We start from the raw sequence: 89,682 nt of genomic DNA on the forward strand, positions 1-89,682 counted from the left end.
CGTTTACGTGTGGTTTATTACGTTCAAACTTGGCTTTAGCCATGATGATCTTCCTCGTTTACGTCGAACCAACTACAAATGGCACTGAGCTAACTCAGCTTATCGACATATCGCCTAAAAAACAGACACCCAATACTTGAAAAGCAGACTATATAGCCTGCTTTTTGAAAACTTTGTGGAAATCCACTCAAACTTTAATATCTGGAGCTCTTATCGAGATTTGAACTCGAGACCTCTCCCTTACCAAGGGAGTGCTCTACCACTGAGCTATAAGAGCGACTATCCTTCGATGGAGCGGGAGACGAGGATCGAACTCGCGACATGCAGCTTGGAAGGCTGCCGCTCTACCAACTGAGCTACTCCCGCAACGTTGGTAATAACCACTTCATTCGAAGTTTAGGATGGTGGTGAGAGAAGGATTCGAACCTTCGAAGCTTTCGCAACAGAGTTACAGTCTGCCCCCTTTGGCCGCTCGGGAATCTCACCAATATCGCACTTATCTACAGTGCTGTTCTTTACTCATTCAACTTAACACTTTAAAATGGTGCCGGCACACGGATTCGAACTGTGGACCTACTGATTACAAGTCAGTTGCTCTACCAACTGAGCTATGCCGGCGTTTCTTAGTGTTTCGTACGTTTCGTATCGGAACGGTGTGCAGTTTAGCAAAACTTCCAAACGATGCAAGCGGTTTTTTTAAAAAAACCGCTAAAAACTCATAAAATCAATCCGTTTGATGATAATTCAACCGCTTTGATCACTGCGCGAGCTTTTATTTGGGTTTCATTCCACTCAGATTCTGGATTTGAGTCAGCAACGAGCCCTGCTCCAGCTTGCACATACACTTTATTATCACGGATAACGCAAGTACGGATTGCAATCGACATATCCATTTCACCATGCCAACCTAAATATCCCACTGCTCCACCAAAGACACCTCGTTTCACAGGCTCTACTTCATCAATAATTTCCATTGCACGAATTTTTGGGGCTCCCGATAACGTTCCTGCTGGGAATGTCGCTTTAAACACGTCAAGCGCGTCGATATCATCACGCACTTCGCCTTGTACATTTGAAACAATATGCATGACATGTGAATAGCGCTCAATCACCATTTGATCCGTTACTTGGACCTTACCTATTTTTGATACGCGTCCCACATCATTTCGACCAAGATCAATCAACATTAAATGTTCAGCAATCTCTTTTTCGTCAGAAAGCAAATCTTTTTCCAGAGCAATATCTTCTTCTTTAGTTTTACCGCGTGGTCTGGTTCCCGCTAAAGGCCGAACTGTAGCAATGCCATTTTCTAAACGAGATAAAATTTCTGGTGAAGAACCAACAATATGAAATGGTTTCTTATCAGTAATCGTTTGCCCTTGAACTAAAAATAGATAAGGCGAAGGATTTAAATGACGTAATGCACGGTAAACCTGTAAAGCTTCACCATCAAAATCAGAAACCATGCGCTGCCCTGGAACAACTTGCATCACATCACCAGCACGGATGTATTCTTTAACTTTTTCTACTGTCTCTAAGAATTTTGCTTTACCAGTAATAGATTCAAAATGAGGAGGTGTATGTGGCTTCGCTTGTAAACTGACTTGTGTAGCCAACAGTTGTTCTAATTGATCTAATTTTTGCTGTGCATCAGCATAGGCATTACTCTGCTCTGCATCCGCATGAACAATTAAAAATAACGTATCTTTAAGATTGTCAAAAACGATAACTGTTTTTGAAAGCATCAACCACAAATCTGGAAGCGTAATTGGATCGGCTGTAGGAACATTCTTTAAACGTGGCTCGATATAGCGGACTGCATCATAACCCAAATAACCTACTAATCCGCCAGTAAAGGTTGGCAAATCCGGTAAGAGCTCGGCTGGAGGTACTTTAAATTGTTTTTGGAATTCACGAATGTATTGGAACGGATCTAGACAATCTTGTTGTGTAATTGACCCATCAGCATGCTGTATAGATAAAACACCAGCATTGCAGGAAAAAACTGTCGATTCACCCAATCCGATCATAGAGTAGCGCGCCCAATTCTCTCCACCCTCAACCGACTCAAATAAGTAAGCTTGTGTTTGGTCTTTAAAGCGGGCAAAAACTGATAATGGGGTTTCTGTATCTGCCAAGCGTTGGCGATAAACTGGAATAGTGTTGTAGCCAGCAGCCTTAAGTTGCTCAAATTGCGCTAATGTTGTCATGAATCATCTCTAATATGGTTTCGATTTAAAAGTGTGTTTTTCTAGATTCGATTTAGACACGCCATCGAAAAACCATACGCTTATTCATTCTTATCTCCATTTTCTTCATTAGACAATTAACTCAGCAAGACTATCAACAACTTGCTGAGGTTGGCAATCATAGATATTTTCTCCATGATTATAGCCATAGCTAACCACAATACAATCAATTCCGGCACGGCGTGCAGCTTCAATATCATTACTTGAGTCACCAATCATTAACGATTGTGAAGCAGATGTTTTTAGGCTTTCCATGCAATGTAATAATGGCAGTGGGTGTGGTTTTCTTTCAGGTAAGCTATCTCCTCCAAGTACAACTTGGAAATAAGGAGAAAGCTCTAATGCATCTAGTAACCCTTGAGCAAGTTTGACAGGCTTGTTGGTCACACATACCATTTTAATATTCAAAGTTTGGCAATGTTTTAAAAATTCAGGTACACCAGGGTAAATTTGAGTATTCACACAAAGCTCTGCACCATATATGTCTAGAAACTTTTGCAGTAAAATTTTATGTTGTTCAGCATCTAGTTTCCCAAACAAATGAAGCAAGACACTTTCACAAAGTTTTGAAGCACCCTTACCTACCCATTCACGTATTTGTGCTTCTGTTACTAATGGCCAACCGAGTGTTTGCAGACTTAAATTCATAGACCGATATAAATCGGCAGCGGAATCCACCAAGGTTCCATCCAGATCAAATAAAATTAAATCGCGCTTACTTAGTTGTGCAACAGACATTTTCTTCTACTCAAAATTAAAAAGGCATGCGTTTAGCATGCCTTGATTGTAAAAGCACCAACGAATTATTTAAAGAATAACCATGCTAATACAGCCAAAATCACTAAAATAATAATAGTGATTAAACCAATCGAAGCATTCTTCTGTTGTTCTTTTTCTTCAGCAACACGAGAAACAGGCTCATCAAAAGTAACAGGTGATGGTTGTTTTACGTTGACATCCACACCCTCTGGAATAGGTGCAGGCTTTGGTATAGAAACATTCTGCGGCATACCATCGCGACGAACTTCTGTTTCTGCAGCACGCTCTGCAAGGCTTGGCATTCCTTGATCACTTAAGTCTTGTGTTGGTGCAGCAGTTTGCACTGGTTCTGCTTCGATTTCAGGTAAATCGATATTTTCTTGAGCAGGTGCTAAAACTGAGAATTTAAAACTCGCAAACTGAACAATATCTCCATCATGAAGCTGCTTTTCTTGCTCAATACGAATATCGTTTACAAACGTACCATTTGATGAATTAAGGTCTTGCACCCATAACAATTGGTCTTTTAAAAGCAATGCTGCATGGCGACGTGAAATTTCAGCGGCCTGTAATAGCAAATCGGCATCTTGGTGACGTCCCACCAACATATCACGATCAACACTAATTTCTTGACCAGTAAATTCACCAGTAATTGCTTGTAGTTTCCAAGTCATGCCTATGTCCTATTCATTTTTTATCAATCATAACATGCTACTACGGCGCTGTGCTTGGACGCAGTGTCGTAGTTGTTACTGTATTTTTAGTTCGATTCACTTCTGGATCAGGCAATTGCAATGTCTGCTTTTGAACTGTTGGCTCTACTGCTACAGGTGTTATTACTGTCGTCGTTTTTCCGCCTGAAGGAACTTGTTGATAATTTTTTGGCTGAGAAATAATACCTGGAGGTGTCATTTTTTGATTGTAAACATCATCAACCTGCTCAGGTAGTTTTGCAAAATTACCGTTCTTATCCATAGCTAATTGCAGGCTATACAGCTGGTTATAGCGCTGCTGAGTCAAACGACGTACATCATTTGCGTCACCAACAATCGTCGGGTGAATAAAGACGAGAAGATTACGTTTTACATTACTTCTGTTATCTGATCGGAACAATCGTCCAACATAAGGGATACTGCTTAATCCAGGTATGCCTTGTCTTGAAAGTGATGTGTCATCTGATACCAAACCACCAAGCACTACAGTTTGTCCATGTTCAGCTAAAACAGCCGTTTTAATAGCACGCTTACTCGTCACCAAGTCAGCTGCTTGTCCACGACTATCTTGAACAGCAGAGACTTCTTGCTCTACCTCCAGACGAACCGTACCGCCTTCACCGATATGTGGAACAACTTTTAATGTCACACCAACATCTTTGCGTTCAACAGTTGTATAGGGATTGATACCTGTACTATTGGTAGTGACCGACCCAGTGACAAATGGAACGTTCTGACCTACAACAATATAAGCCTCTTCATTATCCATCGTCACGATAGATGGTGTAGAAAGTAAGTTTGATTTTGTATTGGCTTTGAGAGCCTGAATTAATGCACCATAGGCCTTACGAGAGTTATCAAAATTACCCAATCCTAAAGTTGCACCATTACCTTTATTAGCTCCATTAGCGATAGCAGATGCAGCTCCAGCCGAACCACCCGATAAATAACCAGCAGCGATAGAAGATAAACTCGCCCCTACATTACTAAAGCTAAGTAAACCAATCCCACTAGATAAATCACCGAGTGCCCATTGAATTCCAAGTTGATCTGCATCATCTCCAGAGACTTCAATAATTGCGGCCTCAATAAGCACTTGTTGACGGCGAACATCTAGTTGTTGAATCGCTGATTCAATTTCACGCATTAATTGTGGATCAGCCTTAACAACCAATGAGTTTTGGGCACTATCTGCAATAATGCTTACACCATTTTGGCTAAAGCTAGAGATATTGTTCTGATTATTATTGTTTGAATTACCATTTAGGTTAATTGATGGAGTAGATATTGAACTGCCATTTGAACCCGATGTATTTGAACTAGAGTTCTGGTTATTCCCAATCAAATTATTCATCGAATTCGATGAGTTAGATGAATTCTTATTGTTACTCGATGAAGATATTGCCTGACCAGTGACTAAACCCTGTAAAATTTCTGACAAGCTTTTAGCACTTGCGTATTTCAAACGGAAAACTTTTAAGCCACCTAAACGATCAGCAGAAGGCACATCCAGCATTTCAATCATGTGGCGAATACGCTTACGTGTTCCTGGATCGCCTTTGACTAAAATACGGTTGGTTCGATTATCAGCAATAATACGAATACGAGCACCACTGAAATCTTTCGATGCTCCTGTTGCACTCATCGCTTCAAGTTGAGTGATAATTTCTTCTGCTTGGCTCGACTGAAGGTTGATAGCTTCAATATCGTTCTGCCCAGTTCCGTCTAAGTTACGGATAATATTTTCAAGCTGATAGATATTTGCCGCGCGGTCCGAAACAATTAGTGCGTTAGTTCCTGCAATCGCAGCCATATGCGCAAATTGAGGCATTAAAGGGCGCAGTGCTGGAATTAAGTCATTTGGATTGGTATTTTCAAGCCAAATCACTCGTGTAACGATTTGGTCACCGCGAACCTTATTTCGAGAATCGTAAGGAATTCCTGAGTTTTTAACATTGCTATCTGGCACAAGCTTAATCGTATTACCAGAAGGAATCGCAACGACCCCATTTACATTTAAAACCCCAAGAAATAGGTCATAAACCTCATCTTTATTTAATGGTTTATTCGAAATGACTGTGACATTACCACGCACTCTTGGATCTACAGCGAAGTTCTTTCCTGTAATGTCTGCAACTTCATTAATAAAGGCAGTTAAGTCAGCATCACGTAAATTGATCTTCCATGTTTGGGCATAGGCACTGCTACTCACTGTCGCAATCAATGGGGCTGCTGCAAGTAATGCCCAAAGTGGACGTTGATGATTCAATAAAGCCATAACTCGCGATATTTCCTAACTCTTATGGTGACGTGTTATCACTAAAAATTTTGTTGTATGGTCATCACTTGATCACCACGTTTTATTTCTATTTTTACTTGTCCTGCTCTACGAGCTTGTTCAAGTAATTGCACATCCGTTTGCCCTTGCCCAACCGTTTGACCATTTAAAGAGACAATTCGATCGCCAGGCCTTAAACCTAACTTATTTCTAAGCGCAGACGGTGTACGTTCTGTAACTTCATAACCTTCACTTGAGTTGCCACTGACCCCCATATCTTTGAGGTACTGCTCTCGGTTACCTTGCATCTGCTGAATCGCTTGCCCTAGAGCCTGTTGAGTCGTATTTACAGGTGCCGTAGGTTGAGACGGTGTAGCAGCAGGTTGTTGTTGTGAAGCATCTGGCGTCATAGGTTGATATAAACCATTTGGCAAACCTTTAAACTCAAGTTCGCGAGTACTGCCATTTCCTTGACGCAATACCACATGATCCCAATAAACTTCTGCCAGTTGGTAAGAAGTAGAACCAATAGTTTCACCAACTCGATAACGCTCAGCAGTATTATCAATTTTAATAACAGCTGAAGAAAAGCGGTTTGGATAACCCACCATCACGCCTTGTAATTCTAGATTCACATTTTCCTGAGCCGCATTGGCAGAAGGTTCATTAAAAAGTGAAAAAGTACTAATGTTTGGTATTTGTGGCTGCTGGGAACCGAGTTCTACCCGATCAAACTGCATCATTTGTGGAGGGGCAATCACCAACCAAAAAAATGAAGCCAATTTCCAACACAACCATAAAATTAAAATGGCTAAGACGACTACACTGAGTCGATCTAATTTTTGCCATTGTAATTGCTGTAATTTATCAAGCCATACTTTCATTAGTTACCACCTTGTAATAATGGTTGGCGAGAACTAATGACAAAAGTATCTAAACCAGCTTTTCCGTCATAAGATGGAACATTAAGCAATAAACGCTGTGTGAGTTGAACATCAAGCATCATATTGGCATCAAGTAAAAGATTCGCCATTTTTTGATTTCGCTGATCACGGATGTCAACTTGTAGCTGTCCATTGTGGTCAGCCAACTGCCCACTTAAAGAAGGCATGTTCATACGATCTTGACGATCACCAATCGTATAAACTAGTGCTCCGCCACCCCAATGCAATTGCCCATCAACCGCTGCAAAGCCCTGCTCTTTTTTATAATTAAGTTGGATATCTTTAAGTTGAATACTGTTTACAGGCCATTGCCAGTTCACAATCTGCTTCAGTGTTTCTGGAGCAACTTGACCATTCATATTTCGTACAATTACTTTTTTGCCAAAACCATATGCCATGATTCCTGCTAATTGCGTATTACCACTATGAATATCAACATCTGCAGCAAAGCGTAATAAAAGTAAATCTAGCGGTCTGGTTTTCCAATGGATGGTTCCTCGTAAAGCACCACGATGCCAGTCAGCTTGCCCCTGCCAGATATTGCCACTTACATTATGGACAGTTTGATTATTCTTTGAAAATTTAGAGATAAGCCAAGTCGCCGGAATCTGTAAAATAATAAAAATTAAAAATGCAATGAGGGCAAAAAACCACCACTTCCATTGCTTAGACTTTTTCTTCATTCAGCCTTACCAACATGCAAATTATCGTCCTTATATGAGAGTTCCTCTCTAGTCTGACATTATGCATACTTTTTCAACATCGCCAATTCACTTCATATAAAAAAACCAAGCAATCAGGCTTGGCGTCTTCTTAAAGACTATAAGTTGTACGTATGACAAAATCATGAAAATTGACGATTAATCTTACTAAATGCAAATTTAGTCTCAACAATGTATTTATTTAGGAATTTAAACACCTTATTGAATACTTTATTTTTAAAATAAAAGTTTTAATTCTTTTTAAAATAAAAAAGCCAAGCTAAATCGCTTGGCTTTTTAAGAGGCAATACGATTAGATTAAGAAATCTTCAAGTTTTGCACCTTTTTCAATTTCAGCAACTAACCAACGTGGTTGTTTACCGCGACCAGTCCAAGTCTCTTCAGAGTTGTTTTTGTTACGGTAGCGTGGCTCTACAGATTTACGTGTTGTTTTCTTACGTTTTTGAGCACCAAACTCAAGAAGTTGTTCAACACTAAAACCTACATTTTCTGCAATCTCGATAATTTGATTATAAGCATCTTCAATTGCTTGATCTTTTTTGCTTGCAATTAAAGCTTCTGCTTCTTCTTGTAAGCGTTTTAACTCTTCAACAGATAATTCACTAATATCCGGTTTCATTAATAAATACTCCAGTCTTACAGACAATTCAAATAATACAGACAAAATTTAAAAACATTAAATCATAACCAATAGTATTTATAATCTATTCAATAAGCAATAGTTTGAAAGACAAGTTCGTCAGAATAATGCTATAAATTTACTTTTTAATTACATTAATAATTATAATTGAAATATATTTTCTTAATATTTATTTAAGCTAAATGTATTAAGTCATGTCCTACTGATTTTTCTAATTCAATAATTTTACTTTTTACTTCATTTGGTATTTCACATTTTAATCCTGTCATTTTATCTATACAGACCATTACAGCTTCACCTGTAGCAACGATTTGCTGCTGTGCCTCACTCCATAATATATAAGCCATACGGAATGCACTATTGCGCATCTCCTCTACGCGAACCCCTACTTTTAATACATCTGGATAAAACACGGGTTTTAAATATTTGCACTGACTTGAAGCAACAACAGTATATATATTTGGGGTCAATATATTTACATTTTCCATATATAAAATACGTGAGCTTTCAATATATCTATAATACTGTACATTATTGACATGACCAAAAGCATCCATATCTCCCCATGCTACTTTCTGGTCGTATATTACAGGGTAGACAGACAGTTCTTTCATTTTTACCTCAAATTTTAAATTTTAAAAAATTCGCATCATTTTCAAAGATTAGGTTTAACTGTTTGATTAACTCATCATCTTCTTTTAAGGTTGATTTAATACGTAAATAGCTCATTAAAATATTATCTGGGTATAAACTTAATAATATTTCTGCTTCAGCTTGACGCTCAGTTGCCATGTAAACATGCCATTTTGCAAATGTTAAAACCGGCAAACTCATATATTGAGATTCAAATTGATTAATCTTTTCCTCAACATCCGCATAGTCAGGAACCTGCTTAAGCAATTGCTGCTGAAACCACAAATAAAACACTTCTGGATCAAATTGCTCTTTGAGAAGATGCAAAGTTAATGTTTCATGCTGAATACTCATTTCCGGCATACGCGCCAAGAGTTTTAGCCATAGTAATTTACTGCTATAAGGTCGAGTTTGAATTTCAGACTCTAAATCTAGATAGCGCTGTTGCAGCGCATGTAAGTCATCAACTGAAGCTTGATCGAACTGTTGAAGAAGTTGCTGTAACCATAAATCACGATGCTCAGCGTCTAATAATCCATATTTCATCGAACGCAAATATAACCATGGTTGCTGTAAAGCAAGCTGTCCCCATAATGCGGTTAATCGCTGTTGATATGCGGTCTCGATCTCTTCAAGCCACGGCGATAATTGATGCTGATATAAAAACTCAAGATGAGTTAATGCGCGCTCAGCTTCATTTTGAGCTAAAAATATTTCAATACGCTGTAATTCTGCCAATTCAAAAGCCATAGGCGGAGACTGATCCAAAGCATCTAATGCTTTTTGATAATCTCCACTTAAAACCAAGAACTTGGCATCAATAATATTTTTTAAAAGCCCTGATTGGGTAAAAACCCGTTCGATAAAGACGCGTTGGTCTTCGGCAGCTTCTAATAGCCAGACGATACCTAATTGCTCATAAGGATGAAGATTTTTAAACTGAAAAATATTTTCTCTTTTTCTTTGTTCACGAGAAGAATAACGTTTAATCCACAGCCATATTAACTGAGCAATAAAACTCATCACGACAAAAGTAAGGACTAATCCCCACACATTTGTTTGCAATTGCAATTGGCGCCAGTAGATATAGACATAACCCATACCGTAGCCATAGCTCAATAAAGCTAAGGCCGCAAAAAGTACCAAGCTAATGACAAGATAAACCCACAGGAGATGTTTCATATGTCCTCCTTATGAGCCAAGTAGGCCAAGAGTCGATAGTTTAGGCACAGGCACGATAGATAAGTGAGACACTTTAGCAATACGATTTTTCAACTGCTGACTGGTCGCATCTGGCATTTCATTTAATTTCTGCATTACTGATTGCAGCTCATTTTGATACTCTGCCATTTTTCCTTGATTTAATGCCTGCTCAGCAATTAATAATCTTAATTGCACTTCTTTAAGCACCACACTTCGATTCATTAAATTAATAGACGGCGTTTCTACTTTTTCAATGCGGAACCACTTCTTCCACCAAGATACCGACTCGGATTGGTCCATCTCAAGTTTAGGCCGAGCCAATGCTTGCTGAATATTTTTATCAATAGTTTGTAGTAAATCATCAATCAATTGATGACGCTGGTTTTGAGCAATTACGTATTGTTGTATGGCCTGTTTATCCTGTTCAATTGCCTGATTTAAGCTGTGTTGCAATGCTGGGGCAATTTCATATTGAGGCAAGGATTGTTGTAGTTGAGTTAAATGATCCACCGCATAAATAAACTGCTGTTGATCAATCGCAAACTGAATTAAATCTAATTTTTGCTTAATGACTACCGTTGGCGTAATACCAGAATGAATAATCTCATTATTTGTTGAAGGTGCTGTTTGAACATCACTACTCGGCTGGGACTGTATTTGTCTTTTTAAAGCCACCAATTGATCATTCAAATTGGCATATTGTTGTTCCGATTGCAGTAAACTTTGCTGAAGCTCTGGAACAGTACGAGAAATTTGCCACATATCGTAACTGAGCTTAGCCAACCAAGCGATGCTCAGCAAAATGATGATAGAAACAAGTTTTCTCATACAAATCCTTATAATGCCTGAATGTGATGAATCATCCCCGAAGGCGATAAATTTTCAAGTTGAATAATGTGAAAATGAGCCTGTTGCTGATCGCGATATTTTTTAACAAGTTGAAAAAGACGTGGTCCTAAAACCAAATATACACAATCAGGTTGTACATTATTTTTTAAACAAAGCTCTAACCAATATTTCCAGCTTGCCTCACTGGTAATTAAGACAAGCCATTTTTCTAAATTATAATTTGAATTCTGTGTCAGATGTTTGAATGTTGAATATGAAACTTCTGGGCACTGCCGATGATATAAAACAAAATTTAAAATCTGAATTCCTTGCTGTTGCAAAGTATCCATCATAAATTGACGGCCGCCTTCTCCCCTCCAAAAAGCCACGCTACCCGTTTGCGGCATATTATAGAGAATAGGTAGACTAAGCATACCCTCGGAAGTTTCCACATCCGGAACATGCGCATCAATTCCATATTCATAGAGACGATTCGCCGTAGCTTGTCCGACCGCAATCCACTGAATATGTTTTAAGTCATCTAGCTTTAAACCACTTTGCGTTAAGTACTGCATACCCACATCAACCGCAGTAGGACTCACAACAACTATCGCTTGTGCCTCTGTCAACTGCTGATAGAGTTGAAAGAGTGAATCTGAAAAAGGTTGAGCAACCAGTTCTAAAAGAGGTAAAGACTCGACCTGATACCCCTTATTTTGCAAAGCTTCCGTTAATTCAGCTGCACGTGAGTCAGGTCGGGTATTAATAAACAACATGGCTTTAGTAAAGAGCCTTTAATAAATCGCCCGCACCTTGTTCAAGTAAGTTTCGAGCAAGGTTCTCACCTAATTGCTGAGCATTATGAGCTTCATCTGTCATTTCAGCACGTAATAATGTTTGCCCATCAGGACTACCTACACGGCCTTCAATATGAATTTTGCCATCTTGTAAGGTTGCATAACCTGCAATTGGTACCTGACAACCACCTTCAAGATAGGCATTAAATGCACGCTCAGCACGTACACACACATCAGTCTCTGGATGTAAAAGAGGCTGTATTAAAGCTAGTACTTCTTGGTCATCTGCACGGCATTCCAAACCAAGAGCCCCCTGTCCAACAGCAGGTAAGCTTACATTTGGCTCGATACAATGACGAATACGTTGTTCTAACCCTAAACGCTTCAAACCAGCGCTCGCCAAAATAATCGCATCGTATTGACCATCATCTAGCTTAGATAGGCGAGTTCCAACATTGCCGCGCAAATCAATAATTTGTAGATCTGGACGTTGTTTTAAAATTTGTGATTTACGACGTAAGCTTGATGTGCCAACTCTCGCCCCTTGCGGTAAGTCAGCAAATTTTTCAAAAGTATTTGAAACAAAAGCATCTAATGGGTCTTCACGTTCGCAAATAACTGCCAGAGTTAAACCTTCTGGTAGTGCCATTGGCACATCTTTCATTGAATGTACAGCGAGATCCGCACGACCATCTAAAAGAGCGGCTTCCAACTCTTTAACGAACAAGCCCTTACCACCAATTTTTGCTAAAGGTGTATCTAAAATTTTATCGCCCTGCGTGACAAACTTGACCAACTCTACCGTTAAATCTGGGTGAAGCTCCTGCAAACGGGCACGAATATGTTCTGCCTGCCAAAGAGCAAGTGGGCTTTGTCGTGTAGCAATTTTCAAGGTTTTCATAAATTCAAGCATGGGCTGGTCAAACAATACACCCTAAACTTAACTTGATCCCTTAAAATTGCAAGTAAAATCTCACCAGCAGAAATAAGACAGCTGCAAGTTAAAGCTGATGTATCCGCTCTCTAAGCGTAGATAAATGGCGACGGCTAACGGAAAGTCTTTCATCAAGACCTCGCAATCGAACCTGATATTGGCCTGAGCTGACAAGCTCTAAACCATCCAAATAAGCAATTGAGACCAAAGCGTTTCGATGAATACGGATAAATTGATCTGCAAATTCAGTTTCAAGTTCTTTCAGTGTTTCATCAATTAATACACTGCCATTTTTATGACGTATCGTGACATATTTCTGATCTGCCAAAAAGTAATAGATATTTTCAACAGGAATCAGCTCAACCCCACGGTAGGTTTTAGCAGCAATTTGATGCCTTTGTGTTTTTAAATCCTGTAAAAGTTCAGGGTTTGGCAAGGCATTGAGCTGTGCTTGAGTAAGTTGGGGTAACTGCTTAAAAACTTGCTCAAGTTCTACTGGATCAATTGGTTTAAGAAGATAAGCTTGTGCTTGTGACTTAAATGCCTCCAAAGCATGCTGATCATAGGCTGTGCAAAATACAATAGCAGGTCGAGGTTTAAGCTGACTTAGCTGCTCCGCACAGACGAGACCATTCATACCCGGCATTTGGATATCAAGTAAAATCACATCCGGTTGATGAAGCCGTGCCTGTTCCAAGGCATCTTGGCCATGATGAGCTGTTGCGACAACCTCATGTCCCATCTTTGAAACTAAACGTGACAATCGTTCCACTGCAAGTGGCTCGTCATCACAAATTAGCACCTTCATTCATCCTCCTTGTCACCGTTAACTTGGTCCATTTTTTTATGGTTAACTCTGACTGACTTATTATTTTGATTGGTATTGATAGCTCATAATAGTGGTATATAAAGTTTCACCCTTATACACCTGGAACCTAACTGAATTCCCATAATACGCTTTCAAGCGCTGCTTAACATTTTCAAGAGCGATTCCATGCCCTTTCCGTGATTTTATTGTATCGTCTGTATAAGGGTTGGTAATGACTATACTGACCTGATTTTGCAATATTTCAACCAATACCCCAATGGTCGCTTTACCCATCATTGGTTCCACCCCATGAAAAATACTATTCTCTAACAAAGGTTGTAATGTCAATAAAGGAATCGTGACCTGCTTTAATTGCAAAGGATCAAGCTCCACTTTCCACTCGACTTGTAAACGCTCACCTAAACGTATTTGTTCAATCATTAAATATTGTTTACTGAGCTCAATTTCTTCATGCAAGCTTACCAATTTTAATTCTTGAAAACTCGCTCTAAATAAACGCGACAGACTAATCAGCATACTTTCTGCTTTATCTGGATCTATCGTAATTAAACTCACCACATTATTTAAACTATTAAATAAAAAGTGAGGATGAATACGGGCCTGCATAGCCTGAATACGGGCATTTAACTCTGCATATTGTTGATGTAACCATTGTTCCCGAACATATAAATAGCGCAGACAAAATGCACCGAGTAATATTCCATAACTTAAATATAACGGGACATTGGTAAAATAAATGCTCCAGTCCTGCGCTATAACTGTTGTTCTTTTCAAAATTCCAAATTGAAAAAAATTGCTTATTAGGGTTGTCACTACCACAATCGCTTGCAGCATAACAAAGCCAATTGCCAAAGCATATTTTTGCTGAAGCTGACTAAAAAAATTTTGAAAATATTCAACTAAGGCAAAAAAAGACAAAATCACCCAGTTAATAAAAATCATATATTGTAAAAGGCGTGACCCGCTTAAAGCATGCCAAGATTGCGCTTCAGCCAATGCTAAAACCAGTGCCAAAACATTACTTGCGATAATTAATTCTAATAAATGTTGCCAACGATCAATTTTCGTAAAAAAATAGGAGGAATTTTGATTTCGATATGCTGTAGAAAACAACTTTGTTTGTTGAGCTTCGGCAAGTGATATACTCTTTTTTATTTTACTGAGCCACCATGACCACATCTTCAAATCCCCCTAATTCAGCAGCCCCAAACCAAACCTCTGGTATGTGGGGTGGTCGTTTTTCTGAAGCGACAGACGCTTTTGTAGCAGAATTTACTGCCTCTGTTCAGTTTGACCAACGTTTTTATAAGCAAGACATCGCTGGTTCGATTGCGCATGCTACCATGCTTGCGAAAGTTGGCGTACTGACAGAAGCAGAACGAGACGACATTATTGAAGGTTTAAGCACCATTCGCGCAGAAATTGAAGCTGGAAACTTTGAATGGCGTATCGATCTTGAAGATGTTCACATGAACATTGAATCACGTTTGACTCAACGTATTGGCATTACAGGTAAAAAACTTCACACTGGTCGTAGTCGTAATGACCAAGTTGCAACTGATATCCGTCTTTATCTACGCGACGAAATTGACGACATTTTGGGCTTATTAGAGCGTTTACAAAAAGGCTTGTTAGGCTTGGCTGCCAAAAATGTAAATACCATTATGCCAGGCTTTACACACCTACAAACTGCTCAGCCTGTAACTTTTGGCCATCACTTATTGGCATGGTTTGAAATGTTGGTTCGCGATACTGAACGTCTTCAAGACTGCCGTAAGCGTGTTAACCGTATGCCTCTTGGTTCCGCGGCTCTTGCAGGTACTACCTACCCGATTGACCGTGCTTACACAGCAGAATTACTTGGTTTCGAAGCGGTATCTGAAAACTCTCTCGATGCTGTATCTGACCGTGATTTTGCCATTGAATTTAATGCAGCCGCATCTTTAATCATGATGCATTTATCACGCATGTCTGAAGAACTGATTCTTTGGACTTCTGCACAGTTTAAATTTGTGAACATTCCTGACCGTTTCTGTACTGGCTCGTCAATCATGCCACAGAAGAAAAACCCAGATGTTCCAGAACTCATCCGTGGTAAATCTGGCCGTGTATTTGGTGACTTAATTAGCTTGCTTACGCTCATGAAAGGTCAACCATTGGCATACAACAAAGACAACCAAGAAGACAAAGAACCTTTATTTGATGCAATCGATACAGTTCGTGGTTCACTCATGGCATTTGCAGACATGATTCCTGCATTGGTTCCGAATATTGAAATCATGCGTGAAGCTGCACTTCGTGGATTCTCGACTGCAACTGACCTTGCTGACTACTTAGTGAAAAAAGGCGTTGCGTTCCGTGATGCGCATGAAATTGTTGGTAAAGCTGTTGCATTAGGTGTTGCTGAAGAAAAAGATTTATCAGAATTAACACTTGAGCAATTACAACAATTCTCTGACTTAATCACAGCAGACGTATTTGATAAAGCATTGACACTAGAAGCTTCGGTAAATGCACGTGATCATATTGGCGGAACTTCACCAAAACAGGTTGAAGCTGCAATTGCTCGTGCCCATACACGTCTAGAACAGTTATACGCTTAAGGATACAAAATGAGTCGACAAGTATTTTGCCGTAAATATCAAAAGGAAATGGAAGGATTAGACTTTGCTCCGTTTCCTGGTGCCAAAGGCCAAGAATTTTTTGAAAATGTTTCTAAGCAAGCATGGCAAGAGTGGCTACAACACCAAACTACGCTGATTAATGAAAAGCGTTTAAACGTGTTTGATCCAGAAGCGAAAAAATTCCTTGAAGAACAACGTGAGAAGTTCTTCAATAATGATGAAAGCGTTGAAAAAGCAGAAGGTTGGAAGCCGGAATAATTCGTTTTTTCTAAGCCCCTCATCATTAAAAAGGCAGGTTTATATACATAGACCTGCCTTTTTTTTACGTGAAACTTACACAAACATATAAAGCCTTACATAGAGCGCACAGGACTCTACATGACATGAATTGGTTGCAACCTTATTATCAATTCATAGCAAGTGAGACACGATCCCTGTCGTGTTTTCTCTTAATGCACTTGATTTTCTGTCCTGAACTTCCCCCCAAAGTTCGGGACATTTTTTTATGTATTATTTTTAGTTATAAAAAAGCCTTGTTTGGAACAAGGCTTTTATTTTCTCAATTAAAGCATTATTTTTCGTGGACTTTTGCTTCAATTTCTTCAATTTTGGTATGACGAGCATCAAAGCCTTTCGCCATATAAATAACTTGTTCAGCAATGTTACGCGCATGGTCACCAATACGCTCTAAAGAACGCAAAACCCACATCACGTTAATTACGCGAGCAATATGACGCGGGTCTTCAATCATATAAGTCATTAAAGTACGCGTTGCTGATTGATATTCGCGGTCAATGTCAGCGTCTGCTAAAAGTACACGTAATGCCTGATCTGCATCTAAACGTGCAAAAGCATCTAGGGCATCGTGAATCATGACACGCACTTGGTTACCAATATGACGGGTTTCCATGTAACCACGAGGTGATCCACCCTCTTCACATAGGTTCTGTGCAATACGAGCAATTTTTGCAGCTTCGTCACCAATACGCTCAAGGTCAGTATTGGCTTTGCTCATCGCAATCACCATACGCAAATCGATTGCTGCTGGATGACGACGCGCCAAGATGAGTGTCAGACCCTCATCAATATCACGCTCATATTGATTGACTGCATTATCTTTAAATTGAACATCAATTGCTAAATTCGCATCTGTATCAAGTAAAGAATGAATTGCATTGGCAACCTGTTGTTCGACCAAGCCACCCATGGTCATAAACTTTGTGTTCACATCTTGCAAATCTTCATTAAATTGAGAAGAAATATGATGGCTTAACACCGGATTACTTGGACTCAAGGAAGCCTCCAACATGATGGCGCAGGGATAAAATGATTGAGCATTAAAACACATCAATCATTAAATTTTTATGACAAAATTAAAATTCAGATAAAAGCATTTTTTATTACTGATACGTTAACCAGCTGTTTAATTCGACTAGATCTTTTTCACCTAATTGGCCTACAGCAGCTTTTAAACGCAGTACATTTAATAAATAGTCATATTGAGCATTAAGATAATCCTGTTTTGAAGAAAAAGTATTACGCTGCGCCAATAAAACATCAACCATACTTTTTAAGCCTTCGTTATAACTGGCTTTTGAAGCTTGCGACACAAGTGCCGAAGAATCCATTGCTGCTTTTCTTGCTTCAAGTTTTGCACGGTCGGTATCTACCTGCATAAAAGCACTTTTTACATCAACATTGGCACGGCGAATGGCCGCATCGAGTTGGGATTGCGCTTTATTTAACTCTATAGTGGCTTTTTTAATAGAAGTTCGGGTCTGCCCCCCATTAAATAGATTCCAGTTCATCTCCACACCAATTTGGTCAAACTTCCCGTCAGTTGAAATGAGTGTTTCTGGTGTTTGTTTGGTATAGCCATAGCTGGCAACTGCGTCTATCTGTGGATAAAGTGCAGCTTTTTCCACACGGCGTTGATCTTCAGCATATTGTCGTTGTAAACGCGCTTGCTGAATTTTTAAATTTTGTTGCTGGGCTAAATTCAACCAATCATCAAGCTGGGCTGGATAAGTTTTTTGAAAGGTAAAATCACTTCGTAAGACCGCAAGCTTATCTTGATAGGGGCCAATATATTCCGATAGTTGCTCTTGAGCTAATAGAATCTGTACATTGGTCGCAATACGGTTGGCTCTGGCATTTTGATACTGGGCATTTGCCTCACTTACATCGCTACGTGCCACCAAACCTTCTTTAAGCTTGGCATTCATCATATTGAGTTGTTCAAGTAAAGCCTTTTCCTCTTGTAAATATGCAGCGGTAAGTGCCTGCTGACGCAGTACATTAAAATAGGCTTCTGCCACATTTAAAACATGATCTTGTTTTTGCAGGCGTAAAGTAATTTCACTAAGAGCAACCGAGGTTTTAACCTGTTTATAACCTTCCCATGCATCCATACGAAAAAGAGGCTGACGAGCAGATAAAGTTGCTTGTTTGGTTGTTGATGTATTACTGACCAAAGCATCGGACAGTCCTTCTTGATCAACACCGGGAAAATTTGAACGCTTTACGGTTTGGCTATTACGATTAATCTTTCCAGATAATGTGACTGTAGGTAATAAAGCACCAGTTGCTAACCCTAAATTGAGCTGATCTGCTTCAAATTGTTGTTGATTCGCTTGCCATGTCGGATCATTTTGCTTTGCGCGCTCATAAGTTTCAACTAAATCTAAAGCAAAACTCGGCGATGCAAAACTCCATAAACTCGCCACAAGCATTAATTTTATTTTCATTGTCTAAATCAACGATAAAACTTGGCTTTAAGACTAAGAAAAATTTGATTTAAACTCAAGCCAGTAAAAGTTTTCATTTTTATGTATTTTCAGGCTTTGATAACATCAAAATACAAATGAAAATCAAAAACATGCCTAGCCAGCCCACCCATGATACATGTTCACCCACCAACACAATCGCAAAAATCGCAGCAACTAAAGGCTCAGATAAAGTTAACGTAGTCGCTTTGCTCGCATTTACAGTCTTTAGCCCAAAGCCGAAAAGTAAATAACCGAGGAACATAGGAATTAGCATCATATAGCCAGCCACAAGTAAATTTGTTGAGCTCTCTAATAAACCGCCCCCTGTAAGCAACAAAGTAGGAAGTAAAATAACTGCTCCGCCACCCATAATCATGCCCATTGCAGCTTTAGCAGCAATACCTCGGTCTATTAATCTTTTTGCAGCCCATGAATAAAGCGAATAAGTTGTAGCTGCGACAAGTCCAAGAAGAATACCGAAGTATTTATTCCATTGATTTGTACTATCTAGAACCGCATGACTTTCACCCATCGATAGCATCGTTACGCCAAGTACACCGCAAATAAAACTTAGAAACCAGATGCTGGACAACGCTTTGCTATCAAACAGTCGCTCTAAAATTGCTGCAATCAGTGGAGCAGAACCAATTGAAACCACAGTACCAATCGTAATACCGGCATAATGCATTGAGGAATAAAAAGCTAACGGGTAAATACCCACCGCCGCTACACCCAAAAGTAGTATTAAAAGATTCTCCCTTATAATTTGTCGGTTTTCACGTATCGCTCGGGATGCAACTAAAGCTTGTAAAAGACCTCCACCGCCCATCGCTGCGGCACCAATAGCAAGTGGGCCAAGTGTCGGTGCAAATGCGGCCGCAGTACCTGTTGTTCCCCACAAAATAGAGGCAACTAAAATCGCAATTGTGCCTCCATAGCTACTATTTTTAATGAGGCTAATCATGTGGACATTCTCTATTTAAAATATCTTCTGCCATTTGTTTTGCTAATAGAAGTTGACGACTGTTACCTTCCAACCCTGCTCGTGCCATAGAGCCTTCTAAAAGAAATGAAAGCTGTGTAGCCACATAGTTAACACGCTGTGAGTCTGGTATTAATTTTTTTAAATGCTCGGCAACAATAGCCTCAACTTCTTCTTTATGTTGTCTTACCGAACTTCGTCCTGAACTATTTGCGGGAAACTCTGCGGCAGCATTTAAAAGCCCACATCCTCGAAAGCCTTTTTCATAGGCAAATTCCGCATGGTCTTGATAGGCATCAAATACGGCCAAAATAGCGTCTGTAGCTGTTTTTGTTGTTGCTAAACGGTTTTGATACAGGTCTAACCACTCTTGATGCCGCGCAGCAATATAGGCATCGACCAACTCACCTTTTGAAGAAAAATTATTATAAAGCGACATCTTGGCTACATCTGCTTTAGTCGTAACTGAGTTGATACCAGTTGCAGTAATGCCGTCGTTATAAAACAAAGTTGAAGCGGCATCGAGAATTTTCTGTCTTGCTGTTTTATCATTCATAGCTTTAATTTAAGTAGACCGACCTACCTAATAATAAAGATTTCTAACAATGATGCAATCTTTTTCCGAGTTATAATTTGAGCAATATTTACTTTGATAAAAATACAATCATGAAAAAAGTTTTAATGATGAGTATGTGCAGTGCACTACTTTTAGCCGGTTGCAATAAAACCTCACAGCAAGATCAAGTTGTATCTAAAGAACAAAAACCTACTGAACAAGAAGCTACCCAAAAACAAGAAAGTAGTTGCACACAAATTATGACTGCAATGCAAAAAATTAATCAAAACAGTAAAATAGAAGACTTAAATCAAATTAATGAAAAGCTCAAAACATGTGTTCCATCATTAAAAAATGAGGAACAACTTAAGCTAATGAATGCTTCAACCGCCATGTATCAACGTTTTCTTAAACAAGACGATAATGAAAAAACAGCGAAAGCTTTTGAGGCATTTGGGTATGCCATTTTAGAAAAAGAACCATTAGATGCTAAAAAAACAATGAAAACCAAGAAAAAGTTATTCGATCAGCTTAGTACTCGTGATCAATATTTACTTCAACATGAAGGTCAAGCCTATATTGAACTACTCTATCAAGGCGAAGGCATGTTTACGTATCGACGTCAGCCAAACTATTTAGTTGATGTTTTTGCTAAAGCCCTACCCGCTGACCAAAAAGAGTTCTTAACGCGTATGGCAAAAGACAATAAAGAGATTTTCTATGACGACGGTGCTTTGGCTATCTCATGGAAAGAGCTTACTGAGCGTGCATTATTTTGGGAGAAATTTATTCAAAAATATCCAAAGAGTTATTTTATTAGTGATGCAAAATTATTATTTAATGAGTACCGATACTTTATTTTCTTTGGGCTAGATAATACGCCTGTGTCCGATGAGTTTGCTCCAAACACATGGATTGATAAAGATGCTTTACAACAAATTCAATTTTTATCTACACAAAAACAGTCGAGTTTAGCGAAACCTGCCCAAGAGTTTCTTAAATTTATTGCCACTCCAGTTGAAGAGCGAAATAAGCAATTTAACCTAGATTTAATGGATGAAAATGGACAGGAAAAATCAAACTATCAGCTTGTCCATGAACAGCTTGAGCAGTTATTAAAACTAGAGTCACCATGGAATACTCAAAGCTACCGTGACTGCCACATGGATGCGGTTTGTATAGATACAAATTGACAATGCCAGCCAACCTAAAACATGTTAGTCTTTAAATCGCTTGACGGAGCGCGAGTAATAGCTCGCTGAGATTGTGTAAATTTCGTGTTATCGCAACACAAGTTTGATCACAAGTACCGTTGAACCTGATCAGGTTAAGACCTGCGTAGGAATCAAGCCATCTAAAAACTTACAGCCTTAAATTTATCTACTAAAGATAAATCCGCCATCGTTTTTGGTCGTGCTTGATTCGTTGATGTTATTCATAAGGATCATGTGATGAACCAGTTAACGAATCTTTCTTCTGCTGAAATTTCAGCACAACATGAACAAGATGCAAAAGATTTAACCCGCATCTTGCCCGCTTCAAAAAAAGTTTATATTGAAGGCTCTCGCCCTGATATTCAGGTTCCAATGCGGGAAATTTCTTTAACAGATACCCCTACTGGACTTGGCGGTGAACATAATCCACCTGTTATGGTCTATGACACGTCAGGTGTTTATACAGATCCGAATGTTCAAATTGATTTAGACAAAGGTTTACCTTCAATTCGCCAAAACTGGATTGAAGAACGTAATGATACCGATGTACTTGATGGCTTAACTTCAAAGTTTGGTCAGGAACGTTTAAAAGACATTCGTACCGCTGACATTCGTTTTGCTCACATTCAAAACCCACGCCGCGCTAAAGCAGGTAAAAATGTCACTCAAATGCACTATGCCAAGCAAGGTATTATCACACCTGAAATGGAATATATTGCAATTCGTGAAAATCAACGCCAGCGTGAAGGTGTTGATATGCGCCAACATGCTGGACAGAATTTTGGTGCAAAAAACTTAAAAGAAATTACACCTGAGTTTGTTCGCCAAGAAGTTGCTGAAGGTCGCGCAATTATTCCTGCCAACATTAACCATCCAGAACTTGAACCAATGATTATTGGTCGTAACTTCTTGGTTAAAATTAATGCCAATATTGGTAACTCAGCTCTTGGCTCTTCAATTGATGAAGAAGTTGCAAAAATGACTTGGGCAACTCGTTGGGGTGCTGACACGATTATGGATCTGTCGACAGGTAAGAATATCCATGAAACACGTGAATGGATTATTCGTAACTCACCTGTTCCAATCGGTACCGTGCCAATCTATCAAGCCCTTGAAAAAGTTGATGGTGTTGCAGAAGACCTAACTTGGGAAATCTTCAAAGACACGCTGATTGAACAAGCCGAACAAGGCGTTGACTACTTCACGATTCACGCAGGTGTATTGCTTCGCTATGTGCCACTTACAGCAAACCGCTTAACAGGTATTGTGTCTCGTGGTGGTTCAATCATGGCACAGTGGTGTTTAGCGCATCATGAAGAAAACTTCTTATACACTCACTTCGACGAAATTTGTGAAATCATGAAAGCCTATGACGTGTCATTTAGCTTAGGCGATGGCTTACGTCCGGGTTGTATTCAAGATGCAAATGACGAAGCGCAGTTCAGCGAACTTAAAACACTGGGTGAGCTGACTCACCGCGCATGGGAACATGATGTTCAGGTCATGATCGAAGGTCCGGGCCACGTACCAATGCACATGATTAAAGAGAACATGGACTTGCAGTTAGAAGTATGTAAAGAAGCGCCATTCTATACGCTTGGGCCTTTAACTACAGACATCGCTCCAGGTTACGACCACATTACATCTGCAATTGGCGCAGCTATGATTGGTTGGTATGGCACAGCAATGCTTTGCTATGTGACACCTAAAGAACATTTAGGTTTACCAAACAAGAAAGATGTGAAAGACGGAATTATTACCTACAAGATCGCAGCACATGCAGCCGATCTTGCTAAAGGCCATCCGGGTGCACAGGTGCGTGATAACGCCTTGTCTAAAGCCCGTTTTGAATTCCGTTGGGACGACCAATTCAACCTAAGTTTAGACCCAGATACAGCGCGCAGCATGCATGACGAGACTTTACCAAAAGAAGCGCATAAATCTGCACACTTTTGCTCAATGTGTGGTCCGAAATTCTGTTCAATGAAAATCACTCAGAATGTCCGCGACTATGCCAACAATCTCACCAATAGCGATTCAGAGGTTGAAGAAGGCCTCAAAGCGATGAAAGAGGTTTATCAAGAGCAAGGACAAAAACTGTATCATAAAGTGTAAATATTCAAAAAAAACACTTGCCTAGCCATGATTCTCGGTTAGGATGAAATAAATAGATTTCGTCCTGATCGAATCATGAGTATTGTCGAGCGTCCAAGTTATACATCTAAAGATGTCGAAGTAACATCACGTGAATCTCTGTTCCGTGGTTTTATTCAAGTTGAAAAAGTCAGCCTTCGACATCGTCTATTTAATCAATCTGAATATACTCCTGTATTGCAGCGCGAACTTGTACATCGGCCTGAAGCGGCTGGAGTACTACTCTACAATGATCAAAAACAAAAATTTGCCCTGATTGAACAGTTTCGTGTTGGTGCTTTAGACGACTCTCAATCGCCGTGGCAACTCGAAATTATCGCGGGTGTGTTAGATGGCAATGAGTCACCAGAAAGTTGCATTCGACGCGAAAGCCTTGAAGAATCAGGTTGTGAAGTTCAGGACTTAGAACATCTATTTAGTTTTTATCCATCAGCAGGCGCATGTTCAGAGCTATTTCATCTGTATGTTGCCGAAACCAATTTACCCGCTGAAGGCGGTGTTTTTGGCGTAGATGATGAGGGTGAAAATATTCAGCTGCATTTGTTTAGTTATAGTGAAATTCAAACACTACTCGACAGCGGACGTTTAAGAAATGCCCCTGTTATTATGGCATTACAATGGCTGGCTCAACACAGCAAAACGATAATAAATCCGAAGAGGTAGGACGGTGACTTTTCAAGTCTCAACACTTTCACAAAAAAATCATGTCATCATACAAATTACCGATACACATTTATTGGAGTATCCACAGCTAGAATTTGTGGGGATGAATCCTGAAGAAAGTTTCCATGCCATTATTCAACAGATATTAAAACAACATCCCGAAGCTGATGCGATTATTCATACTGGAGACCTCGCACAAGCACCAACACCTGTTACCTACAAGCGTTACATCAACTTTATGCAAACCTTGGGCCTGCCATTTTTCCAGACTCTCGGCAATCATGACAATGTTGACCACTTTCCATTGCATAACGAAAACCATCAACAACCTGTGGTTGTCGGTTTAGGCAACTGGCGTGTGATTATGCTCAATAGCGCGGTAAAGGGAAAAGTGGATGGTCATTTGTCTTCGGAGCAATTAGAAAATTTAGCAAATCTACTTGAGGAATTTGCAGATCATCCAGTTTTACTGGCTTGTCATCACCATCCATTTGCCATGAAATCAAAATGGATTGATCACCATAAGCTTCAAAACTCGAATGTTCTTCTTGATACGTTAAGCCCATTTAAAAATGTAAAAGCTTTAGTTTGCGGACACGTCCATCAAGACTCTCTTAATATTTGGCAAGGCATCGAATTTTTCTCAACACCTTCCACAAGTGTACAGTTTAAGCCGTTTAGTAATGATTTTGCACTCGATCAAAATGCACCGGGTTATCGTTACATTCGTCTGAATAACGATGGTAGTTTTGAAACAAAAGTGTTTCGACTTGAAAATTTTAAAACCCGTATAAATACTGATATTTCAGGCTATTAGCCCTATTTTTTATATGCTTATATAGAATTATGACTAGTGCAAACACGTTTTGAAAATATTTACGGGTCGGAATGACTATCATCTTGCAGGAAAAATCTATATGATGACGACCCGATGGAAAAATCCATCGATGGTTTTCTATAAAAACACTTGCATATCACCATATTTTTTGCGTATAGATAATACGTGTATGATGAGGAATGCCCTATTATGGCGAATGACAACCACAACCAAGTTTTGGATGAACATACAGAAGTTGTAGTAGAAGGTGATAAAGCTTCTGCAAAACGTGCACGTAAAGTGAAACCTAAAACTTCTGACGTAGGCACAACTGCAAGTTTATTTGGTATTGCACCTTATCAACCTAAGAAAAATGAAGAGTACATGTCTGAAGGACAGCTCGAGCATTTCCGACAAATTCTGCAAGCATGGAAAGCTGAATTAATGTCTGAAGTTGATCGTACTTTAAATACGATGCAAGACGAATCAACTGCATTGCCAGACGTAAATGACCGTGCTACCCAAGAAGAAGAATTTGCAATTGAATTACGTACACGTGACCGTGAGCGTAAATTAATTCGTAAAATCGAACAATCTATGGAAGCGATTAAAAACGAAGACTACGGTTTCTGTGAAACTTGTGGTATCGAAATCGGTTTACGTCGTTTAGAAGCACGTCCAACTGCAACGTTATGTATCGACTGCAAAACTTTGGCAGAAATTAAAGAGAAGCAAAATAACGGTTAATATGACCGCTGTAGCTACTCAAGAAAAGCCCAGCTTTTCGTATTCAGGCCGGTTTGCGCCCTCGCCAACCGGCCCTTTACATTTCGGATCACTCATTACGGCTGTTGCCAGCTATTGCGATGCCAGAGCTCATCAAGGGCGATGGGTAGTTCGTGTTGAAGACACCGACATTCCCCGCATCTACCCCGGTAGTGAAGACCATATACTCGCATCACTCGAAGCTTTTCAGTTCGATCCAGATGCCGAGATTATCTTTCAGAAAGACCGCCTAGACATTTATGAAAGTGTATTAGACCAACTTAAAAAAGAGGGTCTGGTTTACGCTTGTCAGTGCACCCGTAAAATGCTCGGTTCAAATGCAATCTATGCAGGTACCTGCCGTGATCTAAATCTTGATTTTCACGGTCAAGCGATTCGGGTAAAAGTTCAAGATCAGCAAATTTGTTTCGATGACCGCCTACAAGGACGTCATTGCTCCAATCTGCAATACGACCTTGGGGACTTTGTTCTTAAACGCCGCGACGGCATTATTAACTACCAACTTGCTGTAGTTGTAGATGATTATCTACAAGGTATTACTCACGTTGTTCGTGGTGCAGACCTCTTAGATAACACCGAACGTCAAATCTGGCTGGGTCAGCTCCTCGGTTATCCTAAACTCAGCTATATGCACCTCCCACTCGCCATGAATGATCAAGGGCAAAAGCTTTCTAAACAAAATCTTGCTCAAGCACTCGATTTAACTAAAGCTCCTCAATTACTACAACAAGCCATACAAGCACTAGGCCAACCAAACGTTGATTTAGACCGCCCCGAAGTGATGCTCAAGCAAGCTGTAGCGCAGTGGAATGTAGATTTAATTCCTCACGGACAAGAGCTTGGCGGAATATATCTATAAATAAAAAGCCCGATTTGATATCGGGCTTTTTATAACAACTGAAATACTTTAGAAGTTTGATTCTTCTCTTTCAGGGTTCACTTCTTGAGTTGATGCATCAATCTTTAAGATCAAGCTAATCATGGCTGCACACATCATTAAAGATGTACCACCATAACTAATAAATGGCAGAGTTAAACCTTTGGTTGGCATTAAGCCCATGTTCATACCCGCATTTACCAAAATCTGGAGTAAGAAAATAATACTAATACCGTAAGCCAAATAGCCTGCGCGAAGATAATGATGTTTCAAAGCACGGTGACCAATTTTGATACAACAAGCCAACATCAAGAAAGACAAACCAATGACAATCGAAATACCAAAGAAGCCAAACTCTTCACCTAACACGGCCAACATAAAGTCAGTATGCGCTTCAGGTAAATAAGATAGCTTTTGAACACTATGCCCCAAACCTGTTCCAAACCATTCACCACGACCAAATGCCATGAGTGCATTTGATAACTGATAACCCACACCTAATGGGTCTGCCCAAGGGTCAGTAAATGAAATCAAACGCTGGAAACGGTAAGGCTCAAACAAGATCAAAAACACAATACCAGTGACAATCGCACCAAGCATAATCAAGAACTGTGTTGGCGGCGCACCTGCTAAAAAGAACACCCCAACCATCATCATGACGATAACGATCGTAGCACCCAAGTCAGGCTCGGCAATAATCAAACCGACCGTAATTGCCATCACACCACTTAAACGCAGTAAACCTTTCCAGTGCGTACGAACCTCTTTAGCACGGCGTACCACGTAGTCTGCTGTAAAGATTGCCATCATGACCTTGGCAACTTCTGTAGGCTGTAAGGTAAAACCACCGATTTTAATCCAACGAGTAGAACCATTGACTTCCGAACCTACCGCCAAAGCAGCAAGTAACAGAACCATGGTTAATAACCACAGCGGAAAAGTATTTTTAAACCATGTATTGAGTGAGATTCGGTAGGTCAAATACGCCACTACCCCAGCAACCGCAATAGAAATTGCATGGCGGATGACATAGTGAAACGGGTTCTCATGCATATATTCTGCATAAGGCATCGAAGCAGATGCTACCATCACCGAACCGATACATAACAATGCAACGACACAGAAAATCAAGACATTACGTGGCGTCACTTCCGCTGGCCATTTCGGCAATATCCGTTCATACCAATGATTGATTTTCTGGATTGTGGTCTGAGCTAAGCCTGCCATACTACATTCCTAATCATATTTTCTTTAAACCAACGAATTGACGCAGGCAACAAACTGCTGACCACGGTCATTATAACTTTTAAACATATCAAAACTTGCACACGCTGGTGATAGCAACACCACATCTTCAGCTTGTGTTTCACGTTGACACAGCTCTACAGCTTCTTTAAGCGTTGCTGCATGTAAAATTTTAGTTGCACCTTGAATGGCTTGTTCGATGACCGGAGCATCTTCACCAATCAATACCACAACTTTGGCATATTTTTCGATAGAAGAACGTAAAGGAGCAAAGTCTTGGCCCTTACCCTGCCCACCTAAAATGAGTGCAACCTTACCTTTCTTCACTTCAATCGCAGCACCTAAACCATCAATTGCTGCAAGGGTCGCACCCACATTGGTTCCTTTAGAGTCATTGTAATAACGTACATCATGTACGGTCTTTACATACTCACAGCGATGCTCTAAACCTTTAAAGTGTTTTAAAGTTTCAAGCATAGAGTCCATAGGTAAACCAATTGCTTCACCTAATGCTAAACACGCTAAAGCATTGGCTACGTTATGCATACCTTGAATATATAAGTCTGAGCTTTTAATTAAACGCTGCAAGCCACGAGCAAGCCAAAGTGTACCGTCAGCATCTCTTAAAACGCCGTACTGATTTAAGTCAGGTGCATTTAGACCAAAGCTTTGCATTGGAGTTGTATCAGGTACTAGAGGACGGCTCAAAGCATCATCACGGTTAAATACAACTTTCTTCGCACCTTGGAAAATACGGTGTTTTGCTTGGTGATAACCTAACATGTTGCCGTGACGATCCAAGTGATCTTCACTCATGTTCAATACCACAGCCACCTCAGCATTTAAGTGAGAGGTGGTTTCTAACTGGAAACTTGATAACTCAAGTACCAATAACTCTGGTTGATCTTTTAATAAATCTAGAGCTGGGCGACCAAGATTGCCACCAACGGCAACTTTCTTACCTGCATATTTAGCCATTAAGCCTATTAGAGTAGTAACAGTACTCTTCGCATTAGAGCCTGTAATAGCAACAATCGGCACATCAGTTGCACGGCGAAGTAGCTGAATATCCCCTACTACAGAAATACCTTGAGCAATAGCAGCCTGAATTTCTGGTAATTGTGGTGCAAGGCCCGGGCTTAAAATAATTTCTTCTGCTTGTAGTAATAATTCTTGGTCGAGTTGACCAAAACTGGTCTTCACTTCTGCAGGAATTTGATCATGACCGGGAGGTGTGGGGCGAGAATCCGTTACTGCAACTTGGTAGCCTTGTTCATGCAGGAAATTTACAGCAGAAACACCTGATATACCCAAGCCTGCTACAACTTTTAACCCACCACGTTGTATTAACATTTTTGCCCCACAATTTATCAATCGACAGAATGGCAAAAATGTTAGCACTTTGCTGTTTTGAATACTTTTTCAGTTTGACTTTTATTCTACTTTTTTTGTGTCAGTGCGTAAAAAAGCCATCATTCGATGGCTTTTTATACAGAAAAATTAACGCCACTTCACCGTTTGTACCGGAGCGGACTTTTGTGCAGGAGTATCATCAGTCGAACAGCCACAATTGCCGCCACAACCAGCAGCCTGTTTAGGCTTCAGCCACGTCGCCAAACGCTGCCAGCCCAACCTTTGACACTGAGTTGATAGGGCAAGAAATACTGAAGCGGATGTTTGAGGAAATACCTTTTTAAAGACAACAATGGCACTCCACAACACCAATACAGCAACAATAAGGTAATCAAACATAAGCGCCTCCTATTAACCCCAAATGCGTGATGCAATTTGATAGGTTAAAAATGACATGAGATAAGCCAAACCAAATAGATAAGCTGTCATGACTGCCACATGTTTCCATGAACCTGTTTCACGGCGTACCGTAGCCAAGGTTGCTAAACAATGTGGTGCATAAACAAACCAGACCAATAAAGACAAGCCTGTAGCCAGTGACCAACCTGTGCCGTTTGCACTAATCAAATGGGCTAGCCCCTGTGCAACAGCATTATCATCAGCACCAGACAACGCATATACCGTACCTAATGCTGCGACCACAACTTCACGAGCAGCCATCGCAGGAATTAAAGCCACCACGATTTGCCAGTTAAAGCCAAGCGGTGCAAATAAAGGCTGAATAAAGTGTCCCGCCATACCCGCAAAGCTATAATCAATTGCCGGTAGCGTTGCACCTTCTGGTGCTTGAGGGAAAGTACACAAGAACCAAAGAATAATGGTTAATGCAACAATAATCCCACCAACACGACGTAAGAAAATCTTTGCGCGTTCCATCAACCCAATAGCAATACTTTTTGGGTCAGGAAAACGATAACTTGGTAACTCCATTAACAAGGCATGTTGTGATTTGTCTTTACGCAAGAACTTCATCACAAAGGCAACACAAAGCGCACTTAAGATACCCGCCATGTATAAACCAAACAGCACCAAACCTTGTAAGTTGAAAATCCCTAGAACAGTTTGACTTGGAATAAATGCACCGATTAACAAGGCATAGACAGGCAAACGTGCCGAACATGTCATGAGAGGTGCAACCATGATCGTGGTAAAACGGTCACGTGAATCACTAATACTTCGGGTTGCCATAATGCCGGGAATCGCACAGGCAAAACTCGACAATAATGGAATAAAAGAACGGCCACTCAAGCCAGCTTTAAACATTAATTTATCGAGCAAGAACGCTGCACGCGGTAAATAACCTGATTCTTCGAGTACCAAAATAAAGAAGAAGAGAATCAAAATTTGTGGCAAGAATGCCAATACTGTGCCCGCTCCCGCGAGAACACCATCTACCACTAAACTGCGTAGCACAGGCTGATGAATAGCTCCATTTAACCATTCACCTAACCATGGGATTACGCCATCTTCAATTGCAGCTTTAAAAGGTTCAGCCCAAGCAAATACCGCCTGAAAGACAATAAACATCATCACTGCCAAGCTGAGTAAACCCAACACAGGATGTAAGAAAATTCGATCTAGAAAATCAGTACGCTTATCATCATGATCAACAAAATTGACCACATCTTTAAAAATCATTTCGATTTTCTGATGATGCCCACCACTTAAACCACTCAGTTCAGTATGCGGTACGGTATATTTCTCTTGGTCAAGCGCATGCAATAAGTTTTCAATGCCTGAGTTACGTACGGCAACTGTTTCAACAACAGGAACACCTAAACGCTCAGAGAGTTTCTGTGTATTGATCTGGATACCACGACGACGCGCTTCATCCATCATGTTCAACACAACCAGAATTGGACGACCTAATTCAATAATTTCAAGCACCAAACCCAAGTGCAGTTTTAAGTTGGTCGCATCGACAATACATAAAAAAGCATCTTGCTGTCCCTCTTCGGCAATTTTGCCTTGGCAGACATCACGGGTAATTTCTTCATCTGGACTGGTTGCCTGCAAACTATAGGTACCTGGTAAATCCAGTACACGAACTGCACGACCTGAAGGTAACTGAAAGTTACCGACTTTACGCTCTACAGTTACGCCCGCATAGTTAGCAACTTTTTGTCTTGTTCCAGTTAGATGGTTAAACAGAGAAGTTTTACCGCAGTTCGGGTTTCCCACAAGGGCAATACGTAGCGCATCACTCATGCGGGTACTCCTTCTAACTGAATCTCGATTTTTTCCGCTTCCGCCTTACGTAAAGCGAAACGAGTAAAGCCAATTTGGATTAAGATCGGATCACCACCAAAAATGCCCTTGGTAATCACTTCCACTCGAGTACCTGGTACAAAGCCCAAGCTTTCCAAACGAATTGCGACCAAATCTTGCTGCTCGGACGTTTGTGTCATCCGATCTACTTTGGTGATGGTAGCCGCTTGCTTCACTTTCAACGCTGATAAACGCACCGCATCCGATCCTAAACCTTTTCTTCTAGTATACATATAAATGAGAATAATTACCAAATAAGGTTAGATTTCAATTCTCACCTACTTTAATCGACAAATCTTAAAGTTTCTTTTAAAGTACAGTGGTTTAGAGGATATTGTTTATGATAAATAAAAAACCGCGTATTCCAAGCCCTGTTCAAATTCCTGAACATTTGAGCTTTTTACAAGGTTTTCGTGACTATTTAGTTGCACAAACAGTGAGTCCGCATACGCGAAATGCCTATTTATCTGACCTTATTCAATGCAGTGAACTTCATAGAAAAAATAGTTTGCCGAAATGGTCGAGTGATGACATTTCTGATGTGCTGATTGAACTCACCAAAATAGGAAAAAGTCCACGCTCAATTGCACGTTGTTTATCTGCCTTACGTCAGTTTTATAAGTTTCTACGTGAACAAAAATTACGAAGCGATAATCCTGTAGCGATTCATCACTCACCAAAAATTGGACGGGCCTTACCCAAAGATCTATCAGAAGAAGATGTTGAAGCACTGATTCAAGCACCCGATATCAATACGGCACTTGGCTTACGTGATCGAGCAATGTTTGAAGTACTTTACGCCTGCGGTTTACGTGTTTCAGAATTACTTAACTTGCGGTTAGAGCTCATTAATTTAAAGCAAGGCTATTTACGTGTTACAGGTAAAGGCAATAAAGAACGTTTAGTTCCGTTAGGACAATTCGCCTGTGAATGGGTAGAACGCTATTTGCATAATGCTCGGCCTCAACTCTATAAAAGCTCTACTGATTATCTCTTTTTAACCCAACATGGCGGAATTATGAGTCGTCAGAACTTTTGGTATGCGATTAAACGTTACGCCTTACAAGCCAATATTCAGGCAGAGCTATCACCCCATACTCTACGGCACGCCTTTGCAACACACCTACTTAATCATGGTGCCGATTTACGCGTAGTACAAATGTTACTGGGTCATAGTGATTTATCTACTACCCAAATCTATACCCATGTAGCACAAGTCAGAATGCAACAATTACATGAAAAACATCACCCTAGAGGTTAAAATTTTTTAAACGAATTATTTTAAATTCAGCGAACAATCGTTTGATTTCGTTCACAAAGGTTAAGAAAGTTTTAACAATACATACTAGATTTTTTGTTATGCTTAGCAGCTTCTGACTATAAATACTGATGAAATAAGGGTTATCTATGTCCTTTACCCGATCTCAAATTTTTCTTGCCTGTGCTTTGGCTTCTAGCTTGTTGTTCAGTGCTTGTTCTAAAGAAAACAAACCACAAAAAGAAGATGCGCTCACAGCGACCGCACCTGCTACTGGGGAAGCTTCAACTATTATTGAACGTAATGCTAAACAGCGTTTAATTGAAACTTTGCAAAAACAATTTAAGAATGCAAATATCAACGCCAAAATTTTAGACATTAAGCCTACTGAAGTTCCTAATTTATATTGGGTAAATCTCGAAGGCATGACGTCGATTTATACAACTAGTGATGGTAAATACCTTATTCAAGGTGATGTCATCCGTTTAGGCGGTAAAGAGCTACATAATATTGGCGATAACCTGCAAGCTTCAGAAAATAAAAAGCACCTTGCTGCTTTAAAAAATGAAGATTTGATTGTTTACCCAGCCAAGGGTGGTAAGGCTAAACATGTGATTTATGTGTTTACCGATGCAAGCTGTCCTTATTGCCATAAACTACATGAGCACATACCTGAAATTAATGAAAAGGGTATTGAGGTTCGTTACATTGCTTGGCCACGTGGCGAACAATTCATGCCAACCATGGAAGCCGTTTGGTGTAGTGCAGACCGTAAAGCTGCATTTAACCAAGCTGTACAAGGCGTTAGTATTCCACCTGCGCAATGTAAAAACCCTGTTCGCGAACAATATCAACTTGGTTTAAACATGGGTGTGAATGGTACTCCTGCGATCTACAATGTTGATGGCGAGTACTTGGGTGGCTACTTAACACCAGATGAATTGGTTAAAAAACTGGATAAATAACATCCATTAAGCTGATGAATGATTAATCAGCTATCTCTTCAACAAAGCGCTGCTCTTATTGCAGCGCTTTGTTTTTCCAATAATTAATACTTTTTCTATCAATGTTTAAAGACTGATCTACTCTGCTTTTCCGAACATCGCACTCTAATTGATTGAACAGGCACGAAAAGCGCTAGAGTCTGGCGTTTTTTTTAGCTATGATCTAGCTTCAACTAAATGATTAAATGATGATATGGAGTGTGACGTGAAACCAGTTCGCCTGGCAATACTCGGTTTAGGAACCGTAGGTGGAGGAGCCCTTAAACTACTACAAGAAAATGCCGCTGAAATTAAACGTCGCACCGGTCGAGAAATTCAAATTACCCACGTTGGAACACGCCGCCCTCGTCCAGATCTTGAATTAGAAGGGATTAAACAAAGCGCAGACTTACTTGATATCGTTCGTCAACCCGATGTAGATGTGGTTGTAGAAGTGATGGGTGGTATTCACCCTGCTTACGAAGTCATCATGGAAGCGATCAAACACGGTAAGCAAGTTGTTACTGCAAACAAAGCGTTACTCGCTGAACATGGCAATGAACTATTTAAAGCAGCTGAAGACAATGCTGTGCAAATTGCTTATGAAGCAGCAGTAGCTGGCGGTATTCCAATTATTAAAGTGATTCGTGAAGGCCTTGCTGCAAACCATATCGAGTGGCTTGCAGGCATTATTAATGGTACAGGTAACTTTATTCTCACTGAAATGCGTGAGAAAGGCCGTGCATTTGATGATGTATTAAAAGAAGCTCAAGAACTCGGTTATGCAGAAGCAGACCCAACTTTTGACGTTGAGGGTATTGATGCTGCACACAAGCTTACAATTTTAGCGTCTTGTGCTTTTGGTATCCCTCTTCAATTCGATAAGGTTTATACCGAAGGTATCAGCAAAATTACTGCACAAGATGTGAAGTATGCTGAAGAGCTTGGTTTCCGCATTAAACATTTAGGTATTGCCCGTCGTGCTGAACATGGCATTGAATTACGTGTTCATCCAACACTTATTCCAGATGAACAGCTTATTGCGAACGTAAACGGCGTTAAAAATGCTGTTTTAGTTCAGGCAAATGCAGTTGGTCCAACGCTGTACTATGGTGCTGGTGCTGGTGCAGGCCCAACAGCTTCGGCTGTGGTTGCCGATGTGATTGATATTGTTCGTGACATCTCTTATACAGAAGATGGCGCAGGTACAATTCCTCAACTTGCTTTTGAAGCATTAACAAATATGCCAATTTTAAGCCGTGAAGAAATGACCACAGGTTATTACATCCGCTTAAATGCTGAAGATCAGACTGGTGTACTTGCAGATGTAACGACCATCTTAAGCCGTGCCGGAATCAGTATTGATGCCATCATGCAACAATCACGCTTAAAAGACCTCATTCCAATCGTAATTTTGACCGATCCAATCGTTGAATCAAAAATGGATGACGCTCTTGCGCAAATTCAAGCATTACCTGCAATTCGTGGCGAAATCGTAAGAATTCGTTTAGAATCGCTCGATAGTTAATCAGGTTGAGGGAAAGATTCCCTCTCCCGCTTCACCTCATAATTGGAACACCATCATGTCTAATGCCAATCGTTATACTGGTCTTGTAGATCGTTATCGTGACCGTTTGCCAGTTTCGGCAACTACTCGTGCTATCTCTTTGGGTGAAGGCAACACCCCTCTCATTAAACTTGAGAATATTCCACGTATTATTGGCAAAGATGTTGAAATTTATGTGAAATATGAGGGTTTAAACCCGACTGGTTCATTTAAAGACCGTGGTATGACCATGGCAGTAACCAAAGCGGTTGAAGAAGGCTCTAAAGCGATTATCTGTGCATCTACGGGTAACACATCTGCTGCTGCAGCTGCATACGCTGCTCGCGCTGGTATCAAAGCATTTGTTTTGATTCCAGAAGGCAAAATTGCGATGGGTAAAATGGCTCAAGCCATGATGTATGGTGCGATCACTATGCAAATCCGTGGTAACTTCGATGATGGTATGCGTCTAGTAAAAGAAGTGGCTGATCAAGCTCCTGTAACGATTGTAAACTCAATCAACCCTTACCGTTTGCAAGGTCAAAAAACCATTGCTTATGAAATCGTTGAAGCTTTGGGCCGCGCACCTGACTATCACTGCTTGCCAGTAGGTAACGCAGGTAACATCACCGCTCACTGGATGGGTTATACAGAAGCTGTAGCAAACCAACCTGCTGATCAGTTCGAACAAGTTGTTTATGATGCTGCGACTGATCAATTCACTGGTCCTAAACCAGAAGGCTTACCAACAATGGTAGGTTACCAAGCTTCTGGCGCAGCTCCATTCTTACGTGGTGCTCCAGTTGAAAGCCCTGAAACAGTTGCAACTGCAATCCGCATTGGTAACCCGCAAAGCTGGAACCATGCAAAAGCTGTAGTACGTGACTCTAAAGGCTGGTTTGATGAACTTCAAGACAGCGAGATTTTAGAAGCTCAACGCTTACTTTCTATGTATGAAGGTGTATTTGTTGAGCCAGCATCTGCTGCTTCTATCGGCGGTGCAATCCGTGACATTAAAGCAGGTAAAATTGCTGAAGGTTCTGTCATTGTATGTACAGTAACTGGTAATGGCTTGAAAGATCCTGATACTGCAATTAAACAATGTGCTGATGCAGTAATGTTGTCAATTGATGCAACAATGGACCAAGTTAAAGATTCGATTTTATCTAATATGTAAGATCTGAGTTTTTATAAAAAACGGCTGTTTCATACAGCCGTTTTTTTATACTTTTTTAAATGCCATAAAAAAACGCTTCTTAGTAGAAGCGTTTTTAAATATTGAACTTAAATACGTTTTGGCAAATTACTCAACCAACCTAATAAGTTAGTTGCATCGTTATTACGCGCCTGTGTACTTGGCTCACCAAGCAATACAATCACTGCCGGACGCGAATTTACAGTCGTGTGCATCACAACACAGCGGCCTGCTTCATTAATATAACCAGTCTTAGATAAGTTAATATTCCAACCACCATTACGGACTAAGGCATTGGTGTTGTTTGACTTGAGTACACGGTAACCTAAATTAAAATCATAGGTTGGTGTTGTCGAGAATTGACGGATCAAACCATACTGAGATGCTGTACTCGCCAAAATCCCCAAGTCACGCGCAGAAGAGACATTGCGTGGGTCTAAACCAGTTGATTCATAATAATGAGTTGCACTCATACCCAAAGAACGTGCTTTCGCATTCATCGCTGCTACGAATGCAGGACGACCACCCGGATAAGTACGCGCTAAAGCTGCTGCTGCTGGGTTTTCAGACTTCATTAAAGCAAACAGAAGAACTTCTGCACGGTTCATCTTGTCGCCAACACGTAAGGTTGAGCTTGAGTTTTTACCATTTGCACCAGCAAAATCGATTTGCTCAAGTGTAATTTCTTCTGACATGTTTAAACGTGCATCTGCCGTTACAACTGCTGTCATTAATTTGGTAATAGACGCAATCGGTACCGATGCATTGGTATTTTTACTATAAAGGACCTCACCTGTTTGTGCATCCATCACAAGTGCAGCACGTGCGCTGACACTCGGCTGGGCGTTATAACCCCCAGTATCACGGATTGGAGCAACTCTAGGTGTAGAGCTAATAACTTTTGGCGCATTACCGCCACGCAAAGTTGTAGTTACGGAAGTTGAACCTTGCGGCGTCGGCTCATCATCTTCATCATTTAAAAGTTGACTAGCATCCGCTGCTGACCAATTTAAACTTGCAGTACCAGTACTCCCTGAGGACGGGTTATTGACGAGTTCTGCAAAGCTTGTTGAACTCAAACTAAGCAAAATAGACATGCTTAGCACATGCATTAAAGACTTTTTAGAATTTTTCACGGCACAATACTCGACTCAGGGTGACACACATTTGCGCTTACTATCATTATGCCTTACATTTGGGATATAAGGTATAAAGGTTTACCGACACAATTGTGCACAACTATTCGCTCACTATAGAAGAATAGGATTGCTAATTTTGTCATTCCATTGCAAGCTTATTTTGCTTTATGTAACAAAAAACTTGTTTTTTGAAAGAAAGGAGGTCTTCTTGATTACAGTTTTAGTTGTCGATGACCATGAACTGGTACGTACGGGTATTTGCCGTATGTTAGAAGATCATGCAGATGTTGAGGTAATTGGACAAGCCGAATCTGGGGAAGAAGCAATTGCTATCGTTCGCCAGCAACATCCGCAAGTCGTACTACTTGATGTCAACATGCCGGGCATCGGTGGTGTAGAAACAACTCGTCGTTTATTACAAACAGCTCCAGAGACCAAAGTCATTGCTGTAAGTGGCCTTGCTGAAGAACCCTACCCATCTTTATTGTTAAAAGCTGGAGCAAAAGGCTATATCACCAAGGGTGCGCCAATTGCCGAGATGGTACGAGCAATTAATAAAGTCATGCAGGGCGGTAAATATTTTAGTGCCGATATTGCCGAGCAGCTAGCAAGCTCTTATTTATCCGATACTCAACAATCCCCTTTTGATTCTTTATCGGAGCGGGAAATGCAAGTTGCAATGATGGTCGTCAACTGTATTAGCGCACAAGAAATTGCCGATAAACTTTTTGTGAGTGTGAAAACTGTAAATACTTACCGTTATCGTATTTTTGAAAAGTTAGGAATTGATAGTGATGTAAAACTCACACATCTTGCGATTCGTTACGGTCTGATCAAACCCTAATCAGACTTACATGCACTCTCCTTTAAATTCATCCCTGTCCCATACGATTTTTCGTTTGGGCACTTGGTATGGTTTATACCGTCTTATTATTGCGGTTAGCCTGACTATTATTTTGGTTTCAACCAATGCGCAAACCGACAATAGCTTGCAGCACCCTGCTTTATATTCTTACGCACTATTCGGCTATTCGCTCTTAAGCCTTGTCCAGTTGTTATGCTTTAAATTGGTTGCGACTCAGGCAACACGCCAGCTTGCTTTATTTTTTATTGTCGATGTTATTTGTTTGAGTTTGCTGACTTTTTCTGTTGGTGACCCAAATTTACAGCTTAGTCTACTTTATGTAATTGCAATTTTTACCTCAGCAATTTTGCTCAGCGCAAGAATGTCTTTAATCATTACCTTACTTGCGATCATTGCTGTTATTTACCAGCGCTTCGTGGGTAGTTTGTTCGACTACAGCAATCTAAACACGATCGGTAATAGTGCACTACTAGCCTTCTTATTTTTTGTAGTACACGGAATCGGACAAATTGCGGTCCAGCGCTTTAAATTACTTGAAGCACTCACCTTTCACCAATCAATAGAACTCTATCAACTACAAAATATTAACCGTTATATCTTAGAACAAATCGAAGAAGGCTATTTAGTTTTAGATGAAAACTACGACATCGTTGTCAGTAATCCGGCCGCTTGCTCACTGCTTGGCATTCCTCCCCAGTTTGCCAATGAAAAATATCCTTTGGCTAAATGGCATGCTGATTTATTTGAAATATTGAAGTTTGGTGACTTACAAGAAGGTGATCGATTTATTTTTGAGTCTCGGCTATCAGCCTATTCTATTAATATTAAAGTGCAGCATCTTTTAGTTCCGCAACAAGCGCTAACACTGCTTATTTTACAAGATGCCCAGCAAATTAATCAGCAAGCACAGCAGCTCAAACTTGCCGCTTTAGGGCAACTCTCAGCAAGTATTGCACATGAAATTCGCAATCCCCTTGCTGCAATTGTTCAAGCAAATGAGCTACTTAAAGACAGCGACCCAGAACAACAAAATACTTTACGCCAGATGATTGGCAAACAGACCAAACGCATTGATAGTATTGTTCAAGACACCTTAGGACTTGCTCGTAGTGAAAGAACACACCCCATTCAGATTGACTTAAACTACTTTATAAATACATTACTCGATGAAGATTTATCTGACGTTAAGCATTCTATTCAGCTCAAAATTTCTGATCGTTCTTTAAAATTTTTATTTGATGAAAAACAATTAAGACAAGTCATGATCAATCTGGTGCGAAATGCTCTACGGCATAATGCACCCGACTCATCGAATGTCATGATCGATATTCATTCACAAACAAATAAAATTTATATTGATGTGATCGATTACGGTGAAGGTGTTTCAAAACGTGATATATCTCAATTATTTAAACCATTTTTTAGTACCGAAATCAATGGAACTGGTTTAGGATTATACTTGTCTCATAGTTTTTGTGAGGCAAACCATGCAAAGCTCACCTATGTAGAGCAAAAACAAGGGGCATGCTTCAGAATAGAATGCCCAATAATATATTGATTTTTTTATTAGGTTTTTGGGGAAATGGCAGAACAGCAACCACTCGTTTTGCTTGTAGACGATGAAGAAGATTTGTGCCTTTTAATGCAAATGACACTTGCACGAATGGGGATTAAAACACATCTTGCTTATCGGGTTGAACAGGCCAAACAACTCTTCACACAGTTTCATTACGATGCATGTTTAACCGATTTAAACCTACCCGATGGAAGTGGGTTAGATTTAGTCAAACATGTCTCTCAAAATTACACCAACACACCCATTGCGGTTTTAACTGCCTACGGCAATATGGATATTGCAATTGCAGCATTAAAAGCAGGTGCTTTTGATTTTGTAAGCAAACCCATCAACCAAGTACATCTAGATCAGTTATTACAGAAAGCCTTGAATCGGCAAAAAACAGAGCTTGATTTTGCCGAGAGTGCTTTAGAAAACAAATTATTAATCGGTCGTTCTCTACCTATTCAACAATTACGCATCGCAATTAAAAAAATTGCTCGCTCTCAAGCACCGGTATTTGTTACGGGTGAGTCTGGAACAGGTAAAGAAGTAGTTGCTAACCTAGTTCATCGGCTGAGTAACCGTAGTGAAGGTCCTTTTATTGCGATTAACTGCGGTGCTATTCCAACCGAACTCATGGAAAGTGAGCTGTTTGGGCATAAAAAAGGTAGCTTTACTGGAGCCACGCAAGACAAACAAGGCCTAATTTTATCGGCTCATGGCGGTAGTTTATTTTTAGATGAAATTGCCGAATTACCATTAAGTATGCAGGTTAAACTACTCCGTGCGGTACAAGAGAAAAAGATCCGTCCTGTCGGTTCCGATCAGGAAATTGATGTTGATTTTCGGGTAATTAGTGCGAGTCATCAAGACTTAGATTTATTGGTTAGACAAGGCAAATTCCGTCAGGATTTATTCTTCCGTATCCACGTTATGGACCTGATGTTACCGCCTCTACGTGAACGTGGTGAAGATGTCTTGCTACTTGCAAATCACTTTATTCAGAAAATTTGTATGGAGTGGGAAACCCCACCTAAACAATTAACCGAAGCAGCCGAAACTTACTTGTTACAACAGCACTTTCCGGGCAATGTTCGTGAATTAAGAAATATGATTGAGCGAGCAATTACCTTAAGTGACGATGCCAACATTGATATACCACATTTGCACCCTGCACCTTTAAGAGCAAATATCCCTCATCCAATAACATCAGCATCTCAAAGCTTACCGAGTCCGGCGACTGCTGCTCCACAGACTGTAAAGAAATTGCCTACTGAGGGCTTGGAGCGTTATTTAGAAAGTATTGAAAAAGATATCTTGCTCAATGCGCTCAATATGACCCATTGGAATCGAACCTTAGCAGCTAAAAAACTAGGAATGACCTTCCGTTCTTTACGCTATCGTTTGAAGAAATTTGGATTAGATACTGAAACTGAATAGGAAGTATAAAGCTTACTTCCTTTTTAGAAGTAGATCGGCAACACGATCTAAATACACTTCTTCTTTCATTTCTGGAGGTAAAGGATAAGTCTGGTTAGGCTGAATACCTTGCCCTTCAATCATATTGCCGTTTGGTGTGTAGTAATGTGAGACCGTCATTTGTAAGGCTGCCCCACTTGGTAAAGGGAAAAGCTTTTGTACAACGCCCTTTCCATAACTTTTCTCACCAATGACCCAAGCACGTTGATGCTCTTTCATTGCAGCAGTAAAAACTTCTGCAGCTGATGCAGATCGGTGATTAATTAAAATACCAACTTTTATATTTTGAAAATCATTCCCCGGTAAAGCCTGAAATTGCTGGTTACCTTCCGAACGACTTTTTGTAGAAACAATAATGCCATGATTTAAAAATAAATCAGCTGACTCAACAGCAGCAGATAACAGCCCACCTGGGTTATTTCGTAAATCAATTAATACGGCTTTTAAACGCGAAGAACTATTTTCTTCAATTAAACGTTTGATCTCATTGGCGGTATCTTGCTGGAATACTCTAATTTTTAAGACCAATACCTGATTATGTAACATGACAGGTTCGATATCAGTTTCAATCTTTTTATTACGAACCAAACTGATTGGGGTATTTGACTCTTCTGTCTGTACTTGAAGTGTTGACCCTATCGATCCATAAAGCAAACCAAATACTTGATCTTGCGTCAGATTCTTAAGTTCTTGGTTGTCGATCTTTAAAATAGTTTGGCCATTTCTTAAGCCTAATTTATATGAGTCTGAACCCGTCTTCAGGTCACGAATCATCCATTTATGAATATGTGCTTCTGGACTTAATGCGAAATCAACCGAAGCAAGATCACCTTCGGTATATTGAATGAGTTGACGGTATTCTTCAGCTGACAAATAGCGGGAGTAACGGTCTAGACCACTAACAAGGCCTTTAATTGCTTGTAAAAATAAAGCGTCATCCGACTTTTCATCGACATAGTTATCGCGAACAATTCCGTAAATTTGTACAAACTGTTGAATCGATTCAATAGGGACCTCTGCATAACTTTCTTCAGATTCTTGTGAATCAGCATGCTGAGGCGATAATTTTTCTTTTACAACAGGAGCAGCAAGAGCAAGGTGGCTGCAACACAACAATACACTACCAAAAAAAGCTTTATATATATTGTGTTGCAGCATTTAGTCACCTATCGCTTATGCAGATAATGTAATCAGATTACGACCTTGCATTTCCGCAGGTACAGGAATCTGCATTAGATTAAGGATGGTCGGTGCAACATCTGCAAGTACACCACCTTCTGCAATAGTCGCTTGTGTTGGACCAACATAAATAAACGGTACAAGCTCTGTTGTATGTTGAGTATGAACCTGACCACTTTCGTAGTCCTGCATTTGCTCAACGTTACCATGGTCAGCAGTAATAAGCATGTGGCCTTTTTTCGCCATCACAGCTTCGTATACACGACCTAAACATGTATCAACTGCTTCAACGGCTTTAACCGCAGCATCAAATACGCCTGTATGACCTACCATATCACCATTGGCAAAGTTCACAACAAGTAAATCGTACTCACCTGAGTTAATTGCCTTAACGAGTTCATCAGTTACTTCATAAGCACTCATTTCAGGCTTCAAGTCATATGTTGCAACGTTTGGTGATGGAATTAGAATACGCTTCTCACCTGGGTATTCATCTTCACGACCACCACTAAAGAAGAATGTCACATGAGCATATTTTTCTGTTTCAGCAATACGTAATTGTGTTTTGCCAAGAGAAGATAAATATTCACCAAGTGAGTTTTTCAACTCTTCAGGCATATATGCCACAGGTGCATCAATACTTGCCTGATAACGTGTCAGCATGACAAATTTAGAAAGGTTCGGTACAACTTTACGCTCAAAACCGGCGAAGTCTTTTTCAACAAATGCACGAGTAATTTCACGAGCACGGTCAGCACGGAAGTTCATGAAAACAACGCTATCGCCGTCTTGAACTTTGGCCACATCACCAATACGAGTTGCTTTTACAAACTCATCATTTTCATTAGCTGCATATGCAAGCTCTAAACCTTCAACTGCAGTATTTGCAGTACGAACAGCTTCACCTTCAGTCAATAAACGGTAAGCCTGTTCAACGCGATCCCAACGATTATCGCGGTCCATTGCAAAGTAGCGACCAATCATGGTTGCTATACGACCTTTGCCTTCATATTGAGCAAATAAAGCATCTAATTTTTCTAATGAAGGTTGAGCACTACGTGGAGGAGTATCACGACCATCAAGGAATGCATGAAGGTAAACTTTTGCACCACGTTTTAATGCAAGCTCACACATTGCCACAATATGGTCTTCGTGTGAATGAACACCACCTTCAGAAAGTAGGCCCATAATATGAACTGCACCACCTGCCGCTTTTGCTTTTTCAACAGCGTCAATCAACACTTCATGTTTGAAAAAGTCGCCAGTACGAATGTCTTTAGTAATACGGGTAAAATCTTGGTACAACACACGGCCAGCGCCAAGGTTCATATGGCCAACTTCGGAGTTACCCATTTGTCCATCAGGTAGACCTACATCTTCGCCAGAACCAGAAATCAGACTATTTGGATGCTTTGCTTTCATTGCAGTTAAATTCGGGGTTTTTGCTGCAAGAAAAGCATTATCTTCAATCGCTTCACGGTGTCCAACACCATCCATAATGACCAGAACGTGAGGGATCTTGCCAGCAGTTGCATCCGTCATAATCAATTTCTCTTTTGTCTACAATTTCATCGCAATATCTTACCGAATTTTCGGTGAAGACTCTATTTTTTCCTATGGCTTTCACCAATGCAGATCATTGAGAAAGCCATTCATATTCTTTCGAATTAGCGGGCACGGTAAAGTAAGTAACTTCCGGCACCAAACATTAAAATAATAGGTACAAGTACAAACCAAGCTGGGGAAGGTGCATATACCAAACTTGCGTAACCCAAGAAATCTTGCAAGTAATAGAAGCCTAAACCAATAAAGAGTGCGATCACCAAACGGAAACCCATTGACTGTTGACGTAGTGGACCAAAAATAAAAGAACACGCCACTAATACAAGAGTAATCAATGAAAATGGAGAGGCAACTTTTTGCCAGAAAGCCAATTGGTAAGTTTTAGGAACTTGGCTATATTCCTCCATATAGCGCATAAAACTAATGAGCTGACTTGGAGATAAGTCTTCAGGGTCTAAAGTCACCATGTGTACATATTTAGGTTGTAAAGCCAACCCTAAAGACTGCTGATCATGGTTATTTTGTATTGAATTACCATCTGTAAGAATGTCGGTCTGGCTGGCTTTTTGCAAAGACCATTGACCATCTTTGATAAACTTTCCTTGCTCTGCATTAATTACTGACTGCAAGTGATATTCTTTATCAAAGTCGACAACCTGAATATCTCTTAAATTTCCTTGCGAGTTTGCATAATCAATATAAATAAAGCGCTGCCCTTCTCGTGACCAATAGCCTTTCACTTCGCCTAAAGCTGCTACTGAACGATGGCTTTTGATACTTTGTGCTTTCTCATTGGTATAGGGAACAACCCACTCGCTTAGCGCAAAAGATAAAACAATGAGTAGCAAAGCTGAACGCATCACCCAGCCTACAATACGCCATAAACTAATCCCGACTGAGCGCATCACGATGAGTTCACTGTTGGATGCTAAAGCGCCCAATCCAATCACAGCACCAATTAAGGCCGAGATAGGCAAAATTTCGTATAGATAACGAGGAGCGCCCCATAATACATAGATAAAAGCTTGCCATGCATTATAGTCAGGCTTTAACTCACCCAACTCACCCAAATAGGTAAACAAGACTTGCAAAACAGATAAGACAATGGTGGTACCAAACATTGCAAGCGCAGTGGTTTTCGTCACATATTTGGCGACTATTCGACGTGCTAACATTATAATTTCACTCGCTTGATCTGTTTCTTGATTTTCGGCCCTAATTTCTGTTTACGTGAAAATAAGGCAGCTGCAATTGCATAAACCAATAAAGCCGCTGGATAAGCCCAAATATCCAATTCACCTTTACTAATACGAGTCTTAATCGCAATCATAAGCACAATCAGGCTCGCGAAAATAAAAATAGATGGAATAAGACGATAATAACGACCTTGTCGAGGACTCACCTCAGACAATGCAACCGACATCATTAGGGCAACAATAATGGTAAACGGACCAAATAAACGCCATCCCAATTCACTTCTAATGACTGGATCATTAGTTTTAGCCAATAGCTTAGAAGTTGGAAGTGCTTCTACTTCGCTACTTTCAAACTTGACGTCTTTATCATTTTCTAAACGCAGACGATAAGACTGGAACTCTGCTTGCGTATATTTAGGTTGTCCCGGATATATTTCATAACGGCGACCTTGAACCAGATCGACAACATTGGCTGTATCATTAGCCATCTCAACACGTGTTGCCTCTTTTGCCAAAATCATGACATCTGGTTTACCTTCTTTGGTCGCGCGTTGATAAAAGAAAATATCCTTGAGGTTTTTACGGTCTTCCGACAATGAGCCTGCATAAATCGTATAGGGCCCTGAAGAAATAAACTCTCTTGGTCGAACCAAGTCAAAGCCTGTCCGTACAGCTTGGGTCGTCGTTAGTTTTTCAAATTCACGTAGTCCCCACGGCGTCATCCATAGCATAAGTACAGACTGACAAACCATATAAACCAATGTCATTGGAATGAGTAACCGCGCTAACTGATGACGGCTTACCCCACTACCATTCAAGACAGCCATTTCATGGTCAACATATAATCGACCAAACACCAACATTAAACCAATAAAAAATCCCAGTGGTAAAATGAGTGTTAAAAATTCAGGTAAACGGTATCCAATGATACTAAATAAAATACTTGCATCTAAACGCCCCTGTGCCGCCACACCAAAGTATTTGATCAGACGACCACCCATCATGATTAGGGTCAATAATGCAATGACCACCAATGAGGTAGAGACAACTTGCTTGACGAGATAACGCCGAATAATCAAATTAATACTTCCAAAAGGCTAAACGGGACGAACGCTAGTTTACCCGAATGTTAAAAATATAAAACCGCACATTGCAACGCTATGCTTGAAAGTGTTTCAATGTTTTAATCCAACATAACTTTCTATAGGCAATCACGGCAGCCATGAAATTTACAACTTATACAACTTTTCCTGAACAAACATCTAATGAATCTTTGTGGGTTTTAGTTGATTCAGAACAGCTACAAAGCAACCTCAATATATATCAAATCAATAACCTAGAAAGTATTCTTACGGCGACTCAATATAAAGCTAACTTCAATGAGACACTGCCATTATTTGGTCAGCTTAGCACTCAACCTCACAGCCAACTACTTGGTTTAGGAAAAGCAGCTGAACTTCAAGCAGTTAAGTTAGCAAAATTGGCACAAACCATTATCAAATCGACACAAAATAAATTTAGGCATATCGCAATTGATATTGCTGCATTACCTGTCGAATACCATTATTTATTTGCATTAAGCTTAACTCAAGCAGCTTATGGTTATGATGAGTTTAAATCGAAAAAAAATGAATTTGTGTTACAACAAGTTGATTTAATTAGTCCACATACTAGCCTTGATGAAAATCAACTTGCTTTAGTACATGCCGTACAATCTGGTCAATCTTTTGCGCGTGACTTAGGTAACCGTCCAGGTAATATCTGTTTCCCTGAATATCTGGCTGAACAGGCTTTAGCTTTAGCAGCAGAATTCCCTGATTTACTCAAAGTGACTGTCTTAAATGAGCAGCAAATGGCTGACTTAGGCATGTATGCTTTCCTTGCTGTGAGTAAAGGATCTGAGCGTCCGGGTCGTATTGTCACTCTTGAATACCAAGCACAGCTTGAACAAGCCCCTGTCGTACTTGTCGGCAAAGGCGTTACTTTTGATACAGGCGGTATTTCTTTAAAACCAGGCCTTGGCATGGATGAAATGAAATTCGATATGTGTGGAGCAGCCTCTGTACTCGGCACGATTCGCGCACTATGTGAAGCACGCCTTCCAATCCATGTGGTGGGCGCGATTGCAGCAGCAGAAAATATGCCTTCGGGTAAAGCGACCCGTCCAGGCGATATCGTAACGACCATGAGTGGTCAAACGGTTGAAATTTTAAATACTGACGCTGAAGGCCGTTTGGTTCTTTGCGATACGTTAACGTATATCAAACGTTTCAATCCGGCAGTCGTTGTTGATATCGCAACATTAACTGGTGCTTGTGTAGTTGCATTAGGTAAAGTGCTAAGCGGTTTATTCTCTCCTGACGATGCCTTAGCAGCTGAGCTTCAACAAGCAGGTGAGCAGTCATTTGACCGTGTGTGGCGCATGCCAGTGATTGATGATTATCAAGAACTATTGGACTCACCTTTTGCAGACATCGCTAACATTGGTGGACCACATGGTGGTGCAATTACAGCGGCCTGCTTCCTTGAGCGTTTTACTCGTGACTATCGTTGGGCTCACCTAGATGTAGCAGGAACAGCTTGGTTATCAGGTACAGCAAAAGGTGCGACTGGCCGTCCAGTACCACTACTTATGCAATTCTTGGCTAACCGTGTAAATACGAATGGCTAAAGTTAGCTTTTATCTGTTTGAAACCAGTGAAGAACGGCAAGTCGATAGTGCTTGCCGTTTATGTCGAAAGATTTTGCTGAAGCATTCAAACATCTGGTGGTATTGCCCAGATGTACAGTTACAACAAACACTTGATGAAAAATTGTGGAGCTTTGATCCGACCAGTTTCATTGCACATGGGATTGATCAGGCAGACGCCGCCGTATGTATTTCGGCTAAACAACCTTCTGAACAAGGCTGGTTGGTATTTAATTTTAACAATCATGCACTTGAACAAGTGAATCATTTTAGCCACATTATAGAAATTGTTGAAAATAATGAAGCAGCCAAGCAAATTGGCCGAGAAAAATTTAAAATGTATCGTCGTTTAGGTATAGAACCTCGAACCTTTAAATTATAACGCGCTAAAATGTAGATACTGTTGAACAAAGGAGAACTGTGGTGGCATTAAATGTCGGGCAAGATTTTAAAAAAAGATGGTTAAATGCGCCTGAAGCTGTCCGTCATGCCTATCAACAGGATTTGGCACGTATTTGTGATTTATTAGAGCCTCAGACGCCTATTCAACTTTGGGTACTCAATGACGAGAAGGCCCAACTAGAGTCACAGCAAAACATTGAACAAGCTTATGCTGACTTAAAAGCAGAGTTAATCGAACAGGCACGTATTCGTCGTCAGCTTGCTTTAGAAAAGTCTCTTGCAGATAAGCGCGCAATGGAAGCAGCTTATGCTGCTGAATTACAAGCAGACGAAGTTCGTAAATTTAGTGAACAAACAGAAGCTCTACAAGCTTTCCGCAGTCACCTAGAACAAGAAGTTGCAGAACAAACTGCGCGTTATCAGAAAAATCCTGAAACACCAGCAGTTAACTACTCTTCTGGCGTAAAACTTAGTATTACCGATGATCAAATCTTATCTGAGCTTGAAAGTTTACGCATTCGTTTAGAACTTGAAGCTGAGAGCTTAATTGAACAATCTGTAACGGCTTTCCGAGCTAAGCTAAATTCGGCAGCTCAAGAAGAAATTGAGTACATTTTAAAGAATTCTAAGTTTTCTGATGAAAAAATAGAAAAGTAAAGTTTGTAAAACCCTCTTTGTCATCAAAATGACATTTAATTGTCACAAAATGGTCATGCATAATATTCTTTTAGTTCAAATAATTATTAGAATAACGCATGGTTATTTATGAAAATTAATGAGGGTAAAAATGGACATTCCACATCAGATTTCAACGCAACTTGAGCAGCTTAATCAGGGTGAGCAATGGACATTTTCAGCACAAGAACTTTATATGAGTCACAACGACTTTAATTCACTTTCAATCTTGCTTACACGAGCGTCAGAAGAAAAAGGTGAGTTTTCAATTACACGCACCCAGCACAATAAACCATGGGTCGGTACACATTCGGTTACTCTCACCAAGCATTAATTTTTAAAATAAAAAAACCGGAACAAGCGTCCGGTTTTTTTATTTTGGCGATTTAAAATTTTATTTTAAAAAACCATTTTCAGCCAAGAAAGCCATACTAATATTTGACTCGGTCTTCTGTTCAGCAGCTTTATCACCCAGTAATAAACGCTCGATATAACGTGCTAATACATCGACTTCAAGGTTAACTTTGCTACCTACTTGCCATGTTCCAATATTGGTACGTTCTGCTGTGTGTGGAATTAAGTTCAAACTTAAAATATTACCGCGCAAATGGTTAATGGTTAAACTAATACCATCTACAGTTACAGAACCTTTCTCTGCCAAATATTTAGCAAGTTCTACAGGCGCTGTCACTTCATAATAAATTGAGCGAGCATCTTCACGTACTACGGTAATTTCACCTACGCCATCAACGTGACCACTAACAATGTGTCCACCAAAACGGGTTGTCGGCAGCATCGCTTTTTCAACATTGACACGTTGACCCACTTTCCAGTTACCCAAAGTAGTACGGTTTAAACTTTCGCGAGAAACATCTGCTGCGTACCAATTGTCACCCCACTCAATCACGGTGAGACAGATTCCATTGGTTGCAATTGAGTCACCCAAATGTACATCAGACATATCCAAATCGGTTTGAATACGTAAACGCACATCGCCACCTACACTTTGCAGGCTTTCTACTTTACCTAAACTTTCAATAATGCCTGTAAACATGGCTCAATCTCCAAATCTTTTACACTGCTTAAATTGCAGCGCTTACCAAAGTGCGAGCTGCGTACTGTTACCTGAAGTATCTACACCACCTAGCTCGGCAAAGTGGTAAAGCTGGCCTAACAATTGACGTAATGGCGGTCCTGGTTTGGCATGAGTATCGGTAATCACAATAAACTCAAGCACACGTGCGCGCTCTGACTGTCGTTGTTTACTTACGCGATAACGTGGAACATCTTGAGTTAGTAAAGTGACTTTTCCACGCTCCAGATTGGCCATCAGTAGATCTTTTGGCTCAATATTACCATCGGTCGAATAACTGGTCAGAATATAACGTGCATTGATGGTTGAAAGTAATTTTTCATACGCATCTTTTGCATGTTTAGACGAGTTGTACGGACTTGGACGCTCTTTACGCCATGCACGGTCAATACCACTCTTATAGCCTTTGGTATCTGGCGGTGGTAAATCGACTTGATCCCATAACGTCAATGCATTTAAAACGTGGTAGTTACTACTATAAGCATGCTGGTTATAAGGTGGATCAAGATAGGCTACATCTACTTCAAAACCACTCATCTGATTTGCTAAATGCTGAGCATCTACACACCACATTTCAGCAGCTGGACGCTTACGGTCACCAATCTCACAAAAACGGCTAGGTGTGAGCCACAGCAATGATTCAATGCGCTCTAACGCCGTTTGTGTACGTCCGCCCCACCCTTGATGGAAGCTTTTAAATACACCACTGGTATTACTTACAAAACTTGCCGAATAGAGTAATGGTGCGAGCAAAGCACTCATTTCTACATCATTAATTGCGCCTTGTGCCTGCCATGTTGCAATTTGCTGGCGAATCGCATCGATGCGCATACCATTACGACGCTTAAAGAACAAACGGTCACGCGACGGATCGTATACATCATCGTTACGTGGGCAAAGGTTATGCGTTACCCAACCTTTAACCTCAGGCAGCCTATTTAAATAATCGATGGCTTTCTGATATCCACCAAGCTCTTTAAACGCAGGTGCATCGACACAAGCTAAAATCGCATGATTTAACGCATGGCTATAAGGTTCCCAGTCATTCGCAATAACTCGGTAACCGTTTTGACGTGCCAAACGAGACACCACACCACTACCCGCAAAGAAGTCGGCAAAAATCGGAGGATTCTTTTTCTTGCTATTCAGCGTCCCTGTAATTTCCAGAGCTTCTAAAATCAAGTGGAGCAATCGGCGCTTGTTACCTAAGTATGGTACAAGCTGATGAAAAAGATATTCGTCTGTCGTGCGGGCTGCATGACGACGTTTGTGGTAAACCGAAGGCTCTGAATTCATACTTTCTCTTGCGTAGGGATTAACCTTAAGCGTATATCTTGATCAAGTTGTATTACATCAAGAAGTTTAAAACGAAGTTGCTGTGCCATATATTCAAAATCTGCATTGAACATGGCTCTTGCACTTTGCCCCAATAAAGTCGGGGCAACATAACTGATCATTTCATCCACCAAACCTTCTTGTAAAAAGGCGGTAGATAAAGTTGCGCCAGCTTCAACCAACACATCATAAATTTGGTATTGCTTAGATAAGGTCTGTAATAGTGTTTTTAAAGGCTGAATTTCTAATTGTATCACGCCTAAGTCAGCAAGTTCCTGACGATATGGTCCCATCACCATGACAGTTTCAGGATTTTCTAAAATTTTAGCGGTGAGCGGTAAACGCCCTCTCCGATCTAGAATTACTCGTTTTGGCTGAGCAACCGTCTCGATATCAATATTATGGAGTGAACGTACATTAAGCTGGCAATCATCAGCAATTACAGTATCAATGCCTGTAATCACGACGCCTGAAATCGCACGCCAATGTTGAACATCTTGACGGGCAGCAGAACCCGTAATCCACTTCGACTCACCAGATGCCATTGCAGTACGCCCATCTAAACTAGAAGCAACTTTTAAACGCACATATGGCATGCCCGTAGACATCGCTTTTAAAAAGCCTTGATTAAGTTTGGCCGCTAAATCTTCACAAATACCGATTTCTACTTCAATACCAGCATTTCTTAAAATTTGAACACCTTTACCTGCAACAAGCGGGTTTGGGTCGGGACATGCCACAACCACTTTTTTGACCTGTGCCTTTACAAGTGCCTCAGCACACGGAGGTGTTCGTCCATAATGAGCACACGGTTCAAGCGTTACATAAGCGGTTGCACCTTGCGCTTGCTCACCAGCTTCACGTAAGGCAAAAACTTCAGCATGAGGTTGACCAGCTTTCGGGTGAAAACCTTCACCAATGATTTGATTATCTTTGACAATGACACAACCGACATTTGGATTTGGTTTTGTCGAATAGAGTCCTCGTTTGGCAAGTTCAATGGCTTGCTGCATCCAGTACTGATCTTGTTTCAACTCAGACATATAAATCTCAAATATTTAGTGCTCACGTTGTTGCATTTGCTCAATTTGACGGCGAAACGCTTCAACATCCTGAAAGTCTTGATAAACCGAAGCAAAACGAACATAGGCAACGTGGTCAAGTGCAAATAAAGATTGCATGACAATTTCACCAATAGTTCTAGACTTAACATCACGCTCACCTAAACGGCGAATCTGCAATTGAATATCGCTTAGAACCGTTTCGATCTGCTCTTGTGTCACTGGGCGCTTTTGTAAGGCATGCATAAGCGAACGACGTAGCTTCGCCTCATCGAACGGTTCATTTTTTCCATTCGATTTGATCACACGGGGCATCACCACTTCATAGCTTTCAAAAGTGGTAAAACGTTCACCGCAACTTACACACTCACGACGTCGACGAATCTGACAACCTTCTGCGGCTAGACGCGAATCGATGACTTTACTATCTGCGGCGTTGCAAAATGGACAATGCATAGCGGACTTAATAGGGTCAATTACTTTGACCTAGTGTAGCAAAATTTCTACACTTACAGAACCAGCATTCTATGAGACAAAAAAACAGTCCTGAGCAAGATCAAAGCATCGCTTTGATCACAGCGCAAGACTGTTCTTTATAAGACAGTTATATTACGAATTATTCAATACGTTCGCCATGTTGGCTTAAATCCAGACCCATACGTTCATCATCGGCATTAACACGCAGACCAATCACAATATCAATCACTTTAAGAATAATGAAGGTTGCAATACCGCTGTAAACCATAGTTGCCAATACGCCCTCAACTTGTACCCACAATTGACCTGCAAATGTTGGAGCTAAAGTTACACTAGCTGCTTTGATGATTTCATCACTATAGAACACGCCAGTTAAAATTGCGCCGACAATACCACCTACTGCATGTAAGCCAAAGGCATCCAATGCATCATCCGCTTTAAGTAAACGTTTAAGTGCTGTAATACCCCAGAAGCAGACCACACCACCAATTAAGCCCATCACTAAAGCTCCGCCGACACCGACGAAACCAGCTGCTGGTGTAATCACAACCAAACCAGCCACAGCACCAGATGCACCACCTAATACAGAAGCTTTACCACGAATCATACGTTCTACAACCAACCAAGAGAACGCAGCAGCAGCGGCAGCAACTTGAGTAACAAGAATTGCCATACTTGCACGAGCACCAGCGCCTAACGCACTACCACCATTGAAGCCGAACCAACCTACCCAAAGTAAGCTTGCACCGATTACAGTTAAAGTTAAGTTATGCGGTGCCATAGATTCACGGCCAAGGCCAATACGTTTACCAAGCATGTAAGCTGCGACTAAACCAGCAACACCAGAGTTGATATGTACAACTGTACCACCAGCAAAATCTAATGCGCCTGCTTTAAATAACCAACCATCTGTTGCCCACACCCAGTGAGTAATTGGCGCATAAACCACAAGTACCCAAATTGTAATAAAGGCCATGAAAGCTGAATATTTCATACGATCAGCAATCGAACCACTCAAAATTGCGACGGTAATGATGGCAAAAGTCATTTGGAAAATAACAAACAAGCTTTCAGGAATTGTTCCACTTAGTGCATTAAAGCCTACACCATTGAGCATAGCTTTAGACAAGTCACCAAAGTATGCACCTGTGCCAGAGAACGCGATTGAATAACCCGCAATCACCCAAAGCAAACTTACCAAAATTGCAGCAGAAAGGCTGAACATCATGGTACTTAAGACGTTTTTCTTACGGACCATACCGCCGTAGAATAATGCCAAGCCAGGAATCGTCATCAACAGTACTAAAGCTGTTGACACTAAAATCCAAGATGTATCGCCGGTATCGAGTTTTGGTGTCGGTGCTGGAGCTGCCGGAGTTACTGCGGCGGCTGGTGCTGCTGCAGTTGTTGCAGGAGCTGCAGACGTTGATGTTGCTGTAACCTCAGATGTCGGTGTTGTTACAGTCTCTTCTGCCCAAGCGGCAGTACCACCCAAAAGTGCGCCTGTTAGACTCAGCGCCATAAGCATTTTTTTCATTCGTGTCCCCCAACCTCATTTGCGAGCTATTTATTGCTCAGCAAGCTTTGTGCCAATTTAGACAGCATCTGGTCCTGTTTCACCCGTACGGATACGGATGACTTGTTCCAGGTTAGTCACAAAAATCTTACCGTCGCCGATTTTCCCAGTGCTTGCCACACGAGTAATTGACTCAATTACTGCGTCGACCATTTCATCGCTAATCGCAATTTCGATTTTTACTTTAGGTAAGAAATCAACCACATACTCCGCGCCGCGGTAAAGTTCTGTATGCCCTTTTTGACGACCAAAACCTTTAACTTCAGTTACGGTAATCCCTTGTACACCAATGTCAGAGAGTGCTTCACGCACATCATCCAATTTAAACGGTTTTACAATTGCAGTTACAAGCTTCATGTTTGTTTCCTTCGGCTTCTTTTCACCAGTAAGGTTTTATGTTCAATTTTCATGCCAATATTTCAAAGGTTGGAGGAGATGAATCTTTTGCATGAGCTTTCTTTATAACCTATTTAGTTATCAAGATGTAGATGAGCTACTAAAAATAAAATGAATTTGCAGTCCTGTTTTTATTTCGTTTTATCGTTATCCCATATGGAAAAGCCGAGAAGCCTATATCCGAGGTTCAAGCAGTGTTAAACTGGCAAGCATAAGGTAATACAACAGTTTGGATATCTCATGCTAGAAACTCTATTACAGGCTATTTTGGAACAAATTGACGAGCCTAAAAAAGATTTAGAAAAAAACTTACGTGCATTATTAAATGAAACTGTCGAGAAATTAGACCTCGTATCTAAACAAGAAATCGAAAGACAAAAAACTGCACTTCATTTAGCCAACCAACGTTTAGAAGAGCTACAAAAACAAGTGAGTCTATTAGAAGAAACTTTAAAGAATAAAAAATAAGCACCAATGTAGCGCACTTATACTTTACAACGATTAAAAATTAAGCACCATAATGGAACAATAAGATGTCTTTTTCTAAAATTTATACTCGGGGACTTTTAGGTTTGCATGCCCCTCTCATTGAAGTAGAGGTGCATGTGAGTCAAGGCTTACCCTCTCTGACGATTGTCGGGCTAGCTGAAGCGGCAGTGAGGGAAAGTAAAGACAGAGTTCGCTCAGCCATTATTAATAGTGGATTTCAGTTTCCGACTAAACGGCTGACCATTAATCTTGCTCCCGCAGATTTGCCCAAAGATGGTTCACGTTTAGATTTACCGATTGCATTAGGGATATTAATTGCCTCAGGTCAACTCCCAGAGAACTGCACAGAAGACTTTGAATTTATTGGAGAGTTAGCACTAGATGGTCATGTAAGACCAGTTTCAGGCGCTTTAACTTTGGCCATGGCATGCCAGCAAGCTCAGCATAAAATTGTTTTACCCCAAGATAATAGTCAGGATATTAGTCATTTACCAAATCTTGAGTGTTATCCGGTGAGTCATTTAAAAGAAGTTTGTGAACACTTTTTAGGAAATACTAAGCTATCTCAGGTGCAATCATCTTCCCGCTCAAATGACATGCCGTATAAATTTGACCTTGCAGATGTAAAAGGTCAGCTACGCCCACGTCGTGCACTGGAAATTGCAGCCGCTGGAGGGCACTCCTTGCTCTTTAAAGGACCACCGGGCACAGGGAAGACTTTACTCGCCTCACGTCTTCCTTCAATTTTGCCACCACTTTCTACTCAAGAAACTCTTGAAGTTGCTAGTATTTATTCAATTTCAAATACGCCCCATACTTTTGGGCAGCGTCCTTTTCGTGCACCCCATCATACAGCATCAGCAATTGCACTAGTTGGGGGCGGTTCTCATCCCAAACCGGGTGAAATTACATTATCCCACTTAGGTGTTCTATTCTTAGATGAGTTGCCCGAGTTTGATCGCAAAGTATTAGAAGTCTTACGCCAGCCGCTCGAGTCAAAAGAAATTATTATTTCTCGTGCAGCCCAGCAAATTACTTATCCTGCAAACTTTCAGCTCATTGCAGCCATGAACCCCTGCCCATGTGGTTATGCATTTAATCAAGACAGTCGTTGTCAGTGTTCACCAGAGAGTATTAAACGTTATCAAAATCGTATATCAGGACCTTTACTTGACCGTATCGATTTACATATTGATGTACCACCTTTAAAAGCTCAGGAACTACAAGATCCAACGCCTGTTGAAGGTTCTACGGCTGTAAGACAGCGTGTAATTTCAGCTTATGAACAACAAATGCAAAGACAAAATTGTTTAAATCAAGCGCTTTCGCCTAAACAATTAGAGCAGTTCGCTATTCTGGATGACACGTCACAGCGAATGATTGAAATGGCTCAGCAGCGTTTAAATTTATCTGCACGTGCTTATCATCGGGTTTTACGAGTAGCACGGACCATTGCCGATTTGGCTCAAAGTGAGATGATTCAAAGTCCTCATCTCACAGAAGCACTCTCTTATCGAGGCAATCATTCTTAAAATAAAAAAGCGGATCGTGTATCCGCTTTTTTAATATATATGAGTTGTTCATTAAAGAATTTATTAAAGCCTATATAAAAAGGCAAAAAGAGGATGCTATGAAAATTTTGGCTATCTCGGGTAGTGCAAGAAAAGTATCTACCAATACAGCGCTATTAAAAGCAATGAAGGATATAGCACCGTCCAGTATTGAGTTTTCAGTTTTCGATCAAATTAATAGTCTTCCTATCTTTTCTCCAGATAATGAAGGAGAAAAAACGCCTACTGTAGTGGAAGATTTCATCAAATCGGTTTCTGACGCAGATGGTATTATTATCTCAAGTCCTGAATATATTCGTTGTATTCCAGGTGGTCTTAAAAATGCAATTGACTGGATGGTTTCCCGTACCGAAATCATAGACAAGCCCATTGTTCTAGTTCATGCATCTAGTCGCGGTGACGACATGTTAGTTTCTTTAAGAAGAGTACTTTCGACAGTGAGCAGCAACTTTTTTGAAGATTTATTTTTACGCTTCTCTCTTCTTAGCAAATCGCCTGAACAAATTTTTGAAATGCTACATACTGAAGAATATAAGTCACAAGTTACACCGTTCCTGCTTAGCTTTGTCTCAGAAATTCAAAAGTATCACGATCAATTAGAGTGAACTTTCTTAAAATGAAATAGCGGATTATGAGTTCATTGTTCTTTTATTAAGAATCTCATTTAGCTTCTCGATTAAAGCAGTAATTTCTTTCTCTGATAAAGCAGCAAAACCCAAGCGAATACAACAATTAGAAGACCCAATTTGTTTAAACTTATGCTCTGTATCAATATTGAGTTCTTTTAATTTTATAAGCTGATCTTGAGTAAATGGTTTCTGGAACTTCACCCATAAAGCCATTCCACCCGCAGGTGGGTGTATCTGAATAGACTCAGCAAAAACTCGCTGAAACTCAGCTAAGGCATGGTCACGGCGTAGTTGATATATTTTTTTCATTTTACGGATGTGTCGTTTGATCTCCCCTCGCTGCATTAAATCTGCTAACGCAAGTTCCGTAATGTTATTACCTTGCCGATCAATCAATAAAATATCTTCAGTAATGGATTGAATGATTGGTGAAGATGCCACGATGTAACCCAAGCGAATACCGGGTGCAAAAACTTTAGACAATGAACCCACATGAATGACTAATTCAGAATGAGGCAAACTTGCTAAGGGCGGCATAGGCCGACTGTCATAGTGAAATTCATGGTCATAGTCATCTTCAATAATATAAAAACCCCATTTTTTTGAAAGCTCTAAGAGTTGGAGACGACGGCTCATTGGCATAGTAACGGTTGTAGGGTACTGATGATGTGGCGTTGTATAAATTGCTGCAACCGAGTGTTCGTTTAAAATCCGTTCTAAATCATCAAGGACAATACCTTGTTCATCTAATTTGACAGAAACGACCTGAAAACCATTTGATTGGAACGCTTTAACAGCAGATGGGTAATACAGCTCTTCAACGACAATAACACCCTGCCGATTAGGTAATGCACGAGATGCAAGAAAAATTCCCATCTGGCTACCACGTACAACACAGATCTCATCTTCGGCAACATTCATAAAACGTTCCATCGATAGCATTTGTTGTAAGGCTTGTCTTAACTCAATCATACCTCGTGGGTCACCATATCCCATGTATTGATTTTGCGTAATTTTAATCAGTGCATGTCGATAGGCTCGTGAAAATAATTCGTAGGGAATAAGCCGTGGATCTGGCACACCATCGTTATGTGGGTATAAGGCAGCTTCTTGAATAATCGGCTTATCATTAAATTTTCGCTCAGATACTAGCTCTATTTGAAACTGTTTTTCTGGCAAAACATCTGCCACAAATGTGCCTTTTCTGGGACGAGTCACCAGCCATCCTTGTGCTTCTAATTCTTCATAGACTGCTTGTACTGTTTTTCTATTAATCCCTAGTTCTTTTGACAAGCTACGAGACCCTGGCAACATAGTCCCTTGCATCAAACGGCCACTTAAAATTTCCTGACTAATCAAGTTAGTAAGCTTTAAAAAAACTGTTTTTTCTTCTCTTTCATCGATACGAAAATGTACTTGCCAAGGTCTTAGCATATTCGCCCCATCTGGACCATATAACTTATAAAAACTGGATGTATTGATTCATCCAGTTATTTTCTATTCTGCCTTCACCTACTTAATTTGGTCAACTGGACTGGAGAAGAGATGAAGACTGCTTCTGTAAACAAACAAGACCTGATGCAACACGCACAGCAAGACATGCAAAAGTGGATTAGCGACTCAGATTTAACTGAACGTCAAAAGCTTGCACTCACTTGTCGTATTTTATTTGATCATGGGCATGATGCTGGTTTAGCAGGCCAAATTACATGTCGTAGTGAAAATAAAGAGGCCTTTATTACCCAACGTTTCGGTTTAGGTTTTGATGAAATTACTGCCTCAAATTTACTTGAGGTGAATCAAGATTTAGAACCCATCAATCAAGAAGGAATGGCAAACCCAGCCAACCGTTTTCACACATGGATTTATAAAGAACATCCCGAAGTGAACTGCATTATCCATACTCATCCTACCCATGTAGCGGCCCTATCGATGCTACAGATTCCGCTCATGATTTCCCAAATGGATGTTTGCGCACTCTACGAAGACTGCTCATTTGTAGGTCATTGGCCAGGTGTCCCTGTAGGTAATGAAGAAGGTATTTTGATTTCTTCTGCACTTGGTAAAAACCGTGCTGTTTTGCTGTCTCATCATGGTCAACTGGTTACAGGAAAAACCATTGAAGAAGCCTGCAACTTGGCGCTTTTAATTGAACGCGCAGCTCAACTGCAACTTTTAGCCATGTCTGCTGGGCAAATTCAGCCGATCCCATACGATTTAGCCACAGAAGCTCATGACTGGGTATCTACCGATAAACGCAACAAAGTGAACTTTGCTTACTACGCACGTAAAACTTTGAAAAAACATTCTGACTGTATTTAAAAAGAGACTTCAACCATGAAACTAAACGGCATTATTGGCTACCCTGTTACCCCATTTTCTGATGACAACACCATTAATCTTCCTGTTTTAAAACAGATGCTGGATTTGCTTATTGAAAATGGCTGCGACGCAATTGCGCCTTTAGGCAGTACAGGCGAAAGCGCTTATCTTGAATGGGATGAATGGTGCTTAGTCGCAAAAACTTCAATTGAAAGTATTAATAAACGCTTACCCGTCATTATTGGAATTTCAGAACTCACCACTGATCAAGCCATCAAAAAGGCGCAAATCGCGCAAAGCTATGGTGCAGACGCAGTTATGGTGATTCCTGTATCGTACTGGAAGCTAACAGACCAAGAGATTTTTGAATATTACCAAGCGATTGCTCAGGCAACGACTTTACCGATTATGGTGTATAACAACCCTGCAACGAGTGGTGTTGATATGTCTCCAGAGTTAATTGTTCGTATGTTTAACAACATTGCAAACATCACGATGGTGAAAGAAAGTAGCGGTGATATTCAGCGCATGCATAAAATTCAGGAACTCTCAAAAGGAGAACTCCCATTTTATAACGGCTGCAACCCTCTAGCTTTAGAAGCCTTATGTGCAGGAGCAAGCGGTTGGTGTACAGCAGCACCAAACCTGTTAGGTCAGCAACCTCAACAGCTTATTCAACACGTCAAAAATGGTGATTTAAGTCAGGCCCAGAAGTCATTTTACCAACAACTTCCTTTACTGCGCTTTATCGTAAATGGTGGATTACCAAAAACAATTAAAGCAGGTTTACAGCTACAAGGTATTTCTGCAGGCTTACCACGTAAACCTTTATCTAAAGCCACGGATGTTGAGCTTAACCAGTTAAAACGATTACTTTCTGAAATAGAAAATTAAATAAAAAAAGCGGGTTATTTACCCGCTTTTCTACAGCATAAACTTAGAAAGTTTTAGTTAAACTAAACACTAAGCCAGCGTCATAAGGTTTTTTCTGAGCATCGGTCATACCAGAAGTACTCACATCGGTACCCACTACGTCTAGCTCAGCCAAAATACCTAAGATGTTACGGTTTACACCAACTTTATAATCGATATAGCTGTCGTCCGTACCAGGACCACCCGCAACTACAGCTAAAGCTTCTTTATTTTTAAATTTGTTATAACCAACTGATGCAAGTCCGGTAAATCCAGTGTTTGCAATTGGCGCTGAATAGCCAACGTTAAAATACCAGAACTGTTTAGAGTTAGCCCAATAATCATTTGAATAGTTAACGCCTACACTAAGTGCATCGCCTTTAAATAAAGAGTCGGCAAACGTTAACTTACCGTACACTTCATTAAAATCTAATCCGTTTTTGCCATCGTAACCGATACCATTACGGTCAAAACTATGGCCCGAACCAATGTAACCATAATGGATTACACCTACATCATAAGTTGGTGCAAGTTTATCGGATAACTTTAAAGTATTGGTATAACCCAAAGCGACATCTGTTTCAGTTGAGTTGCCTGTTACGCCAAAATCAACACTCGAGCCCCAAAGTGATAAATAAGCACCTGATTTATGAGTAAAAGTAAAACCGCCTTGAATGGCAGGGTTATTTGAGGATTGGGTAACACCACGGAAACGATAGTCTGTGGTCGCTGCTACACTACCCGTTGTCGTGATTCCGTAAAAAGATGATGGAGCATTTTCAGCCATAACCATGGTTGAACCTGCCGTGAGTACGCCGAATGCTACTGCTTTAAGTGCAAATTTCATCATTTTGATCTCCCCCACAATGAACGCACGATTTAATTGAATTAAACAAATTTTGTTACTTAAGCTTTAGCAATTGCTGTGCCAAGTCCATATTTCGTATCGCCCTGTTGCATGAGTTTTGAAATCAAATTCTTTTTAAAGTAAAAATATCGCCTAACGCTTATAAAAATATATTTATAAAAAACAATGCAATAAAATAAAGTTATTACAAAGCTAAAAATGCTCAACATAGAAAAACCCCTTATCGGAAATTATTACCGAGCTTAGAAGTATTCATTTGATGTGCGTAAATTTTCTATTTAGATCTAAAGCCGAGATATAAAAAGTATGTAAATTATTGAGGACCGCACTTGTAATGATCTGTGAGTGAGCATTTTTACTTACTTCATTTCTTTATTTATTTCTGAGTTAAAACTGGTGAACTATTTTGGGTCTTTTTTAAGCGAGAATATAAACAAAAAGAGTACTGCACAGAATTTACGCAAAATATCGCACTAATTTTGATCAGCTCAATTAAATTGTATTGGCTTTTTATAACAATCCATTCTTATACATTACACTTTAAAAAAAATGTTATATTGTAACAATTTAAAGGATGTTTAAAATAAATCGTTGAAAAAATCAACTCAAAACAAGGTTAAAAAGTAAACATATCCAGCAAAAATGGATAAAAAACGAACACAAGAATCAACTATTTTTTGAAGTTTGAATATAAAATAAATGGTAAAAATCAACTAAAAAATAAATTACTTTTTTTATTTTAAACAATAGATTAAGTATAAAAGGCTAATAGTAAATTTACTAAATAACCAGTAGCACATTAATCAATTTCTGCATAGCATATATAAAATAAAATCAACAAAAATATATCTTTTTTATAGATTACTTATACAATTGATGGAAATCCTAGGCCCTGAACTATAACAAGGCACAGGATTTATCGTTTTTATGAGGTTCTTTAAATATGCTAAATGCACAAAAACTTACATTAGCAGTTCTCATTTCTGCGGCAATAATTTCCTCAGCTCAGGCAAGCGAGCAAAGTGAGGCAAAAGGATTTGTTGAAGATGCGAACGGTTCTATTCTCTTCCGTACAGGTTATCTAACTCGCGACAAAAAACAGGGCGCGAAAGATACTAGCTCAGTTGCTCAATCGGCAATTGTAAATCTTGAATCTGGCTTTACCCCTGGTATTGTTGGTTTCGGTGTAGGCGTTGTTGGTGACGGTTCATTTAAAATCGGTGAAAATAATCATGCCGGCAACCAAATGATTCCTAAGCACAATGATGGTTCAGCTTATGACCATTGGGGTCGTGGTGGCGGTAGCGTTAAAGCTCGTTTCTCAAATACGACTGTACGCTACGGTACTCAAGTACTCGATTTACCAGTTTTAGCAAGTAATACTGGCCGTATGGTTCCTGAATACTTTACAGGTACTTTATTAACAAGCCATGAAATCAAGAATCTTGAATTAGTTGCTGGTAAATTCACTAAAGACCAAATGTCTGATCAAATTAATACCGATGCTGATGCTTCTGGCAGAGGTCTTGATCGTGCAATTGTTTGGGGCGGTAAATATAAGTTCAATGACAACTTAAATGCCTCTTACTATGGCTTAGACAGCAAAAATGCGCTTGAACGCCATTATGCTAATGTGAACTTTAAACAGCCTCTAACTAAAGACAGTTCATTAACTTATGATTTTAGTGGCTACCACACTAAGTTTGATGCAAATGCACACACTTATTCAGCAACTGGAGCAGTAGCACCGAATTATGGTGACACTGGTGTAGCTGGCGAAGAAAAGACTAATAATATTTGGGCAGTTTCAGGAACTTATGCAACTGGCCCACACAGTGTGATGCTTGCTTACCAACAAAACACTGGTAATGTTGGTTATGACTACGGTCAAAATGCTGATGGTTTCCAAAGTATTTATTTACCAAACTCTTATATGTCTGATTTCATCGGTAACCACGAGAAATCTGCACAAATTCAATACAACGTTGATTTCGGTAAATTAGGTGTATTACCTGGTTTGAACTGGACAACTGCATTTGTATACGGTTGGGACATCAAAGTTCGTAATGTAACTGACGATGCTCAAGAGCGCGAATTCTTCAACCAAGTAAAATACACAGTACAAAGTGGTTTTGCTAAAGATGCAAGCCTTCGTATTCGTAACTCTTACTACCGTGCAAGTGATGCTTACCAATCTAATGCGTACATCGGTGATACAAACGAATGGCGTATCTTCCTTGATATTCCTGTGAAATTATTCTAATTCATAGATCTATCAAGCATAAAAAAACCTACCTCTGGCAACACAGGTAGGTTTTTTATTGAGCCTAGAATATCAATTGTGACACTCTAGGCTCATAAAATCAGAGCTTATTTAGCAGCTTCGATTGCTTTCAATACTTCAGCTTTAGCAACGTCAGCACCTTCCCAACCGCTGATTTTTACCCATTTTCCTGGTTCTAAATCTTTGTAGTGGCTGAAGAAATGCTCAACTTGGCTAATTAACAATGGAGGAAGATCTGTATATTCCTTCACGTCTTTGTAAAGTGGAGATAATTTCTCGTGTGGAACCGCGATTAATTTCGCGTCGATACCACCGTCATCTTCCATGTTTAATTTACCAACTGGACGGCAACGAATTACAGAACCAGCAGCAACAGGATGTGGAGTTACAACAAGTACGTCTAATGGGTCGCCATCTTCAGACAAAGTATTTGGTACATAACCATAGTTTGCTGGATAGAACATTGCTGTGCCCATGAAACGGTCTACAAACAATGCATCAGAATCTTTGTCAATTTCATATTTAATTGGCGCTGCATTTGCAGGAATTTCAATGATGACATAGATGTCATTTGGTGCATCTTTACCTGCTGGGATATTGCTGTAACTCATATCAATACTCTTTCGTTATGAAGTCAGATGTAAAATCCACTCGATTATAACGTGGATATCATCAAAATGATGCCGATTATACAATGCGCACACGCGAAAGTTGATATGAATGGTGACAGAATGACACTCAAGTCAGCTTAATTGTCACGATCAATAAAAATATTGGGCATAACAATGATAAAAACCAGACAATCGAACGCAAAGTTGCCCAATTACTTAAGTAACAAATGCCATAAATCACGCGCAAAATAATATATGCCCAGCCCAATCTCAGAATAAAGTACTCAGGCACCACCATATATTCAGCCATCAAAATAGCTGTTAAAAATAAAGGTAAACTTTCAAAACTGTTTTGTTGTACTGCATTTGCCCGAGCAGCGATACCCTTTGTATTAGCGAGAAAATCTCTTGGGTTATGATTATCCGAGGGCTGAAAACCACCCTTAAATTTTGCAATTACGGTAAATGCGTATGGCAGCAAACATGCCACTAAAATAATATAGATAATGCTGCTGATGCCGTGCATAGTGCCATCCATCACTGAAAATACTGTTGATCATGCTATCATAACTCATCGTTTTTACCTGAAATTTTATGCAATCGCATGTCATCACTGATTTATAGGGCTATGTATGCAACAACCTGATCAAAAAGAATTGCTCGAGGTCTTAGAAAAGCAAAAGAAGAACCAGCTTCAGGTAGATCTTATCTTCAAAATTGTATTACCCATTGTCGCTTTTTTATTGAGTGTAATTTGTGCGAATTTTAATTGGCAATCGACACTGGGTACCTTTGTCATTTTGACAATTACTTTTATTGCGGTGGGTGTCAAAAGACTTCCTTTATGGCATTGGCTCATTGTAGTTACCGTATATTGTCTTATAGATAATTATCTCAGTTATGGCCAACTTGACTTATCTCACTTACGCTTACAACTTGGCACAATGATTGTTTTTGTGGGTATGGTGGGAATCGGCCGTCCTTATGTAGACCGCTGGTTTATGAAAAGCCACTAAATAAAAAAGCGCCCTACGGCGCTTTTTTTAATCACTAACGATTAAGCAGGTTTACGTAAGTCTTTACGTAAAATTTTACCTACATTTGATTTTGGTAATTCATCCATAAACTCAACATAACGAGGGCGTTTGTAGCCTGTTAAGTTTTCTTTAGCAAAGTTCAAAATTTCTTCTGTAGTTAAGCTTGGATCTTTTTTCACAATAAAGAGTTTTGGCACTTCACCTGATTTTTCATCTGGAACACCAATTGCAGCAACTTCCAAAACTTTTGGATGTTTAGCAATAACTTCTTCAATTTCACTTGGGTAAACGTTAAAGCCTGAAACCAAAATCATATCTTTTTTACGGTCTACAATTTTTGTATATCCACGGCTGTCCATTACACCAATGTCACCAGTACGGAAGAAACCATCGGCTGTCATCACTTTAGCGGTCTCATCTGGACGGTTCCAATAGCCCTTCATCACTTGCGGACCACGGATTGAGATTTCGCCTTGTTCACCTAAAGGTACTTCTTTACCATCATCATCTAAAATAGCAACTTCTGTTAAAGGTAATGGAATACCAATCGTGCCACTAAATTCAGTAGAAGCTGGAGGGTTTGCAGTCGCTACCGGAGAAGTTTCCGATAAACCGTAACCTTCAATAATGGTTGTGCCCGTAATTTTCTTCCAAGCTTCTGCTGTAGAAGGCAGAACTGCCATACCACCACCCATCGCCATTTTTAAATTGCTATGGTCAAGCTGCTTAAACTCTTCATTATTCACTAAGGCATTAAATAACGTATTTACTGCTGGGAAGAAAGAAGGTTGATATTTACGTAATTCCTTAATCACAGCTGGTAAATCACGTGGGTTTGGAATCAAGATATTTGCCTGCCCTTTGTACATACCGTACATCGCACAAACCATGAACGCAAAAATATGGTAAAGCGGTAATGCACAAACAATGCGATCGCCTTTAGCGCCCTCATTTACACCAAATTTACTTTGGAAAATACCGTCACACTGTAAAAGGTTAGCAACTAAATTACGGTGAGTCAGCTCAGCACCTTTTGAAACGCCCGTTGTACCACCCGTATATTGAAGCACGGCAGTATCACTTAAAGTTAAAGTCGGGCGCTTATAATTGCTTGGATTTTCTTTATTCAATGCGCTGTTAAACTTAACATGGCCAGGAATGTTCCAAGCTGGAATTTGTTTACGCACTTTGCGTAAAACAAAGTTCACTAAAGTACCTTTTAGTGTTCCTAACATGTCTCCAACAGAAGCAACCACGACGTGTTTGACCGGAGTTTTTCCTAAAATACTTTGGTAAACACTCGCAAAGTTCTCAATAATGACAAGAACTTCAGCACCTGAATCATTTAACTGATGCTCAAGCTCACGCGCAGTATACAGCGGGTTAACATTCACTAAAATCAAGCCAGCACGGAAAACCGCCAATGCCACGACAGGATACTGCAATACGTTTGGCATCATTACTGCAACGCGCGTACCTTTTGCTAACCCCAAATTTTGCAAATAGGTCGCGAACTTACGGCTTGCAAGTTCCAACTCGTTAAATGACATGGCTTTATCCATAAAGATAAAGGCATCACGAGAACCAAATTTTTGGAAATTACGCTCAAAAATATCAACAAGTGAGGTATTTTCTGCAGGCAATGCTACTGTTTCTGGAATCCCTGTCTTTTGGTATTCTGCAAACCAAATCTTTTCCATAATGCCATTATCTCCGATTCGTAATCCTTAGTAATAACTGTTATTCAATGCCCCAGCTATTCTTTAGCTTCTTGGTGCCAGAACATATTTAAAACTTATTGGCACATTCATGACACTTTCGAACAAGATTATGAGACAGAAGTTTTGACAATTTGACCCTGCCAAATTTTTTGCATGGAGTACAAATTATGTACTCCAAATTGCTGCCCTTTTAATCATTATTCCATACCAACAAGTTCAGTTCATTGCTTGAACTTGTTGCCATATATAGCGTATTTATGTTGCCAGACGCTAGCTTTATCTCTGAATCAACAGTTTATTTGCTTTTTGATATCCACGTGGTAAGAGCTGACCTTTCGAAGCACGTTTACCCATGTATTTTTGTAGATCATCACCTTTTAATTTTAGATGTTGTTGACCTGCAACCACCTGAATTATTTCATCTAAGTTCAGGGTTGTCATGGATAAAATCTGCTCTTTGGCTTCAAGTTGTATCAACTTATTACCTTTACCTTTATTTAAATTTGGTAGTTCTGCCAAATCTAAAATTAACAAACGTCCTGCCGAGCTCAGCACAGCCAAATGCGTCATGTTTTGGGCAGAGATGAGCGGTAAAGCTTTTGCCTTATCAGGTACCGTTAAGAATGTCTTACCAGCTTTAGCATTGGTATCTAATTGTTTAACTTGAGTTTTAAAACCATAACCCGATGAACTTGCAGCAATCAGTTCAGATTCTTCATCATCTAAATAAGCCTGAATAAACGCTACACCACTTGCTGGAGACAGTTTCGAACTTAATGGATCGCCTAAGCCTCTGGCTGAAGGTAAGCTGCTAATTGGTAAGGCATAACTACGCCCTGTTTCATCAAGGAAGTAAACCCGTTGATTGGTTTTACCTACAGCATGGCTTAAATATTGGTCCCCTGCACGGTAATTCAGGTTTTCAGCATCAACATCTGCGCCTTTTGCCGCACGAACCCAACCTGCTTCAGACAACACAACGGTTACCGTTTCAGCTGGCATTAGATCTTGTTCTTTAATTTGAACCGCTTCAGCACGTGCAACAATTGGAGAACGGCGTTCGTCACCAAACTTTTTCGCGTCTTCTTTTAATTCACCAATAATCAGATTTTTTAGAGATTCAGGATTTTCCAACTGTTCACGAATAATGGCAGCTTTCGCAGAAAGCTCATCTTGTTCATGACGGATTTCCATCTCTTCAAGCTTTGCCAAGTGACGTAATTTAAGTTCTAAAATCGCTTCAGCCTGTATCTCATCAATATTGAAATGTTCCATCAATACTGGCTTAGGCTGATCTTCTTCACGAATAATGCGAATAACAGTATCAATATCGAGATAAGCAATTAAAAGACCTGCCAAAATATGTAGGCGCTTTTCAATACGGTTTAAATGATACTGCAAACGACGAGTGACCGTATTTTTACGAATCTCAATCCATTCAAGCAAAATACGACGAATTGATTTCACCTGAGGGCGACCATCTTCGCCAATCATGTTCAAATTGACACGATAGCTTGACTCTAAATCGGTGGTCGCAAATAAGTGACTCATCACCGCTTCAGCATCGATACGGTTAGAGCGCAATACAATCACGAGTCGTGTTGGGTTTTCATGATCTGACTCATCACGTATATCCACCACCAAAGGCAGCTTTTTCGCCTGCATCTGGTCAGCAATTTGGGTAATCACTTTAGAACCAGAGACTTGATATGGTAGCTCAGTGATTACGATTTCATGCTTTTCAACGGTATAAACCGCTCGCATGCGGTAACTACCACGACCAGTCGTCTGGATTTTAAGTAGCTCTTCTGGCGGAGTAATAATTTCAGCTTTGGTTGGTAAATCTGGCGCCGGAATATATTCAGCTAATTTTTCGTCTGAAGTTTGCGGGTTACGGATTAAAGCAATTGTCCCCTTCACAACTTCACGTAAATTATGCGGAGGAATATCGGTCGCCATACCCACAGCGATACCCGTTGTACCATTCAAAAGAATATTCGGTACACGTGCAGGTAAGGTAATCGGTTCTTTTAAAGAACCATCAAAGTTATCTTGCCATTCACTGGTACCCTGACCTAATTCACTCAGCAACAACTCGCTATAAGCCGAAAGTTTAGCTTCGGTATAACGCATCGCAGCAAATGACTTAGGGTCATCGGGTGAACCCCAGTTACCTTGACCTTCAATTAAAGGATAGCGATAACTAAATGGCTGAGCCATGAGTACCATGGCTTCGTAACATGCCGAGTCGCCATGTGGATGGTATTTACCAAGTACATCACCCACTGTACGCGCTGATTTTTTTGGCTTGCCACTATTTTTTAAGCCTAGCTCGCTCATGGCATAGACAATACGGCGCTGTACAGGCTTTAAGCCATCACTGATATGCGGCAATGCACGGTCCATAATGACGTACATGGCATAATTCAAGTAAGCCTGTTCAGTAAATTCGGCTACAGAGCGGTTTTCTGTCGCATGATGCGCAAGGCTGGTCATAGTCAGCTTATCTTCCAAATCAGTCGTTATTTTAAGTGTGTATTATGCTAAGTGGGCTATGTTACAGACACAAGAGGGACTCTGTCACCTGAGCGTCAAATTATGTCTTATCTCTCTATATTTTTAGTTACTTGCTATAAAGTTAGGCAGAAACTATAGCCCAATCGACTCTAGTCTTTTACCTTGAGTCTCTTCACCTAATATCAAAATCACTAAAGCTACGGCAAGTAAAACCACAGTAAACATCATAAAAACGTGATTAAAGCCGTTTTTAGCAACCATCATATGGGTCACGACCATTGGCGCGACAATTCCACCAATACGTCCCATTGCCGATGCCCAACCCGAACCAAACGCCCGAATATTGGCTGGATATTGTTCTGGTGTATAGGTATATAACACTCCCCATGCGCCCAAATTAAAGAATGACATGAGACAACCCCAAAACATAATGCTATTTACGCTGTCGGCTTGTCCAAAGAAATATGCAGATAAGGCACAAAAACCGATAAATGCCGCGAGTGTAATTTTTCGACCTAAACGTTCAACAAACCAAGCCGCTGCCAAGTAGCCCGGTAACTGCGCCAAAATCATAAGCAATACATATTCAAATGATTTAACAACATCGTAGCCTTGTTTCACCAATAAACTCGGCAACCAAGTAAAGATACCGTAATAGGAATACACAATTCCAAACCAGATCAGCCAGAGCATTAAACTTCTACGAGCAAATTGACCACTCCAGAGTTGTTTAAATGAAACTTTTTGTCGCATCGCCACAGGCACGACTTCGATATGATGCACAATTTGCACGCATGCTTCGGCTTCTAGTTTTTGTACCAGTGCATGTGCTTCTTCAATACGACCACGGTTAATCAAATACGGTATCGACTCAGGGACTTTTTTCCAAATGACTAAAATATAAATAAGTGGTAGGCCACCCATAAGAAAGGCAATATGCCAGCCAAATTTAGGAATAATAAAATAAGAAATGAGCGCTGCGACTAACCAGCCTAATCCCCAAAAGCTTTCAAGCAGAACGATAAATCTTCCACGAACATGAGCAGGAACATATTCACTGACCAGTGTAACTGCTACAGGTAACTGACCACCTAGTCCTAGGCCCACAATAAACCGAAAAATTAATAGCCACTTTAGATCTGGAGCAAAAGCACATAAGGCTGTAGCAATACTATAGATTGCCATCGTGATCGCAAATACAGTTTTCCGACCAAAACGATCTGCCAAGGCACCAGAACAAACTGCTCCGATAGCCATGCCCACAAAGCCGATACTAACAATCCAACCGCTTTCAGCCGGTGTTAATGACCAGTCTTTAACAAGGGTTGTCATAATAAAAGCAATAATGCCGGTATCCATCGCATCAAACATCCATCCCAGCCCTACTACCCATAAAAGTGTGTAGTGAAATTTGCCGATTGGAAGATTTTGTATACGTGAAACCAGATCCATAGGATTAACTCTACTGGAAAGATTAAGTGAGCAAGACCATATATAGAATTGTTATATCATGCCCACATGAAGTTCTGAATGATTAATGTTCGTCGGTAGAAGAAGCCGACTCTGCATCATCATCTTTATAAATAAATTTAGGCATTTCCAACCCAAAATAAATGGCAATCAAACGTAAAGTAAAGCCGAAAATTAGGGTCGAAATAACAGTTAACTCTAGACTTAATCCTATATCCTGACAGACCCAATAACAGATCACTGCCACAAAAGAAATACTCGCGTAGAGTTCACGGCGGAAAACAAATGGCACATCGTTACATAAAATATCACGTAAAATACCACCCGAAACCCCAGTCAAAACACCTGCTACGGCTGAAACGACAAAGCCATGCCCCATTTGTAAGGCAATCTGACAACCAATAATGGTAAAGCCAATCAAACCTAAAGCATCAAGTACCAAGAAAATGTTATGTAAATGGCGCATCCATTTAGCAATAATGATGGTAACAAAGGCAGCGCAACACGTTAAAACTAAATATTCAGGATGCTTCACCCACGTTAAAGGATAGTGCCCAAGTAGTACATCACGTACAGAACCACCACCCAAAGCTGTTACACAGGCAATCAGTACAACACCGAACCAGTCCATACTCCGTCGCCCAGCAGACAATGCTCCAGTCATAGCTTCGGCAGTAATCGCAATAATATAAATAACGGTGAGTAACATTGCCCTTTCCTTCAGGCCAAACGGTGGGCGTATTTTAAGATAAACTTATAGGAATTGTGCACAGCATTGTTTAAATTTTTTTCCTGAACCGCAGATACAAGGCTGTTTCATAGTGACTTGCATATCCACCGTTGGATCAAGGAAAAACCATTGCTGCTGGTGATACACAAAATGTGAAACTTCATGGTGAATTTGAGCACTTTTTCCATCATGATAATGGGCTTTGAACTCCACCTGTGCATGAGTCTTATCCAACTTTTCTTTGGCTTGGATGACTTCTAAACCCAACCATTGATTTTGTTTACTCCAATCTGCAATAGCCTCTTTATCAAGAGCAGATTGTTGACCTAATGCTGTGGTTTGAACAATATAATCAATTTGTTGTAATGCAAAAGCACTATAACGGGAACGCATAAGTTGCTCCGCTGTCAGGACTTTTACTGTGCCTAAATGTAAAGGCTCACAACATTCTGCATAACTGCCCTTTCCACATGGACAAATTTGTTCTGTCATTAAGTTTCTCAGAAAAAAGATTTACCAAATTTTGGCTAGATGGACGGCGACATGGATGTCGCCTGTTGGTCAGGGGTTACAGGGATGTACCCTCTGACCAACAAAGATTTTTGTTACTTTTCATCTTTGAAAAGTAAGGAGGTTTGCCTAATCAAACTTAATCGAGTCTAAATCACCTTATAAGGCTGTATGGCAAAATAACTCTTTAATTGTATTAAAAATTAATCTTTTGATTCATCTTGTTCGATAGAAACAATATGAACTTTCTCGATTTTATGGCCTTCCATAGTTACAACTTCAAAGCGATAACCATCCGCTTCCACAGTTTCACCATTTTCAGGTAAACGACCTAAATGGAATAACAAATAACCAGATAAAGTAGAATATTGTTCACTTTCATCTACCAAGTCACGACCAAGTAAAAGAGATACGTGGCGAATATCTGTTGAACCTTCAAGTATTAAAGAACCATCTTCTAAGCTTTCAGCTGCTGCATCTAGTTCATCTTCATCAGGGAACTCACCTGCAATAGCTTCTAAAATATCAATTGGTGTCGCAATACCTTCGATTGAACCATATTCATTTAGAACAATGGCCATTTGTAAAGGAGCCTGACGTAATTGCTCCATCACCATAAGCACTTGAGCATTTTCATGCACAATAACTGGTTCACGTAAATGCTTTTGGAAATCGACAACACCCGTTTCAATAAAGTTATTTAAAACTTTATGCGTAAGCGCGATACCTTCAATATTATCAAGTTCACCACGAGCAACAATTAAACGTGAATGTGTCATCGACATTAAACGTTCTTTCAAAACTTCTGGTTCGTCGTCTAAATCAATCCATTCAAGTTCAGGTCGTGGAGTCATCACCGACTTTACTGGACGTTCAGATAACCCAAGTACACCTTGTACAAGCACACTGTGGTAAACACCGTTTTCTTCGTCAAAAACTTCATCAGCAAAAGCTTGTGTAGCCAATACATCTTCGTTATCAACCGTTTGGGCATCGGAAGTAGAACTGCTATTTTTACTGCCTAACATGCGTAAAACTGCAGATGCTGTGCGATAACGTAAATCTGTAGTAGTGACTAGCTTTTCTTGATTGCGGCGCATGGTTTGGTTGATCATTTCGACTAAAATCGAGAAACCAATCGCAGCATATAAGTAACCCTTCGGAATATGGAAACCAAAACCTTCCACCACCAAAGAGAAACCAATCATCATTAAGAAGCCAAGACACAGAATAACGACTGTTGGGTGCTTATTTACAAAGTCCATGAGTGGTCTCGAAGCCCACAACATGATACCCACAGCAATCACAACAGCAACCATCATGATTGACAGCTCTTTCACCATACCCACCGCAGTAATTACGCTGTCTAATGAGAATACGGCATCAAGCACAACAATCTGGACAATAACCATCCAGAACGCGGCATGGACTGGATTATCTTCTTTATGAAGCTGTTTACCTTCCATTCGCTCATGCAATTCCATGGTGCCTTTAAATAACAAGAACACACCACCGAATAATAAAATCAAATCACGACCAGAGAATGGATGATCAAAAATATGGAAAAGCGGTTGGGTGAGTGTCACAACCCAAGCAATTGAAGCCAAGAGGACAAGACGCATTCCCAAAGCGAGTATTAAACCCACTATACGTGCCTTAGTACGTTGTTCTGGCGGTAATTTTTCAGCCAAAATAGCAATAAAGACGAGGTTATCGATCCCTAGTACGATTTCAAGAACAATTAATGTAGCTAAGCCTACCCAAGCAGACGGATCAGACATCCATTCAAAGATCATTGATCCTGCTCCTGTGCTGGGTGGATTTTATCTTTATTGGGCAACGCAACAGGCGTACCTAGACAAAGGGGAAATAATGTTTTTTTAGGACAAGAAATTAAAACGGAGCGACTACAACCACTACCCATATTTGTTCATATGTTGTTAAACGAATTTTCAGTATAGGCAAGATTTAACATAAATTCATCATTTTTATTTGATCATTATATGTATTCACCAAACCCATACAAAACATGGGTCTTTCCTATAAAACTGCTTATAAAGTTGTCATATTTTTTGCTTAGTGTAGACAAGAAATATGAACGTGATAAGGTGAAAATAAAGCAATGAATAGCGTATTAACAATGGCAGTAAACGATTCACCAATAACATCTGTAAAAACAACACAACCTCTTATTGCATTATATTGTGGCTCACGAGCAGGAAATAAGCCGATTTATCGAGAAAAGGCAATTGAATTAGCCAGCGGAATAGCTGAACAAGGTTTTGGTTTAGTCTACGGCGGTGCTAGCATTGGTTTAATGGGTCAAGTCGCTGAAAGTGTACTTGCACATGGTGGAGAAGCTGTAGGAGTCATTCCTGAATTTATGCTTGATTATGAAGTCGCACATGCAGGACTAACCGAATTGCATGTGGTCGAAACCATGCATGAGCGTAAAGCCATGATGGCAGAGCGTGCAAGTGCATTTATTGCATTACCTGGCGGTTTAGGAACATTCGAAGAAATTTTGGAAATTGCGACTTGGGGCCAACTCAATCAGCACCAAAAACCCATGATTTTATATAACGTAAATGGTTTTTATAATGCATTAATTGCCCAGCTAGATCATGCGGTTCAAGAAGGTTTCCTTCCCCTTCAACACCGAGCAAAAGTAATTGTATGTGAAGAAATCGATCAAATTTACAACGTCATCCGAAACTTAAAAATGCCAAAAAGATTTGTTGTGTAAACTCTCCTCACCCAATAAAAAAAGCGGTTCTTCCGCTTTTTTTGTTTTTACTATTTTCACCGTTGTCTTCAAGAGCAATTAGATTTAGTAAAGGGGTACTCAACATTGTCTTACTTTTTTTACTTTCAATTTGTTTTAAACTAGACCAAAACGTTAACTTTCAAATGTTATGAATGCCACGCCGACTCACCAAGCCTTGCAACCTGAATATCGCTTACTCGTACTTTTGGTGTCTATTGGCTTTTTTATGCAGGCATTAGATACCACAATTGTAAATACTGCTATTCCTGCAATGGCACACCATTTAAATGAAGACCCATTACGTATGCATAGCGTGGTGGTGGCTTATGTTTTGTCAGTTGCTGCCTGCATTCCTTTAAGTGGATGGTTAGCCGATCGGTTTGGCGTTAGAAATACATTTTTATCAGCAATTATTATTTTTACTTTAGCGTCTTTGGGGTGTGGGCTGTCTCAAAGCCTTAATGAACTTTTATTTTTCCGTGTCATTCAGGGCGTTGGGGGTGCATTATTACTCCCAGTTGGTCGTTTATCACTTTTAAAAATTATTCCCCGAACTCAATTCCTAGCTGCTATGAGCCTCATGAGTCTGGCAGGTTTACTTGGCCCTCTCGCAGGTCCAACATTAGGGGGCTGGTTAGTTGAAGTGGCAACTTGGCACTGGATTTTTCTTATTAATATTCCAATGGGTGTACTCGGTATATTAATGACATTAAAGGTCATGCCAAATGTAAAAGAACCTACGGTTAAAACCTTTGACCTTATGGGGTTTGTACTTTTGGTTGTTGCAATGATTGGCTGGTCATTGGGTATTGAATATCTTGCCTCACGTGAATATTCAAAATGGTTCAGTATTTCACTGTTAGTCGTTGGTGTAATCGCAACGCTTTGGTACGCCTATCATTCACATACCCATCAAAATGCATTATTCCGCAGCCGATTGTTTAAAAATAAAATATTTGCAATTGGTATTTTAGGTAATTTCTTTGCCCGTTTTGGTGGCAATGCCTTGCCTTTTGTTTTACCGCTTATGTTGCAAGTGGCATTTGGTTTTGAGCCATTCATTGCGGGTTTAATGATGATTCCATTAGTCTTAGGATCGCTTTTTTCTAAGCCGATTGTTAGACCCATTATTCAGAAAATGGGTTATCGCCGCTTTTTGTTAATTAACACCACATTAGTCGGTCTATGTATTGCATCTTTTGCGATTATGACGGTCGATACTCCTACTGGGTTTAGAGCCCTACACTTTTTCTTGTTTGGTACATTGAACTCATTACAATTTGTGGGCATGAATACACTTACCTTGAAAGATTTGCCTCAACAAGATGCAAGTAGTGGGAATAGTTTCCTATCAATGATTATGATGCTTTCAATGAGTATTGGTGTTGCACTAGCAGGTACCCTCATTAATGTATTTACCGATTACTATGGTACAGCACATGTGACTACCGCCTTCCATGTCACCCTTATTTGTTTAGGCTGTATTAATGTCATTACTGCGCTTATCTTTTGGCAAATTCCAAAAAATACGCCTGTGTAAGCAGTTGCATTTTTAACATGGTTTCTCGCTCGCGAATCACGCTATGATGTGAGCTTCATATTGATACTGAGTTTTGCATGACCAAGCTAGCAAAAACCTTTTCTGCACCACGCTACAACACCCTCATTGGGATTGTTTTAGCTTGTGTTATGGGGGTTCTCACTTACTTCGGTCTGTTCTACCAACAAAAAGCAATTGCTCAAGATTATCCGGTTCAAGGCTTTGATGTTTCTCATCATCAAGAAAATATTAACTGGAAAAAAATATCACCCAAAAAATTCCAATTCGTCTATTTAAAAGCAACGGAAGGCGGTGATTATAAAGATCCAAAATTTCAAGAAAACTGGTTAAAAGCACGCGAACATGGCTTTTATGTTGGGGCTTATCATTTTTACCGTTTATGCCGTGATGGCAAAACACAAGCTGAAAATTTTATTGCAACCGTACCCAACAAACCTGATACCCTTCCTCCTGTTATCGATCTGGAATATGACGGCAACTGTATTAATGCGCACACCAAAGAACAATTACTTAAAGAAATAGGCATCATGCATGACCGCCTAAAACAGCATTATGGCAAACAGCCTATCTTTTATATTTCCAAAACTTTTTACCACATTGTGTTAATAGGAAGTTTCCCTAATACACCTCTGTGGGTCAGAGATTACGAAGGAAAACCTGAGCTTAAAGACAAAAGAAAATGGCTCTTTTGGCAACATAGTAATCAAGGTAAAATTGAAGGCATGACCAAGCCAGTAGACTTAAATGTTTATGAGGGTTCAGTCAAAGAATGGCACCAATTTTTACAGCAGCAAGGCATCGTGAAAGCACAATAATATGCGCAAAATCATTCATATCGATATGGATGCCTTTTATGCATCGGTCGAATTGCGAGAGCGTCCTGATCTAAAGCATCTTCCCGTCGTTATTTCTTCGCATCACCCACGCGCTGTGATTGCGGCAGCTTCTTACCCTGCCCGTGAATTTGGCTTACGCTCTGCCATGTCCATGAGCCAAGCAAGAAAACTATGCCCTCAAGTTGTTATTATTGAGCCTAATTTTGAAAAATATCGTACAGTCTCGGCTCAAATCCATTCAATCTTTCAGCAATATACTCTTCTCATTGAACCTTTATCGCTTGATGAAGCATATTTAGATGTCACTGAGAATTTAAAGCAAATCGCGAGTGCAACCGAAGTGGCTATGCATATTCGGGAAGATATTTTTAGACTAACAGGACTGACCGCCTCGGCTGGTGTAGCACCCAATAAATTCTTGGCAAAAGTCGCGTCTGACTGGAATAAACCGAATGGTTTATGTGTAATAAAACCATCTCAAGTCGCTACTTTTATTCAAGACCTTCCGCTAAAAAAGATTCCTGGCGTGGGCAAAGTTACCCAAGAAAAACTCCAACAGCTTGAATTGCACACACTAGGTGACTTGCAAAAAATTGAAGAAGCGGTTTTAGTTCATCACTTTGGGAAATATGGGCAACAGCTTTATTTATACGCCCAAGGTATTGATAACCGCCCTGTTCAAGCTGAACGTGCTCGTCAGCAAATTTCGAAAGAAACCACATTTGATAGTGATTTAACCCTAACTCAGTGCCAACCTTATTGGCATGGCTTAGCTGAAAAAGTTTGGCAAAGTTTAGAGAAAAAACAACTCCATGCTCGTGGTGTAAATATTAAGCTCAAACTTAAAAATTTTCAGACTTTACAACACAGTAAAAGTTTTAAAACTCCAATCCATTCTCAACAAGATTTGATTCAAGTTTTATTCTTACTTTTAAATGAAATGCACATTCCCGAAAACTTCCAATTTCGTCTTATTGGGATTGGTGTTTATCAGTTACAGACCAAAGCTGACGACTTCCAACTATCATTATTATAATTGATGTTTTTTTATTCAAAAGAACAAGTTTTAGACAAAAACAGTTACCTTTTGATCAAAAATTACAGTAATCTAATTAGCGCATATTCATTACCCATGTATTTGCAACATGCCAAAGCAACCTTACTTTCGGCATATCGTCCTGTGATTGGCGTGACGACCAAATCCGAATATTACAGGGCTCTTCTGATACATGGCTTAGATTTTTTTCATCACAATAATCTACTTAAATTCCTTTGTACTTGCTTGCACCAACCCTACATCTATTCATAAAATCAAAGCTATTCAATAAATACACTTTAGAGCATTTTTATGACGGTAAAGCGTTTACACGTGACTTCACGCTACTGCGAAGTTGCGATCTCAGGTAATTTAGTCCATTTAGCAGGCCAACTCGCTGATGACACCAGTGTAGACATTACGGCACAGACTCAACAAACTTTAGACAATATTGATCGCTTACTTGCTGAAGCTGGTACAGACAAAAGCCATATTCTTTCAGTCATGATTTTTCTAAAAGATATTGAAACAGACTATGCAGCCATGAATGCTGTATGGGATGCATGGATTAGCAAAGAAAATCCACCTGCCCGTACTTGTGTGGAGTCTAAACTTTACGCACCTGACGTACTTGTAGAAATGACTGTCGTTGCGGTACTTCCATAGTTCTTATTGGTTTTAATCAATAAAAAAATGAGCAATATTTACAGTAATATTGCTCATTTTTTATAGTTCAAAAAATTCTAATATCAGCATTTTATTCATATCGTCTTTAATAAACCCTAAAATCAAAATTTTATAATGTCTACTTGTTAAGACTTCACAAAAGCATTTGAGATTCGCTCTAACTGCGGCGTGGCATGTAAAGTTGCCATCTCTGATTCAGGGGTCAATAAATCTCTTCTTAAATCATGATAATCAGGCACACTGCTGTAGCGCAGTACACGGTAACCCGCAAGTTGTAATAAACGGCGTTCATACTGCTGATGTGCACGACGTAAACCATTTTCTTCAAGCATAACCACCACAAAAACTTGGTAATTTTGATCAAGTACCACAAAGTCAGCCGTCATATTTTGATATTTTCGACGGGTGTGAGCATATTTAGTTGTTAATAAAGCATCAAATGAGACATGAGCTAATACAGTAAATTTAGGAAATACCGTTTGTAAACGAGTAAGAGTCATTTGCTCATGACTACTTAATACAGCACGGCGCTTTAAAGCACTGTCTTGTTGGTGTTTTCTTGAGAGGCTTTTCGCCGCCATAATGACAGTCAAAAAGAGTAGTAAGATCGTAATTAAATAGTACATGGGTCTAATCCTTTAAGTTTTTTATAATGATTTTGCTAGATCACGCTTTGTTTTAATTGATAACGACACAGCCGTTTTTTAAAAGGTTCACTTAGTAATTTCACTTGTAGTTATCAAGCTTGGCTTAAATTTAGCCACCCTCAACATTATTTATAATCATAGAGTCAACAACAATCAAGTGCAGCTCGTCAGATTTTGGATATTTATCATTATTCGTTACGTTTTTTGTACTTTAAATCTGCAAAAATCTCACTATACGATTTAAATAACCTCATGAAAAACAAAAAAGGCTCTGTTTAAGAGCCTTTTTTATCATTATCCACGTGCTTTTGACTTTGCTTTACTTTTCCCACCAAACGGTCTCTTCTCACCTGTTTCACGAGGAGGCAAACCAGTATGTTGCGTTAGTACCTGACCTTTTTGGGGACGCTTCTGATTTGAATGATTACTCGTTTGCTGGTTATTTCGTTTAACCGAATCCCCTGCCGTAGACGAGTTTTTCTTACGGGCAGATTTATATTCCCCTTCAGTACCTTTTGGCTGATAAGTCGGAATTAAATGCTGCTTTGAATTACCAATCAAATCGGCACGGCCCATTTCTTTTAAAGCTTCACGAAGTAATGGCCAGTTGTTTGGATCATGGTAACGTAGGAATGCTTTATGCAGACGACGGCGTTTTTCACCTTTTACAATATCAACTTTTTCAGTATAACGAGCAACTTTAGCAAGCGGGTTCTTGCCCGAATAATACATGGTGGTTGCAGTTGCCATTGGTGATGGATAGAACGTCTGTACCTGATCGGCACGGAAACCATTCTTTTTCAACCAAATAGCAAGGTGCATCATGTCATAATCTGAAGTACCCGGATGTGCAGCAATAAAGTAAGGAATGAGATACTGCTCTTTTCCTGCTTCTTTACTGAAACGATCGAACATTTGTTTGAAACGATCATACGTACCAATACCCGGTTTCATCATCTTAGATAACGGGCCTTGCTCGGTATGTTCAGGCGCAATTTTTAAATAACCACCCACGTGGTGTTGCACCAGCTCTTTGACATATTCAGGGTTCAATACTGCAAGGTCATAACGTAAACCTGAACCAATCAGAATCTTCTTCACACCTTTAATTGCACGTGCTTTACGGTAAAGCTGCACTAACGGCGCGTGATCGGTATGTAAGTTTTGACAAACGCCCGGATAAACACAAGAAGGTTTACGACAGTTCTTTTCAATTTCTGGGTCCTTACAATGCAAACGATACATGTTTGCCGTTGGACCACCTAAGTCAGAAATAATACCTGTGAAATTTGGTGCCGTATCACGAATTTTTTCAATCTCACGTAAGATCGAATCTTCCGAACGGTTTTGAATAATACGTCCTTCATGCTCTGTAATCGAACAGAATGTACAGCCGCCAAAACAGCCACGCATAATATTGACCGAGAATTTGATCATATCAAATGCAGGGAAACGCGCATCACCATAAGTAGGATGTGGCAAACGTGCATAAGGTAAATCAAACACATAGTCCATTTCCTCAGTAGTCAGAGGAATTGGAGGTGGATTAATCCAGACATCACGCTCACCATGGCGTTGAACCAAAGCACGGGCATTACCAGGGTTGGTTTCAAGGTGCAAAATACGGTTTGCATGTGCGTAAAGCACTTGATCATTTGCCACTTCTTCAAAAGAAGGCAAGCGAATAACCGCCAACTCGCGTGGAGGTAATTTGTGTTTAATTGCTTTTGAAGGTGCTGGCTTTAATTGAACGATTTGAGTATCGTCATCGAGTTTGTCACCTTCACGCACAATCGGATTTGCAACAATCTCTTTTTGGAAATTTTGATACTGAGCTAAAGAATTACCCTTTTCTTTTTCAACCTCACAGCCATCAATATCTTCTGTCATGACATATGGGTTAATAATTGGGTCAACACGCCCAACCGTATCTACATCATTACTCGCAACTTCGACAAACTTTGCTTTTGATGCTTTGTTATGTTTATTAATAATAAATGCCGTACCACGAACATCTGTAATCTCGTGGATTTTTTCACCTTTAGCCAAACGATGCATCACATCAATAATGGCACGCTCACCATTACCATACATGAGCAAATCAGCTTTTGAGTCCATCAAAATCGAACGACGGACTTTATCTGACCAATAATCGTAGTGCGCAATACGACGTAAACTACCTTCAATACCACCTAATAGCACAGGTACGTCTGGGAATGCTTCACGACAGCGCTGGCAATATACTGTTGCAGCACGGTCAGGACGTTTATTTGGTTCATTGTTTGGAGAATATGCATCATCTGAACGGATTTTACGATCTGCCGTATAACGGTTAATCATCGAATCCATATTACCTGCGGTTACACCCCAAGCAATCGTTGGCTTACCTAAAACGCGGAAGCTTTCAACATTGGTCCAATCTGGCTGCGCAATAATTCCGACACGGAAACCTTGTGCTTCAAGTACACGCCCAATCACACCCGATACAAATGATGGGTGGTCAATATAAGCATCACCACAGACTAAAATAAAGTCACACGCATCCCAGCCGAGTTGGTCCATTTCTTCTCGTGACATCGGCAAAAATGGTGCGGGTTCAAAACACGACGCCCAATATTTGTCGTAATCAAACAGCGCTTTTGGCGCAGTCTGCATGGTGTAGGCAGTAGACATGGCTTGCGAATCTCGGCTAGCAGATGGAGGAGAGACATCTAAAGATGAAAGCCGATCATTTTAACATGAATTTCATTCATTTTCCCTGTTTATAAAACATGCGAAAACAACAATATAGAAATTAATTTGATTAAAGTTTGCTCAATATTTTATTCTTGGAATAAATACGGCGGAACAAAATCCGCCGCAGTTTTAATTTTTTATTTATAAAGCTTAGAACAAAGCTTTTGGCAAACGAATCTGAATAATCTCATTATCATCAGCCAATTTTGCATTACGTCCTGTCGAACCTGGGAAGTTATTATCATTGAAAACGGTAAGCGTTGTACCATTTTCAATAATCACATCTTCAATAGTTTCAAATGGGAAAGCAAAAATCTGTCCCGTACCAATATCCCCTGCTCTAGCTGTGCCATACAACATATTCGGATTAGCAATTTTAATTAAATCAACCAAATCTTCACGGCTTACTAGTTGGCCTGACTCATTTAATTTAATACGAATTAATTTTTTATATCCGCCTAAATTATTCTGGGTCGCATCACGCTCAATAATAATGCCTTCTTTATCATTAAAGAGTTGGAAGTCACCAATATTGGTTGCCTTGCTGTCTAACTGGAACCAATAATATTTCCCTGTATACGCTTTTTTCTTAATGTCGAATTGAGAAATCAGTAGTTGTCTTTCTGTTTCCCGAGTTGATTTAATTGGCTTTTCTATAAGCGGGTAAAGATACTGCCCATCTGGTGAAATTGCCATTCCTTCAAAACCACCACTTTGCTGAACCAAAGGCTCTACAAAATTAATTTGCGCTTTATTAAACTGATTTTGTGGCGAACGTAATTCTTGAGTCGGATTTAATGGATTTGGTAAAGCGATTGGTGCATCTAATAGCACACCGTCCGCTGAAAAATGAAGTAAATAAGGTCCAAACTCATCCCCAATCCAGTAAGTCCCATCATTAGTACGTTGCATAGACTCTGGATCAAAATCAGCACCCGTTAATAAACGCTCCGCTGTATCACCATTCACGATATTAAAAGGAATTAATTTGTTCGGATCACGCAGCTGGATAAAGCTTTGCACAGTTACTTGACCCGTGCCTTTAGCTTTAGTTTTGAAATCAGATTTTAATTTATAAATACGAAGTAAAAAATCTGCTGAATTATCTTGAGTTCCGAAACCGTTATCAGCCATTGCCATATAACTGCCATCTTCATTTTTTAATGCAGCAGAAAAGCCTTGTACAGGTTGACCCTTAAATGGAGGATAAATTCCATTTGCACCTTTCACATATGCCCCAGAGTCTGGGCCAGCCGCATAAGTTTCTACAGGTAATTTGGCAAAAGAAATTAAGGTCGGTTCAGTAACTTTTTCATTAGGTGAAGTTTGTTCTTGATCGTTATCATCATTACATGCCGTCAATCCTAAACTGGCACAGCATAATAATGCGACTAAAGTTTTTTTGCTCATAGTTTTATACAGTTGGTAAAAAATTAAGCAAATTTAATCAAGCTTATATGAAGTTTTTACTTCAAAAAGATGAAATCTTTATGGCGAAAATATGACAAGACTAACTATTTAATAGAACCTTAAAAATTCAGCCTCTTCGCTAAAAACTGATTAAAGTTTTGTTGGCTGATATTCTCCAGCAATTGCTGCTTTTAAAAATTTTTGGAAAGTTGGACATTCCATATGATTTTCAGCAGGACATACAGCAGCATGCTCTAATCCTTGGCTGATAAAATGTAATCGCTTTGCCATATGCTCTAACTGTTCAGCTTTATCTTTTAGTTTTTGCCGATCAAGCTCAGGTTTACCATCTTGCCCAAACATGGTAGCGATCTCATTTAAAGAAAAACCTGCGGTACGACCTAAAGCAATGAGTGCCAATTGATCAAGCACCTGCTTACCATATTGCCGACGTAAACCTTGCCGCCCAATCGACTTAATTAGCCCCTTCTCTTCATAAAAACGTAGTGTAGCGGTTGTGACTTTTGCCTTTTTAGCAACTTCACCAATATCCATAATCACCTCTTGACTTCAAGTGAACTTGAACTTGCACAATAAATTTATCACGTTTCATACGTATAAAAGCAAGGTGTAAAAATGAATACCTCCACATTATTCTTCCAAGCTTTATGTCTTGGTGTTGGTGCAACAGTCATTATGGATATATGGCTGTTAATACTAAAAATATTTAAGATCCCAACCTTAAATTTTGCCTTTCTCGGACGCTGGGTAGGCTGGATGTTTCAAGGAAAACTCATCCATCAATCTATTGCAAAAAGCCCTCAAATTAAGGGTGAATTTTTTTTAGGTTGGGTTGCTCACTATAGTGTCGGGCTAATCTTTTCATTTAGCTTTCTTTTCATTGTTGGCTCAACTTGGCTTAGTCATCCTCAGTTTTTCTCAGCACTAGTATTTGGTGTAGTCACCGTTCTCATCCCTTTTTTTATTATGCAACCCGCCATGGGTAGTGGTTTTGCTTCTTCAAAAACCCCTCGTCCTTTTTTGAACTGCCTAAAAAGTTTGATGAACCATAGTGTTTTTGGTTGTGGCTTATATCTCACTGCAAAACTATTTCAAATTTAGATAAAGAGGAAACTATCCATGAAAACTGTTGCCATTATTTATTATAGTCGCCAAGGTCATACCCAATTTATCGCTCAGCAAATTCAAACTGGTATTTTGAGCCATAAAGATATGAAAGCAGATTTACTCAATGCCGAAGATCTTATCGAGAGCCCAGAGACTCTTATCCAATATGATGGTTTAATTTGGGGATCTCCTACGTATTTAGGGGGGGTATCTTCCAAGTTAAAGCAACTCATGGATGCGACGGGTCCATTATGGAAAAAACAAAGTTTTAAAGGAAAATTAGCGGCTGGCTTTACCGTATCTTCCCTTCCCGCTGGTGATAAACAATCGACACTAATTTCGATTTTTACCTTTTGTATGCAACATGGCATGTTATGGGTCGGCAATCCGATTATGCCTGAGCAACACCAAGGTATTCCTTATACTCAAGCAGCCAATCGTCTCGGTTCATGGTCAGGCTTAATGGCTCAAGCTGAACACGGCAGTAATGCCGATAGGTTTGATGAAGGAGATATTAAAACTGCTCAACAATTTGGAGAAAATTTTGCATTGACCTTAAATGCTTATCAAGGAATATAAAACCATGAAAGCACAGAAACTTTTATTCCTCTTAATTTTATCGGGAATGATGTCTTTTATCGTTTCAGGTATTTCAACTTTTAAAGTAGTAGGACTAAATCATCACTTTGTTTCATTGTGGGTATCAGCTTGGATTATTGCATGGATATTGGCTTTCCCAAGTGTATTGATTTGTGCTCCTATCACCCAGAAACTAGTCGACATCGTATTTAGGTAAGTTGATCTGTAAGTTAAAACGTACAAAAATTGCGGTGATTTGCGGATATTCAGCTTTAGTATTATTTCATAATATATGAATCATAGAGAGACAGGATGTCTCATTGAAGAAGAATAAGAACGCAGGAAGCGGTAGTTGACAGGAGTTAGCTACATAAAGCTGAATACGAAGGAACCTCGACAGGATGTCGGGGTTTTTTCATTTCAATTATACAAAATTCTTACTTTTTAGATGTGCTGAGCAACAGAACTAACATTGATCCGATAAGTACGGCTAAATACCATCATTTTATTTGAAACTTCATTATTGGTTTTGTATTTTGCTTACCCCATCTTTAACCCAAAATCGTTTTGAACCATCACAATTACACATCCTTAGTCTCAAATTTTTCATAATTTTCTTGATGATTATAATGACAGGATGTACAAGCTTAGGCCCTAATAGTGGCTCATTTACTTGGCGTTCAAATAAGCTATCATCTGGTTTACAAAAAGCTTATTCCGTTCCACCGAGTACAGCGAATCGATTGTCTCCTATGATTATTCAAAGTGCTGACAAATATAATGTTCCTCCACTTTTACTCGCGGCAGTTATCAGACAAGAGTCGAACTATAATAGTAATGCCCGCTCTCCGACTGGGGCTGTTGGTTTAACTCAAATTATTCCAAGCTATTGGCAACAAACTTGTACTGGTAATTTGTATGATGAATCTACAAATATCCAATGTGGTGCTTATATTTTAAATCATTACTATCAAACCGCAGATAGCTGGTTTAAAGCCACGGCCTATTATAATGTTGGGCCAACAGGATATGAGCGAAGCTTCTGGACCCGTCACAAAGCGAAAAAATATGCCCGATCTATTAAGCACCATCAAAAAAATTTAAAAAGTGCCTTATAAATAAGCTTAAACAAAAGCCCATCAATAGATGGGCTTTTTATGCGGTTAATTTTATTCGTCAAATAAACCTTCAAATAACACAGAAGACAGATAACGTTCCCCACTGTCTGGCAGAATAACAACAATGATTTTACCAGCATTTTCAGGACGCTCTGCAATTTTTGCAGCGGCTGCTAATGCAGCTCCACTTGAAATACCCACTAAAATACCTTCTTGGGTTGCACAGTTTCTCGCCCATTGAATTGCTTCTTCGCTAGTCACTGGTAAGACTTCATCCACAAGGTCCAAATCAAGATTCTTTGGAATAAAGTTTGCACCAATTCCTTGGATTTTATGCGGTGCAGGGGTAATGTTTTCACCATTTTTGGTCTGAGTAATAATTGGAGATTCAGCAGGTTCAACTGCTACTGAGTACAATGGCTTATTTTGGACTTGTTCAAAATAACGAGAAATACCTGTAATCGTACCGCCAGTACCTACACCAGCAACCAAAATATCAACTTGTCCACCTGTAGCTTGCCAAATTTCAGGACCGGTTGTGTCTACATGGATTTGCGGATTTGCTGGGTTTTCAAATTGTTGTGGTAAGAAATAAACATCTGGTTGCTCAGTTGCTAATCGTACCGCTTCATCAACCGCCCCTTTCATACCTTTCGCGGGTTCAGTTAAAACCAAATTAGCACCTAAAGCTTTCAGTACTTTTCTACGCTCAAGGCTCATACTTGCAGGCATAGTTAAAGTAATTGGATATCCTTTTGCCGCAGCAACAAACGCCAATGCAATACCAGTATTACCACTGGTTGGCTCAACAATGTGCATACCTTCTTTTAATACACCACGTTTCTCTGCATCTGCAATAAGTGCCGCTCCGATACGGCATTTCACAGAAAATGCAGGGTTACGGCTTTCCACTTTTGCTAATACGGTTGCACCCGTTTTAATCAAACGGTTAATACGTACTAAAGGTGTATTACCAATAGCTTCGGCATTATTGGAATATACCGCGATACCTAAATTGTTGGGAGTTGGAAATTGCTGGTCGGTAGACATGTTATATCCTTATTAGATTTGGAATGATTCTGAATCATTATAGGCTTGTCTAATAAACAGGAAAGTAGAAAAAGTTAAGTAATATGAAAAAATGACAGCTACATCTAGTTTAAACAAAATAAAAAAATGAATTAATCAGATCATTAGAACTAACTACCAAACCTCACCCTCTCGCCATTCTGCGCAAATACTATCGTCCTCTGAACGGTGTGATAGGAGATCTTTCATATGGATACTCAAAGGATATAGCATAATTTCATAATCATCAGTCAGATAAGTAGATGCATCTTGTTTGATGTACAAATCACCCCACCAAGTAGTCCAGCCTAATTTTTTATAAAATGCTTCATCTTCCGGTTGTAATGCAGCAAGTCCATATTCCAAGTCAGTTAATGCTTCAACTAAATGTTTTAATAATTGTGATGCCAGCCCCTTACCTCTCATCGTGTAATCAGTGGTCACATACTCTACATAAGCTGTTTTTACATCGGAGCTACTATTTATAGTAAAAACTCTATCCGTCCATAAGGCATGTGAAACAATTTGATTGTCCAATATACCGACGACATGAATAGCCTTTTGCATGAAAGAATATTGGCTCCATGGATCTTCATCAAAAGCAGAAAAACATAACTCAGCAATCTGATGACGTTGATTTTTATCTAGATCTCGGGCTGCGATGATTTTGAACAGCATAGATGAAAACTCAAGTTTAACTATTTATAGATTAAGCAAATATTGGAATATTATGAAATGTTTTTTTATTACAAGGTAATTTACATGACAACTGTGCAAATTTGGTTTTGGAAGTGAGTTTTATATTTATTCCGCGCATAAAAGAACACCCCAATCTCTTTCGAGACCGGGGTGTTTAGAATAATGAGCTGGCGATGAC

General features: G+C 39.9%; 85 protein-coding genes, 4 tRNA genes, 1 pseudogene and 1 riboswitch. Of the genes and pseudogenes, 35 read left to right on the forward strand and 55 right to left on the reverse strand.

The genetic code is table 11. The features are described 5' to 3' along the window. Window positions 1–202: 202 nt before the first annotated feature. The 18 genes from RMA95_RS08890 to RMA95_RS08975 form a co-directional block, all read right to left on the reverse strand. Window positions 203–277 (reverse strand) — tRNA-Thr (locus tag RMA95_RS08890). Between the two features lie 13 nt (window positions 278–290). Continuing rightward, window positions 291–366: transfer RNA gene (locus RMA95_RS08895), tRNA-Gly, on the reverse strand. 36 nt (window positions 367–402) lie between these two features. Then, window positions 403–486 (reverse strand) — tRNA-Tyr (locus tag RMA95_RS08900). A 56-nt stretch (window positions 487–542) separates the two neighbouring features. Continuing rightward, a tRNA-Thr gene (locus tag RMA95_RS08905) sits at window positions 543–618 on the reverse strand. A gap of 98 nt (window positions 619–716) precedes the next feature. Next, a complete protein-coding gene (gene trpE, locus RMA95_RS08910) occupies window positions 717–2,210 on the reverse strand; it encodes an anthranilate synthase component I (RefSeq protein ID WP_311070193.1) in 1,494 nt (497 codons plus the stop codon). 108 nt (window positions 2,211–2,318) lie between these two features. Beyond that, window positions 2,319–2,987 (reverse strand): phosphoglycolate phosphatase, encoded by a 669-nt coding sequence (locus RMA95_RS08915; RefSeq protein ID WP_311070194.1) that lies wholly within the window; start codon window positions 2,985–2,987, stop codon window positions 2,319–2,321. A 65-nt stretch (window positions 2,988–3,052) separates the two neighbouring features. After that, a complete protein-coding gene (locus tag RMA95_RS08920) occupies window positions 3,053–3,682 on the reverse strand; it encodes an FHA domain-containing protein (protein ID WP_311070195.1) in 630 nt (209 codons plus the stop codon). A gap of 40 nt (window positions 3,683–3,722) precedes the next feature. Next, window positions 3,723–5,999 (reverse strand): type II secretion system secretin GspD, encoded by a 2,277-nt coding sequence (gene gspD, locus RMA95_RS08925; RefSeq protein WP_311070196.1) that lies wholly within the window; start codon window positions 5,997–5,999, stop codon window positions 3,723–3,725. A gap of 41 nt (window positions 6,000–6,040) precedes the next feature. Next, window positions 6,041–6,883 carry a type II secretion system protein N gene (locus RMA95_RS08930; protein ID WP_311070197.1) on the reverse strand — a complete coding sequence of 281 codons (843 nt, stop codon included), beginning with the start codon at window positions 6,881–6,883 and terminating at the stop codon, window positions 6,041–6,043. Continuing rightward, window positions 6,883–7,626, reverse strand: a complete 744-nt coding sequence (gspN, locus tag RMA95_RS08935) for a type II secretion system protein N (RefSeq protein ID WP_311070198.1) — start codon at window positions 7,624–7,626, stop codon at window positions 6,883–6,885. The genes RMA95_RS08930 and gspN overlap by 1 nt, the downstream gene beginning before the upstream one ends. Before the next feature lie 331 nt (window positions 7,627–7,957). After that, window positions 7,958–8,284 (reverse strand): H-NS family nucleoid-associated regulatory protein, encoded by a 327-nt coding sequence (locus RMA95_RS08940; protein WP_002053185.1) that lies wholly within the window; start codon window positions 8,282–8,284, stop codon window positions 7,958–7,960. 194 nt (window positions 8,285–8,478) lie between these two features. After that, on the reverse strand, window positions 8,479–8,919 hold the full coding sequence (locus RMA95_RS08945) for a thioesterase family protein (protein WP_263612760.1): 441 nt from the start codon (window positions 8,917–8,919) through the stop codon (window positions 8,479–8,481). Window positions 8,920–8,926: 7 nt separating this feature from the next. Continuing rightward, on the reverse strand, window positions 8,927–10,120 hold the full coding sequence (locus RMA95_RS08950) for a heme biosynthesis protein HemY (protein WP_263612759.1): 1,194 nt from the start codon (window positions 10,118–10,120) through the stop codon (window positions 8,927–8,929). Between the two features lie 9 nt (window positions 10,121–10,129). Further along, window positions 10,130–10,969 (reverse strand): hypothetical protein, encoded by an 840-nt coding sequence (locus RMA95_RS08955; protein ID WP_311070200.1) that lies wholly within the window; start codon window positions 10,967–10,969, stop codon window positions 10,130–10,132. Window positions 10,970–10,977: 8 nt separating this feature from the next. Beyond that, window positions 10,978–11,745: a uroporphyrinogen-III synthase gene (locus RMA95_RS08960; protein WP_311070201.1), complete on the reverse strand. Its 768-nt coding sequence runs from the start codon at window positions 11,743–11,745 to the stop codon at window positions 10,978–10,980. Window positions 11,746–11,749: 4 nt separating this feature from the next. Next, the gene (hemC, locus tag RMA95_RS08965; RefSeq protein WP_263614937.1) at window positions 11,750–12,667 is read right to left on the reverse strand and encodes a hydroxymethylbilane synthase; all 918 of its coding nucleotides are present in this window, start codon (window positions 12,665–12,667) and stop codon (window positions 11,750–11,752) included. A gap of 100 nt (window positions 12,668–12,767) precedes the next feature. After that, a complete protein-coding gene (locus tag RMA95_RS08970) occupies window positions 12,768–13,508 on the reverse strand; it encodes a LytTR family DNA-binding domain-containing protein (RefSeq protein ID WP_311070202.1) in 741 nt (246 codons plus the stop codon). Between the two features lie 60 nt (window positions 13,509–13,568). After that, window positions 13,569–14,708, reverse strand: a complete 1,140-nt coding sequence (locus tag RMA95_RS08975; protein ID WP_263612755.1) for a sensor histidine kinase — start codon at window positions 14,706–14,708, stop codon at window positions 13,569–13,571. On the opposite strand from RMA95_RS08975, the gene argH reads away from it, so the two are divergent. Then, entirely contained in the window at window positions 14,699–16,132 is a 1,434-nt protein-coding gene (gene argH / locus RMA95_RS08980) for an argininosuccinate lyase (RefSeq protein ID WP_087605894.1), read from the forward strand. The genes RMA95_RS08975 and argH overlap by 10 nt on opposite strands. A gap of 9 nt (window positions 16,133–16,141) precedes the next feature. Next, complete coding sequence (locus tag RMA95_RS08985) at window positions 16,142–16,411, forward strand: oxidative damage protection protein (protein ID WP_002053140.1); 270 nt, start codon at window positions 16,142–16,144, stop codon at window positions 16,409–16,411. 313 nt (window positions 16,412–16,724) lie between these two features. Here the strand turns inward: RMA95_RS08985 and phoU are convergent, their stop codons facing one another. The 4 genes from phoU to RMA95_RS09005 all read right to left on the reverse strand — a co-directional run bounded on the left by phoU (window position 16,725) and on the right by RMA95_RS09005 (window position 20,459). After that, the gene (phoU, locus tag RMA95_RS08990; RefSeq protein WP_000075183.1) at window positions 16,725–17,447 is read right to left on the reverse strand and encodes a phosphate signaling complex protein PhoU; all 723 of its coding nucleotides are present in this window, start codon (window positions 17,445–17,447) and stop codon (window positions 16,725–16,727) included. Window positions 17,448–17,553: 106 nt separating this feature from the next. Then, on the reverse strand, window positions 17,554–18,885 hold the full coding sequence (locus RMA95_RS08995; protein WP_311070246.1) for a TolC family outer membrane protein: 1,332 nt from the start codon (window positions 18,883–18,885) through the stop codon (window positions 17,554–17,556). Window positions 18,886–18,979: 94 nt separating this feature from the next. Next, window positions 18,980–19,885, reverse strand: coding sequence for an EamA family transporter (locus RMA95_RS09000; protein ID WP_311070204.1), 906 nt, complete (start codon window positions 19,883–19,885; stop codon window positions 18,980–18,982). Further along, window positions 19,878–20,459: a TetR/AcrR family transcriptional regulator gene (locus RMA95_RS09005; protein WP_134263461.1), complete on the reverse strand. Its 582-nt coding sequence runs from the start codon at window positions 20,457–20,459 to the stop codon at window positions 19,878–19,880. Before RMA95_RS09005 ends, RMA95_RS09000 begins: the two co-directional genes overlap by 8 nt. A gap of 110 nt (window positions 20,460–20,569) precedes the next feature. On the opposite strand from RMA95_RS09005, the gene RMA95_RS09010 reads away from it, so the two are divergent. The 6 genes from RMA95_RS09010 to gluQRS all read left to right on the forward strand — a co-directional run bounded on the left by RMA95_RS09010 (window position 20,570) and on the right by gluQRS (window position 26,952). Continuing rightward, window positions 20,570–21,652 carry a hypothetical protein gene (locus RMA95_RS09010; protein WP_311070205.1) on the forward strand — a complete coding sequence of 361 codons (1,083 nt, stop codon included), beginning with the start codon at window positions 20,570–20,572 and terminating at the stop codon, window positions 21,650–21,652. A gap of 34 nt (window positions 21,653–21,686) precedes the next feature. Continuing rightward, window positions 21,687–21,821, forward strand: a riboswitch (TPP riboswitch). 89 nt (window positions 21,822–21,910) lie between these two features. After that, window positions 21,911–23,788, forward strand: coding sequence for a phosphomethylpyrimidine synthase ThiC (thiC, locus tag RMA95_RS09015; protein ID WP_311070206.1), 1,878 nt, complete (start codon window positions 21,911–21,913; stop codon window positions 23,786–23,788). Window positions 23,789–23,863: 75 nt separating this feature from the next. Next, entirely contained in the window at window positions 23,864–24,490 is a 627-nt protein-coding gene (locus RMA95_RS09020) for an NUDIX domain-containing protein (protein WP_311070207.1), read from the forward strand. A gap of 4 nt (window positions 24,491–24,494) precedes the next feature. Further along, window positions 24,495–25,307, forward strand: a complete 813-nt coding sequence (cpdA, locus tag RMA95_RS09025; RefSeq protein ID WP_263612750.1) for a 3',5'-cyclic-AMP phosphodiesterase — start codon at window positions 24,495–24,497, stop codon at window positions 25,305–25,307. A 210-nt stretch (window positions 25,308–25,517) separates the two neighbouring features. Next, the gene (gene dksA / locus RMA95_RS09030; protein ID WP_263612749.1) at window positions 25,518–26,054 is read left to right on the forward strand and encodes an RNA polymerase-binding protein DksA; all 537 of its coding nucleotides are present in this window, start codon (window positions 25,518–25,520) and stop codon (window positions 26,052–26,054) included. 1 nt (window position 26,055) lies between these two features. After that, complete coding sequence (gene gluQRS, locus RMA95_RS09035; RefSeq protein ID WP_311070208.1) at window positions 26,056–26,952, forward strand: tRNA glutamyl-Q(34) synthetase GluQRS; 897 nt, start codon at window positions 26,056–26,058, stop codon at window positions 26,950–26,952. Window positions 26,953–27,000: 48 nt separating this feature from the next. Here the strand turns inward: gluQRS and ftsW are convergent, their stop codons facing one another. From ftsW to RMA95_RS09060, 5 genes are all read right to left on the reverse strand, one after another. Next, window positions 27,001–28,197, reverse strand: a complete 1,197-nt coding sequence (gene ftsW, locus RMA95_RS09040) for a putative lipid II flippase FtsW (RefSeq protein WP_004710933.1) — start codon at window positions 28,195–28,197, stop codon at window positions 27,001–27,003. A 24-nt stretch (window positions 28,198–28,221) separates the two neighbouring features. Further along, window positions 28,222–29,568 carry a UDP-N-acetylmuramoyl-L-alanine--D-glutamate ligase gene (murD, locus tag RMA95_RS09045; protein WP_311070209.1) on the reverse strand — a complete coding sequence of 449 codons (1,347 nt, stop codon included), beginning with the start codon at window positions 29,566–29,568 and terminating at the stop codon, window positions 28,222–28,224. Between the two features lie 147 nt (window positions 29,569–29,715). After that, window positions 29,716–29,967 carry a DUF6587 family protein gene (locus RMA95_RS09050; protein ID WP_311070211.1) on the reverse strand — a complete coding sequence of 84 codons (252 nt, stop codon included), beginning with the start codon at window positions 29,965–29,967 and terminating at the stop codon, window positions 29,716–29,718. Between the two features lie 12 nt (window positions 29,968–29,979). Next, window positions 29,980–31,836, reverse strand: a complete 1,857-nt coding sequence (locus RMA95_RS09055) for a ferrous iron transporter B (RefSeq protein ID WP_311070212.1) — start codon at window positions 31,834–31,836, stop codon at window positions 29,980–29,982. Further along, window positions 31,833–32,093: a FeoA family protein gene (locus tag RMA95_RS09060; protein ID WP_002053176.1), complete on the reverse strand. Its 261-nt coding sequence runs from the start codon at window positions 32,091–32,093 to the stop codon at window positions 31,833–31,835. The genes RMA95_RS09055 and RMA95_RS09060 overlap by 4 nt, the downstream gene beginning before the upstream one ends. A gap of 143 nt (window positions 32,094–32,236) precedes the next feature. On the opposite strand from RMA95_RS09060, the gene xerD reads away from it, so the two are divergent. The 4 genes from xerD to thrC all read left to right on the forward strand — a co-directional run bounded on the left by xerD (window position 32,237) and on the right by thrC (window position 36,860). Then, complete coding sequence (gene xerD / locus RMA95_RS09065; RefSeq protein ID WP_311070213.1) at window positions 32,237–33,157, forward strand: site-specific tyrosine recombinase XerD; 921 nt, start codon at window positions 32,237–32,239, stop codon at window positions 33,155–33,157. Between the two features lie 146 nt (window positions 33,158–33,303). Beyond that, window positions 33,304–34,119, forward strand: coding sequence for a DsbC family protein (locus tag RMA95_RS09070; RefSeq protein ID WP_311070214.1), 816 nt, complete (start codon window positions 33,304–33,306; stop codon window positions 34,117–34,119). Window positions 34,120–34,363: 244 nt separating this feature from the next. Beyond that, entirely contained in the window at window positions 34,364–35,665 is a 1,302-nt protein-coding gene (locus RMA95_RS09075) for a homoserine dehydrogenase (RefSeq protein WP_263612743.1), read from the forward strand. 55 nt (window positions 35,666–35,720) lie between these two features. Further along, entirely contained in the window at window positions 35,721–36,860 is a 1,140-nt protein-coding gene (thrC, locus tag RMA95_RS09080; RefSeq protein ID WP_019457006.1) for a threonine synthase, read from the forward strand. A 107-nt stretch (window positions 36,861–36,967) separates the two neighbouring features. On the opposite strand, the gene pbpG is transcribed toward thrC, so the two are convergent. Next, on the reverse strand, window positions 36,968–38,014 hold the full coding sequence (gene pbpG, locus RMA95_RS09085; protein ID WP_311070215.1) for a D-alanyl-D-alanine endopeptidase PBP7/8: 1,047 nt from the start codon (window positions 38,012–38,014) through the stop codon (window positions 36,968–36,970). 211 nt (window positions 38,015–38,225) lie between these two features. On the opposite strand from pbpG, the gene RMA95_RS09090 reads away from it, so the two are divergent. Genes RMA95_RS09090 through RMA95_RS09100 form a run of 3 tightly spaced genes read left to right on the forward strand, consistent with a single transcriptional unit; the run spans window position 38,226 to window position 41,880 of the window. Beyond that, a complete protein-coding gene (locus RMA95_RS09090) occupies window positions 38,226–38,861 on the forward strand; it encodes a response regulator (protein WP_000633799.1) in 636 nt (211 codons plus the stop codon). 10 nt (window positions 38,862–38,871) lie between these two features. Next, window positions 38,872–40,440 carry a PAS domain-containing sensor histidine kinase gene (locus RMA95_RS09095; RefSeq protein ID WP_311070217.1) on the forward strand — a complete coding sequence of 523 codons (1,569 nt, stop codon included), beginning with the start codon at window positions 38,872–38,874 and terminating at the stop codon, window positions 40,438–40,440. Window positions 40,441–40,464: 24 nt separating this feature from the next. Continuing rightward, window positions 40,465–41,880 (forward strand): sigma-54 dependent transcriptional regulator, encoded by a 1,416-nt coding sequence (locus RMA95_RS09100; protein ID WP_311070218.1) that lies wholly within the window; start codon window positions 40,465–40,467, stop codon window positions 41,878–41,880. Between the two features lie 12 nt (window positions 41,881–41,892). Here RMA95_RS09100 and RMA95_RS09105 read toward each other — a convergent pair whose 3' ends face one another. The 4 genes from RMA95_RS09105 to lptF form a co-directional block, all read right to left on the reverse strand. Beyond that, a complete protein-coding gene (locus tag RMA95_RS09105) occupies window positions 41,893–43,077 on the reverse strand; it encodes a S41 family peptidase (RefSeq protein ID WP_311070219.1) in 1,185 nt (394 codons plus the stop codon). A 15-nt stretch (window positions 43,078–43,092) separates the two neighbouring features. Further along, complete coding sequence (gene gpmI / locus RMA95_RS09110) at window positions 43,093–44,640, reverse strand: 2,3-bisphosphoglycerate-independent phosphoglycerate mutase (protein WP_002048914.1); 1,548 nt, start codon at window positions 44,638–44,640, stop codon at window positions 43,093–43,095. 125 nt (window positions 44,641–44,765) lie between these two features. Continuing rightward, a complete protein-coding gene (gene lptG, locus RMA95_RS09115) occupies window positions 44,766–45,836 on the reverse strand; it encodes an LPS export ABC transporter permease LptG (RefSeq protein WP_039249061.1) in 1,071 nt (356 codons plus the stop codon). Continuing rightward, window positions 45,836–46,936 (reverse strand): LPS export ABC transporter permease LptF, encoded by a 1,101-nt coding sequence (gene lptF, locus RMA95_RS09120; protein WP_205200467.1) that lies wholly within the window; start codon window positions 46,934–46,936, stop codon window positions 45,836–45,838. The genes lptG and lptF overlap by 1 nt, the downstream gene beginning before the upstream one ends. Window positions 46,937–47,079: 143 nt before the next feature. Here lptF and RMA95_RS09125 point away from each other — a divergent pair, with 143 nt between their 5' ends. From RMA95_RS09125 to RMA95_RS09140, 4 genes are all read left to right on the forward strand, one after another. After that, complete coding sequence (locus RMA95_RS09125; protein WP_311070220.1) at window positions 47,080–48,528, forward strand: leucyl aminopeptidase; 1,449 nt, start codon at window positions 47,080–47,082, stop codon at window positions 48,526–48,528. After that, the gene (locus tag RMA95_RS09130) at window positions 48,521–48,928 is read left to right on the forward strand and encodes a DNA polymerase III subunit chi (RefSeq protein ID WP_006581179.1); all 408 of its coding nucleotides are present in this window, start codon (window positions 48,521–48,523) and stop codon (window positions 48,926–48,928) included. The genes RMA95_RS09125 and RMA95_RS09130 overlap by 8 nt, the downstream gene beginning before the upstream one ends. Before the next feature lie 38 nt (window positions 48,929–48,966). After that, the gene (locus RMA95_RS09135; RefSeq protein ID WP_022575135.1) at window positions 48,967–49,605 is read left to right on the forward strand and encodes a hypothetical protein; all 639 of its coding nucleotides are present in this window, start codon (window positions 48,967–48,969) and stop codon (window positions 49,603–49,605) included. A gap of 130 nt (window positions 49,606–49,735) precedes the next feature. After that, the gene (locus RMA95_RS09140) at window positions 49,736–49,957 is read left to right on the forward strand and encodes a hypothetical protein (RefSeq protein WP_311070221.1); all 222 of its coding nucleotides are present in this window, start codon (window positions 49,736–49,738) and stop codon (window positions 49,955–49,957) included. Window positions 49,958–50,017: 60 nt separating this feature from the next. On the opposite strand, the gene RMA95_RS09145 is transcribed toward RMA95_RS09140, so the two are convergent. The 6 genes from RMA95_RS09145 to glnK form a co-directional block, all read right to left on the reverse strand. Next, a complete protein-coding gene (locus tag RMA95_RS09145) occupies window positions 50,018–50,677 on the reverse strand; it encodes a riboflavin synthase (RefSeq protein ID WP_004710964.1) in 660 nt (219 codons plus the stop codon). Window positions 50,678–50,719: 42 nt separating this feature from the next. Beyond that, window positions 50,720–52,012, reverse strand: a complete 1,293-nt coding sequence (locus RMA95_RS09150; protein ID WP_001083669.1) for a DNA adenine methylase — start codon at window positions 52,010–52,012, stop codon at window positions 50,720–50,722. Further along, a complete protein-coding gene (gene ribD, locus RMA95_RS09155) occupies window positions 52,009–53,094 on the reverse strand; it encodes a bifunctional diaminohydroxyphosphoribosylaminopyrimidine deaminase/5-amino-6-(5-phosphoribosylamino)uracil reductase RibD (RefSeq protein ID WP_311070223.1) in 1,086 nt (361 codons plus the stop codon). The genes RMA95_RS09150 and ribD overlap by 4 nt, the downstream gene beginning before the upstream one ends. A 15-nt stretch (window positions 53,095–53,109) precedes the next feature. Next, a complete protein-coding gene (gene nrdR, locus RMA95_RS09160) occupies window positions 53,110–53,568 on the reverse strand; it encodes a transcriptional regulator NrdR (protein ID WP_000543541.1) in 459 nt (152 codons plus the stop codon). 160 nt (window positions 53,569–53,728) lie between these two features. Next, window positions 53,729–55,126, reverse strand: coding sequence for an ammonium transporter (locus RMA95_RS09165; RefSeq protein ID WP_311070224.1), 1,398 nt, complete (start codon window positions 55,124–55,126; stop codon window positions 53,729–53,731). A 57-nt stretch (window positions 55,127–55,183) separates the two neighbouring features. Further along, the gene (glnK, locus tag RMA95_RS09170) at window positions 55,184–55,522 is read right to left on the reverse strand and encodes a P-II family nitrogen regulator (RefSeq protein ID WP_000780326.1); all 339 of its coding nucleotides are present in this window, start codon (window positions 55,520–55,522) and stop codon (window positions 55,184–55,186) included. A 279-nt stretch (window positions 55,523–55,801) separates the two neighbouring features. On the opposite strand from glnK, the gene RMA95_RS09175 reads away from it, so the two are divergent. The 3 genes from RMA95_RS09175 (at window position 55,802) to RMA95_RS09185 (ending at window position 58,226) form a co-directional block, all read left to right on the forward strand. After that, entirely contained in the window at window positions 55,802–56,029 is a 228-nt protein-coding gene (locus tag RMA95_RS09175; RefSeq protein ID WP_002048939.1) for an accessory factor UbiK family protein, read from the forward strand. A gap of 65 nt (window positions 56,030–56,094) precedes the next feature. Continuing rightward, window positions 56,095–57,582, forward strand: coding sequence for a YifB family Mg chelatase-like AAA ATPase (locus RMA95_RS09180; protein WP_311070226.1), 1,488 nt, complete (start codon window positions 56,095–56,097; stop codon window positions 57,580–57,582). 98 nt (window positions 57,583–57,680) lie between these two features. After that, a complete protein-coding gene (locus RMA95_RS09185) occupies window positions 57,681–58,226 on the forward strand; it encodes an NADPH-dependent FMN reductase (RefSeq protein WP_263612733.1) in 546 nt (181 codons plus the stop codon). A 24-nt stretch (window positions 58,227–58,250) separates the two neighbouring features. Here RMA95_RS09185 and RMA95_RS09190 read toward each other — a convergent pair whose 3' ends face one another. Beyond that, window positions 58,251–59,684 (reverse strand): PLP-dependent aminotransferase family protein, encoded by a 1,434-nt coding sequence (locus tag RMA95_RS09190; protein ID WP_311070227.1) that lies wholly within the window; start codon window positions 59,682–59,684, stop codon window positions 58,251–58,253. 111 nt (window positions 59,685–59,795) lie between these two features. Between RMA95_RS09190 and RMA95_RS09195 the strand changes: the two genes are divergently transcribed. Together RMA95_RS09195 and RMA95_RS09200 are read left to right on the forward strand one after the other, a co-directional pair. Further along, window positions 59,796–60,572: an aldolase gene (locus RMA95_RS09195; RefSeq protein WP_311070229.1), complete on the forward strand. Its 777-nt coding sequence runs from the start codon at window positions 59,796–59,798 to the stop codon at window positions 60,570–60,572. 15 nt (window positions 60,573–60,587) lie between these two features. Further along, window positions 60,588–61,466: a dihydrodipicolinate synthase family protein gene (locus RMA95_RS09200; protein ID WP_311070230.1), complete on the forward strand. Its 879-nt coding sequence runs from the start codon at window positions 60,588–60,590 to the stop codon at window positions 61,464–61,466. Window positions 61,467–61,509: 43 nt separating this feature from the next. Here the strand turns inward: RMA95_RS09200 and RMA95_RS09205 are convergent, their stop codons facing one another. Beyond that, window positions 61,510–62,334: a TorF family putative porin gene (locus tag RMA95_RS09205; protein ID WP_311070231.1), complete on the reverse strand. Its 825-nt coding sequence runs from the start codon at window positions 62,332–62,334 to the stop codon at window positions 61,510–61,512. Between the two features lie 961 nt (window positions 62,335–63,295). Between RMA95_RS09205 and RMA95_RS09210 the strand changes: the two genes are divergently transcribed. After that, window positions 63,296–64,615, forward strand: coding sequence for an OprD family porin (locus tag RMA95_RS09210; RefSeq protein ID WP_263612728.1), 1,320 nt, complete (start codon window positions 63,296–63,298; stop codon window positions 64,613–64,615). 107 nt (window positions 64,616–64,722) lie between these two features. On the opposite strand, the gene ppa is transcribed toward RMA95_RS09210, so the two are convergent. After that, window positions 64,723–65,247 carry an inorganic diphosphatase gene (gene ppa, locus RMA95_RS09215; protein WP_002121243.1) on the reverse strand — a complete coding sequence of 175 codons (525 nt, stop codon included), beginning with the start codon at window positions 65,245–65,247 and terminating at the stop codon, window positions 64,723–64,725. A 127-nt stretch (window positions 65,248–65,374) separates the two neighbouring features. After that, on the reverse strand, window positions 65,375–65,773 hold the full coding sequence (locus tag RMA95_RS09220) for an MAPEG family protein (protein WP_213064718.1): 399 nt from the start codon (window positions 65,771–65,773) through the stop codon (window positions 65,375–65,377). Window positions 65,774–65,879: 106 nt separating this feature from the next. Between RMA95_RS09220 and RMA95_RS09225 the strand changes: the two genes are divergently transcribed. Beyond that, window positions 65,880–66,263, forward strand: coding sequence for a hypothetical protein (locus RMA95_RS09225; protein WP_311070232.1), 384 nt, complete (start codon window positions 65,880–65,882; stop codon window positions 66,261–66,263). A 41-nt stretch (window positions 66,264–66,304) separates the two neighbouring features. Here RMA95_RS09225 and RMA95_RS09230 read toward each other — a convergent pair whose 3' ends face one another. The 6 genes from RMA95_RS09230 to RMA95_RS09255 form a co-directional block, all read right to left on the reverse strand. After that, window positions 66,305–67,984, reverse strand: a complete 1,680-nt coding sequence (locus RMA95_RS09230) for a long-chain-fatty-acid--CoA ligase (protein WP_311070233.1) — start codon at window positions 67,982–67,984, stop codon at window positions 66,305–66,307. Window positions 67,985–68,281: 297 nt separating this feature from the next. After that, window positions 68,282–70,501, reverse strand: a complete 2,220-nt coding sequence (parC, locus tag RMA95_RS09235) for a DNA topoisomerase IV subunit A (protein ID WP_263612725.1) — start codon at window positions 70,499–70,501, stop codon at window positions 68,282–68,284. A 153-nt stretch (window positions 70,502–70,654) separates the two neighbouring features. Further along, the gene (locus RMA95_RS09240; RefSeq protein ID WP_263612724.1) at window positions 70,655–71,974 is read right to left on the reverse strand and encodes an MFS transporter; all 1,320 of its coding nucleotides are present in this window, start codon (window positions 71,972–71,974) and stop codon (window positions 70,655–70,657) included. 82 nt (window positions 71,975–72,056) lie between these two features. Further along, window positions 72,057–72,701 carry a trimeric intracellular cation channel family protein gene (locus RMA95_RS09245; protein ID WP_004699296.1) on the reverse strand — a complete coding sequence of 215 codons (645 nt, stop codon included), beginning with the start codon at window positions 72,699–72,701 and terminating at the stop codon, window positions 72,057–72,059. Window positions 72,702–72,746: 45 nt separating this feature from the next. Beyond that, the gene (locus RMA95_RS09250) at window positions 72,747–73,214 is read right to left on the reverse strand and encodes a YchJ family protein (protein ID WP_311070234.1); all 468 of its coding nucleotides are present in this window, start codon (window positions 73,212–73,214) and stop codon (window positions 72,747–72,749) included. 221 nt (window positions 73,215–73,435) lie between these two features. After that, window positions 73,436–75,028, reverse strand: coding sequence for a TerC family protein (locus tag RMA95_RS09255; protein WP_019456986.1), 1,593 nt, complete (start codon window positions 75,026–75,028; stop codon window positions 73,436–73,438). A 326-nt stretch (window positions 75,029–75,354) separates the two neighbouring features. Here RMA95_RS09255 and RMA95_RS09260 point away from each other — a divergent pair, with 326 nt between their 5' ends. From RMA95_RS09260 to dinB, 4 genes are all read left to right on the forward strand, one after another. After that, window positions 75,355–75,978, forward strand: a complete 624-nt coding sequence (locus tag RMA95_RS09260; RefSeq protein WP_200000060.1) for a TIGR00730 family Rossman fold protein — start codon at window positions 75,355–75,357, stop codon at window positions 75,976–75,978. A gap of 169 nt (window positions 75,979–76,147) precedes the next feature. Next, window positions 76,148–77,539, forward strand: a complete 1,392-nt coding sequence (gene mdtD, locus RMA95_RS09265; RefSeq protein WP_311070235.1) for a multidrug transporter subunit MdtD — start codon at window positions 76,148–76,150, stop codon at window positions 77,537–77,539. A 77-nt stretch (window positions 77,540–77,616) separates the two neighbouring features. After that, window positions 77,617–78,375 carry a glycoside hydrolase family 25 protein gene (locus tag RMA95_RS09270; RefSeq protein ID WP_240288529.1) on the forward strand — a complete coding sequence of 253 codons (759 nt, stop codon included), beginning with the start codon at window positions 77,617–77,619 and terminating at the stop codon, window positions 78,373–78,375. 1 nt (window position 78,376) lies between these two features. Next, on the forward strand, window positions 78,377–79,432 hold the full coding sequence (dinB, locus tag RMA95_RS09275; protein WP_019456983.1) for a DNA polymerase IV: 1,056 nt from the start codon (window positions 78,377–78,379) through the stop codon (window positions 79,430–79,432). A gap of 58 nt (window positions 79,433–79,490) precedes the next feature. On the opposite strand, the pseudogene RMA95_RS09280 reads toward dinB, so the two are convergent. Beyond that, window positions 79,491–79,553, reverse strand: a pseudogene (locus RMA95_RS09280) (hypothetical protein); the annotation flags it as partial. 191 nt (window positions 79,554–79,744) lie between these two features. Between RMA95_RS09280 and RMA95_RS09285 the strand changes: the two are divergent. Beyond that, entirely contained in the window at window positions 79,745–80,098 is a 354-nt protein-coding gene (locus RMA95_RS09285) for a RidA family protein (RefSeq protein WP_004699313.1), read from the forward strand. A 146-nt stretch (window positions 80,099–80,244) separates the two neighbouring features. Here RMA95_RS09285 and RMA95_RS09290 read toward each other — a convergent pair whose 3' ends face one another. The 4 genes from RMA95_RS09290 to RMA95_RS09305 all read right to left on the reverse strand — a co-directional run bounded on the left by RMA95_RS09290 (window position 80,245) and on the right by RMA95_RS09305 (window position 85,467). Then, window positions 80,245–80,745, reverse strand: a complete 501-nt coding sequence (locus RMA95_RS09290; RefSeq protein ID WP_240288525.1) for a DUF2726 domain-containing protein — start codon at window positions 80,743–80,745, stop codon at window positions 80,245–80,247. Window positions 80,746–81,060: 315 nt separating this feature from the next. Beyond that, window positions 81,061–83,439: a YgiQ family radical SAM protein gene (locus RMA95_RS09295; RefSeq protein WP_107973096.1), complete on the reverse strand. Its 2,379-nt coding sequence runs from the start codon at window positions 83,437–83,439 to the stop codon at window positions 81,061–81,063. Between the two features lie 213 nt (window positions 83,440–83,652). Continuing rightward, entirely contained in the window at window positions 83,653–84,912 is a 1,260-nt protein-coding gene (locus RMA95_RS09300; RefSeq protein ID WP_311070238.1) for an esterase-like activity of phytase family protein, read from the reverse strand. 150 nt (window positions 84,913–85,062) lie between these two features. After that, window positions 85,063–85,467 carry a helix-turn-helix domain-containing protein gene (locus RMA95_RS09305; protein WP_199987906.1) on the reverse strand — a complete coding sequence of 135 codons (405 nt, stop codon included), beginning with the start codon at window positions 85,465–85,467 and terminating at the stop codon, window positions 85,063–85,065. 81 nt (window positions 85,468–85,548) lie between these two features. Between RMA95_RS09305 and RMA95_RS09310 the strand changes: the two genes are divergently transcribed. From RMA95_RS09310 to RMA95_RS09325, 4 genes are all read left to right on the forward strand, one after another. After that, a complete protein-coding gene (locus tag RMA95_RS09310; RefSeq protein WP_311070239.1) occupies window positions 85,549–86,034 on the forward strand; it encodes a DUF2938 domain-containing protein in 486 nt (161 codons plus the stop codon). Window positions 86,035–86,052: 18 nt separating this feature from the next. Further along, window positions 86,053–86,619, forward strand: coding sequence for a flavodoxin family protein (locus RMA95_RS09315; protein ID WP_311070241.1), 567 nt, complete (start codon window positions 86,053–86,055; stop codon window positions 86,617–86,619). 4 nt (window positions 86,620–86,623) lie between these two features. Continuing rightward, the gene (locus RMA95_RS09320) at window positions 86,624–86,836 is read left to right on the forward strand and encodes a DUF2798 domain-containing protein (protein WP_311070242.1); all 213 of its coding nucleotides are present in this window, start codon (window positions 86,624–86,626) and stop codon (window positions 86,834–86,836) included. A gap of 292 nt (window positions 86,837–87,128) precedes the next feature. Further along, window positions 87,129–87,737: a transglycosylase SLT domain-containing protein gene (locus RMA95_RS09325; protein WP_311070243.1), complete on the forward strand. Its 609-nt coding sequence runs from the start codon at window positions 87,129–87,131 to the stop codon at window positions 87,735–87,737. A 51-nt stretch (window positions 87,738–87,788) separates the two neighbouring features. On the opposite strand, the gene cysK is transcribed toward RMA95_RS09325, so the two are convergent. Both cysK and RMA95_RS09335 read right to left on the reverse strand, forming a co-directional pair. After that, the gene (gene cysK / locus RMA95_RS09330; RefSeq protein ID WP_311070244.1) at window positions 87,789–88,787 is read right to left on the reverse strand and encodes a cysteine synthase A; all 999 of its coding nucleotides are present in this window, start codon (window positions 88,785–88,787) and stop codon (window positions 87,789–87,791) included. A gap of 153 nt (window positions 88,788–88,940) precedes the next feature. Next, the gene (locus RMA95_RS09335) at window positions 88,941–89,483 is read right to left on the reverse strand and encodes a GNAT family N-acetyltransferase (RefSeq protein ID WP_311070245.1); all 543 of its coding nucleotides are present in this window, start codon (window positions 89,481–89,483) and stop codon (window positions 88,941–88,943) included. Between the last annotated feature and the right edge of the window lie 199 nt (window positions 89,484–89,682).

Source organism: Acinetobacter sp. V110_1 (assembly GCF_031798975.1).
GTDB lineage: Bacteria > Pseudomonadota > Gammaproteobacteria > Pseudomonadales > Moraxellaceae > Acinetobacter > Acinetobacter nosocomialis_A.

What these genes read in the sequence shown, in the direction of transcription:
- RMA95_RS08995 (WP_311070246.1), bottom strand. Translation starts at nt 18,885, where the DNA reads ATGCTTGTGGCGAGTTTATGGAGTTTTGCATCGCCGAGTTTTGCTTTA.
- nrdR (WP_000543541.1), bottom strand. Translation starts at nt 53,568, where the DNA reads ATGCATTGTCCATTTTGCAACGCCGCAGATAGTAAAGTCATCGATTCG.
- RMA95_RS09310 (WP_311070239.1), top strand. Translation starts at nt 85,549, where the DNA reads ATGAATACCTCCACATTATTCTTCCAAGCTTTATGTCTTGGTGTTGGT.
- hemC (WP_263614937.1), bottom strand. Translation starts at nt 12,667, where the DNA reads ATGAAAACCTTGAAAATTGCTACACGACAAAGCCCACTTGCTCTTTGG.
- RMA95_RS09130 (WP_006581179.1), top strand. Translation starts at nt 48,521, where the DNA reads ATGGCTAAAGTTAGCTTTTATCTGTTTGAAACCAGTGAAGAACGGCAA.
- RMA95_RS08920 (WP_311070195.1), bottom strand. Translation starts at nt 3,682, where the DNA reads ATGACTTGGAAACTACAAGCAATTACTGGTGAATTTACTGGTCAAGAA.
- RMA95_RS08950 (WP_263612759.1), bottom strand. Translation starts at nt 10,120, where the DNA reads ATGAAACATCTCCTGTGGGTTTATCTTGTCATTAGCTTGGTACTTTTT.
- RMA95_RS09000 (WP_311070204.1), bottom strand. Translation starts at nt 19,885, where the DNA reads ATGATTAGCCTCATTAAAAATAGTAGCTATGGAGGCACAATTGCGATT.
- RMA95_RS09095 (WP_311070217.1), top strand. Translation starts at nt 38,872, where the DNA reads ATGCACTCTCCTTTAAATTCATCCCTGTCCCATACGATTTTTCGTTTG.
- RMA95_RS09055 (WP_311070212.1), bottom strand. Translation starts at nt 31,836, where the DNA reads ATGAGTGATGCGCTACGTATTGCCCTTGTGGGAAACCCGAACTGCGGT.
- RMA95_RS09005 (WP_134263461.1), bottom strand. Translation starts at nt 20,459, where the DNA reads ATGAATGATAAAACAGCAAGACAGAAAATTCTCGATGCCGCTTCAACT.
- xerD (WP_311070213.1), top strand. Translation starts at nt 32,237, where the DNA reads ATGATAAATAAAAAACCGCGTATTCCAAGCCCTGTTCAAATTCCTGAA.
- glnK (WP_000780326.1), bottom strand. Translation starts at nt 55,522, where the DNA reads ATGAAGCTTGTAACTGCAATTGTAAAACCGTTTAAATTGGATGATGTG.
- RMA95_RS09290 (WP_240288525.1), bottom strand. Translation starts at nt 80,745, where the DNA reads ATGTACTATTTAATTACGATCTTACTACTCTTTTTGACTGTCATTATG.
- RMA95_RS09230 (WP_311070233.1), bottom strand. Translation starts at nt 67,984, where the DNA reads ATGGAAAAGATTTGGTTTGCAGAATACCAAAAGACAGGGATTCCAGAA.
- RMA95_RS09240 (WP_263612724.1), bottom strand. Translation starts at nt 71,974, where the DNA reads ATGGATCTGGTTTCACGTATACAAAATCTTCCAATCGGCAAATTTCAC.
- RMA95_RS09150 (WP_001083669.1), bottom strand. Translation starts at nt 52,012, where the DNA reads ATGAATTCAGAGCCTTCGGTTTACCACAAACGTCGTCATGCAGCCCGC.
- RMA95_RS09335 (WP_311070245.1), bottom strand. Translation starts at nt 89,483, where the DNA reads ATGCTGTTCAAAATCATCGCAGCCCGAGATCTAGATAAAAATCAACGT.
- ftsW (WP_004710933.1), bottom strand. Translation starts at nt 28,197, where the DNA reads ATGGCAGGCTTAGCTCAGACCACAATCCAGAAAATCAATCATTGGTAT.
- ppa (WP_002121243.1), bottom strand. Translation starts at nt 65,247, where the DNA reads ATGAGTTACAGCAATATCCCAGCAGGTAAAGATGCACCAAATGACATC.
- RMA95_RS09255 (WP_019456986.1), bottom strand. Translation starts at nt 75,028, where the DNA reads ATGATCTTTGAATGGATGTCTGATCCGTCTGCTTGGGTAGGCTTAGCT.
- RMA95_RS09175 (WP_002048939.1), top strand. Translation starts at nt 55,802, where the DNA reads ATGCTAGAAACTCTATTACAGGCTATTTTGGAACAAATTGACGAGCCT.
- RMA95_RS09205 (WP_311070231.1), bottom strand. Translation starts at nt 62,334, where the DNA reads ATGATGAAATTTGCACTTAAAGCAGTAGCATTCGGCGTACTCACGGCA.
- mdtD (WP_311070235.1), top strand. Translation starts at nt 76,148, where the DNA reads ATGAATGCCACGCCGACTCACCAAGCCTTGCAACCTGAATATCGCTTA.
- RMA95_RS09190 (WP_311070227.1), bottom strand. Translation starts at nt 59,684, where the DNA reads ATGCTAAGACCTTGGCAAGTACATTTTCGTATCGATGAAAGAGAAGAA.
- trpE (WP_311070193.1), bottom strand. Translation starts at nt 2,210, where the DNA reads ATGACAACATTAGCGCAATTTGAGCAACTTAAGGCTGCTGGCTACAAC.
- dksA (WP_263612749.1), top strand. Translation starts at nt 25,518, where the DNA reads ATGGCGAATGACAACCACAACCAAGTTTTGGATGAACATACAGAAGTT.
- RMA95_RS09260 (WP_200000060.1), top strand. Translation starts at nt 75,355, where the DNA reads ATGAATAGCGTATTAACAATGGCAGTAAACGATTCACCAATAACATCT.
- thiC (WP_311070206.1), top strand. Translation starts at nt 21,911, where the DNA reads ATGAACCAGTTAACGAATCTTTCTTCTGCTGAAATTTCAGCACAACAT.
- RMA95_RS09105 (WP_311070219.1), bottom strand. Translation starts at nt 43,077, where the DNA reads ATGCTGCAACACAATATATATAAAGCTTTTTTTGGTAGTGTATTGTTG.
- RMA95_RS09195 (WP_311070229.1), top strand. Translation starts at nt 59,796, where the DNA reads ATGAAGACTGCTTCTGTAAACAAACAAGACCTGATGCAACACGCACAG.
- RMA95_RS09225 (WP_311070232.1), top strand. Translation starts at nt 65,880, where the DNA reads ATGCAACAACCTGATCAAAAAGAATTGCTCGAGGTCTTAGAAAAGCAA.
- RMA95_RS09315 (WP_311070241.1), top strand. Translation starts at nt 86,053, where the DNA reads ATGAAAACTGTTGCCATTATTTATTATAGTCGCCAAGGTCATACCCAA.
- RMA95_RS09245 (WP_004699296.1), bottom strand. Translation starts at nt 72,701, where the DNA reads ATGTTACTCACCGTTATTTATATTATTGCGATTACTGCCGAAGCTATG.
- ribD (WP_311070223.1), bottom strand. Translation starts at nt 53,094, where the DNA reads ATGTCTGAGTTGAAACAAGATCAGTACTGGATGCAGCAAGCCATTGAA.
- RMA95_RS08915 (WP_311070194.1), bottom strand. Translation starts at nt 2,987, where the DNA reads ATGTCTGTTGCACAACTAAGTAAGCGCGATTTAATTTTATTTGATCTG.
- RMA95_RS09050 (WP_311070211.1), bottom strand. Translation starts at nt 29,967, where the DNA reads ATGTTTGATTACCTTATTGTTGCTGTATTGGTGTTGTGGAGTGCCATT.
- gluQRS (WP_311070208.1), top strand. Translation starts at nt 26,056, where the DNA reads ATGACCGCTGTAGCTACTCAAGAAAAGCCCAGCTTTTCGTATTCAGGC.
- RMA95_RS09250 (WP_311070234.1), bottom strand. Translation starts at nt 73,214, where the DNA reads ATGACAGAACAAATTTGTCCATGTGGAAAGGGCAGTTATGCAGAATGT.
- RMA95_RS09295 (WP_107973096.1), bottom strand. Translation starts at nt 83,439, where the DNA reads ATGTCTACTGCCTACACCATGCAGACTGCGCCAAAAGCGCTGTTTGAT.
- RMA95_RS09200 (WP_311070230.1), top strand. Translation starts at nt 60,588, where the DNA reads ATGAAACTAAACGGCATTATTGGCTACCCTGTTACCCCATTTTCTGAT.
- RMA95_RS08945 (WP_263612760.1), bottom strand. Translation starts at nt 8,919, where the DNA reads ATGAAAGAACTGTCTGTCTACCCTGTAATATACGACCAGAAAGTAGCA.
- RMA95_RS09305 (WP_199987906.1), bottom strand. Translation starts at nt 85,467, where the DNA reads ATGGATATTGGTGAAGTTGCTAAAAAGGCAAAAGTCACAACCGCTACA.
- RMA95_RS09100 (WP_311070218.1), top strand. Translation starts at nt 40,465, where the DNA reads ATGGCAGAACAGCAACCACTCGTTTTGCTTGTAGACGATGAAGAAGAT.
- murD (WP_311070209.1), bottom strand. Translation starts at nt 29,568, where the DNA reads ATGTTAATACAACGTGGTGGGTTAAAAGTTGTAGCAGGCTTGGGTATA.
- RMA95_RS09210 (WP_263612728.1), top strand. Translation starts at nt 63,296, where the DNA reads ATGCTAAATGCACAAAAACTTACATTAGCAGTTCTCATTTCTGCGGCA.
- RMA95_RS09300 (WP_311070238.1), bottom strand. Translation starts at nt 84,912, where the DNA reads ATGAGCAAAAAAACTTTAGTCGCATTATTATGCTGTGCCAGTTTAGGA.
- RMA95_RS09125 (WP_311070220.1), top strand. Translation starts at nt 47,080, where the DNA reads ATGAAATTTACAACTTATACAACTTTTCCTGAACAAACATCTAATGAA.
- cysK (WP_311070244.1), bottom strand. Translation starts at nt 88,787, where the DNA reads ATGTCTACCGACCAGCAATTTCCAACTCCCAACAATTTAGGTATCGCG.
- gpmI (WP_002048914.1), bottom strand. Translation starts at nt 44,640, where the DNA reads ATGACGGATGCAACTGCTGGCAAGATCCCTCACGTTCTGGTCATTATG.
- thrC (WP_019457006.1), top strand. Translation starts at nt 35,721, where the DNA reads ATGTCTAATGCCAATCGTTATACTGGTCTTGTAGATCGTTATCGTGAC.
- dinB (WP_019456983.1), top strand. Translation starts at nt 78,377, where the DNA reads ATGCGCAAAATCATTCATATCGATATGGATGCCTTTTATGCATCGGTC.
- RMA95_RS09010 (WP_311070205.1), top strand. Translation starts at nt 20,570, where the DNA reads ATGAAAAAAGTTTTAATGATGAGTATGTGCAGTGCACTACTTTTAGCC.
- argH (WP_087605894.1), top strand. Translation starts at nt 14,699, where the DNA reads ATGACCACATCTTCAAATCCCCCTAATTCAGCAGCCCCAAACCAAACC.
- RMA95_RS09140 (WP_311070221.1), top strand. Translation starts at nt 49,736, where the DNA reads ATGGACATTCCACATCAGATTTCAACGCAACTTGAGCAGCTTAATCAG.
- RMA95_RS08970 (WP_311070202.1), bottom strand. Translation starts at nt 13,508, where the DNA reads ATGAAGGTGCTAATTTGTGATGACGAGCCACTTGCAGTGGAACGATTG.
- RMA95_RS09220 (WP_213064718.1), bottom strand. Translation starts at nt 65,773, where the DNA reads ATGCACGGCATCAGCAGCATTATCTATATTATTTTAGTGGCATGTTTG.
- RMA95_RS08960 (WP_311070201.1), bottom strand. Translation starts at nt 11,745, where the DNA reads ATGTTGTTTATTAATACCCGACCTGACTCACGTGCAGCTGAATTAACG.
- RMA95_RS09070 (WP_311070214.1), top strand. Translation starts at nt 33,304, where the DNA reads ATGTCCTTTACCCGATCTCAAATTTTTCTTGCCTGTGCTTTGGCTTCT.
- RMA95_RS09270 (WP_240288529.1), top strand. Translation starts at nt 77,617, where the DNA reads ATGACCAAGCTAGCAAAAACCTTTTCTGCACCACGCTACAACACCCTC.
- RMA95_RS09180 (WP_311070226.1), top strand. Translation starts at nt 56,095, where the DNA reads ATGTCTTTTTCTAAAATTTATACTCGGGGACTTTTAGGTTTGCATGCC.
- RMA95_RS08975 (WP_263612755.1), bottom strand. Translation starts at nt 14,708, where the DNA reads ATGTGGTCATGGTGGCTCAGTAAAATAAAAAAGAGTATATCACTTGCC.
- RMA95_RS09165 (WP_311070224.1), bottom strand. Translation starts at nt 55,126, where the DNA reads ATGAAAAAAATGCTTATGGCGCTGAGTCTAACAGGCGCACTTTTGGGT.
- RMA95_RS09285 (WP_004699313.1), top strand. Translation starts at nt 79,745, where the DNA reads ATGACGGTAAAGCGTTTACACGTGACTTCACGCTACTGCGAAGTTGCG.
- lptG (WP_039249061.1), bottom strand. Translation starts at nt 45,836, where the DNA reads ATGTTAGCACGTCGAATAGTCGCCAAATATGTGACGAAAACCACTGCG.
- RMA95_RS08930 (WP_311070197.1), bottom strand. Translation starts at nt 6,883, where the DNA reads ATGAAAGTATGGCTTGATAAATTACAGCAATTACAATGGCAAAAATTA.
- RMA95_RS09020 (WP_311070207.1), top strand. Translation starts at nt 23,864, where the DNA reads ATGAGTATTGTCGAGCGTCCAAGTTATACATCTAAAGATGTCGAAGTA.
- RMA95_RS08985 (WP_002053140.1), top strand. Translation starts at nt 16,142, where the DNA reads ATGAGTCGACAAGTATTTTGCCGTAAATATCAAAAGGAAATGGAAGGA.
- RMA95_RS08940 (WP_002053185.1), bottom strand. Translation starts at nt 8,284, where the DNA reads ATGAAACCGGATATTAGTGAATTATCTGTTGAAGAGTTAAAACGCTTA.
- gspN (WP_311070198.1), bottom strand. Translation starts at nt 7,626, where the DNA reads ATGAAGAAAAAGTCTAAGCAATGGAAGTGGTGGTTTTTTGCCCTCATT.
- gspD (WP_311070196.1), bottom strand. Translation starts at nt 5,999, where the DNA reads ATGGCTTTATTGAATCATCAACGTCCACTTTGGGCATTACTTGCAGCA.
- RMA95_RS09145 (WP_004710964.1), bottom strand. Translation starts at nt 50,677, where the DNA reads ATGTTTACAGGCATTATTGAAAGTTTAGGTAAAGTAGAAAGCCTGCAA.
- parC (WP_263612725.1), bottom strand. Translation starts at nt 70,501, where the DNA reads ATGACCAGCCTTGCGCATCATGCGACAGAAAACCGCTCTGTAGCCGAA.
- RMA95_RS09320 (WP_311070242.1), top strand. Translation starts at nt 86,624, where the DNA reads ATGAAAGCACAGAAACTTTTATTCCTCTTAATTTTATCGGGAATGATG.
- RMA95_RS09185 (WP_263612733.1), top strand. Translation starts at nt 57,681, where the DNA reads ATGAAAATTTTGGCTATCTCGGGTAGTGCAAGAAAAGTATCTACCAAT.
- RMA95_RS08955 (WP_311070200.1), bottom strand. Translation starts at nt 10,969, where the DNA reads ATGAGAAAACTTGTTTCTATCATCATTTTGCTGAGCATCGCTTGGTTG.